Genomic DNA, 108,375 nt, shown 5'->3' with positions numbered 1-108,375 from the left:
TTGCGGTGCTGGCCCGCTTCCAAAGGGCCCTTCTTAAGGATTTGGAGCCGGTGCAGATTCTTCGCAACCTCCTCGAGGTGGCCACGGAGGAAGGGGTGGAGCGGGCGGCCCTTTTTCTCTACCACCCTTCCACCCGGGAACTGGTGGGCGAGGTGGCCTCGGGGCGGGGGCGGCACTACACGGTTTCCGCCATCGCCCTGCCCCTTTACCGCAAGGGGCCGGTGCAGGAAGCCTTTTTCGCCGAAGGACCGGTGAAGCGGGGCGAGGAGTGGCTTTTACCCGTGGTGGGGGAGGAGGCCCTCTTTTGCTGGAGCGATCCCGAGGCCCGTTGCCAAGAGCGCCCTCGGGCCACCCGGGAAACCCGGGCCATGGTCTGCCCCTCCTGTCCCCGCTTCGGCGCCAAGGGGGTGCTTAGCCTCGAGGGCGTCCCCCAGGCCCTAGAGCCCACCCTGCCCCTCCTCGCCCAACTCACCGCCTTGGCCCTGAAAAACGGAGAGCTCCTGGCGAGCCGAAACGCCGCCTTGGAGAAGCTTTCCCGGCACGTGGAGGCCCTCTCCCACGTGAGCGCCTTGGCCCGGGAGGTGGCCCGCTCGCTAGAGCCCAGCGCCGTGCTGGAAACCTTGGCCCGGGCGCTATCCGAGCGGTTTGGCTTTTTCCGGGTTACCGTGGCCTTGGCCAAGGAAGGCCGCTTGGAGGGGCACCTCACCGTCCGGGGTCGGGAAGTGTATTGGACGGAGGGCAGGAGCCGTATCCACCTCCTTCTAGAGGCCTCCCCTGACCCCTTGGCCCGGGCGGTTCGGGAGCGGAAGACCCTGGTTTTGGAGCGGGAGAAGCTTCCTCCAGGCGTGGGCCAGGACACGGGGCCCACGGTGGCCTACGTGCCTATCCTGGCCGAGGAGGAACCCTTAGGGGTGGTGGCGGTGGACCACGGCCCGGGTGGCCCCCCGGTGGGACAGGAGGAGGTGGGCTACGTGGAGCTTTTGGCCGGAGTGGCCGGGGTAGCCCTGAAGAACGCCAAGCTCTACCGGGAAAAGACCCAGCTTTCCCTGGCCCTGGCGGCGGAGCGAAAGCGGCTATCCCAGGTGCTGGAAGACCTTCCCGATGGGGTGGTGGTCCTTTTTGGGGATAGGGGTTTCGCCAACCCCCGGGCGCGGGAGGCCTTGGGCTTGGGACCCGAGGTGGCCCTGGAGGACCTCCCCGCCGCCTTAGGCCCAGCCCTGGAAGGGGGGAGGCTAGAGCTTGCCTTGGGGGGGCGGAGCTACAGCGTCCGGGGCCGGGTTGTGGGGGAGATGCGCATCCTGGTCCTCCACGACATCAGCGAGCGGGTGCGCATGGAAAGGGCCCTGAGGGAGCAGGTGGTCTTCACCCAGGCCCTGGTGGACCTGGCCCAGGCGGCGTTGCGGGAGAAGGGGATAAAGGCCTTGGGGGAGGCCATCGTGCGCCGCCTCTTGGTCCTTTTCGCCGCGGACGAGGGGGTGCTTCTGGCGGAAGGGGAAGGGGTGCTCTTCGCCACCTGCTCCTTGCCCGCTTCCCTGCCCCAACCCAACCTGCTGGATCGGGCCCTGGAGGAGGAAAGCCCTTTGGGGGTGGAAGAGCTTCATCCGAGGGACTGCGCCCTTGCCGCCTCCTTGGGCCTGCAAAGCGCCTTGGTGGTGCCCTTCCGTGCTGGGGCGTTCCGGGGGGGGCTCCTTTTGGGCTACCGCAAGGGGCGGCGCTTCGGCGAGCGCCTCTTGGCCCGGCTTGCCCAGGTGGGGACCCTTTTGGCCTTGGTCCTGGAGAAGGCCCGTTTTCTGGAGCTCTTGGAAGCGGAGGAGGAGCGGCTCAAGGCCCTTATGGAGCACTCCCAGGACGTGGTCTACGTCCTGGATGGGGAGGGGAATATCCGCTTTGTGAGCGCCAGCGTGCGGGGGGTCTTGGGGTACGACCCCGAGGGGTACAGGCGGGCGCCCGTGAACGGCCTGGACTTCGTCCACCCCGAGGACCGCTCCCTGGCCGAAGCCCTTTTCCGGGAGCTTCTCGCCCACCCCGGGGAGGTGCGCACGGGGGAGTTCCGCGTCCTCCACGCCGACGGCACCCCCATTCCCATGGAGGCCTGGGGCCGGAACCTCCTCCACGAGCCCCGGGTAGCGGGCGTGGTGGTGAACCTGCGGGACCTAAGGCCCCGCCTCGAGGCCGAGCGCCTCAAGGGCGAGTTCATCGCCGCCGTGTCCCACGAGCTCCGCACCCCCCTCGCCGTCATCATGGGCCTGGCGGAGCTTCTGCGGGAGGAGGGGCTTTCCCCGAGCGCCGAGGAGTCCGTGGAGCTCATCCTGGAAAGCGCCTTCCGCCTCAAGACCATGGTGGACAACCTCCTGGACACGAGCCGCCTCGAGGCGGGCCGCTTTGAGGTGAACCGGCGGCCCGTGAACCTGAGGCCCCACCTCCTGGAGCTGGCCAAGAGCTTCCAAGGGGTGGCGAGGCTTTCCGGGGTGGATTTCCGGGTGGAGGTGGAGGAGCTCCCCGTGGTGGAGGCGGACCCCGAGCGCCTGGTTCAGGTGGTGGGGAACCTCCTCTCCAACGCCTTCAAGTTCACCCCCCAGGGGGGGCGCATCCGGCTTGGGGCCCGGGGGGAGGGGGATACCCTCGTTTTGGAGGTGGAGGATACCGGGCCCGGCATCCCCAAGGAGGAGCTTCCCAAGCTCTTCCAGCGCTACGCCCGGGCCAAGAACGCTGGCGCCCGCGGGGTTTCGGGCACCGGGCTTGGCCTTTACATCTCCAAGGCCATCGTGGAAGCCCACGGGGGGCGGATAGAGGTGGAGACGGAGGAGGGCAAGGGGAGCCTTTTCCGGGTTATCCTACCCCTATATGGCCCGCATCCTGCTGGTGGAGGATGAGCCCCTGGTGGCCCACACGGTGCGCCGCATCCTGGAGAGGGCCGGGCACCAGGTGGAGTGGGCGGCCTCGGGCCAGGCGGCGCTGGCGCGCCTTAGCGCCATGGCCTACGACCTGGTGCTCTGCGATCTGGTGATGCCCGGGGTTTCGGGCCTCGAGGTCATCCAGGAGGTCAAGCGCCTTGGCGGCCCACCCGTCCTCGCCCTTTCCGCCAGCGTTTCCGCTAAAAGCCAAGAGGAGGCCCTGAAGGCCGGGGCCAGGGCCTTTTTGGGCAAGCCCTTTGACGCCCAGACGCTCCTTTCCTTGGTGGGGAAGCTGCTAGGTCAGGACGGGGCCTGATACACTAAAAAGCCAAAGGAGGAGAGGTATGCGGCGGCGGAGCTTTCTCAAAGGGTTGGGGGTAGGCCTAGCGGCAAGCCTCAGCTACAGAGCCCACGCCCAGGCCCAGCCCCAGGTGCGCTGGCGGCTCGTTTCCAGCTACCCCAAGAGCCTGGACACCCTCTACGGCGGGGCGGAGGACCTGGCCAAGCGGGTTTCCGACCTCACGGGGGGGCGTTTCCAGATCCGGGTCTACCAGGCGGGGGAGATCGTCCCTGGGGGGCAGGTGTTGGACGCCGTGCAGCAGGGCACGGTGGAGGCAGGGCACACTTATGGGCCCTTCTACGTGGGCAAGAACCCCGCCCTGGCCTTTGACGGGGGGGTGCCCTTCGGCATGACCTACCGCCAGCACAACGCCTGGATGCTCTTTGGCGGGGGGCTTGAGCTCTTGCGGGAGGTGTACGCCGACTTCGGCGTCCTCCAGTTCCCCGGGGGGAACACGGGGGCGCAGATGGGGGGGTGGTTCCGCAAGGAGATCCGCACCCTGGCGGACCTGAAGGGCCTCAGGATGCGCATCCCTGGCCTCGGCGGCCTGGTCATGGGCCGGCTTGGGGTGGTGCCCCAGACCCTGGCCGCCGGGGACATCTACCCCGCCCTGGAACGGGGTACCATTGACGCCACGGAGTTTTCCGGCCCCTACGACGACGAGAAGCTGGGCTTTTACAAGGTGGCCCGCTATTACTACTACCCCTCCTTTTGGGAACCCTCGGCGCAGCTTTCCTTCCTGGTTTCCCAAAGGGAATGGGCCCGCCTGCCCCGGGAGTTCCAGGAGGCCTTCCAGGTGGCGGCCCAGGAGGTCAACCTCACCATGATGGCCAAGTACGATGCGCAAAACCCCAAGGCCCTCCGCCGCCTCCTCGCTGCCGGGGTGCGCCTGAGGCGGTGGCCCACGGAGGTGATGCGGAAGGCCTTGGAGGAGGCGAGGGCGCTTTACGAGGAGCAGGCGGCCAAGGACGCCACCTACAAGAAGGTGTACACCGCCTACTGGGCTTTCCGGGAGGAGGAGTACCGCTGGTTCGCCGTGGCGGAGCTGGCCTACGAAACCTTCGCCTTCCCCACCCTCTAGTCCACCTTTTCTAGCCGCACGGCGCTCACCTTGTACTCGGGGATGCGGCTCACGGGGTCCAGGGCGTCCAGGGTGAGGCGGTTGGCGGGGACCTCGGCGAAGTGGAAGGGGGCGTAGACCACCCCTTCGGGGGTGCGCTCCGTCACCCAGGCCCGGGCGCGGATCCGGCCCCGGCGGCTCACCACGTAGATGGGCTCGCCATCTTGGAGCCCGAGCCTTTCGGCGTCCTTGGGGTTCACCTCCACCTTGAGCTCGGGGTACGCCTCCTTTAGGCGGCTATTGCGGCTAAGGGTCCCCCCGTGCCAGTGAAAGAGCACCCGGCCCGTGGAGAGGGTGAAGGGGTACTCCTCCGAGGGGGGTTCCGCCGGGGGGGTATAGGGGGCGGGGAAGAAGCGGGCCCGGCCCGAGGGGGTGTTGAAGCGCTCGCGGAAGAGCACCGCTTCCCCGGGGTGGTCCTCAAAAGGACAGGGCCAGCGCACCCCTTCCGCCTCCAGGCGGGCGTAGGAGATGCCCCCCATGAGCTCGGGGATGGCCTGGCGCACCTCCTCCCAGATGGCCTCCGGTCCCGGGTATTCCCGCCAGGGCCGGTCCAGGGCCCGGGCTAAGCGCTTGCCCAGTTCCTGGGTAATCCACCAGTCGGGCCGGGCCTCCCCGGGCGGGTCCAGGAGCTTCCGTACCCGCTGCACCCGGCGGTCGGTGTTGGTGAAGGTGCCCTCCTTCTCCAAAAAGCTGGCGGCGGGGAGGATTACGTGGGCGAAAGGGGTGGTTTCGTTTTCCAGGATGTCCTGGACGAGGAGGAAGGGGAGGGCGGAGAGCTTGGCCTTGAGGTGGTCCTGGTAGGGCTCGCTGGTCACCGGGTCCTCCCCGATGAGGTAGATGGCCTCCACCTCGGGGATGGCCGCAAAGACCTCGGTCATGCGCAGGCCGGGCTTGGGGTTAAGGGGCACGCCCCAAAGGGCCTCAAACCGTTTTCTGGCGGCTTCGTCCGCCACCTTCAGGTAGCCGGGGTAGACGTCGGGCAAGGCCCCCATGTCCCCGGCCCCCTGGACGTTGTTCTGGCCCCTTAGCGGGTTCAGGCCCGCCCCCTCCTTGCCCACCTTGCCCGTGAGAAGGGCCAGGTTCACCAGGGCCTGGGCCGTGGCCGTGCCCTTGGTGTGCTGGGTGACCCCCATGGCCCAGTAGGCCCCGGCCCGCTCCGTGGTGGCGTAAAGCCGGGCGGCCAGGGCGATCTTCTCCCGTTCCACCCCGGTGACGGCCTCCGCCCTTTCCAGGGTGTATTCCTCCAAGGAAGCCCGCCACTCGGCGAACCCTTCCGTGCGGGCCTCCACGTAGGCCCGGTCCCAAAGGCCCGCCTCGAGGACATACCGGGCCATGGCGTTCAGGAGGAAAAGGTCGGTGCCGGGGCGCACCCGAAGCCACAAGGTGGCCGCCTCGGCCATGCCCGTGTACCGGGGGTCCACCACGATCATCCTCGCCCCTTGGCGCACCCGCTTCTTGATCATGGCGGCGATCACCGGGTGGGTTTCCGTGGTGTTGGAGCCCACCACCAGGAAGAGGTCCGTTTTCCAGATGTCCTCTATGGGGTTCGTCATGCTGGCTCCGCCCAAGGAGCGGGAAAGGGCGGCGGTGGAGGAGGAATGGCAAAGCCGGGAGCAGTGGTCCACGTTGTGGGTGCCAAGAAGGGCCCGGGCGAGCTTCTGGGCCAGGTAGACCTCTTCGTTGGTGGTTTTGGCCGAGGGGAAGACGGCGATGGCCTCAGGGCCCTTTCGCCTTAGCACCTCCAGGAGCTTTTCCGCGGCGAAGTCCAATGCCTCTTCCCAAGTGGCCCTGCGGAAGGGCGCATCCCGGCTTTCCCGCACCATGGGGTAGAGGAGGCGCTTCCCGGAAAAGGGAAAGTCCAGGCCAAAGCGCCCCTTCACGCAAAGGGCCCCGTGGTTGGGGGGGATGTCCGGGGCCAGGACCCGGACCACCCGGCCCCCTTGGACCTCGGGCTCCACCTGGCAACCCACGCCGCAGTAGGGGCACGTGGTGCGCATCACGCCACCTCCAAGGTCAGGGGCCGTAGGGCCCCCGTGGGGCATACCTGCACGCAGTTGCCGCAGAAGACGCAAGGGGTTTCCGGCAGGGGGCGGCCCAGGGGGGTGGTGGGGTGGGCGAGGAGGCCCCGGTCCTCGAGGGTCAGGGCGTACACCCCCATAATCCCGTCCCCGCAGGCGTCCACGCAGCGGCGGCAGTTGACGCACTTGGCGTAGTCCCTTAGGAAGAAGGGGTTGTCCTTCAAGGCTTCCCGCTCCTTCCGCCCCGCCACCTCCGGCCAGCGGGCGGGCTCGGCCCCGTAGCGCTCCATGAGGGAAAGGAGCTCCGGCGCTTGGGAGAGGTCGGTGGTGAGGGCAAGCCACTCCAAAAGGGTCTTCCTTAGGCGCCGGAGGGCTTCGGTTTCCGTCTTCACCTCCATCCCCTCCTGGGCCAAGGTGGCGCAAGCGGGGTGCAGGCGCCCGTTTACCTCCACCAGGCAAAGCCGGCAAAGGCCCTTGGTTTCCGTGTGGGGATGGTGGCAGAGGGTGGGCACCGGGGCCACCTGGAGCAAGAGGGCCCCCTCCTGGACCTCCACTTCCTTCCCGTCTACCCTAAGCCGCACCTTCCACCTCCAAAAGGCTCTGGTAGGCCCAGTAAGCGGACTGGCCTAAGCCACAGAGGCTTCCTTTTAGGGTTTCCGCCAGGTCCTGCACCAGGGCCCGGTTCCGCTCGCGCCGCTTTACCATCTCCACCTGCACCGCCGTGCCCAGGGGGCAGGGGAAGCACTTGCCGCAGGACTCCTCCTTGAGGAAGTGGACGAGGCCGAGGAGGACTTCCCAAAGGTCCACGTCCCGCCCAAAGGCCACCAGGGCCCCCGCCCCCAGGGGAAGCCTTTCCTTGAAGCGCAAGGGGAAGGCGAGGTCCCGGGTGAAGACCCCCGCCGCCCCGCCCAGGAGCACCGCCTGGACTTCGCCAAGCTCCCCCCCGGCCCGGCGCAAGGCCTCCCCCAGGGGGGTGCCCAAGGGGAGCTCGTAAAGCCCCGGGTGGGCCACGTCGCCGCTTATGGAGAAGAGCTTGGGCTCGAGGGCCCGCCAGGCGTCAGGACCCTCCCGCAGGATGAGGGGGAGGTTGGCCAGGGTTTCCACGTTCTGCACCAGGGTGGGCCTCCCCCAAAGCCCCTTCTCCCCGGGGAAGGGCGGCTTGAGCCTTGGCTCGGCCCGCTTGCCCTCCATGGACTCCAGGAGGGCGGTTTCCTCGCCGCAGATGTAGAGCCCACCGCTTCGGAACACCTCCGTGGGCACGGGGAGGAGGCCGGCTTCTTCCAGTTCGCTTAGGGCCCTTTGCAGGCCTTCCTGGGCCGCTTCAAACTCTTCCCGCACGTAGAGGAAGACCTTATCCGCCCCCACGGCCAAGGCGGCGAGGAGGGCCCCTTCTAGCACCAAGAAGGGGTGGTGCTCCAGGAGGAAGCGGTCCTTGAAGTTGCCGGGCTCGGACTCGTCGGCGTTCACCACCAGGTACTTGGGGGAGGCCCCCTGGGCCACGGTCCGCATCTTCACGTGGGCGGGGAAGGCGGCCCCGCCCCGGCCCAAGAGCCCCGCCTCCTCCACGGCCCGCAAGACCCCTTCCGGGCTGGCCCTTCCCTGAAGGAGGGCCAAGAGGGCCTGAAGCCCTCCCAAGGCCCGGTACTGGGCCAGGGACAGGATGGGCTCCGGGGGGATGAGGCGCTTCCCGTGGCCTAGGGAGAAAGGAAGGCGGAAGTCCCTAAAAGGCACCAGGCTTCCCTGCCACTCCACGAAGCGGCCCTCGGGGTTGAAGCGCAGGTAGATGGGGGAGAGGGCCTCGAGGCCCAAGGGGGGGTAGCTTCCGTCCGCCGCTTCCCGTAGCCGGGCGAAGCCCCGGGCCCGGGCCACGGGGTCGTCCACCAGGAGGCGGCCTTGGGGTAGGCCGCGGTAGCGGGGGTAGTAGCGCACCACCCCCCAGGCCTGGGCCAGGGGTACCCTGGCAAGCCGCGCCGCCTCGGCCACCTTCTCCTCCGTGAGGGGTAGCCGGGCGTCCAGGAGGGGGAGGAGGCTTGGGTTTTCCATGGTTCAAGCTTACCCCTACAGGAGGCGAAGCCCGGGAAAGCGTTGGAGGAGGGCCTGGCGGAAGCTTTCCAGGCCCGTTTCGGGCACCAGGGCCACCACCGCCCCGCCAAAGCCTGCCCCCGTGAGCTTGGCCCCGTAGGCGCCCGCCTGTAGGGCCGCCTCCACCAGGGCGTCCAGCTCGGGAAGGCTCACCTCGTAGTCCCGGGAGAGGGAGCGGTGGCTTTGCGTCATGAGCTCGCCAAAGCCCCGGGCGTCCCCCCGCCTTAGGGCCTCTACCCCCCGAAGCACCCGCAGGTTCTCGCTCACGATGTGCCGGGCCCGCTTGTCCAAGGGGGCGGGGAGGCTTTCCACCAGGCAAAGGTCCTGCACCTGGCGCAAGGAGGGCACCCCAAGCCGCCTGGCCGCCTCCTCCGCCTCCAGGCGCCTCTCGTTGTACCCGGCCTCGGCCAGGCGCCGCTTGAGCCCCAGGTCCAGGACCACCACCCGGCTCCCTGGGGGCAGGGGCAGGTTCTCGTGGGCCAGGGTCTTGGTGTCCAGGAAAAGCGCCTTGCCCACCTCGCCCAGGCTCGCCGCCATCTGGTCCATGAGGCCGCACCGGACCCCCACGTATTCCACCTCCGCCTTTTGCGAAAGGAGGGCCACCTCCAGGTCGCTCAGGGGCAGGCGGTAAAGGGCCCTAAGGGCTTTTAGGGCCGCCACCTCGAGGGCCGCCGAACTGGAAAGCCCGGCCCCCATGGGCACCTGGCTTTTCACGTAGAACCGGGCCCCGGGCACGGGGTGCCCCGCCTCCCTCAGGGCCCAGACCACCCCCAAAAGGTAGTCCAGGAAGTCCCCCTGGGGGCCGCTTTGGAGGGGTCTGGCGCGGAGCTCCTTGAGGTTTTCGCTGTAGGCCTCCACCCTGCCCTCGGCCCGCCCCGCCTCCACCTGGGTGACGTAGGGGAGAGGCGTGGGCAGGACGTAGCCCTCCTGGTAGTCCGTGTGCTCGCCGAGAAGGTTCACCCGGCCCGGGGCCTTGGCGCTGGCCTCGGGCAGGACGCCGAAGACTTCTTGATAGCCCATGCCCCTATTATGGGCAAAGGGCCTTCAGGTTGTGGTCCAGGAGGGCCAGGTAGGTGGGTACCCTGGCGTCCAGGGTGTCCGTGTAGAGGAGGGCGATCCGGGCCCCTAGGGCCTCCGCCAGGGCTTTTAGGGCGGTGCCCCCGAACTGGGGCTCGGCGAGGAGGAGCTTTACCCCTTCCCGCTTGGCCTTCTCTAGGAGGGCGAGGAAGCGCCTGCTCCCCACCTCCTGGGTCCCGCTCCCGCTTAGGGTGCCCACCACGACGAGGCCGTAGCGGCGGGCGAAGTAGCGGAAGGCGTCGTGCTGGGCCACCACCTTGACCCCATTAAGGCCGCAGGCCCGAAAGGCCTGGTCCCGCCTTTCCACCTCCTTTTGGAAGCGGCGGAGGTTGGCCTCGTAGAGGGCCTTCCCTCCCGGGTCCAGGCGGATAAGCTCCTCTGCGATGCGCTCGGCGTAGCGCAGGGCGTAGGTGGGGTCTAGCCAGAGGTGCGGGTCGCAGGGGCCGTGGGCGTGTTCGTCGGCGTGGGGCGCTTCCTCGCAGATGAGCCCGGGCATCCCTTCCCCGAGGCGCACCACCCGCGCCCCCTTGGGGAGGAGGTTTTGGAGCTTGGGCAGGAAGGGCTCGAGGCCGAGGCCGTTGGCGAAAAGGATCCGGCTTCGGGATAGGGCTTTGGCCACCGCCGGGGTGGGCTCAAAGGTGTGGGGGTCGGCCCCGGGGGGCACCACCGCCACCACCTCCACCCGCTTGCTCCCCACCTGCCCCACCAGGTCCGCCAGGATGGGGGTGGTGGCCGCCACCCGCACCTGGGCCAGGGCGGGAGCCAGAAGGAAAAAGGCCCATAGGCGCCACATGCCAAGAATGATAACGCAATCTCACTAGAAGCGCAACGCCCCTGCCGTGGGCGCTAAGGTATAATCCGCACACATGGACCTTAAGGCCCTTCACAAACGGCATGTCCTCACCCCCTGGGTGGCCCAGGGTTCCCTGAACCCGCCCTTGGTGGTGCGGGGCGAGGGGGTCTGGCTTTGGGATGCGGAGGGCCACCGCTACCTGGACCTCTCCGCCGGGCTCGTGGCGGTGAACCTGGGGCACGGCCACCCCAAGGTGGTGAAGGCCATCGCCGAGCAGGCGGCCACCCTGGCCTACGCCGCTCCAAGCCTCTTCCACGACAAGCGGGCCCTTCTCGCCAAGGCGCTTTCCGACCTCGCCCCGTGGCCGGAAGGGGCCAGGGTCTTCTTCACCCCCTCGGGGGCGGAGGCCAACGAGGACGCCCTCAAGTTCGTCCGCCACCTCACGGGGCGGTTTAAGGTCCTCGCCGCCTACCGCTCCTTCCACGGGGCCACCCATGGGGCGGCGAGCCTCACGGGGGAGAACCGCCGCTTTCCCGCGGAACCGGGCATCCCGGGGGTGGTGCACTTCTTCGCCCCGTACCCCTACCGGAGCCCTTTTTACACGGATGACCCCAAGGAGGAGGTGCAAAGGGCCTTGGACCACCTGGAAAGGGTCCTCCTCCACGAGGACCCTTACCGGGTAGCCGCCCTCTTCCTGGAGCCCGTGGTGGGCTCCAACGGGGTCATCGTCTACCCCGAGGGGTACCTGGAGGGGGTGCGGGCCCTATGCGACCGCTACGGCATCCTCCTGGTCTTTGACGAGGTGATGACGGGCTTCGGCCGGGTGGGGGCGGCCTTCGCCGCGGAGCGCTTTGGGGTGGTCCCCGACCTCATCACCTTCGCCAAGGGGGTGACCTCCGCCTACGTGCCTTTAGGCGGCGTCCTGGTGCGGGAGCGCCTGGCGGAGCGCTTTGACGAAACCCCTCTCCCCACGGGGCACACCTACGCCGGCCACCCCCTGGCGGTGGCGGCGGGGCTTGCGGCGGTGGAGGCCTACCGGGAGGAGGGCCTCTTTGAGCGGGCCCTGGCCCTGGAGGGCTTTTTCCGGGAGGCCCTTTTGGCTCTAAAGGAAAGGCACCCCGTGGTGGGGGAGGTGCGGGGGCTTGGGGCCTTCTTCGGCCTGGAACTGGTGAGGGACCGGGAAACCAAGACGCCCCTTTCCCCCTGGCACGCCCCTTTTAGCCCGCCCATGCAACGGCTCCTCCAGGCCCTCTTCCAGGAGGGCGTCTACCTTCTTGCCAAGCACAACATCCTCCTCGTGGCCCCGCCCCTCACCATCCGGGAGGAGGAGTTCTTGGAAGGCGTAGAGCGGCTTTCCCGCGCCCTGAGGCGGGTGGAGGTGGAGGCCTTGGGGTAGGCTTTAGGGGTGCGGCGGCTTGCGGACCTCTATTCCCTTCTGGCCTCCCTGGAGGGTAAGCCCTACCCCTTTTACAAGGACCTGAAGGGCCTCTGGCAAGGGGAAGGCTTCGCCTTGCGCTTCGTGCACGTGCAAGGGGACCCCTTCGCAAGCCCCTCGGTCCTGGAGGTGCGCTACCCCAAAGAGGCCCTGGACCGCCTCCGGGTCTATGGCGTGGCGGCGGGGCGGGTGGCGGTGGAGGATTTTCTCCTGAGAAGCCTCAAGGAGCGGCTTCGGGCCCTTCCCCCTATTGGCGGCATGGGCCACTCGGGGGAGGTGCGGGTGGAGGTGGAAAGCCCCAAGGTCCTAAAGCGGGCCGGGGCCCATTTGGGGGAAGAGGGGCTTTTCCTCCGCTTCCGCTTAGGCCTTCCCGCCCAGGGGCGGCGCATCCTGGGCAAGGAGGCGGCGAGGCTTTTTAGGGCTCTTGCCGAGCACCTCCGGGGCTTTCTCCTGGAGTTGGACGAAAGGGGGCTTCTCCGCCACGTGCACCAGGCGGAGGACTTCGCCCATATCCAGGAGAGGCTTCCCGAGCGGGGCCTCGTGGCCTTCGTGGGGGAGGGGAGCGTGCTTCCCCGGGAAAGCGGGGTGAGCCAGAGGCCCCTCAAGGGGGCCATCCCCTTCCAAAGCCCGCCAAGCCTCAAGGTGGCCTTCCGGGTACCCCACGCTGGGGAGGTCTTGGGCATGGGGCTTCCCCGGGGCCTCACCCTCATCACCGGCGGGGGGTTTCACGGGAAGACCACCCTCCTCGAGGCCTTGGTCCACGGGGTCTACCCCCATGTGCCCGGGGACGGGCGGGAGTGGGTGGTGACGGAGGCTTCGGCCGCGCGGGTCCAGTCGGAGGACGGAAGGAGTGTGAGGGGCGTGGACCTAAGGCCCTTCGTCCACGACCTCCCCTTGGGCCAGGACACGGCCTTCTTCTCCACCGAGGACGCCTCGGGCTCCACGAGCCTGGCGGCGGCCATCCTCGAGGCCCTGGAGCTCGGCGCCCGCCTCCTCCTCTTAGACGAGGACACCTGCGCCACCAACCTCCTGGTGCGGGACGCCCGCATGCAGGCCTTGGTGCGGCGGGAAACCCTGACGCCCCTACTGGACCGGGTGGCGGACCTCAAGGCCCTCGGGGTGAGCCTGGTCCTGGTGGTGGGGGGCGTGGGGGACTATCTGGAGCTTGCGGACACCGTGATCCTCATGGAGGAGTACCGGGCGCGGGAGGCCACGGAGGAGGCCCGGGCCGTGGCGGAGGCCCACCCCACGGGCCGCACCTTCGGCGAGCCCCGCTACCCCTTGGCCGTGCGCCCCAGGATCCCCTTGCCCGAAAGCTTTGACCCGAGGCGGGGGCGGAAGGCCCGGGTGAAGGGGCGGGGCCTCCGGGAGCTGGTGTACGGGGAGGGGGTGGTGGACCTCTCCGCTTTGGACCTCTTTGAGAACGCCCAGGTGCGGGCCATCGGCGCCTTCTTCCAGCGCCTCATGCGCCTGGCGGACGGCAAGACCCCCCTGAAGGTCCTGGTGGAGCGGGCTTTGCAGGTGGAGGACCTCTTCTCCCTGGAGGAGGCCCCGGAGCTCGCCACGCTCCGCCCCCTGGAGCTCGGCGGGGCGGTGAACCGGCTCCGGGCCCTGGAGGTGCGCTAACCCTCCCAGGGGTGGTAGAGGGCGGGCCTTCTGGCGCCCGCCGGAATCCCTTCCCCTTCCAGGAAGGCTTGGGCGTAGAGCCGGGCGAGCTCGGGAAAGGGGGCCTTGGCCACCTGGGAGAGGGCGTGGACGGCCACGGCGTCCGCCAGGCGCCTGAGGGCCTCCTTGGCGTACCAGGGGCCCTCCTCGGCCAGGCGCTTTAGGGCCTTTTCCGCATGGGCCAGGGCCACAGGGGTTTCCTTTAGCGCCTCCAGGAGGGGCTCGTGGGCTTTCTTTTTGGCGATGGCCTCCGCCATGTCCAGGGCCTGGATGTTGGCGGGGCCTTCCCAGATGGGGGTGATGAGGGCCTCCCGGTGCCAACGGGCAAGCCCGTAGTCTTCCAGGAAGCCGATGCCGCCAAAAAGCTCCATGGCGAGGGCGGTGAGGGCGGTGCCGTGCTCCGCCGTGCGCCCCTTGGCCAGGTGGGAGAGGAGGCGGGCGTAGTGGTAGGAGGGCGAGTAGGGAGGGCGCTCCTCCCAGGCCCGGTCAAAGGCGGCCACGGCGAAGAAGGCCAGGGCCGTGCCCCCCACCTGCCTCAGGCGCATCTCCAGGAGGTCGCGTTGCACCAAGGCGTGCTCCACCAGCTTCCGGCCAAAGGCGCTTCGGCGCCCCACGCGGAAGAGGACCTCCAGGTGGGCCTTCTTGGCGATGCCCATGGCGGCCACGGCGTTGGCCAGGCGGCTCACCGTGAGGTTTTCCAGGGTGTAGTAGATGCCCTCCTCCAGCCTGCCGATGGGGTAGGCCAGGCTTCCCTCCAGCTCCACCTCCCCCGAGGGCACGGCCCGGGTGGCGAGCTTTTCCTTAAAGCGGCGCACGCGGAAGTTGAGCCTCCCTTCCACCTCCCGGGGCAGGAGGAAAAGGCCAAGCCCTTTGGGGCCCTCCGGGGCTCCCTCGGGCCTCGCCGTGACCAGGGCGTAGTCCGCCAGGCCCGCCCCGGAGGCGAAGTACTTGTCCCCCTGGTAGAGGCGGAAGGCGCCTCCTTCCCGCCGGGCCAGGGTGCGGTTCGCCCCCAGGTCGCTTCCTCCCTGGATCTCCGTCATCCAGGTGGCCCCGTAGGCCTGGCCATAGAGGAGTTCCCGCTTCACCCCCTCGTGCTCCGGGGCGTATTTATGGAGGGCGTAGGCCACCTGGTGGGTGATGGTGAGGATGCAGTAAAGCCCCCCGTCCGCCAGGAGGTAGCCATAGGCGTAGTGGAGGGGCCAGCCCTTGCCCTCGTAGGCGGGGCGGACCATGGGGCGGAGCTTTTCCAAAAGCGCCCTTTGCGCCGGGGAGAGGAGGGCCCGGTCCAGGCGGTTCCCGTCCAGGTCGTGCATGAGAAGGCGAGGGGAGGCGTCCTGGTCCACGTGGTGGGCCACCTCCAAAACCTCCTCCCCCACGAGCCGGCCGAAGGCGGAAAGCGCTTCCTGGGGCAGGCCCGGAGAGAAGGCGTCTAAAATCGCCTTTAGGTCCGGGTCCAAAGCGTAATGGTCCTCGCCCTGACTATAGAAGAGGCCTTTCATGGTTTCCTCCGTCACCAAGCTACCCTTGGCCTTCTTGGGGGTCAAGGTGGCCTGGTTCACATTCAAATAGTTTGTTATGAAATAATCTCATCCCATGGTCTTTGAGGTCCTGGGCCGAATCTGGCGGTTGCAGCGGGCCCTCCGCGAGGAGGCGGAACGGGGTCTTAAGGGGCTTGGGGGCCTCGAGGCCTGGCTCTTGCGCGTCCTCAAGCACCACCCCCACCCCACGGAGGCCGCCCGGCGCATGGGGCTACCCCTGCCCACGGTGAGCCACATGCTCCGCCGCTTGGAGGGCGCAGGCTTCGTGGCCCGGGCCCTGGACGAAAAGGACCTGCGCCGCTTCGCCTTCCGCCTAACCCCCAAGGGGGAAGAGGCCTTGGCCCAAGCGGAGGCCCTCATGGAAGAGGCCCTGCGGAAGCGCCTTTCCCGGCTTTCCCCAGAGGAAGTCCAGGAACTTTTGAGGCTCTTAGCGAAACTGGAGGAAGCATGAACCCCACGCCACAAGAAGTTCGGTACACCATGTTGGGCATCTTTCTTGGGATGTTCCTGGCCGCCTTGGACCAGACCATCGTTTCCACGGCCATGCCCCGCATCGTGGGCGAGCTAAAAGGGGCGGAGTACTACGCCTGGGTCACCACCAGCTACCTCCTCACCTCCACGGTCTCCGCCCCCATCTTTGGCCGCCTCACGGAGCTTTTCTCCCGCAAGGCCATCCTGCTTTGGGCGGTGGGGCTTTTCCTCCTGGGCTCGGCCCTTTCCGGCCTCTCCCAGAACATGGCCGAGCTCATCCTCTTCCGCGGCCTCCAGGGGGTGGGGGGTGGGGCGCTTTTCGCCCTGGCCCTCACCACCATCGCCGTCTTCTTCCCGCCTCGGGAGCGGGGAAGGCTTGCGGGGGCCTTTGGGGCCATCTTCGGCCTTTCCTCGGCGGTGGGGCCTTGGCTTGGCGGGTTTCTCACGGACCACCTTTCCTGGCGGTGGGTCTTCTACATCAACATGCCCGTGGGGGCGGTGGCCCTTTGGTTCATCCTCCGTTATATGCCCCGCCTGAGGCCCCTTCACCGGGAGCCCTTTGATCTCCTGGGGGCTTTCCTCCTCGCCCTCTGGACCGTGCCCCTCATGCTCGCCTTCTCCTGGGGCGGGAGCACGTACCCTTGGGCGAGCCCGGTGATCCTAGGGCTTTTGGCGGGCGCCCTTTTGGGCCTTTTCGCCTGGGTCTACGCCGAGCTTCGCGTGCCTTACCCCCTCTTTGACCTCTCCGTCTTCCGCATCCCCACCTTTTCCCTTTCCGCCCTGGCGGCCTTTTTCTACGGCCCCGCCTTCCTTGGGGCCGTGGCCTTCCTGCCCCTCTACCTGCAGGTGGTGAAGGGGGTTTCCGCCAGCCAAAGCGGGGTCACGGTCCTGCCCCTAACCCTTGGGGTCATGGTGGGGAGCATCGGCGGGGGGCAGCTCGTGGCCCGCCTGGGGCGGTACAAGGCCATCCTCTTGGGAAGCGCCCTCTTCCTTTTCGCCCTTTTCCTCACCCTCCACTTCGCCTTGGAGGTGGGCACGCCCCTCTACCTGGTGATCGCCCTCTTCTTCCTTCTGGGCCTGGGGTTGGGTCCGGCCCAGAGCGTCTTAAACATCGTGGCGCAAAGCGACCTACCCAGGGAGCGCCTGGGAAGCGGGACCAGCATGGTGCAGTTCACCCGGCAGATCGGGTCCACCATGGGCATCGCCCTTCTGGGCACCATCCTGGCGGGAAGCCTTTCGGACCACCTCAAGGCCGCCTTTCCCGGGGGGAGCACCCCCGCCATGGCCCGGGCGGGGGAGGGGATGGCCTTGGACCTGGACCGGGAGTTCGCCCGCCTAAAGGAACTCCTCCCCCGGGCCCTTGCCGGCGATGCCGCCGCCTACCAGGCCCTTTCCCAAGACCCCTTCCTCCCCGAGGCGTTCAAGAAGAACCTGGAGCCTGGGGGGCTTCCCGCCCGGTTTGCCCGGCTTAGGGCGGAGGTGGAAAGGGCGCTAGAGGGGGACGAGGCCGCTCGGGAAAGCCTCCTCCGCGACTCCAGGCTTCCCGCCGAGCTCAAGGGGCTTCTCCTCCCGGGGGGCCTCGTGAAGGGTACCCTGGACCTCCTGGCCCGGGCGTGGGAGGGGGATGAGGCGGCCCGAAAGGCTTTGGAGACGGGCTCCTTGGCCCCGGCCCTTAAGGGGCTTCTCGCCGCCCCGCCACCCCCCGCCCTGCGGCCCCAGGTCCTGGCCCAGGTGGAGGCCGGGCTTAGGGGCGAGGAGGCCCGCCTTAAGGCCCAGGTCTTGGAGGGGCTTAAGCGGGCGGAGGAGGAGGCCCTTAGGCAGGCCACCCAGAAGGTTTTGGCGGAACTCACCGCCGTGGAGGGCAAGGTGAAAGGAGCCCTTATGGAGGGCATCGTGGCGGCCCTAAAGCGCATCTTCCTCTTTGGCGCGGGCTTCGTGGCCTTGGCCTTCGTGGCGGTCCTCTTCCTGCCCAACCGGGAGCTTGCGGGCCGCATCCCCCAGGCCTCGCTAGAGTAGAGGGGTGGAGGGGCTTTACCTGGTTTTGGGCGAGGGGCTTTCCGAGGAGGCCAACCGCCTGGCCCAGGGCCTGGCCCGGGCCCTTCTGGAAAACGCCCCGCCCGGGCTTTTGGAGGCGGTCCCCGCCTACGCCACCCTCTACCTGGAGTACGACCCGAAGCGGCTTCTAGGGAGGGAGCTCCTCCGGCTTCTCAAGGCCTTGCCCCCGGTGGGGGAAGGGGAGGGGAGGGTGGTGGAGATCCCCGTGCGCTACGACGGGGAGGACCTCCTGGAGGTGGCAAGCCGCACGGGGCTTTCCCGGGAGGAGGTGAAAAGGCGCCACCAGGCCCCCCTCTACCGGGTTTACGCCCTGGGCTTTACCCCGGGCTTTCCCTTCCTGGCCCCGGTGGACGAGGCCCTGCGCCTTCCCCGCCGCCCGCACCCTAGACCCCGGGTGCCGGCCCACAGCGTGGCCATGGCCGGGGTCCAGACGGGCATCTACCCCTTGCCCTCCCCTGGGGGATGGCACCTCCTGGGCACCGCCCTGGTGGCGGTTTACGATCCCCAGCGGGAAACGCCCTTCCTCCTCCGCCCTGGCGACCGGGTGCGGTTCGTGGAAGGGGAGGGTACCCCTCCCCCGGAGCCCGCGCCCCTGGAGCTCCTGCCCGAGACGCCCCTCCTACCCGCCATCCGGGTGGAGGAGCCCGGCCTTTTGGACCTCTTGGTGGACCGGGGCCGGTTCCTTGCGGGGCACCTGGGCCTCGCCCGCTCGGGGCCTTTGGACCCCTATTCCGCCAGGCTTGCCAACCGGCTCGTGGGCAACGGGGAGGGGGCGCCCCTTTTGGAGTTCGCCTACAAGGGGCCGGTGCTCACCGCCCTACGGGACCTGGTGGCCGCCCTTGCCGGCTATGGCTTCGTTGGCCTCCTCGAGGGGGAGGAGATCCCGCCGGGGCAGAGCTTCCTGTGGCGGAAGGGCAAGGCGCTCCGTTTCGTGCCCAAGGGGAAAGGGGTGCGGGCCTATCTGGCGGTGGCGGGGGGCCTTCAGGCCCGCCCCTTCCTGGGCTCGGTTTCCCCGGACCTTAGGGGGCGGGTGGGCCGCCCCTTGCGGGCGGGGGACGTGCTCGGCCTAAAGGAGGTGCGGCCCGTTCGCCCGGGGCGCGCTTTCCCCCAGAGGCCCCTGCCGGAGCCCTTTCGCCTCCGCCTTAGGCCGGGCCCAGACGTGAGCGGGGAGGCCCTCCGGGCCTTCCTCTCTGGGCCTTTTCGCGTGGCCCGGGCGGACCGCATGGGGGTGGAGGTTTTGGGCCTCGAGGTCCCGGGCGGGGAGGGGCTTTCCAAGGCCACGCCCTTGGGCGGGGTCCAGGTGCCCCCTTCGGGGCGGCCCCTTATCCTTCTGGCGGACAAGGGGAGCTTAGGGGGCTACGCCATCCCCGTGCGGGTGGCGCCGGAGGACCTGTGGCTTTTGGGGCAGGTTTGGCCAGGAGCGGAGATTAGGTTCACGTACTGGCAAAATCGTGAAACTTATCGCATGAAGCTCCCCTGGCCTCCCTGAAGCGGGAAAGCCTACACCGCCTCCACCACCATGGCGATCCCCTGGCCCACCCCGATGCACATGGTGGCGAGGCCGAACTGGACCCTTCGCCTCCGCATCTCGTGGACCAGGGTGGTGAGGATGCGGGCCCCCGAGGCCCCCAAGGGGTGGCCCAGGGCGATGGCCCCCCCGTTGGGGTTGAGCCTGGGGTCCTCCATGTCCAGGCCCCATTCCCGCAGGACCGCCAGGCTCTGGGCGGCGAAGGCCTCGTTCAGCTCAATGAGGCCGATATCGGCAAGGGTAAGCCCCGCCCGCTCCAGGGCCTTCCGCGTGGCGGGCACGGGGCCGATGCCCATGATCCTGGGGGGCACCCCCGCCACGGCCACGCTCCGGATGCGGGCGAGGGGTTTAAGCCCATGGGCCTTGGCGTAGTCGTCGGAGACAAGGAGGACCGCCGCCGCCCCGTCATTGAGGGGGCTGCTGTTCCCCGCCGTCACCGTGCCTCCCTCGCGGAAGACCGGCTTGAGGCTTGCGAGCTTCTCCAAGGAGGTGTCCCGCCGGGGCCCCTCGTCCACCGCCACCACCCCTTCCTCCTTCCCCCGCCGCACGGGGATGGGGACCACCTCCTCTTGGAAGCGCCCCTCGTCCCAGGCCCTCACCGCCTTCTGGTGGGAGAGGAAGGCGAAGCGGTCCTGCTCCTCCCGGGGGATTTGGTACATCTCCGCCAGGTTCTCCGCCGTCTCCCCCATGCTCTCGGTGCCGTAGAGGGCCTGCATCCTGGGGTTGACGAGGCGCCAGCCCAGGGTGGTGTCGTACATCACCTGGTTGCCGGTGGGGAAGGGCCTATCGCTTTTGGGCACCACGAAGGGGGCGCGGGACATGGACTCCACCCCGCTTCCCACGTAGACCCGGCCCTCCCCGGCCCAGATGGCCCGGGCCGCCTGGGCCACGGCCTCCAGGCCGGAGCCGCAGAGGCGGTTCACCGTGCAGCCCGCCACCTCCACGGGGAAGCCGGCGAGAAGGAGGGCCATGCGGGCCACGTTGCGGTTGTCCTCCCCCGCTTGGTTGGCGCAGCCGGCGTAGACGTCCTCCACCGCCTCTTTGGGGACGCCGGAGCGCTCCATGAGGGCCGAGAGGACGTGGGCCAAAAGGTCGTCGGGGCGCACGGAGGCCAGGGCGCCTCCGTGCTTGCCGATGGGGCTTCGCACCGCTTCCACGATCCAGGCTTCGGGCATGTGGGCCTCCTTACCGAACGGTCGGTAGTAGCTTAGCGGATGGGGGCTTGTGGGTCAAGCGAGGGAGAGACTAACGGAACAAGCCGTGCTAATCGTGAAAAGTGTCACATATCGCCAAACCTCCGCTCTAGCTCCTCCCACGTCCCTGCCGGCCGCGCGCACACACCCCGCCGGCAAAGGTAAGCCTTTCCCGGTTCCCGCCCCTCCAGCGCCGGCAAGGCCCCGGCGGGCCCCAAGACCAACTGGGTTAGGGGCAGAAACGCCCCCTTCGCCATCTCGGCCATGGGGGAGGGTAGGGGTAGGGCAAGCTCCGAGCCCCGTTCCAAGAGGGCTTTTACCAAGAGCGCCCCGGGCAAGGCCTGGGGGTACCTGCGGAGCCAGTGGGCCTTCGCCGCTAGGAGGCTTTCCGCCCGCTCCCAGTAGTCGCCGTAAAAGATGGCCCCAAGCCGGAAGAAGGCCTCCGCCAGGGCGCTTTCCCCCGAGGGCAAGGTGGCCTCCTCTACCTCCTCCGCGGGGAGGGGCAGCTTGGAGGAAGCCTTGCCCTTCACAAAGGCCTCCCAAGCAGCCTCGGCCACCGCCTGCGCCTGGGCCAGGTAGGGCCACTCCCCCGTGGCGGTGTAGAGCTCCAGGAGGGCCAAGGCGGTAAAGCTTTGGTCCGTCAAGAAGGCTTCCTCCCCCAGCGCTCCAGCCCGCCAGGCGTGGTGGAGAAGCGGACCTTGGCGCATGGCGCCGAGGAGGAAATGGGCCCCTTTGCGGGCCGCTTCCAGGTAGCGGCGCTCCCCTAAGACCCTACCCCCTTCGGCCAAGGCCCGCACCGCCAGGGCCGACCAGTCGGCCAGGACCTTGTCGTCCAAAGCGGGGGGCAGGCGTTTTCTCCGCGCGCTGAGGAGCTTCTGGCGCACCCTCTCCCGCCAAGGCCCAAAGGCCTCGCCGAGCTCTTCCGCCACCTTTTCCTCCCCCCAGGCGGTGAGGACGGAGCGCCCTCCGAGGTCCTCTCCCAGGGCAAAGTAGCGCTGGGCCAAGGGAAAGTCCTCCCCCAGGGCCTCGGCGAGCTCGGCCTCCGTCCAAGTGTAGTACCGACCCTCTTCCCCTTCGCTTTCCGCGTCCAGGGCGGTGTAGAACCCCCCCTCTTTTCCCTGCATGGCGAGGAGCCAGTCCAGGGTTTCCCGGGCCACCCGCAGGAAAAGGGGGTCGCCGAACACCTTGTAGGCCCCCAGGTAGACCCGGGCCAGGAGGGCGTTATCGTAAAGCATCTTCTCAAAGTGGGGCACCCGCCAGAAGCGGTCCACGCTGTAGCGGTGGAACCCCCCGCCCACCTGGTCGTAAAGGCCCCCGAGGGCCATGGCCCGGAGGGTTTTGGGGAGGAGGGCCTTGGCCTCCTCCTCCCCCTCCCAGGCCCGGGCCAGGAGGTAGAGGAGGAGGGTGCCCTGGGGAAACTTGGGGGCGGGGAGGAAGCCGCCCCATTCCGGGTCAAAGGCCTGGGAGAGGGCCTCGAGGGCCTCCCGCTCCGCCCCTTCCGGCACGGGGCCCGGGGGTGGGGTGAGGCTTCGCCAAAGGGCCTGGGCCAGGCTTTCCGCTTCCCGCAAAAGGCCCTCCCGCTCCTCCCGCCAGGCCCTGGCCACGGCCGAAAGCACCCGCTTGAAGCCAGGAAGGCCCATCCGGTCCTCCTTGGGGTAGTAGGTCCCCCCGAAGAAGGGCTTCCCCTCGGGGGTGAGGAAGAGGCTCATGGGCCACCCTCCTTGCCCCGTGAGGCTCACCAGGGCCCGCATGTAGGCGGCGTCCACGTCGGGCCGCTCCTCCCGGTCCACCTTGACCGGAACGAAGTGGGCGTTGAGGAGGGCCGCCACCTCCTCGTCCTGGAAGGACTCCCGGTGCATCACGTGGCACCAGTGGCAGGCGGCATAGCCCACGGAGAGGAAGATGGGCTTGTCCTCGGCCTGGGCTTTCCGGAAGGCCTCCTCCCCGAAGGGGTACCAGTCCACGGGGTCCTGGGCGTGGGCGAGGAGGTAGGGGCTTCGGGCATCCTTGAGCCGGTTCGCCATCCCCCTAAGCCTAGCTCCCGGAAGGAGGCCGTCCCCGGCCTTTCTTACAATGGGGGCGTGTGGCTCTTGGGCCGGGATTTGGACGCGCGCCTTTCGGCATGGCTCGCCGAGGACCTAGGGCAGGGGGACCTCACGAGCGCCCTGGTGGTGGAGGAACGCCTTTGGGGGGAGGCGGTCATCGTGAGCAAGGCGGAAGGGGTCATCGCCGGCCTGCCCGTGGCGGGGCGGGTCTTCCACCTGGCAGACCCCGGGGTGCGCTTTACGGCTAAGGTGGCGGAGGGAAGCCCCGTGGTGCCTGGGGCAGAGGTGGCCCGCCTCGAGGGCCCCTTGCGGGGGATTTTGGCGGGGGAGCGCCTGGCCCTCAACCTCCTGCAGCGGCTTTCCGGGATCGCCACCCTCACCCGGGCCTACGTGGAGGCCCTGCGGGGCACCAAGGCCCAGGTCCTGGACACGCGCAAGACCACCCCGGGCCTCCGGGACCTGGAAAAGTACGCCGTGCGGGTGGGCGGGGGGCGGAACCACCGCTTTGGCCTATTTGACGGCATCCTCCTCAAGGAGAACCACATCCGGGCCGCAGGTGGCGTGCGGGAAGCGGTGCGGCGGGCCAAGGAGGGGGCGCCCCACTACCTCAAGGTGGAGGTGGAGGTGACAAGCCTGGAGGAACTGGAGGAGGCCTTGGCCGCAGGGGCCGACCTCATCCTCCTGGACAACTTTTCCCCGGAGGCGATCCGCGAGGCGGTGCGCCGGGTGGCGGGCCGGGTACCCCTGGAGGCGAGCGGCAACATGACCCTGGAGCGGGCCCGCATGGCGGCGGAGGCGGGGGTGGACTACGTGAGCGTGGGGGCCCTCACCCACTCGGCCAAGGCCTTGGACCTCTCCCTCCTCGTGGTGCGGCCGTAGATGGGCTACCATAGGGCCAAAGAAGGGGGCCACGCCCCCGCGCCCGAAGGACCATGGAAAAAGAAGTCCTCATCCAGGAGATCCAGAAGCTCAAAGCCGAGCGCGAGGCGGTGATCCTCGCCCACTCCTACCAACGCCCCGAGGTGCAGGAGGTGGCGGACTTTGTGGGGGACTCCTTGGGCCTGGCCCGGGAGGCCCAACGCACAAAGGCGAAGGTGATCGTCTTCTGCGGGGTCCACTTCATGGCGGAAACCGCCGCCATCCTGAACCCGGGGAAGACCGTGCTCCTGCCGGACCTCGAGGCCGGCTGCTCCCTGGCGGACAGCATCCGCCCGGAGGACGTCCTCGCCTGGAAGGCGAAGCACCCGGACGGCATCGTGGTGGCCTACGTGAACACCAAGGCCGAGGTGAAGGCCCTAGCCGACGTGTGCGTCACCAGCGCCAACGCCCTCGAGGTGGTCTCCCGCTTGCCCCAGGACCGGCCCATCTACTTCGTCCCGGACATGTTCCTAGGGGCCTACGTGGCCCGCATGACCGGGCGGAAGCTAGACCTCTTCCCCGGGGAGTGCCACGTGCACGCCGGCATCCGCGAGGAGCACCTGAAAGCCCTCTTGGAGGCCCATCCCGGGGCGGAGTTTCTGATCCACCCCGAGTGCGGGTGCGGCACGGGCTGCCTCTACCTCAAGCCCGACGCCAAGATGCTCTCCACGGAGGGCATGGTGCGCTACGCCAAGGCCTCCGAGGGCAGAACCTTCGTGGTGGCCACGGAGGTGGGCATCCTCCACCGCCTGGAGAAGGAGGCCCCGGGCAAGGCCTTCTTTCCGGTGAAGCCGGACGCCATCTGCGAGTACATGAAGCGGATTACCCTGGAAAAGGTCTACCTCTCCCTGAAGGAGATGCGCCACGTGGTGCGGGTGCCCGAGGAGGTGGCCAGGAAGGCCCGGCGGGCCCTGGAGGCCATGGTGGCCGTGGGGTGATGGAGCGCCTCTCGGCGGACCTCCTTGTTCTCGGGGCCGGGGTGGCGGGGGTGTACGCCGCCTTGGCCGCGGAGGCTCGGGGCGCCAAGGTCCTCCTCCTGAGCAAGGACCCCCTGCCCTCGGGCTCCACCCCTTGGGCCCAGGGAGGGATCGCCTTCCCCTTGGACGAGGAGGACCTGGAGGCCCACCTCCAGGACACCCTGCGGGCCGGGCGGGGCCTGGTGGAGGAACGGGTGGCCCGGAGCCTTCTGGAGGAAGCCCCCCGCCACCTGGCGCGGCTTCAGGCCCTGGGGCTTCCCTTCCACCCCCAGCCCACCCGGGAAGGGGGGCACTCCCGGCCCCGGGTGCGCCACCTGGGGGGGGACCAAAGCGGCCTCCTCCTCCTCCAGGGGCTCCTCGCCCGGCTTAAAAGCCCCGTCCTCCAGGGCTACATGGCGGCAAGCCTCCTCCTCGCCCAGGGCCGGGTGGCGGGCGTTTGGGCCCTTTCCCCGGAAGGCCCCCTGGAAATCCGGGCCGGGGCCGTCCTCCTCGCCACCGGGGGACTGGGGCGGCTTTTCCCCGTGACCACCAACCCGGAAGGGGCCACGGGGGACGGGATGGCCTTGGCCTTCTGGGCGGGGGCGGTCCTCAGGGACCTGGAGTTCGTCCAGTTCCACCCCACCGCCCTCCCCAACGGGGCCCTGGTTTCCGAGGCCTGCCGGGGGGAAGGGGCCCTCCTCCTGAACGCCTGCGGGGAGCGCTTCATGGAGCGGTACGACCCCCTCCGGGAGCTCGCGCCCCGGGACGTGGTGGCCCGGGCGGTCCACCGGGAACGGGAGGCCACGGGAGGGGTCTTCCTGGACCTCAGGCCCATCCCCCGCCTGGAAGCCCGCTTCCCCACGGTGGTGGCCCAGGCCCGCGCCCTGGGGTTTGACCCCCTGAGGGAGCCCCTCCCTGTGGCCCCGGCGGCCCACTACGCCATGGGCGGGGTGAAGACGGACCTCTTTGGCCACACCGGCATCCCCGGGCTTTACGCCGCCGGGGAGGTGGCCTCCACGGGGTTCCACGGGGCGAACCGCTTGGCCTCCAATAGCCTTCTGGAGGGCCTGGTCATGGGGGAGCGGGCAGCCCTTGCCGCCCTGGAGGACCTGGCCTTTCCGCACGGGGCCGAGGCCCTTCCCGCCTGGACCCTGGACCCCGCCTACCTCCCCGCCCTAAGGGCCCAGATGGGGAAGGCGGGGGTGGTGCGCTCCGGGGAGGGCCTGCGGGAGGCCCTGGCCTTTGCCGAGGCCTTACCCCTGCGGCAAGTACCCCCCAGGGAGGCCACCCGGCCTTCCCTGGAGGCGGGGAACCTCGCCCTACTTGGGAAATGCCTCCTCCGCATGGCCCTCCTCCGGGAGGAAAGCCGCGGGGCCCACTTCCGGGAGGACTTTCCCCAGGAGGCGGAAGCGCCTTACCACCTCGAGGCCCAAGGCGGGGCGGTACGCCGGGTGCCCGTGGGTTAGAATGGGGGCGGAGGTTCCTATGAAAGGCCACCCCGAGGTCATCCAAAGCCTGCAGGAAAGGCTTTCCGAGGAGCTCGCCGCCATCTTGCAGTACATGGTCCATGCGGAGATGGCGGAGAACTGGGGCTTCAAAGCCCTCGCCCGCCACCTCAAGGCCCACGCCATCACGGAGATGCGCCATGCGGAAAAGCACATTGAGCGCATCCTCTTCCTGGAAGGCTTCCCCGAGGTAAGCCGCATCGGGGAGATCCGCATCGGCAAGAACGTGGAGGAGATCCTCTTCCGGGATTACGAAGGGGAACTGATGGCGGTCAAGGGCTACAACGAAACCATGAACCTGGCCCAGTCCTTAGGGGACAACGGCACCCGGGACATGGTGGCGGAGATCCTCAAGGACGAGGAAGCCCACGTGGACTGGCTGGAGGCGCAGCGGGAGTTGAAGGAGCAGATGGGCCTCGCCAACTACCTGCAGTACCTGGCGGGGGAGGCGGACTAGGCCACGGGGGCCTTCAGGTTCTTGCGGGCCCAGCGGTCAATGGCGGCGATGACCGCCTCCAGCTCCCGGCCCGCCTCCGTGAGGCTGTACCGGGTCCTGGGGGGCATGTGGGACTCCACCCGTTTCTCCACGAGGCCTAGGCTCACCAGGTGCTCGAGGCGCTGGGAAAGGGTAGCGGGGTTCACGCCCCCGATGGCCCGGGAGAGCTCGTTGAAGCCCTTAGGGCCCTCCAGGAGAGCCCGGATGATGTGCAGGGTCCACTTCTCCTGGAGGAGGTTGAGGGCCGCGTAAACCGGGCAGTAGGCCGCCTCGTGCTCGGCCATGGGCCTATTGTACCACGGGGACCCTCTGGGGCATTTTCCGCGCTTCCACGCCCAAAGCGAAACCCGGGCCATCCACCCTTGCTTTTCCCGTTCTCTATGTGGAAATATGGAAGAGAAAGGAGGGAGGTATGGAGGTCACGCTTTCCGTGCTTAAAGCGGATATCGGCTCCGTGGGCGGGCATACCCTGCCGAGCCCAAGGGTCCTTTCCCGGGTGAAGGAAGTGGTGCAGGAGGCGGTGGGCCGGCTCCTTTTGGACGCCTACGTCTTCCACATTGGGGACGATATCGTCCTCCTCTTAAGCCACACCCACGGCCCCCGCCACCCCGAGGTGCACGGTCTGGCCTGGAAGGCTTTCCAGGAGGGAACCCAGGTGGCCAAGGAAGAGGGGCTTTATGGGGCGGGGCAGGACCTCCTGAAGGACGCCTTCACCGGCAACCTCCACGGCCTTGGCCCCCAGGTGGCGGAGATGCGGTTTAAGGAGCGCCCCTCCGAGCCTTTCGTGGTCCTGGCGGCGGACAAGACCGAGCCCGGGGCCTTCAACCTGCCCCTTTACCTGGCCTTCGCCGACCCCATGTACTCCTCGGGCCTCCTCTTGTCCCCGGAGTTGCGGCCGGGCTTCCGCTTCCGCATCATGGACCTGGCCCAGACGGAGCGGGACAGCTACATCACCCTGGACGCCCCCGAGCGCCTTTACGATATCGCCACCCTCCTGCGCGACTCCCACCGCTTCGCCATAGAGTCCATCTGGTCCCGGAGGTACGGGGAGGTCGCCGCCGTGGTGAGCACCACGCGGCTTAGGAACATCGCCGGCCGCTACGTGGGCAAGGACGACCCCGTGGCCCTCATCCGCACCCAGAAGATCTTCCCCGCCACGGAGGAGCTCGGCCCCCCCTTCGCCCTCGCCCCCTTCGTGGCCGGGGACACCCGGGGGAGCCACCACCTGCCCCTCATGCCCGTAAAGGCCAACACCCCGGCCTCCACCTTCTTCTGCGTGCCCATGGTCTGTGGCCTCGCCTTTTCCCTAAGGGAGGGGCGGCTTTCCGAGCCCGTGGACCTCTTCGCTGACCCCGTGTGGGATGCGGTGCGGGCCAGGGTGGTGGAGAAGGCCCAGGAGATGCGCCGCCAGGGCTTCTACGGCCCCGCCATGCTTCCCATGGAGGAATTGGAGTACACGGGGATCGCCGAAAGGCTCAAAGAGCTCGCCCGGGAGTTCACGTAGCATGAAGCCGTGGAGGTCCTAGAGGCTTTGGCTAATGCCCGCCTCCTACCCCTCCTCACCGTGCGGGGCGGGGAGGACCTTTGGGCCTTGGCCCAGGCGTTGCGGGAAGAAGGCGTTGGGGTTTTGGAGATCACCCTCCGGACCCCCCAAGGCTTGGAAGCCTTGGGGGCATTGAGGGGTAGCGGCCTCCTCCTGGGGGCAGGCACGGTGCGGGGCCTCGAGGAGGCGAAAGCTGCCTTGGCTGCGGGGGCTCGCTTTTTGGTTTCGCCGGGCCTAAGGGAAGGGGTGGCCCGCCTGGCGCAGGAGGAAGGGGTGCCCTACTTCCCCGGCGTCCTTACGCCCACGGAGGTGGAAAGGGCTTTGGAGCTTGGCCTTTCCGTTCTCAAGTTCTTTCCCGCAGAACCCTTCCAGGGGGCCCAGGTACTGAAGGCCTACGCCGAGGTTTTTCCCGAGGTGCGTTTTCTGCCCACGGGCGGCATCAAGGAGGAGCACCTGCCCCTCTATGCCCCTTTGCCCAACCTGTTAGCTGTGGGGGGAAGCTGGCTTCTAACAGGGGATCCCGCGCAGATTCGCGCGCGGGTTCGTACGGCCAGGGCCCTTCTTAGGCTCCAAGCTCGCGGCTGATGCGCCGAGCGGCTTCCCGTACCTTCTCGGCTACCTCGGGAATGCGGTCCTCGTCCAGGTAGATGGCAGCGGTGGACACGCTTACCGCCGCCACGGGCTCCCCTTGCCCGTTCAGGATCGGGGCAGCCACGCACCGCACCCCGGGTTCGTTCTCCTCCAGGTCTAGGGCATATCCCCGGATCCGAGTGGCGCGCAGCTCTTCCCGAAAAGCTTGATAGTCGCCAAGGGTTCTTGGGGTGCGCTTCAGGCCTGGAGTGAAGGCTTCCTGCCACCGCTCTTCGGGGAGGAAGGCCAGGATGGCCTTGCCTAAGGCAGTGGATTGAGCAGGGAAACGGCTTCCGATCTGGCTCGCCAGTACGAGTTCCCGCTTGCCGGGGACCTTGTCAATGTAGACCACCTCTTTTCCTTCCAGGACGGCCAAGTGCACGGTCTCCCTCGTGGCGTCCCGAAGGGCCTCGAGGTGGGAACGGGCGAGGGTGGGAAGGTGCAGCTGGCCGTAGGCCTTAAAGCCTAGGCGGATGAGCTTGGGTCCCAGGAAGTACCCCCTTCGCGGTTCGTGGCGTAGGTAGCCCGCCCGGGTCAGTGCGCTGAGGATTCGGTAGGCGGTGCTCCGGCTGAGCCCTAACGAATCGGCGAGGGCTTTGAGCTCATGCACCCCCTCGGCTACCTGCTCCAGGAGCCACAGGCCGCGAAGGAGGGTTTGGGCGCCTTCTGGGTCTTCTAACGTTAACCGACGCATGTTCCCATTATATGGGAACAAGTATCCTATTGACAATATGTGGGATTAGGTAGTATATAGTGAGACGAAAAGGAAAGGCGGTGAAGAGCAATGCGGCGTATTGCGGTTTTGGTTGTCGGTCTGGCGCTGGGGCTAGCCTGGGCACAGACGTATACCCTCCGCTTTAACCACGTGCTTGGGCCCAACCACCCCTACCACGCGGGCTTGCAGGCCTGGGCGGAACGCGTGGCGCAACGGACCAACGGGGACCTGCGCATCCTGGTCTTCCACAGCGCCCAGCTCGGGGTGGAAGAGGACATCATTGAGCAGCTGCGCCAAGGGGTGCCCGTGGGCCAGAACACCGACGGGGCACGCTTGGGCAACTACGTCAGGGAGCTCGGCGTTTTCAACGGCCCTTACTTTGTGGACGACTACGCCACGGTAGAGCGCCTAACCACCCTACCCGTGGTGCAGGGTTGGATTGAGCGCCTAGCCCAGCAGTACGGAATCCGCGTCCTCTGCTTTAACTGGGTTCAGGGTTACCGGCACTTCATGACCAACCGGCCCGTGCGCCGCCCCGAAGACCTGCGTGGCCTGCGCATACGCACGCCGCCAGCACCCGTCTGGCAAGAGTCCGTGCGGGCCTTGGGGGCTACGCCCGTGGCCCTACCCTTCGGGGAGATCTACTCTGCCCTGCAGCAACGGGCCATAGACGGGGCCGAGCTCGTTTACGCCAACATTCCCGACATGAGCTTGTGGGAAGTTCTGCGCTATGTGAACGAGACCAAGCACTTCCTCCTTATCAACTTTGAGGTGGTGGGGGAGGCTTGGTATCGGCGCCTACCTGCCAATTACCGGCAGATCCTCCGGGAAGAGTGCGTGCGGGCTGGCCGGGAAACCTCCCAACGCATCGCAGCGGAAGAGGAGCGCATCAAGGCCCTTATCCAGCAACGGGGCATGACCATCGTGAGCGACGTGGACCTCGCTGCTTTCCGGCGGGCAGCGGAAACGGCCTACGAGCGCTTGGGGCTTAAGAGCATCCGGGATGCCTTGTATCAGGCCCTAAGGCGGTAGGAGGCAAAGCAGCGCCAAGGGTGGCAAGGGAAGGGGGGTAAGGTTGCGGCACCGGATCTTGCGTCTAGAGCAAGCCCTAGCGCAAGCTTTCCTCGCTGCCTGCGCCCTTATCGTCTTTGCGGGGGGTGTGGGGCGCTTCCTGGGACATCCCTTGGACTGGTCCATGGACTTTGCTACCTTCTGTTTTGCTTGGGCGGTTTTCCTGGGGGCGGACCTGGCCTTAAGGGAGGACCGGCACGTGGCGGTGGATAACTTGGTGCGCCTCCTTCCCCCAAGGGTGCGCCGCTGGGTGCAGGCGGCGACTTGGGCCCTCGTGGCCGTGTTCCTGTTGGCCCTCTTTGTGTATGGCCTGGTGGCGGCTTACCAGGCCCGCTTTCGCAGCTTCCAGGGGATACCGGGTTTCAGCTACGGGTGGGTCATGCTAAGCGTGAGTTTGGGAAGCCTTCTCATGCTCACCACCGCTTTAGAGCGGTTCCGTCGGGTCCTCAAGGGATAAAAACATGCTCTTGAGCTTCCTCGTCTTCCTGAGCCTCGTTGTGCTAGGAATGCCCGTGGTTTTCGCCATTGGGATCGGGGGGTTGGTCTTTTTCCTCACCCATTCCGAGCTCCAGCTCGTCATGCCGGTCCAGCTGGCGCTGGCGGAGACCCAAAACTTTTCCCTCTTGGCCATCCCCACCTTCATCCTGGCCAGCAACCTGATGAACGAGCTGGGTGTGACCCGGAGGCTCCTCCTCTTCGCCCATACCCTCACGGGCTTCCTGCGGGGTGGCCTGGCCCAGGTGAGCGTGCTCTTGGGCTTTCTTATGGGAGGTGTCTCGGGATCAGCCATCGCGGACGCCACCATGCAGGCCAGGCTCCTAGGGCCCGAGATGGTGCGTCGGGGGTACTCCAGGGGTTTCATCGCGGCGCTCCAGGGGTTTTCCGGCCTTCTGGCCGTGGCGATCCCGCCGAGCATCGGCCTTATCCTTTACGGCAGCATCGGGCAGGTGTCCATTGGCCAGCTTTTCGCTGGAGGGATCGGGGTAGGGGTGCTCATGGCCCTGGCGTACATGCTCACCGTGGCCGTGCTTGCCCAAAGGAGAGGGTACCTTCCGGAAAGCCCTACCCCGCCTAGCGGTTCCGCGCTCCTTAAGGCACTCAGGGAAAGCTTTTTCGCCGTGCTCTTTCCCTTCCTTCTCCTCGCGGCGCTACGCTTCGGCGTGTTCGTCCCCTCCGAGGTGGGGGCGGCTGCGGTGGTCTATGCCCTTTTCGTGGGTTTCGTTTACCGGGAGCTTTCCTGGGAGCGCATAGGGCGGGCCTTGGAACACTCCGTGAGGGATGTGGGTATGGTGGCCCTCCTCATCAGCATGGCAGCGGTGTTGGGGTATGGGATGAAGTGGGAGATGTTTCCCCAAAAGGTCTCCGCCTTTCTCCTGGAAGCTATTCAGAACCCTCAGGTGGCCCTTCTCCTCATCCTGTTATGCTTGCTCCTCCTCGGCACCATCCTGGACTCCACGGTCATGATCATCCTGCTCACCCCTATCCTGGTGCCCGCTGCCAAGGCTATGGGGATAGACCTGGTCTATTTCGGAGTGCTCATGGTCCTCACCTGCGCCGTGGGGCTTTTGACCCCCCCGGTGGGGCTTTCCATGTACTCCGTCTGCTCGGTTATGGGTTGCGGCCTCGGGGAGTACGTGCGGGAAGGGTGGCCTTTCCTGGTGGCCACCCTCTTGGTCCTCCTCTTGGCCTACTTCTTCCCTGGCGTGGTCCTCTTCCTGCCCCGGCTCCTCTTTTAGAGGTGAGGTATGCGGCTTAGAGGCAAGAAGGCGCTGGTCATTGCGGCAGGGCAGGGCATTGGGCGGGCTATTGCCGAGGCCTTTCAGCGAGAGGGGGCCGAGGTCCTGGCGGCCACCCTCCACCCCGAGAAGCTTGCGGGGGTGCTCCCTGCCGTGGGATTAGATGCGCGGGACAAGCAAGCCCTCTTCTCCCTCATTCAGGGGCTAGACCGGTTGGACGTCCTCGTTAACGCCCAGGGCGTCGTACCCGTGGGAGGGATTTTGGAGGCCACGGATGAGGACTGGGACAACGCCTTCCTCCTCAACGCCAAGAGCATGTTTTGGTCCATGCAGGCTGCACTCCCCAAGATGGCCGCCCAGGGGGGAGGGAGCGTGATCAACATCGCCTCTGTGGCCGCTTTTAAGATGGTGCCCAAGCGCTTCGTGTATGCGGCCACCAAAGCGGCGGTGGTGGCCATGACCAAGGCGGCTGCCCTGGAGTTTGCCCCTTATGGGGTGCGCGTCAACGCCATCTGCCCGGGTACGGTGGATACGCCCTCCCTTCGGGAACGGGCAGGGGGAGAAGAAGGTCTTAGGGCCTTCGCCGAGCGGCAACTCTTAAAGCGCCTGGGCCGGCCCGAAGAGATCGCCGCCCTGGCCGTTTACTTGGCTTCTGACGAGGGGGCCTTCGCCACGGGGAGCGCCTTCGTGGTGGATGGGGGAATGAGCCTATGAGGTGGCAGGCGGATTTCCTCAGGGCTTGGACGGAAGCCGTCCTCCGCCAAGCGGGGGCGGATCTGCCCTCCGCCCAGGCGGTGGCCTGGGCCTTGGTGGAGGCTGACCTGAGGGGCGTGTCAAGCCACGGCCTCTTGCGCCTGCCCATTTACCTGCGCCGCCTCGAGGCGGGCCTGGTGAACCCAAGCCCCTGTCTTCCCGTGGAGCGCAAAGGCCCCGTGGCCCTCTTGGATGGAGAGCACGGCTTTGGCCCCCGGGTAGCCCTAAGGGCGGTGGAGCTCGCTGGCGAGCTTGCCCAGACCCACGGCCTTGGAGCCGTGGGGGTAAGGCGGAGCACCCACTTTGGCATGGCGGGGCTTTACGCGGAAAAGCTTGCCCAGCAGGGCTTGCTGGCCCTGGTCACCACCAACGCCGAGCCCGACGTGGTGCCCTTTGGGGGTAAGGAGAAGGCCCTGGGTACCAATCCCCTGGCCTTTGCTGCGCCCGCCCCCCAGGGGATCCTGGTGGTGGACCTTGCCACCTCGGAAAGCGCCATGGGGAAGGTCTTCCTGGCCCGGGAAAAGGGCGAGAGGATACCCCCGAGCTGGGGGGTGGACCGGGAGGGCCGGCCCACGGAGGACCCGGGGGAGGTATACGCCCTAAGGCCCCTCGGCGGCCCCAAGGGGTACGCCCTGGCCCTTTTGGTGGAGGTGCTCTCCGGCGTACTCACAGGGGCGGGTGTAGCCCATGGCATCGGCCGCATGTACGAGGAATGGGACCGCCCCCAGGACGTGGGCCACTTCGTCTTGGCCCTTGACCCCAAGGCCTTCGTGGGCCAGGAGGCGTTCTTGAGGCGGATGGGGGAGTTGTGGGCTGCCGTGAAGGCTACCCCTCCTGCTCCAGGCCACGAGGAGGTCTTCATGCCGGGAGAACGGGAAGCGAGGCGGCGGGCGGAGGCTTGGAAGGAAGGGGTAGAGCTTCCGGAAAAGCTTGTGGCCGAACTGCGGGCCCTAGGCCACCGCTACAACGTTCCCTGGAGGGACGATGCCTGAGGTGGTAACCGCGGGGGAACCTTTGGTGGCCCTGGTGCCCCAGGGCCTGGGGCGCCTTCGGAGCCAGCACCTGTTGGAGGCCTACGTGGGCGGTGCCGAGGTAAACGTGGCGGTAGCCCTGGCCCGCCTTGGGGTAAGGGTGGGGTTTGTAGGCCAGGTGGGGGAGGATGAGCTGGGCGCCATGGTCATGGAAAAGCTCAGGGCAGAAGGGGTGGACCTTACCCAGTTCCGGCGGGTGGCTGGCTTCACGGGTCTCTACTTGCGGGAATATTTGCCCTTGGGTAAGGGCCGGGCCTTTTACTACCGGAAGGGCTCAGCGGCAAGCAACCTGGCTCCAGGCGCCTTTGACCCGGACTACCTCCAAGGTAGCTCCTTCTTTCACCTGAGCGGCATCACGCCTGCCCTTAGCCCCTCCTGCCGGGCCTTTAGCCTGTGGGCCATGGCGGAAGCGAAGAGGAGGGGCGTGCGGGTGAGCCTAGATCTCAACTACCGCCAGGCCCTTTGGCCTCCCCAGGAGGCCCTGGCCTTCTTGGATGAGGCCCTTCCCTTGGCAGACCTGGTGTTTTTGAGCGAGGAAGAGGCCCGCCTGCTCTTCGGGGATGAAGAAGGGGCCTTGCGGCGCCTAAGGGCCCCGGAGGTGGTTCTCAAACGGGGGCCCAGGGGGGCCGTGGCCTTTGGGGAGGGCGGTAGGGTAGAGGAGGAGGCCTTCCCGGTGGCGGCGGTGGACCCCGTGGGGGCGGGGGATGCCTTTGCCGCAGGGTACCTGGCGGGGCACCTCTGGGGGCTTCCGGTGGAGGAACGCCTCAGGCTAGGCAACCTCCTCGGGGCCTGTGTGGCGGCAAGCCGGGGGGATCACGAGGGCACCCCCTACCGCGAGGACCTCGAGGTCCTTCGGCAGCAGGGAATGGGCATGGTGCGTTAGGGAGGACAACCATGAGAACGGCGCTGGTGACCGGAGGGAGCCGCGGCATTGGGCGGGCCATCGCCGAGGCCCTTTTGCGGAAGGGCTTTCGCGTGGCTATTGCCAGCCGGAATCCGGAGGAGGCGGTGGCCGCCTTACAGAAGGAGGGGTGGCCCGCTTTGGCCCTGAAAAGCGACCTGGAAACGGAGGATCCGGCAAGGCTTGTGGAGGACGCCCATCGGGCCCTAGGGGGGCTCCACGTGCTGGTGCACGCTGCGGCGGTGAACGTGCGGAAGCCGGCCCTGGAGCTTGCCTACGAGGAGTGGCGGCGCGTTCTTTACCTCCATCTGGATGTGGCCTTTCTCCTCGCCAAGGCGGCGGCGCCCCGCATGGCGGAGGCCGGCTGGGGCCGGATCCTCTTCCTCGGCTCCGTGACCACCTTCACGGGAGGCGGCCCGGTGCCCATTCCCGCCTACACCACGGCCAAGACGGCCCTCTTGGGCCTCACCCGCGCCCTGGCTAAGGAATGGGCCCCCTTGGGGATCCGGGTCAACCTCCTTTGCCCGGGGTACGTGGAGACGGAGTTCACCCTTCCCGTACGGCAAAACCCTGAGCTCTATGGCCCCATCACCGCCCGCATCCCCCTGGGCCGCTGGGCCAAGCCCGAGGAGATCGCCCAGGTGGCCGCGGTTCTCTGCGGGGAGGAGGCGGAGTACCTCACGGGCCAGGCGGTGGTGGTGGACGGGGGCTTCCTCGCTTATTGAGGCTTCCGCGCCACCAGGGTGAGGAGGGTGTAAGTGGCCACGGTCTTGCCCTCCTGGTTCACCACCTCTACCGCCCACTCCACCACCCCGGTCCTCTCGTCCCGGGGGCGCTTGGCCTTCACCGTGAGGCGGGCCTGGAGGGTGTCCCCGATCCCCACGGGCTCGGTGAAGCGGAGGCCTTCCAGGCCGTAGTTGGCGAGGACCGGCCCCGGGGCCGGGTCCACGAAAAGCCCGGCGGCGGCGGCCAGGACGAAGTACCCGTGGGCCACCCGTTTGCCGAAGAGGCTCTTTTGGGCCGCAAGCTCGTCCGTGTGGGCGTAGAAGTGGTCCCAGGAGAGGTGGGCGAAGAGGGCGATGTCCGCCTCGGTTACCGTGCGGCGGTGGGTGGTGAGGGTTTCCCCCACCACGAGCTCCTCGTAGGCCTTGCGGAAGGGGTGGACCTGGGCCTCGGTTTCCGCCCCCTTGGCGTACTCCGCGAGGAGGGCTTGGAGGCTTTGGGGGTCCCCTTGGAGGGCCAGGCGGGCCAGGTGCCGCTTCACGGAGAGGAGCCCCCCAAGCTCCTCCCCACCCCCCGCCCGGCCCGGACCGCCGTGGAGGAGGCGGGGGAGGGGGGAGCCGTGGCCCGTGGAGGCCTGGGCGTCCCGGCGGTTTAGGAGGTGGAGCCTGCCCACCTCTCCCGAAAGCCCCAGAAGGTAGAAGCGGGCCTCCTCGGGGTCGGGGGTGGCCAGGGTGGCCACGAGCATTCCGCCGCCCATGCGGGCGAGGCGCAGGGCCTCCTCCCGGGTGCGGTAGGGGAAGAAGGTGGCCACGGGGCCGAAGGGTTCTACCCGGTGGAGGGCCTCCCGCCAGGGGTCTTGGGCGAGGAGGAGGGTGGGGGGGAAGAAGGCTCCGTCCTTCCGGCCCTCGTGCTGCCAGTAGACCTGGGCGCCCGCTTCTAGGAGGGCCGCCACCGCCCCTTCCACCTCCTCCTTCTGGGCCAGGGAGGCGAGGGGGCCTAGGTCCACCCCTTCTTCCCGGGGGTCGCCCAGGCGCAAGGGAGCGAGGCGGGCCCGGGTGGCCTCGAGGAGGGCCGGAAGCCTTTCCTCCGGCACCAGGACCCGGCGGATGGCGGTGCACCGCTGCCCGCTTTTGATGGCGAGCTCCCGGGCGATCTCCTCGGCGAGGCGGAGAAGCTCCTCTTCCCCGGCCTCCTCCCCCAGGATGGCGGCGTTTAGGGAGTCCGTTTCGGCGTTGAAGTGGGCTCCCCGTTCCAGGAAGGCGGGGTGGCGCCTCAGGCGGTCCGCCGTGGCCTTGGAGCCCGTGAAGTAGAGGCTATCCCGGTAGTCCAAGGCGTCCAGGGCATCCCCAAGGCCCCCGGCCACGAACTGGAAGCTCCCCTCGGGGAGGAGGCCCGATTCCAGCATCATCCGGGCCAGGGCCTCGGCCACGTGGGCCGTGGGGGTGGCGGGCTTGGCCAGGGTGGGCACCCCGGCGAGGAAGGCGGGGGCGAACTTCTCCAAAAGGCCCCAGACGGGGAAGTTGAAGGCGTTCACCTGGAGGGTAATCCCTCCCTTGGGCCCGAGGACGTGCCGCCCCTGGAAGGAGAGGTCCTTGGAAAGGGGGAGGTAGTCCTCCTCCGGGAGGAGGTTCCCCTCGGGGAGAGTGCGGGCGAGGCTTGCGTAGGCGTAGAGGACCCCAATCCCCCCGTCCACGTCGTACCAGGCGTCCCGCCTTGTGCCCCCCGTGGTGGCGTAGAGGCGGTAAAGCGCCTCCTTCCGCTCCGAGAGGTACTGGGCGAGGGCCCTAAGCCGCCTTCCCCGCTCCTGGAAGCCCAAGGCGAGAAGGGCCTTCCCTCCCACCTCCCGCCCGTAGGCGATGGCCTCCTTGAGGGGAAGGCCCTCCGCCGTGGCCCGGGCGAGCTCCGCATGGGTGGTGGCGTCCCGGATGGGGACGCCTTCCCCCTCCCCTTCCCGCCATTGGCCTAGAAGGTAGCTTTTTAGCTTCATGCTTACACCGCCTTAAACGCCTCAAAGACCTCACCGCAGGAGGCGCACTGGTAGAGCATCTTGCAGAGGGTGGCCCCGAAGGCGTTTTTGAGGACCACCTCCCGGCCGCCGCACCGGGGGCAGGGGGGGTCCTGGTGGGCCAGGGGCAGGGGCAGGGGCGGGGCGATGCCGTAGGCGGAAAGCTTCCCCTTGGCCTCCTCGGTCATGGCCTCCGTGGACCAAGGGGTGCGGGCCTCCTCCACCTCCACCGCCTCCGCCCCCGCCGCCTTCAGGGCCTTTACGATCTCCTCGCGGATGAGCCTCAGGGCGGGGCAGCCCGAGAAGGTGGGGCGGAAGCGTACCTTGACCCGGCCCCCCTCCGCCTCAATCCCCAGGACCATCCCCATCTCCACAATGTTCAGGACAGGGATCTCCGGGTCCTTGACGCCCTTTAGGGCCTCCCAGTAGCGGTCTACCACGCCTTGGCCTCCGGATCCCAGCGGGCCACGGACTGCATCTCGGCGAGCAGGGACCATAGGTACTCCGTGTGCTCCTTGCGGCTTTTGGGGACGTAGCCCCCCTGGGGGGGCTTGAGTCCCGAGCGCTCCAGGTGCCGGGTCACCTCCTCCAGGTAGGGGGCCTCGAGGGCCTTCAGGTCCGGCACCACCCCCGCCTCCACCAGGGCCTCCTCCTCGGGGAGGGGGACGAAGAGCTGCTTGGCGTAGGGGAAGAGGAGCTCAAGGGCCTCCTGGGCGCGGCGGTGGCTTTCCTCGGTGCCCTGGCCTAGGCGCTCCACCCAGAGGGCGCTGTGCTTTAGGTGGAAGCGCTCCTCCTTCCGGATACGGCCCGCCACCTCCCTTAGGGGCTCGTAGGCGCTTTTCTCCGCCTCCTTGAGCCAAAGGTTCTCGTAGGCGTCAAAGAGGTACTGCCGCACCATGGTGAAGGCCCAGTCCCCCTTGGGGAGCTCCACCAGGATGGCGTTCTGGTACGCCAGGGGGTCGCGGAAGAAGACCAGGTGGTCGGGGTCGGAGCCGTCCAGCTCCTGGCGGAGTTCTAGGTACAGCTTGGCGTGGCCCAGCTCGTCCTGGGCCAGGTTGGCGATGGCGATGTCCTCCTCGAGGATGGGCGCATGGGCCACCCACTCGGAAAGGCGCTGGGCTAAGACCACCTCGTCGTCGGCCAAGGCGGTGAGCTTGGCCACGAGGGCTTCCTTGAGGTAGGGGTCAAGGGGCATCCTCCACCTCCCGAGCGGTGATGAGGCCGTAGTAGCTCTGCAGGCGGTAGGTCTTCTCCTTGGCGGGGGCGAACCAGCTCTCTATGACCTCCTCCTTGGGCTCCGTGCCCACCACCAGCCCCTCCGGCACCGCCCAGAAGGCCACCCCCTGGGCGTGGAGGAGGGCTTCCCTTATGGCGGAGGCGGGCCCCCGGGCGAGGAAGCGGCCCACCAGGTCCCCGTAGACCATGCTCCGGCGGTGGCTCCGCTTGGCGAAGACCCAGTAGGCCTCCTCCGGGCCCTCCTCCGTCCCTTCCGCCCAAGGCCCCTTTAGCCCTTCCTGGGTCACGTGGAAGAAGGCCTCCGCCGGGGCCACGAAGAGGGCGTAGGCGGAGGGGCGGCGCACGAAGACGTGCCGGGCGAGGAGCAGGGCGTGCTCGGGGTCCGTGGCGTGCACCGAGCCCACCATCTGGGGGGGGCTTTTGGGCGTGTCCTGCTTGATCACCTCGTACCGGGACCACTCCGTTCCCCACATGGCTTCCCCCTAGTCCGCCGCCTGGGCCAGCCGCCTTTTGGCGTGGGCCTCCATGGCCTCCCGCACCCAGCGCCCCTCCTCGTGGGCCCTTCGCCTCGCCAGGAGGCGGTGCCGGTTCATGGGGCCTTCCCCGTTGATGACCTTCCAGAACTCATCCCAGGGGATGGGCCCGTGGACCCAGTTCCCCGTCTTCTCGTCGTAGCGGAGGTCGGGGTCAGGGGGCACAAGCCCCGCCTCCAAAAGCTCGGGCACGTGCTCGTTCAGGAACTCCTGGCGGATCTGGTCGTTGGTCTTGGTCTTGATGCCCCAGCGGAGGAGGAGGGGGGTGTGGGGGGAGTCCGTGTCGTGGGGCCCCGCCATCATGAGGGTGGGCCACCACCAGCGGTTCAGGGCGTCCTGGACCATCTGCCGCTGCTTTCTAGACCCCTTGGCGTAGAGGAGGACCGCCTCCTTCCCCTGCTTGTGGTGGAAGGTTTCCTCGGCGCAGATGCGCACCATGGCCCGGGAGTAGGGCCCGTAGGAGCACTGGGCCAGCATGGTCTGGTTCTTGATGGCCATGCCGTCCACCAGCCAGCCGATGATGCCCACGTCCGCCCAGGTGAGGGTGGGGTAGTTGAAGATGTTGGAGTACTTGGCTCGGCCCGAGAGCAACGCCTCCACCATCTCCTCCCGCGTCACCCCCAGGGTTTCGGCGGCGTGGTAGAGGTACTGGCCGTGCCCCGCCTCGTCCTGCACCTTGGCCAGGAGGATGAGCTTGCGCCTTAGGGAGGGAGCCCGGGTAATCCAGGCCCCTTCGGGGAGCATGCCCACCCACTCGCTATGGGCGTGCTGGGAGATCATGCGGACGAGTTGACGGCGGTACTCCGCTGGCATCCAGTCTCCCGGTTCAATCTTCTCTCCCCGGGCGATCCTGGCCTCAAACTCCGCAAGCCTCTCCGGATAGTCCGGGTCTTCGGGGTAGCCGATCCTAAGCTTGACCATCCTCGCCTCCTTCCTCCACGCCTAGGGCCCGGAGCACGAGCCTGGCGTAGGCTTCCGAAAGCTCGTCTAGGGAAAGGGGGCCATTGGGCCGGTACCACTGGTAGGTCCAGTTGAGGGCGGAGAGGACGAAGAGGGTGGCGAGGCGGACATTTCCCACCCGGAAGACCCCCTTTTCCACCCCTTCCTGGACCACCCCCTGCACCCCCTCCTCGTAGCGGCGCCTCAGGGCCTTGGCCTCCTCGAGGAGGGGCGGGGAGAGGTGCTTCCACTCGTGGAAGAAGACCGTGGCCCGGGGAAGCTCCTCGGCGATGACCCTAAGGTGCCCCTTCACCAAGGCCCGCATCCGCTCCACGGGGTTGCCTTCCGGAAGGCTTTGCAAGACGGCAAGGAAGCGCTCCGCCGCCTGCCGCACCACCTCCAGGAGGATCTCTTCCTTGGACTGGATGTGGGCGTAGAGGCTTCCCCCCTGCAGGTTCAGGTGGCGGGCGAGCTCCCGCATGCTGGTGGCGTGGTAGCCCCTCTGGCTGAAGAGGGTGCCTGCCACGTGGAGGATCTCGTCCCGGCGCTCCATGGCTAACGGTCGTTTGTTAGTTTCGCATACCCGGGGCGAAGGGACAAGTGTCCTGGCTCACCTTTCTTCCTCCGCTTGACCGCTGGGGATAAGTGGGGTAGCATGGATTCCAACCGAATGGTCGGTAAGGAGGGCAGGATGGGGTGGAAAAAGGTCTGCGTATGGGTTTTCCTCTACTCGTCCCTGGTGGGCTTGGCCCAGGGAACCGCCTCCTGGCCGAGGCAGCTCCTCTTCGGCTCCACGGAGGTGGGCACGGCGGGCTATTCCCTGCTGGTGGCCTGGTCGGGGGAGTTTGCCAGTGCCACAGGGGTCCAGGTGCGGGTTGCCCCCGGCGCCACGCCCACCATAACGGGGTGGCTGTTGGAGCGCCGGGTGGACTTCATTTCCGCCCCACTGACGGTGTTGGTGGAGTCTTTAGACGGGGAGGCAGGCTACCGTCCCGGGCCCCTGCGGGTGGTCTATCCCGCCATCCTGACCCCCTGGGGCCTCATGACCCGCGGGGATACCCCTTACCGACGGGTGCAGGACATAGGACCCGGGGTGCGGGTGGCTTGGCCCCCCTTCTCTTACTTCCACCGCATTTTGGATGGGCTCTTCGCTTGCCGGGGGATTAGCCGGGAACAGGTGCGCTTGGTGCCGGTTGCCAACTACAGCGCCAACTCGCGGGTGATTGCCGAGGGGGGTGGGGCGGACATAGCCTTCACCTCGCCTGTTTCCGATGTCAACGTGGAGGTGGAGGGCAACCCCAGGGGGATACGCTGGCTTCCCGTGCCCACCGCGCAGGAAGACCGTACCTGCCTTCTCCGGTGGCAGTGGGCATACCCCCTTCTCAAACTCACCCGGCCTGCGGACATAGGGGTTACCTCGGCTCGAGGGGTGCGGATGTTCGTCATCCCAAGCGTCTACTACACCCGGGCCGATGTGGACGAAGCCTTGGCCTATCAGCTGGTGAAGTGGTGGGACGAGAACCACGCCCTTTATAAGGACAAGCACGCCATGGCCCGTTACCAAACCCTGGAAAGCCTGCGCTTCCTGGTGGAGAACCTGTCCGTGCCCCTCCATCCCGGAACCGTGCGGTACCTGAGGGAAAAGGGCCTGTGGAACCAGGAGTTGGAGGCAAGGCAGCAAGCCTCCGTCCGCCTAGCGGACCAGTACACCACCCTCTACGAAAGGGCCCTGGCCCTCGCCCGCTCCCGCCGGATCAGCACCGATCCCGCAAGCGAGGCCTGGCAGCGGTTCTGGCGGGAGTTCCTGACGCAAAACCGCGTGCCCCGCTTCTCCGAAGTGTGGAGGCCCTAAGATGGAGGGGCGCTGGGACAAGCTCCCCGCGTGGGTTCGGGTTTGGATACGGAGCACCTCCTTCTTGGGTGTAGCCTTAATCCTGTACTACCTCTTGGGTAGCCCCTTCGTTGGGTTCGCCATCTTGGACTTCAGCTATTACTGGTTGCTTTTGGCCCTCTACTTGCCTGTGGTCTTTCTCCTCTTTCCCGCCCGTCCCCAGGACGCCCGGCCCCGGTGGTACGATTATGCCCTCGCCTTGGGCGTTTCGGCCACGGGGCTTCTCCTCGCCTGGCATGGTCCCAGCATGGTCCTTCGGCCCTGGACCAACCCGGAAGCCCTTTGGCAGGTGGCCTTGGCCCTCTTCCTCTTGGGGGTGGTGCTGGAGGGGGCCAGGCGGGTAGGCGGGATGGGCTTCGCCTTGGTGACCCTGGTCCTGGCGGCCTACCCCTTGTTGGCCCCTTACTTGCCAGGCCTTCTCTGGGGGCCTTCCCTTCCGTGGCAGGAGGTCCTGGGCTACGCCGTTTACTCCACCCAGGGGCTTTTAGGCCTACCCATGCGCACTGTGGGCGAGCTCTTGGTGGGTTTCCTCCTCCTTGCCGCCTTTCTGGTGGCCCTGGGGGCCGGGCAGGTCTTTTTGGAGGTGGCTGCAGCCCTTTTCGGCTGGACCCGAGGAGGGGCCGCCAAGATGAGCGTGGTGGCGAGCGCCTTTTTCGGCAGCCTGAGCGGGAGCATCCTCTCCAACGTGGCCAGTACGGGAAGCCTCACCATTCCCGCCATGATCCGCTCTGGGTTTCCCCGGACCTACGCGGCGGCGGTGGAGGCGTGTGCCTCCACGGGGGGCGTGCTCATGCCCCCGGTGATGGGGGCCGTGGCGTTTGTCATGGCCAACCTCCTAGGTGTGCCGTACGGCCAGGTGGTGGCTGCAGCCCTCCTGCCCTCCCTGCTTTACTACCTGTCCCTCTTCGCCCACGTGGACCTCTACGCCGCCCACCACGGGTTTCGGGGCTTGCCCCGCGCCGAACTTCCTTCCTTGGGACCGAGCCTACGCCGGGGGCTTCCTTTCCTGCTAGCCTTAGGTTTTCTGGTCTTCGCCCTCCTGTACCTTCGCCTGGAGCGCCTCGCTCCCCTATATGCCCTGGGCTTTCTGCTCCTCGCCTCGGGAAGGGGATTGCGATGGGAAGCCTTGGACCGTGCCCTGGTGGGCGCCGCTTCCCTCATCGGCCAGACCCTGGCCCTCATCCTCCCTGTAGGGCTTATCCTTGCCGGGCTTGTGGGAACGGGGGTGGCCCCGGCCCTCACGGGGGCCTTGGTGCGGATGGGCGCGGAAAACCTCTACATAGTCCTCTTGGTAGGGGTGGCCATCGCCTTCGTTTTGGGGATGGCAGGGGTGATGGTGGCCGCCTATATCCTCCTCGCCGTAACCCTGGCACCCGCCCTTGTGGGCGTTGGGGAGTTTTCCCCCCTAGCGGTTCACCTCTTCATCGCCTACTGGTCCATGCTCTCCGCCATCACCCCCCCTGTGGCCGTGGCCGCCTTTTTGGCCGCCCGCATAGCGGGGGCCTCGCCCATGGGGGCGAGCTTTACCGCAGCCAAGCTGGGGCTTGCCATTTACTTTCTCCCCTTCTTCTTCCTCTTTGAGCCTGCTTTAATCCTCCAGGGAAGCCCTCTCTCCGTGGCCTACCATCTGGCCTTGGCCGCGCTAGGGCTTCTCTTTTTGGTGGGGGCTTTGGAAGGGTATTTCTGGGGCTTAGGCCCTCTTCCCCTTTGGGCGAGGGTCGTCTTCGGGGTTGGTGGCGTCCTTTGTGCCATCCCGGAAAGCCTAACCAGTTTCCTCGCCCTTCCGGGGCTTTTGCTCGTGGCCCTAGGCCTGCGCCGGCGGGTGGGGCGGAAAGGGAGCGTGGAAGGATGACCGCACGGGAAAGCGCCCACCGGTGGCTTCGGGAGCGGGGTATCTCCTGGGCCTTCGGCAATCCGGGTTCCACCGAGATCCCTTTCCTCCTGGGCCTAGAGGAGGTAGCCCGTTACGTCCTCGGCCTGCACGAGGGCGTGGCGGTGGCCATGGCCGATGGGTACGCCCAGGCCAGCGGTCGGGTGGCCTTGGTAAACCTCCACGCGGCGCCGGGCCTGGGGAACGCCATAGGGGCGCTCTACACCGCTCGGAAGAACCGCTCACCGCTCCTTGTCACCGTGGGCCAGCAAGATCGCCGGCACCTCTTTCGCGATCCCCTCCTTTCCGGACCCCTGGTGGAGATGGCGCGCCCCGTGACCAAGGCTGCCTTTTCCGTGGAGCGGGGAGCTGATCTTCCGGAGGCCCTGGAGCGGGCCTACCACCTGGCCATGACTCCTCCTCGAGGGCCCGTGGTGGTGGCCATCCCCATGGATCTCTGGGAGGAGGAGGCCCCACCCCCTAGGCTTAAGGTCCTCCTTGCCCCTGGCCCGGCCCAGGGCCTAGAGGCTTTGGCCGAGGCCCTGGCCCAGGCCACCCACCCTGCCCTGGTCCTGGGGGGTGGGACAGACACGCCTTTGGCTCGCCAGGCGGCCCTCCGCCTCGCCGAGGCCTTGGGCGCCCCTGTTTTCTCGGACCCCATAAGCCCGCGCCACCCCTTTCCCACGCAGCACCCCCTCTACCGTGGGGTGCTACCTCCTGTGGCCCAACGGATCCGGGAGGTCCTCGAGGCCTTTGATGCGGTCCTGGTAGCTGGCGCGCCCTGCTTCCTCCTTTACCCTTACTCCCCAGGCCCCGCGGTGCCCGCAGGCACCCAGCTTTTCCTCCTTACCGATGACCCCGAGGAGGCGGCCCGGGCGGAAGCCCAGGAGGTCTACTTGGGCGATGTGGCCTTGGGGTTAGAGCGCCTCTCCCGGCTGGTCCTGCCCCAGGCAAGGGCGGTACCCCAGGGTACCCCCACCCCTTTGCCCGCCCCCTATAGCCCTTCGGGCCGCCTGAACCCCCCTTACGCGGCGGCCCGCCTCGCCCAAGCCCTGTCCTTGCGGTTCGTCGTGGACGAGGCCATCTCCCTAAGCGGGGCTTTCCGGCGCCACCTGCGCCAGGAAGGGGGAGGCTACCTCCATGGGGCGAGCGGGGGATTGGGTTTTGCCGCGGCCGCCGCCGTAGGGGCCGCCTTGGCTGGACAAAGGGCCGCGGCGGTGGTGGGGGAGGGAAGCTTCCTCTTCACACCCCAGGTGCTTTACACAGCTAGGGAGTTTAAGGCGGACGTGCTATTTGTGGTCCTCAACAACGGGGGATACGGTATTCTCAAGGGCTTCGCCCAAAGCCTCTACTCCGGCCAGGCAGAGCGGGTCCCGGGCCTTGCCCTTTCGGGAGTGGATTTTTGCCAGCTGGCCCAAGCCTTCGGCGTTCCCGCAGCCAGGGTGGAGGACCCAGAAAGTCTAGAAGCGACCCTGGCGACGCTTCCCGCCGGGCCGTTCCTCCTGGAGGTGGTGGTGGACCCCACACCCCACCCCGCCTTCTAAAGGGTCAAAGACCCAGATACGCCCTCTGGAACGAAGGGTCTTCCAATAACGCCTTGGCCTCGCCCTGGCGGACCAAGCGGCCGTTGGAAAGCACGTAAGCCCGATCCGCTAAGGCGAGGGCTTGGGCCGCTTCCTGCTCCACCAGGAGCACCGTGACGCCCTCTTGGCGCACCCGGGCCACCTGCTCCAGGACCAGGGCCCGCACCTTGGGGGCAAGCCCGGTGGAAGGCTCGTCAATGGCCAGCAGTTTGGGCTTGCCCATGAGCGCCCGGCCCAGGGCGAGCATCTGCTGTTCCCCACCGGAAAGGTCGCCCGCCCGTTGCCGCCTCCGCTCCGCAAGCCTGGGGAAAAGGGTATACACGTATTCCAGGCGCGCCCTCACCTCCGCCTTGGGCAGGAGGAGCCCCCCCGCGAGGAGGTTCTCCTCCACGGATAATTCTCGGAAAGGCCGCCGCCGCTCAGGGCAGAGGACCAGGCCGAGCCGGGCAATCTCGTGGGGGAAAAGGCCGTCAATGCGCCGCCCCTGGAAGCGGACCTCGCCTTGGAGCTTGATCTCCCCGGCCCGGGTGCCCCGGTGGAGCCAGGCCTCGAGGCGCACAAGCCCGGAGATGGCCCGGAGCAGGCTGGTCTTTCCTGCGCCGTTGGGCCCCACCAGGCAGACCAGCTCCCCTTGCCGAACCTCCAGATCCACCCCGAAGAGGATCTGGGCCTTTCCGTAGAGCAAGGAAAGCCCCCGCACCTCAAGCATGGGGCACCTCCCCCAGGTAGGCCTCAATGACCCTGGGGTCCTGGACCACCTGGCTTGGGGTGCCCTCGGCCAGGACCTCGCCGAAGTTTAGGACCACCACTCGGTCCGCGATTTTGAAGAGCTCGGAGAGCTTGTGCTCAATGATGACCATGGCGCACCCCTCGCTATGGAGCCTGCCAAACCGCCCCCCCTTGCGCAGGCGGGCCAAGGACTTGGCCAAAAGCTCCGTTTCCACCGGGGTAAGGCCGGCAAAGGGCTCGTCCAGGATGAGGAGTTCGGGCTCCGTGGCTAAGGCCCGGGCGATTTCCAGGCGTTTGAGCTCCCCTTGGGAGAGGACGGAGGCGGGCTCCTTTGCCTTGTCAGCTATGCCCACAAACTCCAAGGCGTCCAGGGCGCGGGCCTCCGCCCGCTTCACCCAGTCCCCCTTGCGCCCCCCCCGGGGCCCGTAGGCCGCCACCAGCACGTTGGCCAAGACCGGTAGCCGCCGCAAAGGCCTGGGGTTCTGGAAGGTGGCGGCGAGCCCCAAGCGCACCCGCTCCCACGTGGGCAGGGAAGAGATATCCCTGCCTTTAAAGAAGACCCGCCCCCCGTCGGGCCGGTGGATGCCGAGGAGAACCCGGAGGAGGGTGGTCTTGCCGGCCCCGTTAGGGCCGATGAGCCCTACGATTTCCCGCTCGCCCACCCTGAGGTCCACGCCGTTCAGGGCCAGGAGCCCCCCGAACCGCTTGGTGATCCCCCTAGCCTCCAAGAGCTCCACCCTCCACCTCCTCCCTAAGTTCCCGGCGGGAAACCTTGCCCACGTCGGTCTTGGGAAGCTCTCCACGGAACTCTATCTCCCGGGGGAGCTTGTAGGGGGCTAGGCGGTCCCTCAGGAAGGCAAGGAGCTCTTCCTCCGTCACCTTGCCCCGGGCTTCGGGCTCCAGGACCACGTAGGCCTTGGGATAGGCCCCCACCTTGGGGTCCGGCACCCCGATCACCCCCGCCGCCTTCACCAGGGGGTGGGCCCGCAAAGCCTCCTCAATCTCCCGCGGGAAAACGGGCCGGCCCTTGTACTTGATCATGTCCTTGGCCCGGTCGTAGAAGTGGAAATACCCCTCCTCGTCCATGCGCACCAGGTCTCCCGTGCGGAAGAAACGAAGCCCCTGCTCCATGAAGAAGCTTTTGGCGTTCTCCTCTTCCCGTTGCCAGTAGCCCTGGGTGATGTTGGGCCCCGCAAGGGCGAGCTCCCCCACCTCCCCCACGGGCACGGGCTCCAGGGTCTCGGGGTCCACCACCAAGGCCTGGATGCTGGGCAAGGGGATGCCGAAAGACCCCCGCTTGACCCGCTCCCTGGGGTTGACGTGGCTTGCGGCGGAGGTTTCCGTCATCCCGTAGCCCTCGGCGATTTCCCGGCCAGTGCGCCGGAAAAAGGCATCCGCTGTGGCCTCGTGCAGCGTATCGGCCCCACTTAAGACCACCTCGAGGCGCCGCCAGTCCACCCAGTGGGTCCTGGGGTGGTCCCGGAGAAGCTCGTACAGGGAGGGGACGCCGAAGAAGTGGGTGGCTCGGTAGCGCACCATAGCCTCTAGGATCCAGTCGGGATCGGGCGTGGAGAAGACCAGAAGCCGCGCCCCAGCAAGGAGCCCCCCAAGTAGAAGGACCACCTGGCCGTAGATGTGGTAGAAGGGCAGGAAGGCCAAGAGGGTGTTGGCCGGCCCGAAGGGGTTGAAGCTCTGGATCATCCGGTGGGCGGCGAGGAGGTTTTGGTGGGTGATCCGCACCCCTTTGGGCAGGCCCGTGGTACCCCCGGTGTAGGGGAGGGCGGCGAGGTCCTCGCTCCCCCGGGGCTCCGGGGCGGGGAGGGGGTCTGCCCGGAGGAGGTCGGGGAAGGGGTAGACCCCAGGGCCCCGGGGTGCGGGAAGCCGGCGCACCAGGAGCCGCTGCCAAGAGGGCAAGGCTTCCCTAAGGGAGACCACCACCTTTGCCTCCAGCCCCACCCCTGCCCGCTCGGCGTTTTCCAGCAGAGCGTCTTGGACCACGAGGAAGCGGGCCCCCGAGTCCGAAAGCTGGTGCCGGAGCTCATGGGAGGTGTAAAGGGGGCTCACCGGCACCACCACGCCCCCTGCCCAAAGAATGCCCAGGTAGGCTATGGCGAACTGGGGGCTGTTGGCGAGGTATAGCCCTACCCTGTCTCCCGGCTTAAGGCCTAAACTCCTAAGCCCCCCGGCAAAGCGGCGTATGGCCTCGTGGAGATCGGCATAGCGGTAGGTGCGCCCGTAGTAGACCAAAGCGGTCTTCCTGCCGAAGCGTTGGAAGGCCTCCTCCACGTGTTGGCTGACACTCCCCATGGGGAGGGGAATTTCCTTGGGCGCTGTGGGGGGGTAGAAGCTTAGCCAAGGACGCTCCCAATAGGCCTGCGTCATGCCCGCACCTCCAAGCGCATTTCCACGCCGCAAACGCGGCACCGCCTCCGGGTGAAGGGGTTGCGGACCTTGCAGCGGGGGCACTCCTCCTCGAGGCGGTCCAGCACCCCCCGCACTACCCCTTGAGGCAGGAAGCGCATGACGAGGAGGATGAGGATGGCAAACCCCACCATGCGCCACTCCTCGGCCACCCGCAACAGCTCCAAAAGGGGCACGAGGAGGAAGGCGCCCGCCACGGGGCCATAGATGGTGGCGATGCCGCCAAAGACCGTCCAGATCACGGGCTGGATGGAGGTGAAAAGGGAGAGGCTGTCCGGGCCCGCCACCCGCAGGTAGTGGGCATAGAGCCCTCCCGCTAGCCCCGCAAAAAAGGCGCTTACGGCAAAAGCCAGGAGCTTGTAGGCCACGGTGTTCACACCCACCATGCGCACCGCAGCCTCGTCCTCCCTGAGGGCGTGGAAGATGAGGCCCAGTCTGGAGTTGGCAATCCTCCAGAGGATATAGACGGAAACGAGCATGGTGAGGGTGACCAGGTAGTATTCCTCCAGCCGGTTTTGGCCCAGGCGGGGAAGTCCCGAAAGCCCCAGCTCTCCCCCCGTGAAGTTGGGGAAGAGGAAGATAATTCCCAGGGCCAGGATGGGAAAGGCCAGGGTCACCAAGGAGAGGTAGGGGCCCTTCACCCGGAGGGAGGGCAGACCCACGAGGAGGCCCGCCAGGGTGGCCAAGGCCGCCCCCAGGGGAATGGTGGCCCAAGGGGCCAGGCCGAGCTCCCGGCCCAGCAGGGCGGAGGCATACCCCGAGATGCCGAAGAAGAAGGCGTGGCCGAGGCTCACCTGGCCGGTGTAGCCCGAGAGAAGGTCCCAGCTCGCCGCATAAAGGGCGAAGAGAGCGGAGAGGGTAAGGACCCGCAGGAGATAGGGGTCCTGCGAGAAGAGGGGAAAGAAGAGGAGGAAGAGGACGAAGAGCAGGGCGATAACCCGGCTGGGCAAGGCGAGGACCTCGTGCCTAAGGAAAAGCAGCAGCCACGGAATGGACCAGACGCGCAAGGGGCCGGTCATCGCTCCTCCGCGAAGGATGTGCCGAAGAGGCCCTCCGGCTTGAGCACCAGGACCAGGACCAGCACCGAAAGGGCCACGGCGGTGCGCAGGAAAGCGCCCCCGGGTACCAGGTTCACCACCACCACCTCGGCAAAGGCCAGGATCACAGCGCCTAGAAGGGCTCCCGGAAGGCTTCCCAACCCCCCCAGGACCACCGCCGCCAGGACCACCAGGAGGGGGGCCGTCCACATGTGGGGCTCTAGGGTGGCCATGGGAGCCACGGCGAGGCCTGCCAGGGCGGCCAAGAGGGCACCCAGGCCCACGGCCCAGTACCCGGCCCGAGAAAGGCTCACCCCCACCAGTTCCGCCGCCTCCATGTCCTGGGCGGCAGCCCGAATGGCAAGCCCGATGCGGCTTCCTTTAAGGAAGGCCCAGGCCAAGAGGAGGACCAGGGCGGCAAACGCCAGGGCGAGGAGGGCCTGTTGCGCCACCCGGACCCCCAGGAGCTCCACAAAGCCCGGAAGAAGGGCCGGCACCGAGCGGAAGTGCCCCCCGAAGAGGAGGAGGAGGACTTCTTGGAAGAGGAGGGCTATGGCGATGGTGACGATGAGGACTGTGGCCTCGTGCTCCCGCAGCGGTTCAAGGAGAAACCTGTAGGCGAGCAGGGCAAGGCCCAGGACCAAAAGGGCGGCGAGGAGGGCGGCGGGGAGGAAGCCTGTATAGCCTAGGAGGAAGAAGAGGAAGTAGGAGGCGGCCATGTAGAAGGCCGTATGGGCCAGGTTGAGGATGCGGGCCACCCCATAGGTGAGGGCGAACCCCAAGGCCAGCATGCCGTAGATTCCGCTTAGGACCAGGCCATTCACCAGGATGGCGGCGAGCATCTACCGCCTCCAGGCCTCCACCACCCAGGGGGGAAGTTGGTAGGGCCGCACGCCCGCATACCCCACCACCCGGTCCCCCACGCGCCAAGCCCGGGGCCAGAAGGCCTGCATCCGGCTGCCCACCCACTGGACTCCAAGGCCCGTGGTGTACCCAGGGCCCCACGTGACGTCGTGGACCTTGTCAAAGACGATCCTGCCCGAAGGACCCACGTAGTCCGTGGCCTCGAGGGCCTTCACCACCGCATCGGCCTCCAGGCTCCCTGCCCGGAGAATGGCCTCCTTCAAGATGTGGAGGGCCACGTAGGCCCCGCTAGCCGTGTAGATGGGGAAACGCTTGAATCGGCTCTGGAAATTGCTGATAAAGGGTAGGGTCTTGGGCGTGATGGCCACGCCCGGGGCCAAGGTGTTAAGGGTGGCCACATAGACCCCAAGCCCGTCCGTGGCCTGGAGCCAGGTTTCCTGCTGAGCCTCCACGTTGATCCCTACGGGCGCAGCGGGAATCTTGAGCCGGCCCCAGTCCCGGCCGAAGGGCACTCCTACGGGTCCGGAGAGGACGGTGTAGATCACCTGGGCCTGGGCCCGTTGGATCGCGGTGAGCTCAGGGGTCACGTCCGTGGCCGTGGCCGAGGGCCGCCAGACCCCCACCACCTCGGCCCCATACCCTTGGGGCGGCGGCGCGGCGATGAGGCGGCTTGCCGTTTCTACCAAGGGATCGGCCCATGCGGCCCGCTCGGCTAGGATGGCCACCTTGGGCCTGGACAGGTTGAGCTGCTGGCGCACCGCCTGCACCACCTCCCCCAGGAGGAGCAGGGAAGTGCGCGCCAGGTCGCTGGACTTGTTCGGGCTCACGCGGAAGAGGTACTTGAATCGTTCGTAGTTGCGGTCCACCCGGCCAGCAAGAATGCCGTCCAGGGCAGCACCCGTGATGATAAAGGGCTTCTTGTAATCTGCCGCCACCTCGCTCATGGCCAGGACGGCCTCGCTGCGGAAGCCCCCGATGAGGAAATCCACCCTTTGGGCCGTGATGGCCCGCTCCACAGCGGTGGCGGCGTCCGTCACGCTCGTGATCTCGTTGGTGTCCACGCGAACGAGCTCAATTCGGAACGGCCGGCCGCCCACCACCACTCCGCCCTCCCGGTTGATCTCCTCCGCCGCCAGGGTAGCTCCATACCACGTGTGCTCTCCCTGGACGAAGGCCATGGGTCCCACCACGCCCACGCGAATAACCTGAGCAAAGGCGGACCCTCCCAAGGCAAGAAGCGCCAGTAGGCTTGCTTTGGCCCAGGTACGCCGCATCAGCGTCCTCCCTCCTACCGGTGGAGCGCGCCCATACCCTAAAACCAAGACGCGCCCGTATTTACCGACCGGTTGGTTACCATGTTAATGGCTTAGCCTGGCCCTTGTCAAGGCCGGGGCTTGACAGGAGCGTGGGGAGGGGACTATCGTGGAACTTACCGACCGGTCGGTGAGCCATGGTGACCACCACGAAAGACCGCATCCTCCAGGAGGCCGCCAAGCTCTTCACGGAGAAGGGCTACGAGGCCACGAGCGTCCAGGACGTGGCCCAAGCCCTAGGGCTTTCCAAGGCGGCCCTCTACCACCACTTCCGGAGCAAGGAGGAGATCCTCTTGGCGATAAGCCTCCAGGCCCTCGAGGGCCTGGTGCGGGCGGGGGAGGAGGCCTCGGCCCACCCGGACCCGGAAGAGGCCCTCCTCCGCTTTATGGAGGCCCACGCCCGCTTCTTTGAGGAGAACTACCCCTTCTTCGTCACCATGCTCCAGGGCATAAAAAGCCTCTCCCCGGAAAACCGGGCCCTCACCAACCGGCTTAGGGACCGGCACGAGGCGAACCTCAGGGCCATCCTCCAGCGGGGGATAGCGGCGGGGGTCTTCCGGCCGGTGGACGTGGCCCTGGCGGGCCGGGCGGTGCTTTCCCTCCTCAACTGGATGATCCGCTGGTTCCGCCCTGGAGGGCCCATGCGGGCGGTGGAGGTGGCCCAGGCCTACCACGACCTGATCCTGAGGGGGTTGAAGGATGGAGATACCCGAGCACAAGGAGCTTAGGGCCTTGGCCCGCCGCTTCCTGGAGGAGGCGGCCCCGGCGTTGAAGGAGTACGAGGAGAAGGAGGCCTTCCCCTGGCCCCTGGTGCGGCGCATGGGGGAGCTGGGCTTCCTGGGGGTTTTCGTCCCCGAGGAGCTGGGCGGGGCAGGGCTGGACTTCTTCGCCTACCTCGCCCTTTTGGAGGAGATGGGAGGCTACGCCTCCTTGCGCTCCATCCTCTCCGTGCAGCAAAGCCTGGTCTTGACCCCGCTCCTTACCTACGGGACGAAGGACCAAAAGGAGCGGTACGTGCCCCTCCTCGCCCGGGGAGAGGTCCTCGGGGCCTTTGGCCTCACCGAGCCCGAGGCCGGCTCCGACGCCGCAAGCCTCCGCACCCGGGCCTACCGGGACGGCGACCACTACGTTTTGGAGGGCCAGAAGACCTTCATCTCCCACGGCAACGTGGCGGAGGTCTTCCTCATCTTCGCCAAGACGGACCCCGAGAGGGGGGCGAAGGGCATCACCTGCTTCCTGGTGGAGCGGCAGGACGGGGTGCGCACGAGCCCCCTTAAGGGAAAGCTCGGCCTTAGGGCGGCGGACACGGGGGTGGTCTTCCTGGACGGGGTCCGGGTGCCCAAGGAGCGGATCTTGGGCCAGGAAGGCGAGGGCTTTAAGATAGCCCTTTCCACCCTGGACACGGGCCGCATCTCCTTAGCGGCGGGGGCGGTGGGGCTCATGCGGCGGGCGCTGGAGCTTTCCCTGAGCTACGTGAAGGAGAGGCGGCAGTTCGGCCGGCCCATCGCCAGCTTCCAACTGGTCCAGGAGCACCTGGCGGAGATGAAGCTGGACCTGGAGGCCTCGAGGCTCCTCGCCTACCAGGCGGCCTGGAAAAAAGTCAAGGGGGAGCCCTACACCCTGGAGGCGAGCCTCGCCAAGCTCTACGCCTCTGAGGCCGCCAACCGGGTGGCCTACCGGGCCATCCAGGTGCACGGCGGCTACGGCTTCTTTGAGGAGTACGAGGTGGCGCGGCTCTACCGGGACGCCCGCATCCTGACCCTTTACGAGGGGACGAGCGAGGTGCAAAAGCTCATCATCGGGGCGCACCTCACGGGAATAAAGGCTTTTGATGTGCGGGGGTGAGCGGTATGCGGCTGTGGCGGTTGGTTTTCTTAAGCGTAGCCCTCCTGGGCCTCGCCTTGGCCCAGGTACGGGAAGGGGTGGACCTCGGGGTTCTCCAGGCCTTCAAGGCCCGCCTCGAGGCGGAGGTGGCCCAGGGTCGGCTTCCCGGCGCGGTGGTGCTGGTGGCGCGCCACGGCCAGGTGGTCTTCCACGAAGCGGTGGGTTACCTGGACCCCAAGGCCCGGACCCCCATGGCCAAGGAGGCCATCTTCCGCATCTACTCCATGACCAAGCCCCTGACCTCGGTCCTCGCCCTTCAGCTCGTGGAGGAGGGGCGCCTTTTCCTTACGGATCCCATCGCCCTTTACCTCCCCGAGTTCCGGGAGGTGCGGGTGGGGGTGGAGCGGGTGGGCCCGGATGGCAAGCCTGTCCTGGAGCTCGTGCCGGCCCAAAGGCCCATCACCCTGTACGATCTCCTGCGCCATACCTCGGGCATCACCTACGGCATCTTCTTTGACTCCTTGGTGAAGCAGGAGTACCGCAAGGTGAACGCGGATGCCCTAGACCAGACGCGGGAGGAGTTTCTGGCCAAGCTGTCCCGCCTCCCCCTCCAGGTCCAGCCCGGCACCCTTTGGGAGTACGGCAACTCCACGGACCTCCTTGGCCACCTCCTGGAGCGGGTCACGGGCCAAAGCCTCGGCGCGCTCATGGAGGAGCGCATCTTCCGGCCCTTGGGCATGGCGGATACCGGCTTCCAGGTGCCCCGGGAGAAGTGGGGCCGGATCGCCGAACCCTTTGGAGAGGATCCCTTCACGAGAACCCCCACCCCGCCTCCCCTCAACGTGCGGGACGCCCCCAGGCGTTACTCGGGAGGAGCAGGCGCGGTGGCCACCGCCCAGGACTACTACCGCTTCCTGCAGGCTCTCCTAAACGGTGGGGAGCTGGAAGGGCGCCGTATCCTCTCCCGCAAGGGGGTGGAGCTCCTCACCCAGGACCACCTGGGTCCCCTCTACCTCCGCTCCCTGGAGCGGGGGGCTCCTTACCTTCCGGGCTTCGGGTACGGCTTCGGCCTTGGGGTGGCGGTGCGCCTCGAGGACGGGGGAAGCCCCCTGCCCGGCTCCAAGGGGGACTACTTCTGGGCGGGGCTTTTCGGCACCTACTTCTTCGTGGACCCGAGGGAACGCCTCATCGGCGTTTTCATGATGCAAAACCCCGGAGGCCGCACCTACTACGCTGGGCTTTTCCGAAACGCCGTCTACGCCAGCCTGCGCTGATGGGAAGGCTTTCAGGAAAGACCATCCACGTGACCGGAGCTGCCCACGGCATCGGTCGAGCGGCCCTTGACCTATTTGCCCGGGAGGGAGCAAGGCTCCTGGCAGTGGACGTGGAGGAGGGAGCCCTGGCAGAGGCCGTGGCCCCCCTGGAAGCAGAGGCGGTGGCCGTGGTGGCGGACGTGAGTACCCCGGAAGGCGTGGAGGAGGCCTTCCGGGAGGCCTTGGAGGAATTTGGGGTGCTCCACGGGGTGGCGCACTTTGCGGGGATAGCCGATAGCGCCCTCTCCTGGAAGCTCCCCCTAGGGGAGTGGGAGCGGGTGCTCCGGGTGAACCTTACGGGGAGCTTCCTGGTAGCCCGGAAGGCAGGGGAGGTCATGGAAGGGGGAAGCCTTGTCCTCACAAGCTCCGTGGCCGCTTTGGGTGCCTTGGGCCTTGCCCACTACGCTGCCAGCAAGATGGCCGTGGTGGGCCTTGCCCGCACCTTGGCCTTGGAGCTTGCCCGGAAGGGGATCCGGGTGAACGTCCTGCTCCCCGGGCTCATCGCCACCCGGATGACCGCGGGGCTTCCCGAGTGGGCCTGGCGGAGGGAGGTGGAGGCCACTCCCCTTGGGCGGGCGGGCCATCCCGAGGAGGTGGCCCGCGCAGCCCTCTTTCTCCTCTCCGAGGAGGCGAGCTACCTTACCGGCCAGGCGATTTACGTGGACGGAGGCCGCTCCATCGTGGGCCCCGGGGCTTACGCCCCGTTGGCGCAAAGGAGGTGAGGAGGATGCCCATGTACTTTGAGGACTTTGAGGTCGGCCAAAGGTTTTCCACCCCAGCCCGCACGGTGACGGAGGCGGACGTGGTGAACTTTGCCGGGGTTTCCGGCGACTATAATCCCATCCACACCGACGCGGAGTTCGCCAAGGAAACCCCCTTTGGCCAGCGCATCGCCCACGGGCTTCTGGTGCTTTCCATGCTCACGGGGCTTCGCCAGCGGGCGGGCCACTTTGAGGGGACCATCATCGCCTGGCTGGAGATCCGGAACTACCGCTTCCTGAAGCCCGTCTTCATCGGGGACACGGTGCGGGGGGAAAGCGAAATCCTGGAGAAGCGGGAAACCTCCAAGCCCGACCGGGGCATCCTGGTGCAACGGGTGCGGGTCTACAACCAGCGGAACGAGGTGGTGCAGGAGGGCGAGTTCGTGACCATGGTGCGGCGGAGGCCCGCTTGAGCCCCTTTGCCCGCTTTTTCCAGGCGGAGGTCCTGCGGAAGGAAGCGGGCGAGGCGGAGCTTCGCCTACGGGTGCGGGAAGAGTTCTTGCAGGGCCAAGGCTTGGTTCACGGCGGCATCCTCGCCGCCCTTTTGGATAGCGCCCTAGGCCAGGCGGTGGAAAGCCTGGGGGTTAAGGTGGTCACGGCGGAGCTTTCCGTAAGCTACCTCCGCCCCGTGCGGGAAGGGGTGCTCGTCGCCCGGGGGTGGGTAATCCACCCCGGCCGGCACCTTCTCCACGCCGCCGGGGAGGTGCTTTTGGAGGGGAAGCGGGTGGCCTTCGCCAAGGGGGTCTTCTACCGGGTGGGCTAGGGTTATACTGGGTCTAAACGAAAGGGGGATAGCCATGTTCCCGAGCACCATGATGGACGAGGAGCTCAACCTTTGGGACTTCCTGGAAAGGGCGGCGGCGCTTTTTGGGAAAAAGGAGGTGGTTTCCCGCCTCCACACCGGGGAGGTCCACCGCACCACCTACGCCGAGGTCTACCGGCGGGCGAAGCGGCTCATGGGGGGGCTTAGGGCGCTTGGGGTAGGGGAGGGGGACCGGGTGGCCACCTTGGGCTTCAACCACTTCCGCCACCTCGAGGCCTACTTCGCCGTGCCCGGCATGGGGGCCGTGCTCCACACCGCCAACCCCCGCCTAAGCCCCAAGGAGATCGCCTACATCCTGAACCACGCCGAGGACAAGGTCCTCCTCTTTGACCCGAACCTCCTCCCCTTGGTGGAGGCCCTGCGCCCGGAGCTCAGGACCGTGGAGCACTTCGTGGTCATGGACGAGAAGGCCCCCGAGGGGTACCTGGCCTACGAGGCGGTCCTGGGCGAGGAGGCGGAGCCCCACCGGGTGCCCGAAAGGGCCGCCTGCGGCATGGCCTACACCACGGGGACCACGGGGTTGCCCAAGGGGGTGGTGTATAGCCACCGGGCCCTGGTCCTCCACTCCTTGGCGGCAAGCCTCTTTGACGGCACGGCCCTATCGGAAAAGGACGTGGTCCTCCCCGTGGTGCCCATGTTCCACGTGAACGCCTGGTGCCTCCCTTACGCCGCCACCCTGGTGGGGGCCAAGCAGGTCCTGCCCGGGCCCAGGCTAGACCCCGCCTCCCTGGTGGAGCTCTTTGACGGGGAAGGGGTCACCTTCACCGCCGGGGTGCCCACGGTCTGGCTCGCCCTGGCGGACCACCTGGAGACTACCGGCCACCGCCTGAAGACCCTAAGGCGCCTGGTGGTGGGGGGAAGCGCCGCCCCCAGGAGCCTCATCGCCCGCTTTGAGCGGATGGGGATAGAGGTGCGCCAGGGCTACGGCCTCACGGAAACCTCCCCGGTGGTGGTGCAGAACTTCATCAAGAGCCACCTGGAAGGCCTCCCCGAGGAGGAGAAGCTCACCCTCAAGGCCAAGACCGGCCTTCCCATCCCCCTGGTGCGCCTCCGGGTGGCGGACGAGGAGGGCCGCCCCGTGCCGCAGGACGGGAAGCACATGGGGGAGATCCAGCTCAAGGGCCCCTGGATCACCCGGGGCTACTACCAAAACGAGGAGGCGAGCCAGAGGGCCCTCACCCCGGACGGGTGGTTCCGCACGGGGGACATGGCCGTGTGGGACGAGGAGGGCTACGTGGAGATCAAGGACCGGCTCAAGGACCTCATCAAGTCGGGTGGGGAGTGGATCTCCAGCGTGGACCTGGAAAACGCCCTCATGGGCCACCCCAAGGTGAAGGAGGCGGCGGTGGTGGCCATTCCCCATCCCAAATGGCAGGAAAGGCCCCTGGCGGTGGTGGTGCCGCGGGGGGAGGCCCCAAGCCCGGAGGAGCTCAACGCCCACCTCCTCCAGGCGGGCTTTGCCAAGTGGCAACTCCCCGACGCCTACGTCTTCGTGGAGGAGATCCCGCGCACGAGCGCCGGGAAGTTCCTGAAGCGGGCGCTTAGGGAACGGTACAAGGGCTACTACGGGGGTGCCTGATGTTCCTGGAGAAGTTCCGACTGGATGGCAAGGCGGCTTTGGTCACGGGGGGTTCTAGGGGGCTTGGCCTCGAGGCGGCCCTGGCCCTTAAGGAAGCGGGGGCTAAGGTGGCGGTGATGGCCCGGCGGGCGAGCTTTTTTGAGGAGGCCCGCAAGCATCTCGGGGAGGACGCCCTCTACCTGGAGGGGGACGTGCGGGACGAGGCCCGCCTAGAGGCGATCTGCGACCAGGTGGAAGGGGAGCTTGGCCCCCTCACCATCCTGGTGAACGCCGCCGGTATCAGCTGGGGGGCGCCTTCCCTGGAGATGCCCGTGGAGAAGGTGCGGGAGGTCCTGGAGGTGAACCTGGTGGGGGCCTTTCTGGCGAGCCGGGCCGCCGCCAAGCGCATGAAGGAGAGGGGCTACGGCAAGATCGTCCACATCGCCTCCGTGGCCGGGCTTAAGGGGGAGTACCCCGAGGTCTTGGACGCCGTGGGCTACTCCGCCTCCAAGGGAGGGCTTGTGGCCCTCACCCGGGACCTGGCGGTGAAGTGGGGGCGGTGGGGCATCCGGGTGAACGCCCTGGCCCCCGGGTTTTTCCCCACGCGCATGACGGAAAAGGTCTTGCCCCGGGCCGAGCCCCTTCTCAAGGCCACCTTGCCCCTGGGCCGGGCGGGAAAGCCCGGGGAGCTTGGGGGGGCGGTGCTCTTCCTGGCCAGCCCAGCCTCGGACTACATCACGGGGGTGGTCCTGCCCGTGGACGGCGGGGCCACGGCCCTTTAGAGCTCGGGGAGCTTCTGGGCCGCCTCCTTGAGCCTCTCGCGGGAGGCGTGGAGGTAGATCTGGGTGGTGGCGATGGACTCGTGGCCCAGGAGGTCCTTCACGGCGTCCAGCTCCACCCCCACCTCCACCAGCAAGGTGGCGTAGGCGTGCCGGAGCTTGTGGGGGGTGAAGCGCCGGGGGTCCAGGCCCGCCCTAAGGGCGGCTTCCCGGAACTTGGCCTCCACCCAGCGGGCGGAAGGGGTGCGGCCCCGCCTGCGGCCTTGGGTGAACGTGAAAATAGGAACATTCCCTTGGGGAAGGCCCAGCTCCAGGAGGGCTTCCCGGGCCGTCTTGGAAAGGGGCACGAGCCTTTCCTTGTTGCCCTTGCCCACCACCCGCACCGCCGCGGGCAGGCCCTTTTCCAGGACGACGTTCCGCCCCTTAAGGGAAAGCGCCTCGGAGATGCGCAGGCCCGTGCCGTAGAGGAAGCGGACCAAAGCGGTGAGGAGCTTCGCTTCCTTTTCCTCGGAGAAGGCCTCGAGGAAGCGCTTGAGCTCCTCGGGGTTCGGGTGCAGGGGAAGCCTGCGGCCCGCTTTGGGCCGGCCGATGCCCTCCGTGGGGTCTTCCGCCGCCTCGCCCCGCACCTGGGCCAGGTACCGGTAGTAGCTCCTTAGGGCGGCGAGGAACCCCTGGACCCGCCTCGGGGACCAGCGCTCGGCGAGCAAAAGGGCCCGCACCGCCTCGGGGCCTGGGGGAAGGTCTTGGGCCTCGAGGAAGCGGAACCAGAAGGCGAGGTCCTGGAGGTACCGGCGGACCCCCCGGGGGGAGTAGCCCCTTTCCAGGAGGAGGTACTCCGCATAGGGGATGAGGGGGATAAGGGCATTATCGGGGCTTTTAATGCCGAGGGTTTTCCAAAGAACGTGGGCAGGCGCGCTGGGGTCCACGGGGGTATTATACATGCGCGAAATGTACCTTTCGCGAAATAGGGCATATCAGGCCCGAAGGCCCTAAATCCAGGAATAACAGGCCCCATTCCCCGCACGCCTGCCCACCCCCTCCCCACGCCGGCTACCCCAACTCCATCCACGCCCTGAGTTGCTCCGCAGTAGCCCGGGCTACCCGGGGTTTAACGCCCACCTCCTCTAGAAGCTCCGCCGCTGCCAGCATCTCCTCGTACCGCCTCCCGGCATGGCGCAGGCTCCCCTCCACCAAACGCTCCACCAAGGCTTCGTCCGCTTCCTTTAGGGTTTGGGCGATGTTGGCCTTGAGCTCCGCTTCCAGGCCCAGGCGCCTCGCCGCCTCCAGGGCCTCCATCACCGCCGCTGCCATCCCCTTGAAGAAGACGCTCCGCAGAAGCTTCCTTGTAGCCGCATCCCCCGGGGCCTCGCCCACCACCTCCACCACGGCCCCCAGGGGCGTCAGGCGCTCCCGGTAAGCCCTAGCCCCGGGCCCGGAGGCCAGGGAGGGCGTCCTCAGGCCTTTCCCCGGCACCGGGCTCATGAGGGCCACGTCGGCGAAAAGGGCGCCCGTCCCAGAAAGGGCCTCGGCGAGGGCACGCTTCAGTTTGGGGGATGCGGTGTTCAGGTCGGCGTAGACCACGCCTGGGCTAAGGGCCGGGGCCACTTTCTGGGCCACCTCCAGGGCTACCCGGGCCCAGTTCACGGAAAGGACCACCTGGGCCCCATAGGCCGCCTCCCTTTCGCTTTGGGCCCGGTGGATACCGGGCACGTTTTTCTCCGGGATGGGGTCGTAGCCCACCACCCGGGCCCCCGCTTGGACGAGGTCCTGGGCGATGGCCGAACCCGCTTCCCCAAGCCCCAATACCGCCACCTGAAGCCTAGCCACGGTTCCCCTCCCGGAGCCGCGCCGCTTCCTCCAGGTGCCTTGCCACCCGTTCCCTTAGGCCGTAGAGGTCCAAGGAGAGCTCTCCCCGGGCAAACCGCTCCCGCAAGCGCGCCTCCCGCTCCGCCCGTTCGCGGGCCTTTTGCAATACTTCTTGGGCCCGCTCCCGGCGCACCACCACCACCCCGTCCCCGTCCAGGACCAGGTAGTCCCCAAGCCGCACCTCCACGCCCCCCAGGAGGACAGGAACCCCGAGGCCCAAAAGGGCTTCCCGCTTCGCCCCCTTGGGGCTCACCCACCGGGCCCAAACCGGAAGGCCCAAGGCCGCAAGCTCATCGGCATCCCGCACCGCCCCGTCCACCAGGAGGGCCGCCGCCCCTTGGGCCTTGGCCTGGGTGGCCAGGAGCTCCCCCACCAGGGCCACGGGCTCGGCCTCCGCTTGGGCCAGGACCAGGACCTCCCCTGGCTTTAGGGCGGCCATGGCGGCATGAGCCCCCAGGTTGTCCCCCGGGGCGCAGAGCACGGGAAAGGCGGGGCCCGCCGCCTTGGCTCCCGGGGGAAGGCGCAGGAAGGTAAGAGGAACCAGCCCCTCCCGCCCTGAAGCCTCGTAGACCGTGGCGCTACCCAGCTCGGCAAGCTCCTTCACCTCTTCGGGCGCAAGCATGCTGCCCTCCTAAAGGCTTCGCACCACCTGCGGCAAAACCCGCTGGAAGGCTTCCGCCTTCTCTATATCCTTCAGGCCCGAGATGCGCCGGGCGTGGTTGGCCCGGTGCTCCGCCCGCTCGGCGTAGTAGCGCCGCAGGTAGGCCTGGGAGGCAAAGACCTCCATGGCCTTAAGCTTCTTCTCCCACACCGAGGTGATGTCCAGGAAGAGGTTGGGCACGAAGCCGCAGAGCTCGGGCTGGTGGGGCTCAAAAAGGAGGAACTCGGGAGGACGGATGGTCTTGAAGGCGCTCGCTACCCCCGCCCCCGAGGCCAATTGCCGCGCGAGTTCCGTGGCCTCGTAGGCCACCGGGTGGTCGGGGTTGAAGGGATCTTTGGGGGTGTGCGTCATGAGCACGTCCGGGGCGAAGTCCACCAGGATCCCCAAGAGGCGCTCCAGGGCCTTCTCGTCCACCCGTAAGGGGTAGTCCCCGAGGTCCAAGGGCAAAAACTCGGCCCCCAGAATGGCCGCCGCCCGGCTCGCCTCCTCCTGGCGGATGGCCTTCACCCGCTCCAGGGTCTGTCCCGGCTCCTTCCAAAGCTCCCCCGACTCCCCCCGCTCCCCGTAGCTCAGGGCCACCACCAGGGCCTTACCCCCTTGGGCCACGGTGAGGGCGATGGCCCCACCGGCCCGCCACACGAAGTCCGCCGCGTGGGCGCTCACCACCAGTAGGCGCTTCACCCCTTTCCTCCTTTCGCCAGTTCTGTGGGCACGGTCACCGCCATATGCCGCACTTCCTCCTCGCTAAACCCGGCCTGCAGGAGCCGGTCGGCAAAGAGGGCAAGCCCCTCCTCCACGGGAGGGTTGGCCGGTTGGCCGAGGTCCGTGGAGAGAAAGCTCCGTTCCACCCCTGCCTCCCGGATAGCGCGAAAGAGCTTTTCCCAAGGCACCTTGCCTGTATGGGAGGGCGTAAAGCACCGTTCCAAATACACCCCTTGGGAGGCCAGGTACCGCTGGTCGCTTAAGGGGAGGCCTTGGGTGGGGTAGTCGGGGTGGGTGACCACCACGTGGGATACCCCTTCCTCCAAAGCTGCTTCCACGACCTTCAAGATCTCATCCCGCGAGAGATGGCCCGTGGCCACCACCATCCGGTGGCGGGCGGCCACCTCGAGGACCGCTCGGGCCTCGGGCCTGAGCTTCCCGTTGGCGTCCAAGACCCCTATGGGCGCTGGCAGAAGCCCCGCCTCTCGGAAAGCTTCCTGAAGCCTCGCCCACTGGGGCTTCTTCTCCAGGGAAAGCCTTGCCACCTCGCGGGCCTCGTTGGCCGCGTCCACCGTGGGGAACCAGAGAAAGCGAGCACCGGCCCGGGCGGCGATCTCCGCCGCCAAAGGATTGAGCCCTCCCACCCCGTGGTTTAGGACGATGGCCCCCAGGACCTCCACCCCGGGCACCGCTCGCCCCACCACCTGGGCCCGCTCCGCCGTGGGGGCGTAGTGAGACTTGAGGACAAACCCCTTGAGGCCCACCTGGCGGAAGCGCTCGGCCAGGGCGAGGTCGTGGGTCTTTCTGGGGAGGATATCGGGCTCCACGTGCACGTGGAGGTCGTAAGCCCCCTGCACCACGGCCCACGCTCGCTCGCTGGGTTTCATAGCGGACCTCCTTTCGCCTGGCGCAAGGCCGCCAGAACACCTTCCAGGTGCTCCCGCATGGCCCTTTCGGCCCCCTCCTCGTCCCGGGCGGCCACTGCTTCCAAAATTCTGGCGTGCTCCTCTAGGGAGCGTTGGGAACGTCCGGGGACCAAAACGGTCCGGTACTGGTGGCGCACGCCCTGGGCCCGCAGGGCTTCTATGAGCCGCTTGGCCGTCTGGTGCCTCGAGGCCTCCACCAAGGTGCGGTGAAAGGCGGCGTTGAGCTCGGACATACCCAGGAGATCCCCTTGGGCAAAGCGCTTTCGCATCTCGGCGAGGATCTCCCGAAGCCGGGCCACCTCCTCCGGGGTGGCGCGGCGCGCGGCGTAGCGCACCGCCAAGCACTCCAAGGCCATGCGGGCCTCGAGGACCTCCACCGCCTCCTCCTCCGTAATGGCCCGCACCCAGGCCCCGCGGTACGGGGCGCTTTCCACCAGACCGTCTTGCTCCAGCTTGGCCAAGGCGGTGCGGATGGCCGCCCTTCCAAGGCCGAAGCGCTCGGTGAGGTCCTTCTCCACGAGGCGCTGGCCGGGAAGCAGCTCCCCCTTTAGGATGGCCTCCCGAAGGAGATGGTAGGCTTGGTACACCTCCGTGGTCTTGTCCGTGGCCGGCATCAGGCCTCCTCTACCGGGGGAACCCCGTAGGTGTGGAAGGTTTCCACCGTCTTCAAGCCCCAGGCCTGGCCCTTCTTTCGCTCCTCCTCGTTCCAGACAATGGGCTTCCAGTCAGGGGCAAGAAGGAGGCGCGCTCCCGGGCAGGCGATTTCAAACCGACACCCACCCGGCTCGTACACGTAGAGGAAGAAGGTCTGCTGGATAGCGTGCTTGTGGGGCCCCGTTTCAATGAAGACCCCGTGCTCCAGGCAAATGTCCGCCGCCCGCAGGACCTCCTCCCGGCTATCCACGGCGTAGGTGAAGTGGTGAAGCCTGCCTTTGGCCCCGAGGTGGTCCTTGGTCACGGCCACGTCGTAGGTCTTGTTGTTGCAGGTGAGCCAAGCCCCCTGTTCGGTCCCGTCGCTAAAGATGATTTGCTCGGTGACCCTCATCCCGAGGTAGCGCTCCATAAACGCCCGCACCGCCGCCACATCGGAGGCCAGGATATTGATGTGGTCTAGCCGCCTAAGGTTGGCGCCCTTTCCCGGGAAACGGGAGGCTTGGTTCTTCAGGGCAGGCCGGGTGGCCTCGGTGGGGGTGTACCAACGGGTTTCGTAGTAAAGCTCCATCAGGTGGCCATCCGGGGTGCGGAACCGGTAGGCGGGGCCGTGGCCCAGGTCCCCATCCGTCCATCCTTCCCCAAGCCCGGAGGCCTCAAGCGCCTCCACCCGCCGCAGGAGCGCTTCCGGGGTTTTTACGCGGAAGGCAAAGTGACCCAAAGCTGGCTTCGGGCCCGCTGTAAGCTTTAGCGTGTGGTACTCGTAGTCGTCCCAACCCCGGAGGTAGACGGAATCCCCCTCCTGGCCGCTCACCGCCATCCCCATCACCTCGGTGAAGAACCAAAGGCTCGCCTCCGGCTTGGGGGTGATGAGCTCCACGTGGGCCAGATGGGCTAGGTCGCCGTACGGCCAACGGGCGTATTCGCTTCCTTCCATAAGGGGTACCTCCTCAAAGGCTAGGCTACCCTAGCGTCAACTAAATTGTCAACAATTTGTTTGGGCGCCTGGGTTCGCCATACCAGAACATCCCTATAGACACCCCTCCCCTTCTTGCCCTACCCTGCCTCTTGGAGGCCAAAATATGGTCCAAACGGCGAAATCTGTGCGGCTATACATTGACGGCACTTGGCGGGAGGCGCGAAGCGGGAGGCGCTTTGCCCGTCAAAGCCCACTGGACCAGGAAGTGGCAAGCGAAGCGGAAGCCGCAGGCCTCGAGGACGCCCAAGAGGCGGTGGCAAGCGCCGAAAGGGCGTTTGCCTTCTGGTCAGAAACGCCTCCAAGCGAACGGCGTGAGCTCCTTTGGCGGGCTGCCCAGGCCCTGGAGGCCAGGAAAACCTTTTTCGTGGACACCATGATGGCGGAAACGGGAGCCACGCCGGGGTGGGCTGAGTTCAACGTACACCTGGCGGCAAGCATGCTCAAGGAAGCCGCTGCCCTTACCACGCAGATCACGGGGGAAGTTATCCCTTCGGACCGGCCCGGGACTTTGGCCTTCGCAATCCGCCAACCCGTGGGGGTGGTTCTCAGCCTCGCACCCTGGAACGCTCCGGTGATCCTAGGGGTGCGCGCCCTGGCCACGCCCCTCGCCTGCGGCAACACTGTGGTTTTCAAAGGCTCCGAGCTTTCCCCCAAAACTCACGCCCTAATCGTGGAAGCCTTGGAGGAAGCAGGGCTACCCCCAGGAGTGGTTAACTTCCTCACCACTTCCCCCGAGGATGCCCCGCGTGTGGTGGAAGCCCTCATTGCCCATCCTGCCGTACGGCGGGTCAACTTTACGGGGTCCACCCGCACCGGGAGGATCATCGCTGAGCTCTGCGGGCGGCACCTGAAGCCGGTCCTTTTAGAACTCGGGGGGAAGGCGCCGGTCATTGTGCTTAGGGATGCGAACCTCGAGGAAGCCGCCAACGCCATTGCGTTTGGCGCCTTCGCCAACCAAGGACAAATCTGCATGTCCACCGAGCGGGCCGTGGTGGAGGAGGCGGTGGCGGATGCCCTGGTGGAACGGCTGGCGCAGAAAGCGCAACGCCTCCCCGTGGGAGACCCCCGGCGTGAGCCGGTGGTGCTCAGTTGCCTGGTGGACCCCAAGGCCACAGACCGCGTGGTTGAACTCATAGAGGAGGCCCTTGCGCAAGGGGCGAGGCTAGTAGCCGGGGGGCGGAGGGAAGGTCCCTACCTCTGGCCTACAGTGGTGGATCACGTCACCCCCAGAATGCGGCTCTATCACGAGGAATCCTTTGGCCCGGTGGTAGCGGTGGTGCGGGTCAAGGATGAGGAGGAAGCCCTAAGGGTGGCCAACGACACCGAGTATGGCCTCTCCGCAGCCATCTTCACCCAGGACGTCGCCAAGGGCATCCGACTGGCCAGGCGGATTCAGTCCGGAATCTGCCATATCAACGGTCCCACGGTCCACGACGAACCCCAGATGCCCTTTGGGGGCGTGAAGGCTTCCGGATTTGGGCGGTTTGGCGGCCGGGCAGGTATCCATGAATTTACCGAACTTCGCTGGATCACCGTGCAAACGGAACCGTTGCACTACCCCTTCTAACGGAGGCGAACCATGAAGGAGACCCGCAGGTCGTTTCTCTGGAAGAGCCTAGCAGCCGGAGCAACCCTCCTGGTCCAGGCTAAGGCACAAGGCCGTACGGTGCGTATTGGCTACTCCATTTCAAAAACCGGTCCCTACGCTACCGGAGCAGGTATCACCACCTTGCCCAACTACCGCCTTTGGGTGGAAGAAGTCAATGCGGCTGGAGGGCTTAAACTGGCCACAGGCCCCGCAAGGGTTGCCGTGGTGGAGTACGATGACCGCTCCACTCCCGAAGAGGCTATCCGGAACATAGAGCGCCTTATCGTCCAGGACCGGGTGGACTTCGTCTTACCCCCCTGGGGTACCGCCATGAACCTCGCCGTGGCGCCCGTTTTTGCTCGCCACGGCTATCCCCAATTGGGGGTGACCAACCTGAGCGAAAAAACCCCTGAGCTGGTGCGGCGCTGGCCCAGCTACTTCTCCTTCTTAGGCCTGCCCTCCCAGTACGCAGAGGCTTTGGTGCTGTTGCTCCGCAACCTGGCCGCAGCGGGCAAAATCGGTCGGCGTGTGGCGGTGGTGCACACGGACGATGAGTTCGGCCTAGAGCTTTCCACGGCCTTCCGCCGGGCAGCGCAAAGGGAAGGCCTGGAGCTTGTTTACTTCCAAAGCTACCCGCAAGGCTTTAGCGACTTTGCCTCGCTCCTCAACGCGGTCAAAGGCCGCAACCCCGATGCCTTTGTTGCCTTTAGCTATCCAGCGGAAACCTTGGCCTTCCCAGAGGCTGCAGCGGTGGTGGGCTTTAATCCTGCGGTATTCTTCCTCGGGGTGGGAACAGCCTTCCCCGTCTTCCGCCAGCGGTACGGAGCCCGCGCCGAAGGCGTGATGGGGCTGGGTGGGGTGGTACCCAATCAAGCCTGGCGGAGCTATTTGGAACGGCACAAAGCTGTAACGGGCCAGGAGCCGGACCGCTGGGCTAGCCAGGTAACGTATGCCTCGCTCCAGGCGCTGCGAGGGGCTATAGAAAAGCTAGGTAAAATAGATCGTTTCCAAATCGTACGCCTTCTACGCCAGGAAACCTTTGACACCATCCTTGGGCCTCTCAAGCTGGAAGGCAACGTTTTCCGGGGCAATTGGCTCATCGGCCAGTGGCAGGACGGCGAGTTTGTGGCGGTGATGCCTGAGCGGCCCGGCGCTGCTTCCCCACGGGTTCCCAAACCCGCTTGGAACCGATAACGCATGGCCTTCCTGGAAGCCCTCATCACCGGAAGCATCGCAGGAGGGGTGTATGGGCTTCTCGCCCTAGGTTTATCCCTTCAATACGGGGTAGCTCGCATTCTCAACCTCGCCTATGGGGAAGCGGTTATCTTGGCGAGCATCGCCACCTTCTTTCTCTACCAAGGGTTTGGGCTTAGCCCCTTGGCTTCCCTCGCGGTTTTGCCCTTCCTCTTCTTCCTCCTCCACCTTCTCTTCCACCGCGCACTTCTTCTTCCGTTGGTAGGGCGAACCCTGGCTTTGAATGGGACAACGGAGGGACGGATCATTCTCCTGACCTTTGGGATTTCGTTTCTGGTTCAAGGGCTTCTGGCCGCCGAATGGGGGGGCAGGATTTTTAGCTATAGCTATTTAAGCCAAGGGGTATCCATGGGACCGAGTGCGGTGGCATTAAACCGCCTACTGGCTTGCGTCCTGGGGCTAACCCTCGTGGGCTTGACCCATCTCTTTCTCACCCGAACCCGTATAGGCATGGCCATACGGGCCCTGAGCCGAGAACCCGAGGAGGTTCTTCTAGTTGGGGTTCCCGCCGCACGTTTGGCAGGTTATCTGTTTGCCGTAGGCGGGGGAATAGCGGCTGCCGCGGGGGTGCTCTTCAGTATGTTTCAGGCCGTTACGCCTGCCATGGGTCCAGAACTGACCCTTAAAGCCCTTGTGGTGGTGGTCTTGGGCGGGCTCCACGGTGCCTTAGGAGCCTTGACCGGAGGCTTGGTGTTGGGTGTGGCTGAAGCGCTTGTGACCCGTTTTGTTAGCCCCGGCCTGAGTCTGGCGGCCGTTTACGGGCTTTTTGTCCTCGGGGTGCTCTATCTGCGAGGGCAAAGGGAGACTGCGCGGCAATGAAAGCGTACCTCGGCTTCTTCTTCCTGCTAGCCTTGGCTTTGCCCTTTTTCGGAAGCGAGTACCTGCTCTCTGCCGGGGTTTCGGTGATCCTCTACGCTGCCTTGGCCTCTACCTGGACCACGTTCACGGGTCCTGCAAAATACCTGAGCCTGGCTACCTCGGCATTTTTCGGCACAGGGGTGTACACGGTAGCCCTCCTTTACCCTTACCTCCCCTGGCTTGCGCTTGTGGTTTTGGCCTATCTGCTTAGTGCCCTTCTGGCCTTAGGGGTGGGTCTTGCTACTCTACGGCTCCAGGGAATTTACTTTACCGTCTTCACCTATGGCCTGGCGGAGCTGATCCGACAGGTTGTAACCTGGGTTCAACGCAACCTGGGGGGGTCTGTGGGTAGCTACATCTTTTTGGATTTGGACCCACTCACGCTTTACTATACCCTGGTAGGCCTTGCCTTCTTTACCTTAATCGCGGGGCTACGCTTTCAGGAAAGCCGATTAGGACTCGCTCTTACCGCCACGGGAGATGACGAACTGGCGGCCCGCCACGCTGGAGTGCCAATCTATGGGCTTCGGGTGGGGGTTTTTGCCCTTACCTCCGGGGTTATGGGTGCCTTGGGGGCTGTGGTAGCCCCACGCTGGGTCTACATAGACCCAAGCCTTGCGTTTAATCCCAATATCTCTTTCCTGACCGCTGTCACAGCGTTGCTCGGGGGGTTGGGAAGCCCTGCAGGGGCTTTTTTGGCAGCTCCTCCCTTGGTTCTTGTGTACGACCTTCTTAGTGGCCGCTTCCCCCATCACGCCACGGCCCTTATGGGGCTGGGTTTTGTCCTGCTGGTCTACTTCCTGCCTCGAGGCCTTCTGGGCCTCTTCCCCACCCCGAAAACCAAAACCCCGCGCTACACCCAGACAGCTAGGGCAATCCCGGAGCCTAAATCCATAAGAGGTCCTCTCCTGCAAGCCAAAAGCCTCACCAAATCCTTTGGCGGCTTGGTGGCGGTGGCCCAGGTGGATCTGGAAGTGCGGTCAGGGGAAGCGGTGGGCCTGATAGGCCCTAACGGTTCGGGGAAGACCACCCTTTTGGGCTTGCTCGCAGGCACCTTAAAACCTGAAGGGGGACAGGTGTGCTTCCTAGGGCAGGAGGTAACGGGCCGACCTCCAGAAGCCCTAGCCAGGCTTGGCCTAGCGCGAACCTTCCAACAGGTACGCTTGTTTCCCTCCCTCACCGTCTATGCCCACGTTTACCTTCCCTTATGTCTCAAAGATCCTCAGAAGGCAGGGGCACGGGCCTGGGAGGTGTTGGCCAGGGTGGGCCTGGCGGAGAAGGCCCACCTCTTTCCCGCCTCCCTTACCTATTTGGACGCAAAGCGGTTGGAGCTGGCCCGGGCTTTGGCTCTTAGCCCTCGGCTTCTGCTCTTAGATGAATGGCTCGCGGGGCTAAACCCGGCAGAGCTTCAGCAAGCGGTGGCCCTTCTCCAGGAGGTTAAACGCGAAGGGGTGTCCCTCCTCATCGTGGAGCACCTGATGTCCGCCATCCGGGCCCTATGTGACCGGGTCTACGTCCTCTCGTTTGGAGAACTCATCGCCCAAGGGCCCACCGAGGAGGTCTTGCGCCACCCTAAAGTGGTGGAGGTCTACCTGGGGGTGGAGCATGCTTGAGGCCCAAGAGCTTAGCGTTGCCTATGGACCCCACCGGGCGGTGGAGGGGGTGGGGGTCCGAGTGGCTCCCGGTGAGATTGTGGCGGTGCTGGGCGCCAATGGTGCGGGGAAAAGCTCCCTTTTGCGCGGGCTTGTAGGCTTGGCACCCGTCCAAGGCAGGATCGTTTTGAGTGGGGAAGACGTTAGTCTCCTGGCGCAAAGGGGGTTGACCGAAGCTTTGGTAGAGAGGGGGCTCGTGCTGGTGCCGGAGCGGGGCGGGGTGTTCCGTAGCCTATCCGTGGAGGAGAACCTGCGCTTAGGCGGTTACCGTGCGGGTGAACCCCCCTGGCGAGAGATCTTCTCCCTCTTCCCCGCCCTCGAGGCCCGCCTAAGACAACGGGTGGGCTCCATGAGCGGGGGTGAGCAACGCATGGTGGCCCTAGCCCGGGCCCTAGCGGCCAGGCCCAAGTACCTCCTACTGGACGAACCCACCCTAGGCCTCGCCCCCCTCTTGGCCAAGCGTCTTCTCGCCACGTTGAAGGCCTTTGCCGCCCAAGGCGTGGGGGTTCTCCTGGTGGAGCAAAACGCCGGACTAGCGCTTCAGGTAGCCCATCGGGCCTACCTTCTAAAAGAAGGACGCATCGTAAAAGAAGGTCCTGCAGAAACCTTGCTTCGCGACGCCGCCGTGCGCCAGGCCTACTTGGGGGGCTGATCCTTGCGCTCTTCCAGGATGAACACCCTAAGCCGCCCGGGGGGCGTACCCAAGACTTCCCGGAAGATCTCCTCTGCCTCTTGCTTGATGGCTTCCTTACGCTCTTCGTTCAAGGGTTCCTTTCTCGCCACCAAAACCTCCAATAGGGGCATGGTCCACCTCCGCTAGGCGAAACGCAAGGTAAGGGCCCTCCCCCCCGTTCCCACCAGGGTAAAGAGGTCCCCCGGGCGGGCCACCTGCACCGGGGCCCAGGCCCCGGACATGACGATCTCCCCCGGCTCCAGGGCCACCCCAAAGGCGGCCAGGGCGTTGGCGAGCCAGGCCACCGCCCTGGCCGGGTGCCCTAGGCAGGCTGCTCCCGCCCCCTGGGCCACCGCCTCCCCGTTCCGGTAGAGCACGAGGCCTAAGGTGGAAAGGTCCTCCTCCAGCAAAGCCCGCTCCCACGGCCCCACAAAGAAGGCCCCGAAGGAGGCGTTGTCGGCGATGGTGTCCTCTATGCGGATGCGCCAGTCCCGGATGCGGGAGTCCACGATCTCCAGGGCAAAGGCCACCGCCTCCGTGGCGGCGAGCACCTCCTGAGGGGTCACGTGGGGGCCCTCTAGGCGCTTTCCCAGGAGGAAGGCCAGCTCCCCTTCCACCCGGGGCTGGAGGAAAAGGGAGGCCGCCACCTCGGCCCGCTCCCCCATCCCCAGGAAGCGGCTTGCCCAGAGGTTGCCATAGTCCGGCTGGTCCACGCCCAGTTGCTCCTGTACTGCCTTGGAGGTCAGGCCGATCTTGCGGCCCACCACCTTGTCCCCCTTGGCTAGGCGCAGGCGGTTCCAGGCCTCCTGGACCCGGTAGGCGGCCTCAATCCCCTTAAGGCCCCGCTCGGAAAGGGGTTCTATGGGCCTCCTTTCCACCCAGGCCCCTTCTAACTCCTGTGCGAAGGTTTCGGGGTTCATGGCTCACCGGTTGGCGATGCAGACGTTTTTGGTTTCGTAGTAGAACTCGTAGCCGTAGTGGCCCCCCTCACGGCCGATGCCCGACTGCTTGGCCCCGCCGAAGGGCACCCGCAGGTCCCGCACGAACCAGTCGTTCACCCAGACCGTGCCCACCTCGAGGGCCTCGGAAACCCGCACCGCCTGGCCCACGTCCCGGGTCTGCACGATGGCGTTCAGGCCGTAAGGGGTGTTGTTGGCAAGCTCAATGGCCTCCTCCTCGGTATCAAAGGGCATCACCACCACCATGGGGCCGAAGATCTCCTCCTGGCAGACCTTGTCCGAGGGCTTCACGTCCACCACCACCGTGGGCTCCAGGAAGTAGCCCTTGTCAAAGGGGTGGGGAAGCTCAGGCTTCTTCCCGCCCGTGAGGATGGTGGCGGTTTCCCGGGCGATCTCCACGTAGGACATGACCTTCTTTAGATGCTCCTCGGCGATGAGGGCCCCCATGCGGGTTTCGGGATCCAGGGGGTCCCCCACCTTCAGGGCCTTGGCCGCCGCCACCAGCTTGTCCAAGAAGGCCTCGTAGATGGAGCGTTGCACCAGGAGGCGGGAGCCCGCCAGGCACACCTCTCCCTGGTTGAAGAAGCTCGCCCGCAGGGTCACCTCCACCGCCCGGTCCAGATCGGCGCTTTCAAAAATAAGGTTGGGCGCCTTTCCTCCGAGCTCCATGGAAAGGCGCTTGAGGGTGTCGGCGGCGTTTTTCATGATGATTTTGCCCGTGGTGGTCTCCCCCGTGAAGGAGATGAGGCGCACGAGGGGGTGTTTGGTGAGGAGCTCCCCAGCGGAGTTGGGCCCGAAACCGTGGACCACGTTGAAGACCCCCGGGGGAAGCCCCGCCTCGTGGGCGCAGCGGGCGAGGAGCCAGGCCCCCAAGGGGGTGAACTCCGCCGGCTTGAGCACGGCGGTGTTGCCGAAGGCCAGGGTGGGCCCGATCTTCCAGGTGGCGAGCATGCTGGGCATGTTCCAAGGGGTGATGAGGGCCGCCACCCCCACGGGGAAGCGCAGGACGTAGTTGATGTAGCCGTTTTCCATGGGATAGGCCTCGGAGCCGTGGGTAACGGCGAAGTCGGCGAAGAACTCAATGTTGTTGGCCATGCGCTCCACGTACCCGAGGCGGTTCTCGTGGATGGGCCGCCCCACGTCCAGGGTTTCCAGCACCTCAAAGACGGGCTTGTACTCCCGGATCTTCTCGGCGAAGCGGCGGAGATAGGGCCTCCTTTGGCTTGGCGGCATCTTGCCCCACTTCAAGAAGGCCTCCTGGGCCGCCCCTACCGCCATCTCCACCTCTTTCTCCCGCCCCTCGGGGGCGGTGCCGATCACCTCCCCCGTGGCCGGGTAAACCACGGGGAAGAAGTTCTCCCCCCGCACGAACTCCCCGCCAATGTAGTGGGTGACCTCGAGGGGAAGCTCAAAGGGAAAGCCCAGCGCCTTAAGCCGGTCCACCGTTTCCTTGTAGACTTTCGGTTCCACCATGGTCCGACCTCCTCACTCCACCCGGGCAAGGAGCACATCCCCCTCACCCCAAAGCTCCAACACGCCTTGCGCCAAGGGTACCGCCGGAGCCGGGGACCCCAGGAAGACCACCTGGCCCGCCCTAAGCCCCCCAACCCGCTCCGCCAGCCAGGAAAGCCGTGCCCCCGGGTCCCCTAAAGCCTCCACGGGTCCCTCGGCCACCTTCTCCCCGTTCAGGTAGAGGCGCAGAACCCCTTTGGGGAGCCGGCTGTACCGCCGGATGGAGAGAAGAAAACCGCCCCCTGAGGTGTTGTCCGCCACCACCTCTTGGGCGGTGAAGCGGTAGCCTTCCCACACGGAATCCAAAAGGTCCACCGCCAGGAAAAACCCCCCAATGGCGGCGTAGGCCCGGCTCACGGAAGCCCCAGGAGGCACGTCCTCCCTTAGCACCACCGCTACCTCAGGCTCCACCCGAGGCTGGATGAACCGGCTAAGCGCCGGCTTCTGCAAAAGCATCCCCGGGTGAACCCGGCCAAAGGTGGGCTCGGAAAGGCCCATCTGCCGCTGCTTGGCTTCGGAAACCAGCCCGAGCTTGTACCCCTTTAGGGGCCCGGGAAAAAGGGCCTCTTGGATGCGGTAGGCTTCCGAAAGGTCCACGCCCCAGTCCTTTCCCCCTGGGAGGGTCTTCCCTGCTTGGCGGGCCTGCCGCACCGCCTCCAAGAGCGTCATGCTCCCTCCTTGTCTGAAAAGAGCACGCCCCCTGCTGCCCACTGGTCGCGCCTCACCTCGTAGAGGATCACGCGGATTTCCTCTTGGGGTTCTTCTAAAAGGCGCGCCGCCATCTCCGTTAGCCGCCTCACCAGCTCCCGCTTTTTCTCCAGCGGGCGGCCCTCCAGCAGGGTCACCTTAAGGACCACCATCTTCGTTCCTCCGGAAAAGGTCCTCCGCTCCCCTGAAGCTAGGCCGGAACACCACTTCCCGCCCAAACCTCTCCTGTACCCACGAAACCAAGCCGCTCCATGGTCCATCCTAGTCCGCCAAGGCCCCGGCCTCCTTCTCCTTGAGCTCCAGGGCCACCCGCAGGATCCAGTCCTCCTGCCCCGCCACCGCCTGGCGGCGTCCCAGCTCCAAGAGGATGGCCATAGGGTCCACCCCAAACTCCTTTCCAATGCGTTTGGCGTGCAAGAGGAAGGTGGAGTAGACCCCAGCGTACCCGATGGCGATGGAGTCCCGGTCTGGGTAGGGCTGGAAGTGCAGGATGGGACCCATCACGTACTCCGCCGCATCCAAAAGCTTGAACACGTCCAGCCCCGGGTTGAGCCCCGCCTTGTCCAACACCGCCGCCAGGACTTCCGTGGCGGCGTTCCCCGCCCCCGCCCCGTACCCCCTCAAGGTGCCGTCCACCCAGTCCGCCCCCGCCGCCAAGGCCGCCAGGGTGTTCCCGATGGCCAAGCCCAGGTTGTTGTGGGCGTGGAAGCCCACCTGGGCCCTCTTCAGGGCCTCCTTCAAGGCCTTGACCCGGGCGTAGGCGTCCTGGGGCAGCATGGCCCCGGCGGAGTCCACGATGTACACCACGTCCGCCCCGTAGGACTCCATGAGGAGGGCCTGCTCCGCCAAGAACTCCGGCGGGCGCATGTGGCTCATCATGAGGAAGCCCACCGCCAGGAGGCCCATCTCCTTGGCCATCCCGAAGTGCTGCTCGGAGATGTCCGCCTCCGTGCACTGGGTGGCGATGCGCACCATCTCCACGCCCGCCTCCACCGCTTCCTTGAGCTCCTTCCGGGTGCCGATACCGGGAAGGAGGAGCGCCGCCACCTTGGCCCGCTTCACCTCTTCCCGTACCGCCCGGATGAGCTCCATCTCGTCCGTGCGGGAAAAGCCGTACTGGATAGAGCTCCCCCCAAGCCCGTCCCCGTGGGAGACCTCTATCCCAAACACCCCCGCCTCGTCCAAGGCCCGGGCGATGGCCCGGGCCTCTGCCACCGTGTACTGGTGCCGGTGGGCGTGGGAGCCGTCCCGAAGGGTGGTGTCCACCACCACGGGAGGCTTGGCCAAGGAAAGGTCCCAGCTCATGCCGTCACCTCCTCCACCGGCTTCCCCAAAAGGTGCTGGGCAAAGACCTCCCCCACCCGCCGGGCCGAGGCGGTCATGATGTCCAGGTTCCCCGCGTACTTGGGCAGGTAGTCCCCGGCGCCTTCCACCTCCAAGAGCATGGACACCACCGTCCGCTCCCCCCAAGGCGTGGGGAGCCTCTCAAACACCGGGTCCGCCTTCAGCCGGTACCCCGGCACGTAGGCCTGCACCTCCCGCTCCATGGCCCGGACACTTTCCACCACCGCCTCCCGCTCAAAGGCCTCCGTCTCCGGGATGACCCGCACCGTGTTCGTCATGATGATGGGCGGCTCCGCCGGGTTCAGGATGATGATGGCCTTCCCCCGCTTCGCTCCCCCGATGGCCTCCAAGCCCCGGGCCGTGGTGAAGGTGAACTCGTCAATGTTCTGCCGCGTACCCGGCCCCGCGGAGCGGGAAGCCACCGTGGACACCATCTCCGCATAAAGGACCGGCACCACCCGGTGCACCGCGTAGACCAAGGGGATGGTGGCCTGGCCCCCACAGGTGATGAGGTTCACGTTGTCCTCCTCCAGGTGCGCCTTCAGGTTCACCGGGGGGACCACGTAGGGGCCCCGGGCCGCCGGGGTCAGGTCAATGGCGATCCGCCCCGCCTCCCGGAGAAGCTTGGCGTGGCGCACGTGGGCCTTGGCGCTGGTGGCGTCAAAGACGATTTTGATCTCGGGCCGCTCCAGAATGTACTGGATTCCCTCGTGGCTCGCCTCCAACCCCAAGGCCCGGGCCCGGGCCAGGCCCTCCGAGTTCGGGTCAATCCCCACCAGGGCCACCAGCTCCATGTGCCCGGGGTTTTTCAAAAGCTTGTACATCAGGTCCGTGCCGATGTTGCCTGACCCCAGGATGGCTACCTTGACCTTGTCCATGCTGTTTCCCCCATGTACCCAAGCCGCTCGGAAACGGCCCGGGTGGCCTCGAGGATGGCCCTCCGGTACTCCTCCTTCATCTGCTGGAAACGGTAAAAGGGTACAGACAGGCTCATGGCGGCGATGACCTCCCCCGTGTGGTCCCGGATGGGCGCTGCCACACAACAAAGCTCCGGCACCACCTCTTCTATGTCGTAGGCGTAGCCCCGTTCCCGCACCGCCTGGAGCTCGGTCTTGAGCTCGTCCAAGGTGGTGATGGTGTTGGGGGTAAAGGCGGGCATGCCCCGTTGGGAGACGATCTTCTCCACCTCTTCCCATGGGCGGAAGGCAAGGAGCACTTTGCCCACGCCGCTACAGTGAGCGGGAAGCTCCACGCCCACCCCGGTGTTCACCACCCGCACCGCCCGGGTACCCTCCAGCTTCTCCACGTAGACCACCCGGCCGCACTCCAGGACCGCCAGATGGGTGGTTTCCCCGTAGCGGGCCACCAGCTCCTCCATGGCCCGCCTGGCCTCCTGTCGCCACGAGCTCGTGGAGAGAAGCACTTGGGAGAGGGCCAGAATGCGCCACCCTAGGCGGTACCGCCCTTCCCGGGTCCGCTTGAGTAGACCGATCTGGCTCATGGTGGCGAGGAGCGCGTGGGCGCTGGACTTGGGGATACCCAACGCTTTGGCCACCTCGCTTACCCCCCACTCCGAGCGGTCTTGGGAGAAGAGTTCCAGGACCTCGCCAACCTTCTGTACCGTTCCCAGCATGGGCCTCACCTCCGAGGGTAATCCCTCCTGCCTTGGGTGCCGATACCTTGTTTCAGAATATACGAACGTTCGGTTCGGCATAAATGAACGCCACCCTTGCGGTCCCGCGGCGCATGGGCCTAAGGTGAGGGCGAAACACCCGCAAGGGATTCACAAGGGAGGTAGAGCCTGTGCCCAAGCCGGAACTCCGCATGTCCACAGAAGAGTTAGAGCGCCTGCGCGACCGCTACCGGGAACTCATCGGTTTCGTCCCCCCGAGAATCCAGGCCCGGACTGACCTCCTGGCCCGGCTGGACCCCGAAACCTTGCGGATGCAAGAAGAACTCCGGGCCCGCCTCATGTACCCCCCCTGCTTTGACGTGAAGACGGCCCAGCTCATGCTCTTTGGCATGCTCCTTATGGACCTCTCCGATGCCGCCAAGCTCCACGCCATCGCTGCCCGGCGGGCCGGGGCCACCTACGAGGAGCTCAATGCGGTGGTGGGGCTTGCCTTCCTTTTCCGGGGGCTGCCCGCTGCCAACCGCGGGGCTGAGGTGATCCAGGAGATCCTCCGCATGGAGGAGGAAGGGAGGCTTTGATGGAAGGGTTTGATGTGGTGCAACTGGCCCATGCAGAGATCCTGACCCCTAACCCCGAAGGCACCTTGTGGTTTTTCACGGAACTTCTGGGCCTCGAGGTCACAGCCTGTGAAGGGAGCTCCGTCTACCTTCGGGCCTACGAGGACTGGTACCACCACACCCTTAAGATCACCGAGGCCAAGGAGGCGGGCCTAGGCCACATCGCCTGGCGGACCGCCTCCCCCGAGGCCTTAGAACGGCGGGTCAAGGCCCTCGAGGCCTCCGGCCTGGGCAAGGGGTGGATAGAAGGGGACTTGGGCCACGGTCCTGCCTACCAGTTCGTCACCCCTGACGGGCACCGGATGGAACTCCTCTTTGAGGTGGCGTACTACGAAGCGCCCCCTGAGAAGCGAAGCAAGCTCAAGAACCGCCCCTCCAAAAGGCCCCTCAGGGGCGTGCCGGTCCGGCGCCTGGACCACGTGAACTGCCTCTGCTCCGAGGTCACGCCCAACCGGCGCTTTTTTGAGGAGGTCCTGGGCTTCAAGCTCCGGGAGCAAAAGGTGCGCGGGGAAGGTGAAGAGCTTGGGGCTTGGCTCTCCGTGAGCCCCCTGGTCCACGAGATCGGCCTCATGCGCGACGCCACGGGTTCCAAGGGGCGCTTCCACCATATCGCCTTCTGGTACGGGTATCCCCAGCACCTGATGGATTTGGCGGATCTGTGCGTGGAGTACGATGTGCGGATTGAGGCGGGGCCGGGCAAGCACGGAACCACCCAGGCCTACTTCATGTACGTCTTTGAGCCGGGGGGAACCCGCGTGGAGCTTTTCGGCGACACCGGCTACCTCATCTTTGACCCTACTTGGAAGACGGTGGTCTGGGACGTGACCAACGTAAACGACCTGGAAAAGAGCACCATCTGGTTTGGGGGGCAGCTTCCGGAAACCTTCTACACCTACGGAACCCCCCCTGTCGCCCAGGGCGTGGCTCGGTGAGAACAAAATTGTTGACATTTTGGCCACCCATATGCTAGGCTAAACGCGAGATCCAAGGAGGGGTAGATGCGCAGGCTAAGCCGCAGACAGGTTATCAAGGCAGGACTCGGACTTTTGGGGGCCACTGCTTCCACGCGCTTTGTAAACGTTTACGCTCAACCCCGCACGTACACGTTGCGCTTTGCCAACTACTTTCCGGCGCCCGCAGCCCAGAGCAAGCTTATAGACCAGTTTGCCGCCGATGTCCAAAGGCTTACCGAGGGGCGCGTGCGCGTGGAAACCTACCATGGCGGGACCCTTTTGGGCCCCGCAGCCATCTACGACGGGGTAGTTCAAGGAGTGGCCCACCTGGGTATCACCAACCTGGCCTATAACTTTGGCCGTTTCGCCGAAACCGAGATCCTGGACCTGCCGCTTGGCTTCCCCAACGCTTGGGTAGCCACCCATGTGGCCCACGAGTTCTACGAGCGGTATCGTCCGAAGGAATGGGCCGACACCGTGGTAATCACCCTGCACGCCTCCCCAGTCATGGAAATCTTCAGCGCACAAAAGCCCGTGCGGCGCCTAGAGGATCTCAAGGGAATGACCCTCCGCGGCGTAGGTTACATTGGCCGGTTCGTAGAAGCCTTGGGTGCCACGGCCCGCCCCATCCCCATGCCGGAGGCCTACGACAACGTCTCCAAAAGGGTCATTGATGGGTTGATGATCCCTTACGAAACCCTCGTCACCTTCCGCCTTGGCGAGGTTATCCGCTACGTCACGGAAATCTGGCAGGTGGGCCAAGTGCACACCTTCTACATCGTGGCTAACCGGCAGGCGTGGAACGGTCTTCCCCAGGAGTTGCGGGACGTGATTAGCAATTACGTAAAGAACGAGTTCGTGGAAAAGCTTGCCGCCATGTGGAATCAAGTGGATATTGATGGCTACCGTTATGCCGTTAAGGACACGAAGGTAGATGTCATACAACTTCCCCAGGAGGAAAGCGCGCGGTTCGCCCAGGTGGCCGACCGCCTTATCCAGGACTACACCCGCAGCCTGGCGGCCAAAGGGGTAAGCGAAGGCGAGGTGCAGGCTCGCCTTCGCTTTATCCGCGAGCGCATTGCCTACTGGTTGCGTGAACAAGAGCGGCGGGGCATCAAGTCCTCCACCGGCCCCGCTTCCGTTCGGGTCCAACTCTAAGCCTTTTTGGGGAAAGCCCCGCAAGTCCCAAAGCGGGGCTTTCCCCTGCGAAAGGACGCTTTATGGGCTTGCGGCAACGCATCTATGCCTTGGGAAAACTCGGCGAGGCACTCGGAGTGCTTTGCCTTTGGGTCATGCTTGGCACCACGCTTTGGGACGTCATAGGGGCCAAGGTGTTCAAGTCCCCCTTGAGCGGGGCCACCGAACTGGTAAGCATTGCCCAGCTTTTGGCGGTAGGTGCCGGTATGGGCATGACCCTCCTCTTGGGCCGCCACATCCATGTAGAGTATGGGCTCCACCTCCTTCCCCGCCCGGTCCGGGGACTCCTTAGCGCCATGGGCTACCTTCTGGTTGCTATCTTCTTCGCCATCATCGCCCTCTACACCTGGCGCTTTGCCCAAGGGCTAGCCCAGTCCGGGGAAGTCCTACCGGGCCTTCGTACCCCCATGTATCCGTTCGCCTATGCCTTTTGGGGGCTACTGGTGTTGAGTACCCTCTATGGGCTCTATCTCTTCCTGGATCAACTCGTCAAGCTAAGGGAGCACCGATGAACCCAACAGAGCTTGGACTGCTAGGGATCCTTGTTCTCCTGGCCCTCTTCGCCTTGGGTGTGCCGGTAGCCTTCGCCATGGCGTTGGTGGGCCTTGGGGGCATGGCGGTGCTCATACCTCTGGATGCGGCCGCCAGCCTGGCCGCCCGCGATGTCTTTAACCAGTTTTCCAGTTATAGCCTTAGCGCCATCACCTTTTTTGTCCTAATGGGCTACTACGCCTCCATGGCGGGCATGGGCGAGGCGCTCTACCGGGCCTTTTATGCCCTGGTGGGGCCTGTGCGGGGAGGGCTAGGTGTGGCCACCATTTTGGCCTGTTCTGGGTTTGCCTCCGTTTCGGGTTCCAGCGCCGCCACCGCTGCTGCCATGGGGCGCATGGCCCTTCCCGAAATGCGGCGCTACGGCTACGATCCCGCCTTTTCCGGGGCCACCGTGGCCGCGGGAGGTGCCTTGGGCATTCTCATCCCCCCTAGCACTGTCTTTCTAGTCTATGCCTTCCTGACCACCCAACCCGTGGGACACCTTTTCTTGGCGGGCGTGCTTCCCGGCATTGTTCTCACCCTTCTTCTGGCAGCCACCGCCTACGGGGTGGCTCTTTGGCGGCCCAGCTCGGCCCCTCCCGCAGAACCCCTGTCCTGGGGGGAACGTTTCCGTGCCCTATTGGGTGCGTGGCAGGTTCCCCTTTTGTTCGTCCTGGTGGTGGGGGGCCTCTTTTGGGGGTGGTTCAGCCCCACCCAAGCAGGGGCGATTGGCGCAGCGGGCTCTTTGGCCTTCGCGGCCCTTAATCGCCGATTGACCTGGGCAGGGTTTGTAGCCGCCACGGCGGAAAGCCTGCGCACGTCCATTATGATTCTCACCCTCATCGCTGGGGCCACCTTGTTTGGCCGCTTTCTCGTCCTCACCCGTATACCCTTTCACCTTGCCGACTGGGTAGAAGGGCTTCCCTTGGCTCCAGAAACCATCCTGTTCGCCATTGTCCTCATCTTCTTCCTGGGAGGGTTTTTCATGGATTCCATGGCCTTGATTACCCTCCTGGTTCCCGTCTTCTTCCCCGTAGTGCAGAAATTGGGCTTTGATCCCATTTGGTTTGGGGTTCTGGTGGTGTTGACTGCGGAGATGGGGGTCATTACGCCCCCGGTGGGGGTGAACGTGTACGTGGTTAAGGCCATGCTGCCCGAGGTGCCCTTGGGAAGCATCTTCCGCTGGGTGATGCTTTTTCTCATCCCCCTTTTTGCTCTGGTTGGGCTTCTTTTCGTCTTTCCCCAATTGGCGCTTTGGCTACCCAACTGGGGAACCCTGGGGAGGTAAGCGTATGCCCGCCAAGACGGACGTGGCCATTGTGGGCGCAGGACCTGCCGGCCTTCTCCTCGCCCACCTCCTCTACCGGGAGGGGATTAGGGTGGTGGTCCTCGAGGCCAAGACCCGGGAGTACCTAGAAACCAGTCCCCACCGCATCCGCGCTGGGGTCATGGAATGGGGCACGAGGGAAATCTTGCTCCAGGCGGGTCTCGGGGAAGGACTCCTCCAAAGCGGCTACGAGCACCGAGGGATTTACCTCGCCCATGTGGGGGAGCTACACCGCATAGATTTTCCCAACCTAGCCGATGGGTGGCGCATCTGGGTCTACGGCCAGCAGTACCTCGTACGCGACATGATCGCCCGCTTTTTAGAAGAGGGCGGGGAGATTTTTTTTGAACACGAGGTGGTGGGCCTGGAAAACCTGACGAGCACGCCTAGGGTTCGCTACCGCACCCCTGAGGGGCAAGAGGCGGAGCTAGAAGCCACCTTCGTGGTGGGGGCCGATGGCTCCCATAGCCGCATGCGAGCGCTTATCCCTGGCCTCACCCTTAAAGAAATCGCCTATCCCTTTGCCTGGCTCGGCATCCTGGCGGAGGCCCCGCCGGCAGCGGAGGAACTGATCTACGCCAGCCACCCTCGAGGCTTTGCCCTTTTCTCCATGCGCTCCCCTACCCTGGCCCGGAACTACCTTCAGGTATCTCCCGGGGAAAACCTAGAGGACTGGCCAGACGAACGGATCTGGGAGGAGCTCAACCTGCGCCTGGAGGGGGCAGTTCCGGTAAAGCCGGGTCCGCTTTTGGAAAAGAGCCTCACCCCCCACCGGGCCTTCGTGGCCGAGCCCATGCAGCATGGACGGGTTTTCCTTGCGGGCGATGCCGCCCATGTGGTGCCCCCCACGGGCGCCAAGGGGATGAACCTAGCCGTATCCGATGCCGTGGCCCTGTTCCATGCCCTCTGGACGTTCTTCAAAAAGGGAGATGAGGCCAAACTAAGCCGCTACACGGAAACCTGCTTGGAACACGTGTGGCAGGGGGAGTACTTCTCCTACTGGATGACCCACCTCCTTCACACCCACCCTGACCCCTTCCTCGAGGGCCTCCGCCAAGCCGAACTCAAGCAGGTACTGGCCTCAGAGCCCCTCCAGCGCTTCCTGGCCACCAACTACACAGGGCAATACACCACGGGCCGATGGGTGGGAAGCCTGGTCTAGGGTTCGGATATTTAGACCTTTCTGTTCAGGCATACTGAACCCCCCCCTTGCTCCAGCGGCCAGAGCGGGTAAACTTTCGCTAAACCCTCACGGGAGGTGAATGTATGCTCCAGCGTAGGCGCGTTCTCAAGTGGCTTCTCGGCACCACCGGAGCCCTGGCCATGGGCAAGGTTTGGGCCCAACGCTATCCCTCGCGGCCCATCACCCTCATTGTTCCTTGGTCTCCCGGTGGAAGCACGGACCTCACCGCCCGGGCTTTGGCTCCCGTGTTGGAGCGAATCCTTAAGGTTCCGGTGCAGGTGGTGAACCGCACCGGGGGTGGTGGGGCGGTGGGCCACGGGGCCATCGCCCAGGCCCGGCCTGACGGCTACACCATCGGGATCATTACCCTGGAAGTGGTCTTACCCCCGTGGGTGGCCCAAACAAAAATCAGCGCGGACATGTTCTCTCCCATCTCCCTCCTGGTGCTAAACCCTGTGGCCGTGGTGGTACGCCAGGATGCGCCCTGGAAGACCATCCAGGAACTCATTCAGGATATCCGGCAAAACCCGGGAAAGTACAAGGCTTCGGGCACCGCCAAGTGGGGTTCCTACGATTTTGCCCGCCTAGGCTTCCTTTGGAAGCTCGGCCTCAAGGACGAAGCGCTCCCCTGGGTGCCGGCCCAAGGTGCGGCAGCGGCGCTCCAGGAACTCGTTGCCGGGGGCGTGAACGTGGCCTTCGTGGCCATTGGCGAGGCAGCCAACCTGGTGCGCTCCGGCCAAGCCCGCTACCTCGCCTTCATGACCGACAGCCGCTTCCCGGCCTTCCCGGACGTTCCTACGTTGAAAGAGGTGGGCGTGGACTGGACCTTTGCCTCCTTCCTCATGGCGGCGGCACCCAAGTTCACGCTACCCTCGGTCATTGACGTGCTAGACAAGGCCTTCGCCCAGGCGGTGCAGGATCCCGAGTTCGTAAAATTCATGCAGAACGCTAACCTGGTCATCCGCCACCTGGACCGCAAAGCCAGCCTGGCCTTCCTCCAGGAAAGAACCCGGGCTATGAACCAGATCGTACAGGAGCTAGGCCTGAAGTTCTGAGGAAGACATGGGGTGGGGAAACCTCGTCGGGGTTCTGGCCGCAGGCCTGGGGACGCTCGCCTGGGTGCTTAGCCTAGGGCTTCCCAAGGCGGAGGGGCCGGGCCCCGAACTCTTTCCCCGGGTCCTGGGCACCGCCTTGGTCCTTGGGGGGCTCTACCTGCTTTGGGAAAAGGCGGAAGGACTTCGCATCCGGTTAGAGGGAGCGTGGCTCCGCGTCCTCTTTCTGACCCTTCTTTTTCTCCTGGCTCCCGCCCTGGTGCCCCGTGCGGGCATCGCCCTGGCCACGGCCATCGCCGCCGGGGTAGGAACCCTTCTAGCGGGTGAAGGCTGGTACAGGGCTTTGTTGACCGCCCTGGGTTTGTGGCTCTTGGCCTACGGGGTTTTTGTCCGCTTGCTGGGGGTACCGGCATGAGCCTCTTTTCTCCCGAAGTCCTTCTCGCCATGTTCCTCGGGGGTCTCTATGGAGCGGTTTTCGGGACCCTCCCTGGGCTCACCGCCACCTTGGCCCTGAGCCTTTTCATCCCTTTCGCCCTTTTTCTCCCCCCCGAGGTAGGCCTCGCCGCCATCATCAGCCTGTGCGCCACGGCCATCTTTGCCGGGGACATCGGGGCGGTGATGGCCCGCATCCCAGGAACCCCAGCCTCCGCAGCCTACGCCGAAGAGATTCATGACCTGGGCAAGGAGCGGAGCCCTACCTTCGCCCTTGGGCTTTCCGCCCTGGCCTCCGCCTTGGGAAGCCTGGTGGGCACGGGACTCCTCGTGGTGGGGTCCTTGGGAATGGCGGCTATAGCCCGGCAGTTCTCTTCCTTTGAGTACTTTTGGCTCGTCCTCCTAGGGGTCACGAGCGGGGTCCTCGCCGCTCCCCACATCGCCAAGGGGCTGGTGGCCTTTGCCTTGGGGATGCTCCTGGCCACGGTGGGCTACGATCCGGCCCTGGGTAACCCCCGCTTCACCTTCGGCAACGTGAACCTTCTCGGAGGCATCAACTTCATCGTGGCGCTGATCGGCCTCTTCGGTTTAAGCGAGGTGTTGTACCAGCTCCTGAAGGGCCCCGGTTCTTCCAGCGTCCAGCCTGCCCCCCTCAGGGGGTCGGCGTCCCTCTTTTTCCTGGAGCCCCTTCGTCTTATCCTGCGCCAACGCGGTCTCTTTTTGCGCTCTTCCCTCCTAGGCACCTTTATCGGCTTCCTACCGGGGGCGGGCTCCGATTTCGCCGCCTGGATCGCCAGCAATTTCCAGCGCCTGGCCAAGGGAACTAAGGAAACCGTCGTGTTGGCGGGCGCATCCAGCAACAACGCCGCCGTGGCGGGCACCTGGATTCCCGCCCTTTCCTTAGGGCTTCCGGGCGACACCCTCACCGCCATCGTCCTTGGGCTTTTCCTCACCCTGGGCATCCGGCCAGGCCCGGAGCTCTTCGCCCGCCACCTGGATTTGGTGGTGGAGATCTACGGAGTCTTCCTCCTTGCCAGCGTCCTCATCATGCCCTTGGTGGGGTACCTGGGCTCCTTCCTGGTGGGCCTGGCCTCCCGCTTGCCCAGAGGGGTGTTGCTCGGCGGAATCGCCGGGCTCAGCCTCCTTGGAGCCTATGCCATCAACAACAACCCCTTTGACCTCTACGTGCTGGCCCTACTGGGGGTCTTGGGCCTTCTCCTTCGCCTCGGGGACTATCCCCTGGGCCAGGTAGTCTTGGGCATGGTTCTAGGGCCCCTTTTGGAGCAACACCTCATGGTAAGCATGATCAAGACCCACTGGAACGTCTGGAGCTTTTTTGAGCGCCCCGTGGCCATGCTCCTGGCCCTCGTAAACCTGCTCTTCTTGGTGGGCTTGGTCTGGTTGCGGTTGCGGCAGGCCCGACGGTTAAAGGCCTTTGAGGCCCTAGCCCAACGGGAGGAGGGATGAGGAGTTGGGTCCTGAAGGATTACCGCCAAATGGCCCTGGAGGAGCGCCCGGAACCCGCAGGAGAGGGCCTTCTCCTCAAGGTGGTGGCCGTGGGGATCTGCGGGAGCGACCTTAGCGTGTACAAGGGCACGCCCGCCATGCGGGCTCGGTGGCGTCCACCCCTGGTTCTAGGCCACGAGGTGGCGGGTTTGGTGGAGGAGGGGCCCAGTAACCTTGTGGGCCGCCCAGTGGCCCTCTACCCTGCCCTGGCCTGTGGGGATTGCGAGGCCTGCCAGGGGGGTAAACCCCATCTCTGTCCGAAGCGCCTGCACCTAGGCTTCCACCTGTCTGGAGGGCTAGCGGAGCGCATCCGGGTCCCCGAAGCCCTGGCCTACCCCTTGCCCGAAGGGCTACCTCTCTGGAAGGGGGCCGTGGCGGAGCCCTTGGCCGTGACCCTCCACGCCGTGAGGCTCGCCAAGCCCCAAAGCGGGGAAAGGGCGCTCGTGGTGGGAGGTGGGGCCATGGGGGCTTTGGCCGCCTGGCTCCTCAACGCCCTAGGGGTGAGGGTGCACCTCCTGGAACCCCAGGAACAGCGGGGACAGATTCTCCTTTCCCTAGGGCTTGTGGAGGTGTGGATGCAGGAAGCGGGCGACCTCTCTCCTGGCGTCTACCCCTTGGTCCTGGATACGGTGGGCCTCGAGGCCACCCTGGTGCAGGGCCTCCGGGCCCTGGCTCCTGGGGGAAGGGCCGTGGTGGTGGGGCTATCGGGGCTAGAAGCGCCCTTGGACCTTCAGGACCTGGTCCTCCGGGAAAAGGCCATCTTGGGAAGCTACCTCTTCACCCCGGGCGAGTTCAAGGAAGCCCTGTCCCTCCTGCCCCAGCTTCCCGAAAGCCTCGTTCGCCTTTGGCCCGCCGAACGGGCCGATGAAGCCTTTTCAGCCCTCCTGGAAGGCCGGGTTCCCGAACCCAAAGTGGTCCTGGTTTGGTGAAGTATGGAATGGGCCATTGCTACCTGTGCCCTAGGTGGCACCTTGGAGGAGAAGCTCCTCGCCATCGCCAAGGCGGGGTTCCGGGCCGTGGAGATCTTTGAGGAGGACCTAGCGGGGTTCCGGGGAACCCCCAGGGAGCTGCGGGCCCTGGCGGAGGATCTGGGCCTGCGCCTTGTGGCCCTCCAGCCCTTGCGGGACTATGAGGCCATGCCCGAGCCCTACCGGAGCCGCAACCTGGTCCGGGCAGAGCGCTGGTTTGACCTGATGGCCGAGCTCGGGGTAGAGCTCACCTATGTCTGCTCCAACACCTCTCCCCTGGCCCTGGACGACCTAGAACAAGCGGCGGCCGATCTCCACGCCCTAGCCGAGAAGGCCGCTAGCCGGGGTCTTAGGGTGGGATACGAGGCCCTGGCCTGGGGGCGACACATCCGGGACTGGCCCCAGGCCTTTGAGGTGGTGCGCCGGGCAGACCACCCCCACCTCGGCCTCGTTTTGGATAGCTTCCACTGCTTCGTGCGGCAGAACCCCCTGGAGTCCATCGCCCGCTTGCCCGGGGAAAAGATCTTCCTGGTGCAGCTTTCCGATGCTCCTAACCTCCTCATGGACCCCCTGGCCCTAAGCCGCCACCACCGGGCCATGCCGGGGCAAGGGGACTGGCCCGTGGAGGCCTTTTTGCAAAGCGTCCTGGCCACGGGGTATCGGGGCCCTATCTCCTTGGAAATCTTCAACGAGTGGTTCCGGGGCGCAAACCCGGAGCAGGTGGCCCAGGATGGACTCCGCGCCCTCAAATTCCTCTTTGACCGGCTGGGGCTCCTCCTTCCTCCCTTGCCTAAAGGAAGCCCGGTGCTGGGGGTGGAGTTCGTGGAGATCGCCGGCGAGGAGGAAGACCTCGAGGACCTCCAAAACCTCCTCCGGGCCTTGGGCTTCCGGCAGGAGGCCCGCCACCCGGCCCTGGAGCTCTGCCTTTACCGGGCGGGCCAGGCCCAGGTCCTCCTCCACCCCCCCGAGGAAGGGGATGGGGTGCGGGAGTTCCCGTCTGTGTACGGGGTAGGCCTCCGGGTGGGCAAAGCAGCCCCCGTGGCGGCCCGGGCCCGGGAGCTTGGGCTTTCCCTCCTACCCAGGCCCCAGGAGGGCTTAGGCTACGCCGCCATCCAGGGGGTGGGGCATACCCGGCTTTACTTGGTGGATGGCCCTCTACTAGAGGCCTATGGGCTTGTGGTTTTAGGAGAGCCCCAAGGGGATGCCCTCTTGGAGGTGGACCACTTCACCAACGTCGTTCCCCGGTGGGAGCTTTACAGCTGGCTTCTCATCTACAAGGCCCTCTTCGGCTTCCAGGTGGACCCGGTGGTGGAGGTCTTTGACCCCTACGGGATGTTCTACAGCCGCTCCGTGCGCAGCCCCGATGGCCGGGTGCGCATCCCGGTAAACACCTCCGAAGGCATGGGTACGGCGGCTTCCCGCTTCCTGCAAAGACTTGGCCATGCAGGCATCCAACACGTGGCCTTCCGCACCCCTGACCTCTTGGCCTTCGCCCGGCGAGCGGCCCAGGAAGGGTTCCGCCCCTTACGCATTCCCGCCTCCTACTACCGCGCCTTGGCCGCCCGCCACGGCCTTTCGCCGGAGGAGGTAGAGCGGCTTCAGGCCCACCAGCTCCTCTACGACCGCACCCTCGAGGGCGCCGAGTTCCTCCACCTCTACACCCCCACCTTCCGGGGGCGCTTCTTCTTTGAGGTGGTGGAGCGCCGGGGCGGCTACGAGGCCTACGGCGCCGCCAACACCGCGGTGCGCCTCCAGGCCCAGGCCTACGAGCTAGCCGGCTGAGCCTGGCGGGCCCTAAGCCCCGCCTGGGCGGCCGCAAGGCGGGCGGTGAGGATGCGGAAGGGGCTCGCCGAGGTGTAGTCCAGGAGGTCGGCCACGGCCTGGACGCTTCCCGCCTCGCCCCCGTGCTCCCCGCAGAGGCCGAGCTTCAGCCTGGGGTTGGCCCGCCGCCCCTCCTCCACCGCCATCCGGATGAGCCTTCCCACGCCCTTCTCGTCCAGGCGCTCCGTGGGGTCAAAGGGGAATAGCCCCTCCTCCACGTACCGGGGCAGGAACTTCCCGGCGTCGTCCCGGGAGAGGCCAAAGGCCATCTGGGTGAGGTCGTTGGTGCCGAAGCTGAAGAAGTCCACCAAGGGGGCGATTTCGCCGGCGAGGAGGGCGGCCCTTGGGGTTTCTATCATGGTGCCGAAGGGGATGGGGCCGTATTCCCGGAAGAGCTCCTCGGCCAAGGCGCGGGCCCGCTCCACCTCCTTGGGGTCCGCCACCAGGGGAACCATGACCTCGGGCCGGGGGTCAAAGCCCTCCTCCCTTAGCTCCCGGGCGGCCTCGAGGAGGGCCCTTAGCTGCATCCGGAAGATGGCGGGCCTAAGGAGAAGGAGCCTCACCCCCCTAAAGCCCAGCATGGGGTTCACCTCGTGAAGGGCCTTGGCCCGCTCCAGAAGGGCCAAGGCTTCCCCATCCCCCTCCTTGGCCCGCGCCTCCAGCTCGGCCATGGGCGGCAGGAACTCGTGCAGGGGCGGGTCCAAGAGGCGCACGGTCACGGGCAGGCCGTCCATGACCCGGAGGATGGCCTTGAAGTCCTCCTTCTGGAAGGCGAAAAGCCTCTCCAGGGCCTCTTCCTCCTCCTCCGGGGTCTGGGCGAGGATGAGGCGGCGCACCCAAGGGAGCCTCTCCTCCTGGAAGAACATGTGCTCCGTGCGGCACAGGCCGATCCCCTGGGCGCCGAAGGCCCGGGCCCTTTGGGCGTCCAGGGGGGTGTCGGCGTTGGCCCGCACCCCAAGGCGCCGATAGGGCTCGGCCCAGGCGAAGAGCTTCTCCAAAAGGGCCTCCTCCGCCGCCTCCACCAGGGGCACCGCCCCCAGGTAGACCTCCCCCGTGCCCCCGTCCAAGGTGAGGAGGTCCCCCTCCCGGACCTCCACCCCGTCCACCAGGGCACGCCCTTCCTCGGGGAAAACCCTCAGGGCCTCCGCCCCCACCACCGCCGGCACCCCGAGGCCCCGGGCCACCACCGCCGCATGGGAGGTGAGGCCGCCCCGGGCGGTGAGGATGCCCCTGGAGAGGTACATCCCCGTGATGTCCTCGGGGGTGGTTTCCGGGCGGACCAGGATCGTGGGCAGGCCCTGGGCGGCGAAGCGCTCCGCCCCTTCGTTGGAGAAGACGGCGTGGCCAAGGGCAGCGCCGGGGCTTGCGGGAAGCCCTCTAAGGAGGGGCTTGGGCGCCCGGTTGCGGTCCACCGCCGGCTTGAGGAGGCCGGGGAGGGCGTTGGCCTCCACCCTTAAGACCGCCTCTTCCTTGGTGATGAGCCCCTCCTCCGCCATCTCCACGGCAATGCGCACCGCCGCCTTGGCCGTGCGCTTCCCCGAGCGGGTCTGCAGGAGGAAAAGCCGCCCCCTTTCCACGGTGAACTCAAAGTCCTGCATGTCCCGGAAGTGGCGCTCCAGACGCTCCGCCACCTGCTCCAGCTCGGCGTGGAGCTCGGGGGCGTAGTCCTTGAGGCGCTCTAGGGGCTCGGGGGTGCGGATCCCCGCCACCACGTCCTCCCCTTGGGCGTTCCTGAGGTACTCCCCGTAGAGGCCCTTCTCCCCGGTGGCGGGGTTGCGGGTGAAGCCCACCCCGGTGCCCGAGTCCTCCCCCAGGTTGCCGTAGACCATGGCCTGGACCACCACCGCCGTGCCCAGGTCCTCGGGGATGCCGTAGATGCGCCGGTAGGTCTTGGCCCGGGGGTTGAGCCAACTGCGAAAGACCGCCTCAATGGCGGCGAAAAGCTGCGCCCAAGGGTCCATGGGGAAGGGGGTGCCCCTGGCCTCCAGGTGGCGGAGGTAGCGGAAGGCGAGCTCCTCCAGGTCCTCGGCGGAAAGGGCGGTGTCCGCCTCCACCCCCCGCTCCCGCTTGAGGGCGGAAAGCATGCCTTCAAAGACCTCCGCCCGCTCCCCCAGGACCACTTCCCCGTACATGGCGAGGAGGCGGCGGAAGGTATCCCAGGCAAAGCGGGGGTTTCCCGTGGCCCGGGCCAGGGCCTCCACCCCCTCGAGGGTGAGGCCCAGGTTCAGGATGGTGTCCATCATCCCCGGCATGGACACCGGGGCCCCGCTCCGCACGGAAACCAAAAGGGGAGGGGTCTTCCCCTCCCCCTGGCCGAAGCGCTTCCCCGTTAGGCCTTCCAGGGCCGCCATCTTGCGCCGCACCTCCTCCGCAAGGCCCGGCACCTGGCCGGCGCGGAGGTAGGCGCGGCAGGCCTCCGTGGTGATGACCATGGCCGGGGGCACGGGCAGGCCCGCCCCCGCCATGGCCGCAAGGCCGTACCCCTTACCCCCTAGGAGGTCCTTGGAAAGGCCTAGGGCCTCCGATAACAGGTATACCCGGTCTTCCACACCCAAAGTATCCGGGGGGTTGTGGAAACGTGGAAACGTGTACTCCCAAGAAGCCTACACCGTTCGTCCTTGGGGAACGAGGAGGGTGTGCCACTCCTGGAGCATGGCCTGGGCGAAGCGGGGAAAGGCCTCGTGGTAGCGGCGCAAGGCCTCGGCCCTTTCCCAGCCCGCCTCCTTGGCCGCCCGCAGGAAGGCCCGGGCCTCCTCGGGGGGGCCGTGCCATCGGGCGATCTCCTGGAAGGCCCCGTCCAAGAAGAGCACGGTGGGGACGATGCGTTTGCCCTCCTTGGCGTAGCGCTCGGCCAGATCCGGGTTCTCGTCCCGGAAGAGGAAGCGGGCCTCGAGGGGAAGCCTCGCCAGCACGGGAATGGCCTGGAGGCAGTCCGGGCACCAGGCCTCCACCAGGGCGAGGACCCGGGCCACCCCTGGCAGGGGGGGCAAGGGCTCCAGGGCCTGGTAAAAGGCCTCCACCCGCTTCCGCCTGGTGCCAAGCCGGGAAAGGAGCGCCCCATAGGTGAGCCCCTGGGCCCAACGCTCGGCCAGCATGGCCCCATGGTGCACCCAAGGCCACCTTTGGGACAAGGAAAGCCGCCACACCCCTTCCCCCCAAGGGAAGTAGGCTTACCCCATGGACCGGCGGCTATACGCCCTCCTTTCCGGCGTGCTCCTCGGGACGATAAGCGAAAGCAGCCTGGCCCCCGCGCTGCCCCTCCTACAAGAAGCCTTCGCCGTGGGGCCCGAGAGGGCGCAAGGGGTGGTGTCCATGGGGCTTCTGGGGGCGGCCCTGGCCTACCTGCCCATGGCGGGCCTGGCGGGGCGGGTAGGGGCGGGAAGGCTCTTTCGGCTCGGGCTCCTCCTCCACGCCCTCTTCGCCCTCCTCCTCGCCCTGGCCCCAGGGCTTTGGGCCCTTTACCTCCTCCGCTTCCTCCAGGGGGTGGCCACGGCCATGGTGGTGGGGCTCGTGCCGGGCCTGGCCGCCACCGCCTTTCCCCAGGCCCGGGGCTACGCCTTGGGTATGGTGGCGAGCACCGTGGCCACGGGCACCCTCCTGGGCCCCGCCCTGGGAGGGCTTGCCGCCGGGGTTAGCCTCCGCTGGGTCTTCCTCCTGCCCCTCCCCGCCGCCCTCCTCGCCCTCCTCCTTTCGGGAAACCTCCCGGACCTTCCCAAACAGGAAGGCTCTTTGGGGAGGCTCCTTTTCGCCCCCGGGTTCCTCCGGGCCCTCCTGGCCACGGGCCTTTACTTCCTCCACACCCTAGGGACCACGGTGGCCCTGGCCTTCCACCTGGGAGCCGAGGGGCTATCCCCTAGGGCCATCGGGGGGCTTCTCCTCCTGGGGCCCTTGCAACTTCTCCTCCTGGGGGCGTGGGCGGGCAAGGTGGCGGACCGGCTCGGCTACCGCCGGGTGGCCCTCCTTGGGGCCTACCTCCTGGTGGGGGCGGGGGTGGCCTTCGCCTTCTTGCCCCTCCTCCATCCCCTTTGGGGGGCGGCCCTGGGCCTTGCCCTCTTGGGGGTAGGGCGCGCCCTTTTCCAGGCGGCCAACAACGCCTTGGTCCTCTCCCTGGCGCCCCCGGGGACGGAGGGGCTCGCCTCGGGGGCCCTCTCCGTGGCCCGCTCCTTGGGGCAGGCTGTGGGAAGCGCCCTGGCCGGGGGGAGCCTGGGGCTTTTTTACCGGCTTTTCCCCCACCACGGCTTGGCCTTCGCCGCCACCGCCCTCCTCCTCACCGGGCTCATGGGGCTTGCCGCCCTCGGGGTGCGAGGAGGGGGCCTAGCCCAGGAGATGGGCCATGCGCCGTTGGATGAGCCGGGTGGCCCAAAGGGGGCTTAGGCGGTAGAGGAGGTCCATGGTGCGGGCGTCCTGGCCCAAAAGGACCCGGAAGGCATCCCGCTCCACGGCGTCCAGGAGGATGCGGGCGGCCGCCTGGGGTTCCAGAACGGGAACATTTGCCCCTTCTGCTCTTGGGGCCTCCACCCCCGAGTGCTGGGCGATCCCCGTGCGCATGGCCCCGGGCAACACCAGGGTGACCCGCACCGGGGTGCCCTGGAGCTCCGCCCAAAGGGCCTCCGTGAGGAGCTTCACCGCCGCCTTGGAAGCCCCGTAGACCGCCTGCCCCGGCACCGGCACGAAGGCCCCCATGCTGGACACGTTCACCAGGTGGGCCTCAGGGCGCTTAAGAAGCCTCGGCAGGAAGGCACGGGTCATGTACAGGGTCCCGTAGAAGTTCACCCGCATCACCCGCTCTATGGCCGCCTCGTCCAGGTCCAGGAGGCGCTTGAAGGGCTGGATGATGCCGGCGTTGTTGATGAGGCCGTCCACCTGCCCGTGCGCCCTTTCCACCTCCTCGGGCAAGGCCGCCACCCTCGCCTTGTCCGTAATGTCCAGGGGGTGGAGGCTAAGCCCAGGGGCCAGGCTCCCCGCCTGGGCCTCGGTTTCCCTTAGGCCCTCCTCCCTAAGGTCCACCGCCGCCACCCTGGCCCCCCGTCTCAGGAGCTCTAGGGCCAGGGCCTGGCCCAGGCCGCTTCCTGCGCCCGTGACCACCACCACTTTGCCGCTGAGCTTCATACGGCCTCCCCCTCGAGGATACCCCCAAAGGGAAGCCTACCCCGCCTTCGCCCAGCGCTCCCTGAGCTTTTGGAAGAGGGCCTCCACCTTGGCCTTGGGCAGGATCACCTGCTCCGTGCGCCCCACGCCGATCAGGTCCCCCAGCTCGTTGTAGGCCTCCATGGTGGCGTGGACCCGGTTCCCCTCCGTGCGCTCGTGCCGGGCCACGATCCGGATCCGCATCCCCGGGAGGGCCGAGGCCAGGTGCCGCACCTCCACGTAGCTCCCAATCCCCTCCTCCCCCTCTTCCAAAAAGGGAAGGATGATCTTCCGCCCGGCGAGCTCCATGTGCTTGGCCATCCAGTAGGTGGCGTAGACGGGGTGCACGGGCCCGAGCTCCTCAAAGTTCACGGTCATCTCCTCCGTGACCACCGTCTCAAAGGTGGCCTCGTAGCCTTCGGGTATGGGGCGCATGGCTACTTGCGCAGGTCCAAAACCCGCCTTAGCTTCCCCCCTTCGCTCCGCGGGGCCTCCCCGGGGGCGAGGAGGGTCACCTTCATGGTGACGCCGATGGTGTCCTTGATCTTGTGGGCCACCTTCTCCCTGAGGGCGTGGAGGCGGTGGTCCGCCTCAACGACCTCGTCGGAAAGGGCCTTTTTGCCGATCTCCTGGAAGAAGGCCTCGGAAACCTCCACCTTGAGCTCCGCCTCGTCCAGGGTGCCCTCCCGCCGCACCACGATCTGGTAGTAGGGCTCCACCTCGGGAATGCCCAGGAGCACCGCCTCCACCTGCGTGGGGTAGACGTTCACCCCGCGGATGATGAGCATGTCGTCGGTGCGCCCCAGGATGGGCCCCATGCGCACGTGGGTGCGGCCGCAGGAACAGGCCTCGTAGGTGAGGAAGGTCAGGTCCCCCGTCCAGTAGCGGAGGAGGGGCATGGCCTCCTTGGTGAGGGTGGTAAATACCAGAACCCCCACCTTCCCCTCGGGCAAGGGCTCCCCGGTGTCTGGGTCCACCACCTCGGGCAGGAAGTGGTCCTCCCAGATGTGGCTACCCTGGCGCTCCTCCACGCACTCGTTGGCCACCCCGGGGCCGATGATCTCCGATAGGCCGTAGATGTTGGTGCTCCTAACCCCAAGCCCCTCGTCCACCTGCTTGCGGATGGCCTCGGTCCAGGGCTCGGCCCCCAGGACGGCGTACTCCAGGGACAGGGCCTCAGGGGAAACCCCCCGCTTGCGGAACTCCTCCGCCAAGGTCTGGGCGTAGGAGGGGGTGCAGGAGATCACCTCGGGCCGGAAGTCCTGGATGAGCATGACCTGGCGCTCCGTCATCCCCCCGGAAACGGGCACCACGGTCATCCCCAAGGCCTCCGCCCCCCCGTGGAGGCCAAGCCCCCCCGTGAAGAGGCCGTAGCCGTAGGCGTTGTGGAGCATCATCCCGGGCCTCGCCCCCGCTGCGGCCAGGGAGCGGGCCACCACCTCGGCGAAGATGCCGAGGTCCTTCTTGGTGTAGCCCACCACCGTGGGCTTGCCGGTGGTGCCGCTAGAGGCGTGGATGCGGGCCACCTCCTCCCGGGGCACGGCGAAGAGGCCGAAGGGGTAGTTTTCCCTAAGGTGGTCCTTCTTGGTGAAGGGAAGCTTGGGGAGGTCCATCAGGCCCCGGATATCCCCGGGCCTCACCCCCGCCTCGTCCAGAAGCCTCCGGTAAAAGGGCACCCTCTCGTAAACGTAGGCCACCACCTGGCGTAGCCTTTCCTCCTGCAAGGCCCTAAGCTTCTCCCTGGGAAGGGTTTCCAACTCCGGTTGGTACATCCTCACCTCCTAAGCGAAACACCGTGCCCGTGAAGAGGGCCACCAGCCTGCCCTGCGAAACCACCTCCACCCGGTAGGTGGCGGTGCGCCGGGAGAGGTTCACCTCCACCGCCTCCGCCTCCACCCAGGCCCCGGCCTGGAGGGGCCGGAAGTAGTCCATGCGGCAGGAGAGGGCCACGGCGGGCCCCCGGGAGTTGGAGGCGAGGGCGAAGGCGCTGTCGGCCAGGGCGTAGAGGAAACCCCCGTGGGCCGTGCCGTGGAGGTTGAGGTGGGCCCTCTCCACCCGGCCCCCCACCCTGGCCTCCCCGGGGGCCAGGTGGAGCACCGTTAGGCCCAAGGCCTCCATGAAGGGGTCCCTCATCCCTCCTCCACCTCCCGTCTAAGGCCCAGGTAGGCCTCCACCACCTTGGGGTTTTGCCGTAGCTCCTGGGCGGTTCCCTCCAGGGCCATCTCCCCCGCCTCCAATACCAGGCCCCGGTCGGCGAGCTCCAGGGCCACCTTGGCGTTCTGCTCCACCAGGAGGAGCGTGACCCCTTCCCCCTTTAGGCCGGCCAGGATGCGGTAGATCTCCCGCACCATCAAGGGGGCAAGCCCCAAGGAGGGCTCGTCCAATAGGAGCAGGCGGGGCCGCGCCATGAGGGCGCGGCCGATGGCCAGCATCTGCTGCTCCCCCCCAGAGAGCGTCCCCGCAAGCTGCCCCCGCCTTTCCCTCAGCCTAGGGAAGAGGCCATAGACCCGCTCCAGATCGGGCCTCAGGTCCTCCCCCCTCCGGAACCGGTGGAACCCCCCGAGGCGGAGGTTGTCCTCCACGGAAAGCCCGGGGAAGAGGGCGCGCCCCTCCGGCACCAGGACGAGGCCCCGCTTGAGGAGGCCCTCCGGGCTCCGCGCCGCCAGGACCTCCCCGTCCAGGAGGACGCGGCCCTCCGCCTTGGCCAAGCCCAAGAGCCCGCGGAGGACGCTCGTCTTCCCCGCCCCGTTGGGGCCGATCACCGCCAGGGCCTCCCCCTCCTCCAGGGCGAAGGACACCCCCCGCACCGCCTCCAGGGGCCCGTAGCGCACGGTGAGGCCTTCCACCCGGAGCATCAGGCCACCTCCTCCCCCAGGTAGGCGGCCCGCACCAGGGGGTTCCTCTGCACCTCCGCCGGGCTTCCCTCGGCGATCTTCTCCCCGTAGTTCATCACCACCACCCGGTCCGCCAGGCCCATGACCAGGTCCATGTCGTGGTCCACGAGGAGGAGGGTGTACCCCTCCCGGGCGAGGGCCCGGAGGAGGTGGGCGAGCTCCCGCTTCTCCCCCGCCCGAAGCCCCGCCCCCGGCTCGTCCAAAAGGAGGACCTCCGCCCCCGAGGCGAGGAGGCGGGCGATCTCCAAAAGCCTTTGCTGCCCCACGCTAAGCCGCTCCGCCCGCTCCCAGGCCAAGGACTCGAGGCCCACCCGCTTGAGGGCCCGGTAGGCGGTGGCGAGGGCCCTGGCCTCCTCCTTCCGGTGGAGGCCCAGGAGGACGCTAAGGAAGTCCGCGCGGGTGCGGGCGTAGGTGCCCAAGGCGGCGTTCTCCAAGACGGAAAGCTCGGGGAAGAGGTGGGGGTGTTGGAAGGTGCGCCCAAGGCCCAGGCGGTGGATGCGGAAAGGGGCCAGGCCCGTCACCTCCCGGCCGAAGAGGAAGACCCTGCCCCCATCCGGGGCCAGGGCCCCGGTGATGAGGTTGAACACCGTGGTCTTCCCCGCCCCGTTGGGGCCGATGAGGGCCAGGATCTCCCCCCGCCTCAGGGCGAAGGAAACCCCGTTCACGGCGAGGAGGCCGCCGAAAGCCTTCTTGAGGTTCTCCACCCGGAGCACCTCCTCCCCCTGGGCCCCTTGGGGCGGGGCGAGGGGGAGGGGCTCGGCCTCGGGGAGGCGCCCTTCCTTCCGGGGAAGCCGCGCGGCAAGGAGGGGCCAAAGCCCCTTGGGGGCCAAGAGGAGGATGAGGGCCAGGACGAGGCCGTAGCCGATGACCTCGTAGTTTCCCTGCCGGCCCAGGAGGAGGGGGAGGAGGTCCTTGAGCCAGTCCTCCAGCCCCGTGAAGAAGGCCGCCCCCAGCACCACCCCTGGGATGGTCCCCACCCCGCCCGCCACCGCCATGACCAGGTACTTGATGGAGGCCTCCAGGGAGAAGGGCGTGGGGTTCACGAAGCGCAGGAAGTGGGCGTAGAGGAAGCCCGCAAGCCCCGCCATGCCCCCCGCCAGGAGGAAGGCCTGGAGGCGGAGCCGGGCCGGGTCCACCCCGAAGCTCGCCGCCGCCAGGGCGTCCCCCCGCAGGGCGAGCAGCGCCCGGCCCAGGCGGCTAGCCCGCAGGTTGTCCAGGGCGAGGAGGAAAAGGACCAGGAGGAAAAGGCTAAAGAGGGCGTAGCGGAAGCCCGTGTCTAAGGGAAGGCCGAAGAGGGTCAAGGGGGGGAGGTCGGTGATCCCCGTGTGCCCCCCGGTGAGGCCCACCAGGTTCCCCGCCAGGATGTACAGGGCCACCTGCCAGGCGATGGTGGAGAGGGGCAGGAAGTGCCCTTTTAGCCGCACCGTGAGCCCCCCCAGGACCAAGGCCAGGAGGAGGGAGAGGAGGAGGCCGAGAAGGAGGCCAAGCCAGGGCGATAGCCCCGCCTTCACCGTGACGAGGGCGGTGGCGTAGGCCCCCATCCCCATGAAGGCCGCCTGGGCGAAGCTGGTCATCCCCGCCAGGCCCGTGAGCACGTAGAGGGAAAGGGCCACCAGGGCCGAGAGGGCGAAGAAGTTGAGGAGGGTGAGGTAGAAGGGAAAGGGCAGGAAGGCAAAGGGCAAAAGGACCAGGAGAAACCAAAGGTGGCGCATCACTCCTCCACCGCCCGCGCCTTGAGGCTTTGGTAAAAGAGGGCGGGCACCAAAAGGAGAAAGACCAGGGCCTCCTTGTAGGCGCTGGCGAAGAAACTGGTGAAGCTCTCAAAAAACCCCACCAAAAGCGCCCCCAAGAAGGCCACCGGGTAGCTGGCAAGCCCCCCCAGGATGGCGGCCACGAAGCCCTTGAGCCCCAGCATGAAGCCCATGAAGTAGGCGGCGTTGATGAGGGGGGCGAGGAGGAGGCCGGAGAGGCCCGCCATCAGGCTTGCGATGCCAAAGGCCACCATCCCCGCCTCCTCCGGGGAGATGCCCGTAAGCCTGGCCCCAAGCCGGCTCTCCGCTGCCGCCAGAAGGGCCTTCCCGTAAAGGGAAAAGCGGAAGAAGGCGTAGAGGCCAAGGACGCTCAAGAGGGCGAAGAGGAGGACCAAGACCCCCTGCCAGGAAAGGCCCACCACCACCTCTCCCCTAAGGAGGGGCTCGGGGCGGAACTGCTCCGGGCCGAAGAAGACGAGGCCCAAGCCCTGGTAGGCCACGTGTAGGCCCACTGCCATGATGAGGAGGGAAAGCACCGTGGCCTCCCGCATGGGCTGGAAGAAGACCCGGTACGTGGCCACCCCCAGGTAGACCACCAGGAGGACCGCCGCCGGGTAAGCCAGGGGCTTCAGGAAGAGGGCGAGGAAAAAGAGGGCGGAAAGCCCCAAAGCCCCCAGGATGGGCCCCAAAGCCCCCCGCCCCCGCGCAACCCCCGCCCAGACGAGCCCCAAGACCAAGGCCAGCCAGAGCGTCCCCGGGATCTTCCCCTCCAGGAGCCAGACCAGGGAAAGGGGGGCGAACATGAGGAGCTCCCCGATGGGCACCAGGATCACCCGGGTCACGGCGAAGACCAACACCATGGCGATGGCCAAGAGCCCGTAGATGACCCCGTTCTGGAGCCCATCTAGGAGGAGGAAGCCCAGGATGCTAGCGTCCATGGCTTAGCGGAAGGTGCGCTCCAGCTTCCAGCGCCCTTTCTCCACCCGGACCATGACGGCGGCGTCCTCAAAGCGCAGGCCCAGGTGGTCCTCCTTGGTGAAGGTGAAAACCCCGTGGGTGGCCACCAGGTTCTTGGTGGCCTCAATCTCGTCCCTCAGGGCGGCGCGGAAGGCGGAAAGGTCCTTGTCGGGGTCTACCTTCTTCAAGGCCCTCTCCAGGGCCGGGCGCAGGATGAGCCAGGCGTCCCAGGCGTGGGCCCCGAAGGTGGAGTAGCTTCCGATGCCGTACTTGGCCTCGTAGCGCTGGATGTAGTCCAGGGCCACCCGCTTGGAGGGGAAGGTGCCGGGAAGCTGCTCCGCCACCAGGATGGGCCCGGCGGGAAGGAGGGTCCCCTCCACGTCCTGGCCGCCCACCCGCAGGAAATCGGGGTTCGCCACCCCGTGGGTCTGGTAGATGAGGCCCGGGTAGCCCCGCTCCTTCAGGGTGCGCTGGGGAAGGACCGCCGGGGTACCGCTCGCCCCGATGAGGATGGCGTCGGGCCGGCGGGCGATGAGGCGCAGGGCCTGGCCAGTGACGCTGGTGTCCGTGCGGTTGTAGCGCTCGCTGGCCACCACCTGGAGGCCTTTGGCCTTGGCCTCCGCCTCAAAGAAGCGGGCCCAGCCTTCCCCGTAGGCGTCGTTAAAGCCGATGTAGCCCACCGTTTTCACCCCCCGGGCCACCATGTCCGCCACGATGGCCCGGGCCATGAGCTCCTCCGTCTGCGGGGTCTTGAAGACCCAGAAGCGCTGGGCGTCCACCGGGTAGATGATGTCCTTGCTGGCCGCCAGGGAGATCATGGGCACCTTGGCCTCCGCCACCACGGGGATCATGCCCAAGGAGGCGGGGGTGGTGGTGGTGCCCACGATGGCCACGACGCCTTCCTCCACCAAGCGCCTCGTGTTCCGCACCGCCTGGGTGGTGTCCGAGGCGTCGTCCAGGATGACGAACTGCACCTTCCTCCCCGCCACCCCTCCCTGGCGGTCCAGGAGCTCTTGCAACATGAGGAAGGTGTTGCGCTCAGGGATGCCCAAGGAGGCGGCGGGCCCCGTGGCCGAGACCACCACCCCCACCTTCAAGGTGCCCTGCGCCCAAGCGGAAAGGGCCAGGGCCAACGCTACCGCCAACCAACGCTTCATCTCCTACCTCCTTTTTCCCACCGGGGTGCCCCGGATAGGGTCTAACTAACGGTCGTTTGGCTTCCAGTCTACTTAGGGACAAGTGTCCCGTCAAGCTAGATCACGTGTTCGGGGATGCCCGCTAGCCTCGAGGCCCGCCTGGGCACGGGGTTCCCCGAAGGGTCTAGAAGCAGGCTCCCCTCCAGGAACCAGCTCTTGGGCGTGCGGTGGCCCCAAAGGGTCTGGCGCCTGGGGTCGTTGAGGCTCCAGCGCACCGGGGGCAGGTCGGGGTCCACGGTGAGGTAGTCCGAGGTGTAAAGCTCCATCCGGTGCCCGTCCGGGTCCCGCAGGTAGAGGAACATGGCGTTGGAGATGCCGTGGCGCCCGGGGCCCCGCTCAATGGCGTCCGTGCGCCTCGCCCCCGCCAGGATGTCCGCCGCCCGGATCACCGCCATGGGGTCGGGAAGCCAGTAGGCGAAGTGGTGGAGCCTGGGGCCCTCCCCGTTGGTGAAGGCCACGTCGTGCACGTTCCCCTTGCGGTGGAGCCAGCTCGCCCAAAGCCTCCCCTCCTCGTCCTCCGTGTACTCCGTGAGGCGGAACCCCAAGGCCTCCTGGTAGTAGCGGGTGGCCCGGTCCACCTCCGGGGAGAAGAGGTTGACGTGGTCTATGCGGAGGACCCCGGGCCCCCGGTAGAGGTGGTACTCCTGGAGCATCCGGGGAAGCTTTTCCGCCTGGAAGTAGAAGGCCAAGGGGTAGCCGAAGGGGTCCTGCACCCGGAGGACCCTGGGACGGCCCCAGTCCGCCTCCTCCCGGTGGAAAAGCCCTTCCCTCTCCGCCCAGGCCTTAAGGGCGGAAAGGCCCTCCTCCGAGTTCACCTTGAAGCCTAGGGCGGCCACCGCCGCAAAAGGGGCCTCCGTAAGCTTCAGGCTCCACTCCCGCTCCTCGTAGCCCCTGAGGTAGGCCGCCTTGCCCTCCCGCCTTTCCAGGAGCATTCCCAAAAGCCCCTGGTAAAACTCCAGGCTCCTCTCCAGGTCCTGAACCCAAAGTTCCAGGAAACCTACCCTTACGATGGCCATACAAGCCTCCTGTAGCCGCGGGCGAAGTAGACGAGGGGCGGGCCCATTGCCCCAAGCTCCACCGCCTCCACCCGCCCCACCACGATCCGGTGGTCCCCGCCCGGGTAGAGGGCCTCGAGGCGGCACCTAAGGACCGCCAAGGCCCCCTCCACCCGGCCCTCCACCAGGCTCACCCCCTCCTTCGGCCTCCCGGCGAAGTGCTCGGAAACCCCTTCCTGCCCCTCCCGCAGAAAGCTCACCGTGAAGGCCCCCGCCCGCTCCAAAAGGGGCAAAAGCTTCGCCCCCTCGCTCACCGCCAAGGCCACCAAGGGGGGCCTGAGGCTTAGGGACATGAAGGCGGTGGCGGTCATGCCCCGCTCCTCCCCCGCCCGGGCCGCCACCACGGTGACGCCGCTGGCGAAGCGGCTTAGGGCCTCCTTGAAGGCCTCCTCCAGGGAGGTCACGCCTCCACCTCCTCCTGGGCGAAGACGCCGAGGGAGGCCCTGAGGTACGCCCGGATCCGCTCCTTGTAGGGCTCCTTATCGTACACCTGGTAGAGGGTCTGGTACATGCGCACGGGGTCGCCGAAGAAGAAGCGCTCGTAAAGCTCCTGCCGGGCCCCAAAGCCGGAAAGGGTCATGTCCCAGGCCAGGCGGAAGAGGGCCACCCGCTCCCGGGCGTCCAGGGTGGCCCCTTGGAGGTACTTGTCCAGAAGGGGCGCCAAGGGGCCCTTGAAGTCCTTTTCCGAGGGCAGGGTGATGAGGCCCGAGGCCCCGATCTGCTCCAGGATTTCCCTTAGCCTCGGGTAAAGCCTCGGGTAGAGGTTCCGGGCCCCGTCCAAGGCCTTGCGGTCCGGCACCAGGAGGCCATAGGCGTTTTCCTTGGCCTCCTCCTCCGCCCGGGTCCAGAAGGCCTTCATGGCCTCGAGGTAGACGATGATCTCGGCGATCTTCTCCTGCACGTGGCCGTAGGCGTCGGCCCCGATGCCCTCGGCCATGAGGGCCGCTACCCCCAAGAAGGCCTCCGTCTTGGCCGTCTTCAGGGCCACCACCTGGTGGGCCATGTGGTTCAGGGCGCCCGTCTGGGCGTAGGCGTTGTTGCAAAGCTCCACGTTCCCCAGGATGAAGACCCGCTCCCAGGGCACCAGGACGTCGTCAAAGATGACGAGGCAGTCCATCTCCTCGAGGCGGCTAGAGAGGGGGTAGTCAAAGGGGCTATCCCCCCCCACCAGGGCCTCCCGGCAGACGAAGTGGAGCCCAGGGGTGGAGGTGGGAAGGGCGAAGGCGATGGCGTACTTCTCGCTCCCTGGCCCCTCCTTGAGGAGGGTGGAGGGGAAGATTAAGACCTCGTCCGCCAAGGGGAAGGTGGCGGTCATCCGGGCCCCCCGCACCACGATGCCCTTCTCCGTCTGCCGCACCACTCCCACGGGGATGTAGGGGTCGGGCTGGGCGGAAGGGGGCTTGGCCCGGTTCACCTGGGGGTTGGTGAGGGCGTGGGTGGTGGCCAGGTCGTGGTCCCGCAGGTAGCGGTAGTAGTTCCGGACGTTTTCGGCGAACTCCCCGAAGTACGCGGCGCTCGCCGCATAGGCCATGACCACGGCGTTCAGGTAGTCGGGGCTTCGGCCCATCATGCCCAGGTTCTGGTCCGCCCAGAGCTTGTAGGCCTGGCCCCGCCGCTTCAGGTCCTCCTTGGTCTTGGGGATGAGGAAGCTCATGCCGTGGCGCTTCCCCTCCGCCTCGTAGGTGAGGGCTTCCTGGAACCGGGGGTCGTGCTGCAGGTCGTAAAGGGCCGCCATGGTGCGCACGATCCCCCGGAAGACCGGGTGGGTGGTGGGGTCCTCCACCTTCTCCCCCTTGTACCAGAGGTTTGGGGGCCTCTCCCGCAGGGCCTCTATGTACTCCGCTCCCGTCCTCGCCATCCTTCACCTCCTCACTTGCCGAACCTCGGAATGTGGGGGGGCCGCAAGGGGAGGGCCACGCTCTTCAGGTCGGTGTAGAACTCCAGGGCGTAGAACCCTCCCTCCCGCCGGTCCCCGCTCGCCTTCACCCCGCCGAAGGGGGTGGGCAGGTGGCGCACGTTGTGGCTATTGAGGTAGACCATGCCCGCCTCCAACTCCAAGGCCAGGCGGTGGGCCCGCTCCAGGTCCTTGGTAAAGACGTAGGCGGCGAGGCCGTACTTGGTATCGTTGGCCTTCCTGAGGGCGTCCTCCTTGTCCTTGAAGGGGATGGCCAAGAGCACCGGCCCGAAGATCTCCTCCTGGGCGATCCTCATGTGGTTCTCCCCCACGAAGAGGGTGGGCTCCAGGTAGTTGCCCTGGGAGAGGTCCTCCCCCCGGAAGGAGCGGGTGGCCCGCCTGCCCCCCACGAGGAGCCTTGCCCCTTCCTCGAGGCCCACCCGGACGTACCCCAGGACGCGCTCCAGGTGTTCGGGGTGGATCAGGGGCCCCACCTCCGTCTCGGGGTCCAAGGGGTGGCCCACGCGGATGGCCCTGGCCCTTTCCGCCACCTTGGCCACGAACTCCTCAAAGATGCCCTCCTCCACCAGGAGGCGGGAGCTCGCCGTGCACCTTTCCCCGTTGAAGGAGTAGATCTGGAAGACCACGGCGTCCAGGGCCCTTTCCAGGTCGGCGTCGGCGAAGACCAAGGCGGGGCTTTTCCCCCCGAGCTCCAAGGAAAGCCGCTTGAGGTGACGGGCGGCGTTCTGCATCACCACCTTCCCCGTCTCCGTCTCCCCGGTGAGGGTGATGAGGGGCACCAGGGGGTGGGCCACCAGGGCCGCCCCCGCCTCCTCCCCGAAGCCCTGGACCAGGTTGAAGACCCCAGGGGGCAGGTCCGCCTCCTGGAAGATCTCCGCCAGTTTGCTGGCGGTGAAGGGGCTCCACTCCGCCGGCTTCAGGACCACGGTATCCCCGAAGGCCAGGGCGGGGGCGATGCGCCAGGTGGAGAGCATCAGGGGGGCGTTCCAGGGGGTGATGATGCCCACGGGGCCCACGGGGACCCTAAGGGCGTAGTAGAGCCAGTCCCGGTCCACGGGGTAGGTGCGGTCCTCCATGGCGTGCTCGGCGTACTCGGCGTAGAAGGCGAAGTTCTCGGCGGCGCGGGCCACCTGGGCCCGCACGATGCGCAGGACCTGCCCGGCGTCCAGGCACTCCATCACGGCGAGCTCGTCGGCGTGCTTCTCTATGAGCTCCGCCACCTTGAGGAGGTAGCGCTTCCTCTCCTTGGCCTTGGTGCGGCTCCACGTGGCGAAGGCCTCGTGGGCCGCCCGGGCGGCGCGGTCCACCTCCCGCTCCCCGCCCCTCGCCGCATGGCCCAGGACCTCGTTGCTGGCGGGGTCCAGGGAGGGGAAGGTTTCCCCGCTTTCCGAGGGGAGGAACTCCCCCTTGATGAAGTGGAGGGCGGGCTTCTCCTGGAGGCGCCGCCGCACCGCCTCAATGGTTTCCCAAGGGATTCCCGCCACGGCGTCGGCGTACCTCATGCTTCCTCCTCTATGGGGTTTTCCAGGGCCCCCAGGCCCTCAATCTCCAGGCGCATCACGTCCCCCGGGTGGACCTGGCTGATCCCCTTGGGGGTGCCGGTGAGGAGGACATCGTAGGGCTCCAGGGTCATGAACTCGGAGATGAACGCCAAAAGCTCCGCCACGGAGTAGAGCATCCTCGAGGTGTGCCCCTCCTGCCGGAGCTCCCCGTTCACGTAGGCCCTTAGCCAGAGGTTCTGGGGGTCCTCCACCTCCCCCACCGCCAGGAAGGGCCCAAGGGGCAAGAAGGTGTCCCGCCCCTTGGCCCGGATGGGGGGGCGGAAGGTGTTCGTCACGTAGTCCCGGGCCACCAGGTCGTTGGCGATGGTGTAGCCGAGGACGTAGTCCAGGGCGTCCTTGGCCTTCACCCGCTTCATGGGCCTCCCCACCACCACGGCGAGCTCCACCTCGTAGTGGACGAACCGCGCCCCCTTGGGGTAAAGCACCACCCCCTTGTGGGGGAGGAGGCTCGTGTTGGGCTTCCAGAAGAGGGCGGGCTCCTCGGGGCGGGCGAGGCCCAGTTCCTCGGCGTGGTCGGCGTAGTTCAGGGCCACCCCCAGGATCTTCCCCGGGGTGAAGGGGAGGAGCCAGGTCACCCCCTCGGGGTCGTGGGCCTCCCCCGCCTCGTCCAGGAGGAGGCCGTCCCTATAGACCCCCTGGTGCACCCTTCCCTTGGCGAGAAAGCGGGCGAGCTTCATGCCGCCTCCACGGGGACGAGGCCGTAGCGCTCCGCCATCCGCCGAAGCCGCATCTCCACCTCGGGGGTGGTGGGGCCCAAGGGGGGCCGCCACTCCTTCTCCAAAAGCCCCATCCAGGCGAGCACGGTCTTGAGGGGGATGGGGTTCGTGTCCCAGAAGATGGCCTCGTTGGCCTCGAGGAGGTAGTAGTGCATCTCCCTGGCCCCCTCGTAGTCCCCCGCCAGGGCCCTCTCGCAGAGGAGGGCCACCTCCTTGGGGAGCCAGTTGGCAGTGGCGGCGATGGTGCCCACCGCCCCCAGGCTCATCATGGGCAGGGTGAGGCTCTCCAGGCCGCAGAAGACGAGGAAGTCCCGCCCCGCCTCGGCGAAGAGGTGGGAGAGGTACTCCAGGTCCTTGGAGGAGTGCTTGAGGCCCACGATGTTGGGGAAGTCCCGCCGGAGGCGGGCCACGGTCTTAGGGGCGATCTCCACCCCCGCCCGCCCGGGGATGTTGTAGATGAGGAGGGGGAAGTCGGGCACCGCCTTGGCCACCTCGGCGAAGTAGCGGTAAAGGCCCTCCTGGTTGGGCTTCACGTAGTAGGGGACGATGACCATGGCCCCTTGCGCCCCCGCCTCCCGGGCGAAGCGGGTGAGCTCCAGGGTTTCCTCCAGGCGCAAGGCCCCCGTTCCCGGGATGACGGGCACCCTCCCCGCCACCTGGTCCAGGACCACCTCTAGGGCCCGTTTTCGCTCCTCCAGGGTCTGGGTGCCGGGCTCCCCCGTGGTTCCCCCCACGCTCACCCCGTGGGACCCCCCCTGCACCACCCGCTCCACCAGGCGGCGCAAGGCCTCCTCGTCTAGCTTGCCCTTGCGAAAGGGTGTGGGTAAGGGCGGTATGGAACCCTGGAACATGCGCTTCTCCTTTCGTTTCCCAGGATGCCTAGGGGGCGGGCTTCGGGCAATCGTACGGACAAACAAAGTTTCGGCGTCATTTGTTTAGATACACACTCTTCTCCGCCTTGCCCCGGACAAAGGCAGGTGGTATTGGTGAAATACACAATGCCCGAGGCAGAGTTTGGTCAAGACCCCATCTCCTTCACCGCCCTGGCGGAGGCCCTGGGCCTAACCCTCCGGGTCCCCACCTCCCGCCCCGCCCTCTTCGTCCTCCCCGAGCCCCGCCCGCTCCTCCCCCTGGAGGGGGCCCTCCTCCTCTTCCGCCCCGAGGGGAGCCTCTTCCGTTACCGGGCGGCCACGGGCTTCCTCCTCCCCGGGCCCGACCCCGAGGTGGAGGCCTTCGCCCAAAGCGAGGGCCTGGGCCTGGCCCTTTACCCCCCTTGGCTCGGCCGGGAGGAGGTGGAGAAGGCCCTCGCCCTCCGCCTCTTCGCCCTGGCGCCGGGCCTAGCCTTGGCAAGCCTCGTGGACCTCCTCCTGAAGCTTCCGGACCGCCCCTTCCTGGAGGTCCTGCACCAGGCCACGGGCCTGCCCCTGGCCCGGGTGGCCCCCTGGGGGGAGGTCCTGGGCTTCGCCGGCCCCGTGCCCCCCAGGCACCCCGAGGCTCCGGGGGAGGGCCGGGGGTGGCTTGCCCTCGAGGCCGGGGAAGGGGTGCTGGTGGCCTACGGGGAGGAGGGGGCGCTCAAGCGGGCGAGGGGGCTTCTGGAGGTGGCGGCCCGGCTCCTCAAGGTGCGCTCCTTGGAGAAAAGCCTGGAAAGGATGCGGGAGGAGTCCTTGGGGGCGGCGCTTCTGGAGGGCCTCATCCTGGGGGAGGCGGAGGCGGAAAGGCTTTTCGCCTTCGGCTTCGCCGAGGGGGTGGAGTGGGTCCTGGCCTTGGCCGAGCCCCCCGAGGTCCCGGGCCGCCACCGCCTGGCGGAGGAAAGGCGCAGGGAGGCCACCCTGGAACTGAGGCGCCAGGCGGGGGCCTACCTGGACCGGCTCGGCGTCCCCTACCTCCTCGCCACCCGGGGGAACCGGGTGGCAGCCATGTGGCAGGTGCATAGCCCCAAAAAGGAGGCGGAAGGGCTTCTCAAAGCCCTCATCCCGGGAAGCCGCCTGGGCTACTCCGCCGTCCACGCCGACCGGGCGGTGCAGGAGGCCTACCGCGAGGCCCTCATCGCCCTCAAGGCGGCGCGGGCGGGGGAGGCCCTCTCCTTCACAGGCCTGGACCCCGTGGCCTTCGTCCTCCTGCAACAGTCCCCGGAGGACCTCAGGGCCCTGGTGGAGCGTTACCTCCCCCTTCCCCCCAAGCTCCTTCGGACCCTCGAGGCCTACATGGCCTCGGGGAGCGTGGAGGAAGCGGCGAGCAGGCTCCACGTCCACCCCAACACCCTGCGCTACCGCCTGAAGCGCATTGAGGCCGTGGTGGGCCCCTTGGGCCAGCCGGAAACCCTGGCCCGGGTGCACCTCGCCCTCCGGGCCCGCGACCTCCTTTTGGGCTAAGATGCCCTTATGGGAAAGCTCAAGGTCTTGCTCGCCTTCTTGGCGCTAGGGGTAGGTTTGGCCCAAACCCTGGTGGAGGTGACGGCGGTGGCCGCCCTGAGCTCAAGCCTGGACCCGGCCGTGCGGCTTCCCGCAGGCTCCTACAAGGCCCGCAGCCCCGAACCCCTTCTCGCCCGCTTTCCCGAGGCCAAGGGGTACGCCCTCGAGGCCTTCGCCGCCAAGGGCCTAGCCGCCAGGCTCCACGCCACCTTCGTCCAGCAGGTGCTCACCGCCTTCGCCGCCGCTGGGTACTTCGTGGAAAGCCAGGAGGAGCGGGTGGTGGACGGGGAGGTGCGGACCAAGTACGTGCTCAAGGACAGCCTAGGACGGCCGGCCCTCCTCCTGGTGGTGCGGAAGGGGGATGAGTTGGTGTACGGGTTTGGCAAGCGTAAGTGAGACTTTTCACGATGTAACTTGCTTGTGCTAAAACTCTCCTCTAAACCCCATGCCCCACGTCCACACCCCAGACCCCCAGCCCACCCTTACCCAAAACTCCTCCCCCTCCAACGCAAGCGAACCCCACCACC

104 protein-coding genes (1 of these 104 only partly in view) are annotated in these 108,375 nt (G+C 66.9%); 51 read left to right on the top strand and 53 right to left on the bottom strand.

The genetic code is table 11. The features are described from left to right. The 3 genes in view from L0C60_RS04660 to L0C60_RS04650 are tightly spaced (at most 28 nt apart) and all read left to right on the top strand, a layout consistent with a single transcriptional unit that may run on beyond the window. Window positions 1-2,873, top strand: the 3' portion of a protein-coding gene (locus tag L0C60_RS04660) for an ATP-binding protein (RefSeq protein ID WP_243092547.1). 19 nt of this gene lie to the left of the window's left edge; only the last 2,873 of its 2,892 coding nucleotides appear in the window; the start codon falls outside the window, past its left edge; it ends in the stop codon at window positions 2,871-2,873. Then, complete coding sequence (locus L0C60_RS04655; protein WP_243092546.1) at window positions 2,845-3,210, top strand: response regulator; 366 nt, start codon at window positions 2,845-2,847, stop codon at window positions 3,208-3,210. The genes L0C60_RS04660 and L0C60_RS04655 overlap by 29 nt, the downstream gene beginning before the upstream one ends. A gap of 28 nt (window positions 3,211-3,238) precedes the next feature. Beyond that, on the top strand, window positions 3,239-4,315 hold the full coding sequence (locus L0C60_RS04650) for a TRAP transporter substrate-binding protein (RefSeq protein ID WP_243092545.1): 1,077 nt from the start codon (window positions 3,239-3,241) through the stop codon (window positions 4,313-4,315). Here the strand turns inward: L0C60_RS04650 and fdhF are convergent. Genes fdhF through L0C60_RS04625 form a run of 5 tightly spaced genes read right to left on the bottom strand, consistent with a single transcriptional unit; the run spans window position 4,312 to window position 10,324 of the window. Next, on the bottom strand, window positions 4,312-6,351 hold the full coding sequence (gene fdhF / locus L0C60_RS04645; protein WP_243092544.1) for a formate dehydrogenase subunit alpha: 2,040 nt from the start codon (window positions 6,349-6,351) through the stop codon (window positions 4,312-4,314). The genes L0C60_RS04650 and fdhF overlap by 4 nt on opposite strands. Continuing rightward, a complete protein-coding gene (locus L0C60_RS12900; protein WP_243092543.1) occupies window positions 6,351-6,953 on the bottom strand; it encodes a 2Fe-2S iron-sulfur cluster-binding protein in 603 nt (200 codons plus the stop codon). Before L0C60_RS12900 ends, fdhF begins: the two co-directional genes overlap by 1 nt. Further along, window positions 6,943-8,415, bottom strand: a complete 1,473-nt coding sequence (locus L0C60_RS04635) for an NADH-ubiquinone oxidoreductase-F iron-sulfur binding region domain-containing protein (RefSeq protein WP_243092542.1) — start codon at window positions 8,413-8,415, stop codon at window positions 6,943-6,945. Before L0C60_RS04635 ends, L0C60_RS12900 begins: the two co-directional genes overlap by 11 nt. Window positions 8,416-8,430: 15 nt before the next feature. Then, window positions 8,431-9,474 carry a galactokinase gene (gene galK / locus L0C60_RS04630; RefSeq protein ID WP_243092541.1) on the bottom strand — a complete coding sequence of 348 codons (1,044 nt, stop codon included), beginning with the start codon at window positions 9,472-9,474 and terminating at the stop codon, window positions 8,431-8,433. A gap of 7 nt (window positions 9,475-9,481) precedes the next feature. Continuing rightward, on the bottom strand, window positions 9,482-10,324 hold the full coding sequence (locus L0C60_RS04625; RefSeq protein WP_234503963.1) for a metal ABC transporter substrate-binding protein: 843 nt from the start codon (window positions 10,322-10,324) through the stop codon (window positions 9,482-9,484). 73 nt (window positions 10,325-10,397) lie between these two features. Between L0C60_RS04625 and L0C60_RS04620 the strand changes: the two genes are divergently transcribed. Then, entirely contained in the window at window positions 10,398-11,720 is a 1,323-nt protein-coding gene (locus L0C60_RS04620) for an aminotransferase class III-fold pyridoxal phosphate-dependent enzyme (RefSeq protein ID WP_234503966.1), read from the top strand. Between the two features lie 9 nt (window positions 11,721-11,729). Then, on the top strand, window positions 11,730-13,385 hold the full coding sequence (locus L0C60_RS04615) for an ABC-ATPase domain-containing protein (protein WP_234503968.1): 1,656 nt from the start codon (window positions 11,730-11,732) through the stop codon (window positions 13,383-13,385). On the opposite strand, the gene L0C60_RS04610 is transcribed toward L0C60_RS04615, so the two are convergent. Next, window positions 13,382-14,923 carry an acyl-CoA dehydrogenase family protein gene (locus tag L0C60_RS04610; RefSeq protein ID WP_234504140.1) on the bottom strand — a complete coding sequence of 514 codons (1,542 nt, stop codon included), beginning with the start codon at window positions 14,921-14,923 and terminating at the stop codon, window positions 13,382-13,384. The genes L0C60_RS04615 and L0C60_RS04610 overlap by 4 nt on opposite strands. A 94-nt stretch (window positions 14,924-15,017) precedes the next feature. Here L0C60_RS04610 and L0C60_RS04605 point away from each other — a divergent pair, with 94 nt between their 5' ends. Genes L0C60_RS04605 through pxpB form a run of 3 tightly spaced genes read left to right on the top strand, consistent with a single transcriptional unit; the run spans window position 15,018 to window position 18,977 of the window. Continuing rightward, a complete protein-coding gene (locus L0C60_RS04605) occupies window positions 15,018-15,413 on the top strand; it encodes a MarR family winged helix-turn-helix transcriptional regulator (protein ID WP_234503971.1) in 396 nt (131 codons plus the stop codon). Then, a complete protein-coding gene (locus L0C60_RS04600) occupies window positions 15,410-17,449 on the top strand; it encodes an MDR family MFS transporter (protein ID WP_234503974.1) in 2,040 nt (679 codons plus the stop codon). Before L0C60_RS04605 ends, L0C60_RS04600 begins: the two co-directional genes overlap by 4 nt. Before the next feature lie 4 nt (window positions 17,450-17,453). Then, the gene (pxpB, locus tag L0C60_RS04595) at window positions 17,454-18,977 is read left to right on the top strand and encodes a 5-oxoprolinase subunit PxpB (protein WP_234503976.1); all 1,524 of its coding nucleotides are present in this window, start codon (window positions 17,454-17,456) and stop codon (window positions 18,975-18,977) included. 11 nt (window positions 18,978-18,988) lie between these two features. Here pxpB and L0C60_RS04590 read toward each other — a convergent pair whose 3' ends face one another. Both L0C60_RS04590 and L0C60_RS04585 read right to left on the bottom strand, forming a co-directional pair. Then, entirely contained in the window at window positions 18,989-20,191 is a 1,203-nt protein-coding gene (locus tag L0C60_RS04590) for a thiolase family protein (RefSeq protein WP_234503978.1), read from the bottom strand. Between the two features lie 104 nt (window positions 20,192-20,295). Further along, window positions 20,296-22,233 carry a thioredoxin domain-containing protein gene (locus L0C60_RS04585; protein ID WP_234503979.1) on the bottom strand — a complete coding sequence of 646 codons (1,938 nt, stop codon included), beginning with the start codon at window positions 22,231-22,233 and terminating at the stop codon, window positions 20,296-20,298. A gap of 57 nt (window positions 22,234-22,290) precedes the next feature. On the opposite strand from L0C60_RS04585, the gene nadC reads away from it, so the two are divergent. Genes nadC through bfr form a run of 4 tightly spaced genes read left to right on the top strand, consistent with a single transcriptional unit; the run spans window position 22,291 to window position 26,090 of the window. Beyond that, a complete protein-coding gene (nadC, locus tag L0C60_RS04580; protein ID WP_234503981.1) occupies window positions 22,291-23,133 on the top strand; it encodes a carboxylating nicotinate-nucleotide diphosphorylase in 843 nt (280 codons plus the stop codon). Window positions 23,134-23,186: 53 nt separating this feature from the next. Continuing rightward, window positions 23,187-24,110 carry a quinolinate synthase NadA gene (gene nadA / locus L0C60_RS04575; RefSeq protein ID WP_234503983.1) on the top strand — a complete coding sequence of 308 codons (924 nt, stop codon included), beginning with the start codon at window positions 23,187-23,189 and terminating at the stop codon, window positions 24,108-24,110. Then, window positions 24,110-25,594, top strand: a complete 1,485-nt coding sequence (locus tag L0C60_RS04570; RefSeq protein WP_234503986.1) for an L-aspartate oxidase — start codon at window positions 24,110-24,112, stop codon at window positions 25,592-25,594. Before nadA ends, L0C60_RS04570 begins: the two co-directional genes overlap by 1 nt. Window positions 25,595-25,613: 19 nt before the next feature. After that, complete coding sequence (bfr, locus tag L0C60_RS04565; RefSeq protein WP_234503988.1) at window positions 25,614-26,090, top strand: bacterioferritin; 477 nt, start codon at window positions 25,614-25,616, stop codon at window positions 26,088-26,090. On the opposite strand, the gene L0C60_RS04560 is transcribed toward bfr, so the two are convergent. Then, window positions 26,087-26,413 carry a winged helix-turn-helix transcriptional regulator gene (locus tag L0C60_RS04560; RefSeq protein WP_071676174.1) on the bottom strand — a complete coding sequence of 109 codons (327 nt, stop codon included), beginning with the start codon at window positions 26,411-26,413 and terminating at the stop codon, window positions 26,087-26,089. The two genes, bfr and L0C60_RS04560, sit on opposite strands and share 4 nt — an antisense overlap. A 128-nt stretch (window positions 26,414-26,541) precedes the next feature. On the opposite strand from L0C60_RS04560, the gene fbp reads away from it, so the two are divergent. After that, window positions 26,542-27,633 (top strand): fructose-1,6-bisphosphate aldolase/phosphatase, encoded by a 1,092-nt coding sequence (gene fbp, locus L0C60_RS04555; protein WP_234503991.1) that lies wholly within the window; start codon window positions 26,542-26,544, stop codon window positions 27,631-27,633. Between the two features lie 9 nt (window positions 27,634-27,642). Continuing rightward, window positions 27,643-28,257, top strand: a complete 615-nt coding sequence (locus tag L0C60_RS04550) for a bifunctional 4-hydroxy-2-oxoglutarate aldolase/2-dehydro-3-deoxy-phosphogluconate aldolase (RefSeq protein WP_234504011.1) — start codon at window positions 27,643-27,645, stop codon at window positions 28,255-28,257. Here the strand turns inward: L0C60_RS04550 and L0C60_RS04545 are convergent. After that, window positions 28,235-28,996, bottom strand: coding sequence for an IclR family transcriptional regulator (locus tag L0C60_RS04545; protein WP_234504014.1), 762 nt, complete (start codon window positions 28,994-28,996; stop codon window positions 28,235-28,237). The two genes, L0C60_RS04550 and L0C60_RS04545, sit on opposite strands and share 23 nt — an antisense overlap. A gap of 171 nt (window positions 28,997-29,167) precedes the next feature. Between L0C60_RS04545 and L0C60_RS04540 the strand changes: the two genes are divergently transcribed. Genes L0C60_RS04540 through L0C60_RS04510 form a run of 7 tightly spaced genes read left to right on the top strand, consistent with a single transcriptional unit; the run spans window position 29,168 to window position 35,234 of the window. After that, complete coding sequence (locus L0C60_RS04540; protein ID WP_243092540.1) at window positions 29,168-30,049, top strand: C4-dicarboxylate TRAP transporter substrate-binding protein; 882 nt, start codon at window positions 29,168-29,170, stop codon at window positions 30,047-30,049. 43 nt (window positions 30,050-30,092) lie between these two features. Beyond that, on the top strand, window positions 30,093-30,545 hold the full coding sequence (locus L0C60_RS04535) for a TRAP transporter small permease (protein WP_234504018.1): 453 nt from the start codon (window positions 30,093-30,095) through the stop codon (window positions 30,543-30,545). Window positions 30,546-30,549: 4 nt separating this feature from the next. Further along, on the top strand, window positions 30,550-31,824 hold the full coding sequence (locus tag L0C60_RS04530; RefSeq protein ID WP_234504021.1) for a TRAP transporter large permease: 1,275 nt from the start codon (window positions 30,550-30,552) through the stop codon (window positions 31,822-31,824). Window positions 31,825-31,833: 9 nt separating this feature from the next. Continuing rightward, window positions 31,834-32,538, top strand: coding sequence for an SDR family oxidoreductase (locus tag L0C60_RS04525; protein ID WP_234504024.1), 705 nt, complete (start codon window positions 31,834-31,836; stop codon window positions 32,536-32,538). Next, window positions 32,535-33,569: an Ldh family oxidoreductase gene (locus L0C60_RS04520; protein WP_234504025.1), complete on the top strand. Its 1,035-nt coding sequence runs from the start codon at window positions 32,535-32,537 to the stop codon at window positions 33,567-33,569. The genes L0C60_RS04525 and L0C60_RS04520 overlap by 4 nt, the downstream gene beginning before the upstream one ends. Then, a complete protein-coding gene (locus L0C60_RS04515; protein ID WP_234504028.1) occupies window positions 33,562-34,491 on the top strand; it encodes a sugar kinase in 930 nt (309 codons plus the stop codon). Before L0C60_RS04520 ends, L0C60_RS04515 begins: the two co-directional genes overlap by 8 nt. 11 nt (window positions 34,492-34,502) lie before the next feature. Continuing rightward, entirely contained in the window at window positions 34,503-35,234 is a 732-nt protein-coding gene (locus tag L0C60_RS04510) for an SDR family NAD(P)-dependent oxidoreductase (protein ID WP_234504030.1), read from the top strand. Here the strand turns inward: L0C60_RS04510 and paaZ are convergent. From paaZ to L0C60_RS04480, 6 genes are read right to left on the bottom strand one after another with little or no spacing between them, the layout of a single operon-like run. Then, window positions 35,228-37,219 (bottom strand): phenylacetic acid degradation bifunctional protein PaaZ, encoded by a 1,992-nt coding sequence (gene paaZ / locus L0C60_RS04505; RefSeq protein WP_234504033.1) that lies wholly within the window; start codon window positions 37,217-37,219, stop codon window positions 35,228-35,230. The genes L0C60_RS04510 and paaZ overlap by 7 nt on opposite strands. A 2-nt stretch (window positions 37,220-37,221) precedes the next feature. Continuing rightward, window positions 37,222-37,677 (bottom strand): 1,2-phenylacetyl-CoA epoxidase subunit PaaD, encoded by a 456-nt coding sequence (paaD, locus tag L0C60_RS04500; RefSeq protein WP_234504037.1) that lies wholly within the window; start codon window positions 37,675-37,677, stop codon window positions 37,222-37,224. Next, a complete protein-coding gene (gene paaC / locus L0C60_RS04495) occupies window positions 37,671-38,432 on the bottom strand; it encodes a 1,2-phenylacetyl-CoA epoxidase subunit PaaC (protein WP_234504039.1) in 762 nt (253 codons plus the stop codon). The genes paaD and paaC overlap by 7 nt, the downstream gene beginning before the upstream one ends. Further along, window positions 38,422-38,946 carry a phenylacetic acid degradation protein gene (locus L0C60_RS04490; protein WP_234504041.1) on the bottom strand — a complete coding sequence of 175 codons (525 nt, stop codon included), beginning with the start codon at window positions 38,944-38,946 and terminating at the stop codon, window positions 38,422-38,424. Before L0C60_RS04490 ends, paaC begins: the two co-directional genes overlap by 11 nt. Window positions 38,947-38,955: 9 nt before the next feature. Continuing rightward, complete coding sequence (paaA, locus tag L0C60_RS04485; RefSeq protein WP_234504043.1) at window positions 38,956-39,927, bottom strand: 1,2-phenylacetyl-CoA epoxidase subunit PaaA; 972 nt, start codon at window positions 39,925-39,927, stop codon at window positions 38,956-38,958. Continuing rightward, complete coding sequence (locus tag L0C60_RS04480) at window positions 39,914-40,498, bottom strand: TetR/AcrR family transcriptional regulator (protein WP_234504045.1); 585 nt, start codon at window positions 40,496-40,498, stop codon at window positions 39,914-39,916. The genes paaA and L0C60_RS04480 overlap by 14 nt, the downstream gene beginning before the upstream one ends. Window positions 40,499-40,636: 138 nt before the next feature. On the opposite strand from L0C60_RS04480, the gene L0C60_RS04475 reads away from it, so the two are divergent. From L0C60_RS04475 to L0C60_RS04465, 3 genes are read left to right on the top strand one after another with little or no spacing between them, the layout of a single operon-like run. Further along, complete coding sequence (locus L0C60_RS04475; RefSeq protein ID WP_234504047.1) at window positions 40,637-41,797, top strand: TAXI family TRAP transporter solute-binding subunit; 1,161 nt, start codon at window positions 40,637-40,639, stop codon at window positions 41,795-41,797. Between the two features lies 1 nt (window position 41,798). Then, window positions 41,799-43,688 (top strand): TRAP transporter permease, encoded by a 1,890-nt coding sequence (locus tag L0C60_RS04470; RefSeq protein ID WP_234504049.1) that lies wholly within the window; start codon window positions 41,799-41,801, stop codon window positions 43,686-43,688. Next, the gene (locus tag L0C60_RS04465) at window positions 43,685-45,250 is read left to right on the top strand and encodes a thiamine pyrophosphate-binding protein (protein ID WP_234504052.1); all 1,566 of its coding nucleotides are present in this window, start codon (window positions 43,685-43,687) and stop codon (window positions 45,248-45,250) included. The genes L0C60_RS04470 and L0C60_RS04465 overlap by 4 nt, the downstream gene beginning before the upstream one ends. Window positions 45,251-45,254: 4 nt before the next feature. Here the strand turns inward: L0C60_RS04465 and L0C60_RS04460 are convergent, their stop codons facing one another. The 6 genes from L0C60_RS04460 to L0C60_RS04435 are packed head-to-tail and all read right to left on the bottom strand — an operon-like array spanning window position 45,255 to window position 51,614. Continuing rightward, window positions 45,255-45,998, bottom strand: a complete 744-nt coding sequence (locus L0C60_RS04460) for an ABC transporter ATP-binding protein (RefSeq protein WP_234504054.1) — start codon at window positions 45,996-45,998, stop codon at window positions 45,255-45,257. Further along, the gene (locus tag L0C60_RS04455; protein WP_234504056.1) at window positions 45,991-46,755 is read right to left on the bottom strand and encodes an ABC transporter ATP-binding protein; all 765 of its coding nucleotides are present in this window, start codon (window positions 46,753-46,755) and stop codon (window positions 45,991-45,993) included. The genes L0C60_RS04460 and L0C60_RS04455 overlap by 8 nt, the downstream gene beginning before the upstream one ends. Then, window positions 46,736-48,400: an AMP-binding protein gene (locus L0C60_RS04450; RefSeq protein ID WP_234504058.1), complete on the bottom strand. Its 1,665-nt coding sequence runs from the start codon at window positions 48,398-48,400 to the stop codon at window positions 46,736-46,738. The genes L0C60_RS04455 and L0C60_RS04450 overlap by 20 nt, the downstream gene beginning before the upstream one ends. Beyond that, a complete protein-coding gene (locus L0C60_RS04445; RefSeq protein ID WP_234504063.1) occupies window positions 48,397-49,458 on the bottom strand; it encodes a branched-chain amino acid ABC transporter permease in 1,062 nt (353 codons plus the stop codon). Before L0C60_RS04445 ends, L0C60_RS04450 begins: the two co-directional genes overlap by 4 nt. After that, entirely contained in the window at window positions 49,455-50,318 is an 864-nt protein-coding gene (locus tag L0C60_RS04440; RefSeq protein ID WP_234504066.1) for a branched-chain amino acid ABC transporter permease, read from the bottom strand. The genes L0C60_RS04445 and L0C60_RS04440 overlap by 4 nt, the downstream gene beginning before the upstream one ends. Beyond that, a complete protein-coding gene (locus L0C60_RS04435) occupies window positions 50,319-51,614 on the bottom strand; it encodes an ABC transporter substrate-binding protein (protein WP_234504076.1) in 1,296 nt (431 codons plus the stop codon). A 176-nt stretch (window positions 51,615-51,790) separates the two neighbouring features. On the opposite strand from L0C60_RS04435, the gene L0C60_RS04430 reads away from it, so the two are divergent. The 8 genes from L0C60_RS04430 to L0C60_RS04395 are packed head-to-tail and all read left to right on the top strand — an operon-like array spanning window position 51,791 to window position 58,714. Continuing rightward, on the top strand, window positions 51,791-52,381 hold the full coding sequence (locus L0C60_RS04430; protein WP_234504078.1) for a TetR/AcrR family transcriptional regulator: 591 nt from the start codon (window positions 51,791-51,793) through the stop codon (window positions 52,379-52,381). Beyond that, entirely contained in the window at window positions 52,353-53,498 is a 1,146-nt protein-coding gene (locus L0C60_RS04425; protein ID WP_234504081.1) for an acyl-CoA dehydrogenase family protein, read from the top strand. The genes L0C60_RS04430 and L0C60_RS04425 overlap by 29 nt, the downstream gene beginning before the upstream one ends. 5 nt (window positions 53,499-53,503) lie before the next feature. Further along, on the top strand, window positions 53,504-54,751 hold the full coding sequence (locus L0C60_RS04420; protein WP_234504084.1) for a serine hydrolase domain-containing protein: 1,248 nt from the start codon (window positions 53,504-53,506) through the stop codon (window positions 54,749-54,751). Next, entirely contained in the window at window positions 54,751-55,512 is a 762-nt protein-coding gene (locus L0C60_RS04415; RefSeq protein ID WP_234504095.1) for an SDR family NAD(P)-dependent oxidoreductase, read from the top strand. Before L0C60_RS04420 ends, L0C60_RS04415 begins: the two co-directional genes overlap by 1 nt. Window positions 55,513-55,517: 5 nt before the next feature. Next, the gene (locus tag L0C60_RS04410; protein WP_234504097.1) at window positions 55,518-55,964 is read left to right on the top strand and encodes a MaoC family dehydratase; all 447 of its coding nucleotides are present in this window, start codon (window positions 55,518-55,520) and stop codon (window positions 55,962-55,964) included. Further along, complete coding sequence (locus L0C60_RS04405; protein WP_234504100.1) at window positions 55,961-56,314, top strand: PaaI family thioesterase; 354 nt, start codon at window positions 55,961-55,963, stop codon at window positions 56,312-56,314. The genes L0C60_RS04410 and L0C60_RS04405 overlap by 4 nt, the downstream gene beginning before the upstream one ends. A gap of 34 nt (window positions 56,315-56,348) precedes the next feature. Beyond that, complete coding sequence (locus tag L0C60_RS04400) at window positions 56,349-57,953, top strand: long-chain fatty acid--CoA ligase (RefSeq protein ID WP_234507792.1); 1,605 nt, start codon at window positions 56,349-56,351, stop codon at window positions 57,951-57,953. Then, window positions 57,953-58,714 (top strand): SDR family oxidoreductase, encoded by a 762-nt coding sequence (locus tag L0C60_RS04395; RefSeq protein WP_234507790.1) that lies wholly within the window; start codon window positions 57,953-57,955, stop codon window positions 58,712-58,714. Before L0C60_RS04400 ends, L0C60_RS04395 begins: the two co-directional genes overlap by 1 nt. Here the strand turns inward: L0C60_RS04395 and L0C60_RS04390 are convergent. The 7 genes from L0C60_RS04390 to L0C60_RS04360 all read right to left on the bottom strand — a co-directional run bounded on the left by L0C60_RS04390 (window position 58,711) and on the right by L0C60_RS04360 (window position 64,454). Then, the gene (locus L0C60_RS04390; protein ID WP_243092539.1) at window positions 58,711-59,652 is read right to left on the bottom strand and encodes a tyrosine-type recombinase/integrase; all 942 of its coding nucleotides are present in this window, start codon (window positions 59,650-59,652) and stop codon (window positions 58,711-58,713) included. The genes L0C60_RS04395 and L0C60_RS04390 overlap by 4 nt on opposite strands. 109 nt (window positions 59,653-59,761) lie before the next feature. Then, window positions 59,762-60,538, bottom strand: coding sequence for an NAD(P)-dependent oxidoreductase (locus tag L0C60_RS04385; RefSeq protein ID WP_234507786.1), 777 nt, complete (start codon window positions 60,536-60,538; stop codon window positions 59,762-59,764). Further along, window positions 60,531-61,199, bottom strand: a complete 669-nt coding sequence (locus L0C60_RS04380; protein ID WP_234507785.1) for a 4-carboxy-4-hydroxy-2-oxoadipate aldolase/oxaloacetate decarboxylase — start codon at window positions 61,197-61,199, stop codon at window positions 60,531-60,533. The genes L0C60_RS04385 and L0C60_RS04380 overlap by 8 nt, the downstream gene beginning before the upstream one ends. A 9-nt stretch (window positions 61,200-61,208) precedes the next feature. Beyond that, window positions 61,209-61,919 carry a PIG-L deacetylase family protein gene (locus tag L0C60_RS04375; protein WP_243092538.1) on the bottom strand — a complete coding sequence of 237 codons (711 nt, stop codon included), beginning with the start codon at window positions 61,917-61,919 and terminating at the stop codon, window positions 61,209-61,211. Next, window positions 61,916-62,827: a DUF6282 family protein gene (locus L0C60_RS04370; RefSeq protein ID WP_243092537.1), complete on the bottom strand. Its 912-nt coding sequence runs from the start codon at window positions 62,825-62,827 to the stop codon at window positions 61,916-61,918. Before L0C60_RS04370 ends, L0C60_RS04375 begins: the two co-directional genes overlap by 4 nt. Beyond that, on the bottom strand, window positions 62,824-63,480 hold the full coding sequence (locus tag L0C60_RS04365; protein ID WP_234507779.1) for a GntR family transcriptional regulator: 657 nt from the start codon (window positions 63,478-63,480) through the stop codon (window positions 62,824-62,826). The genes L0C60_RS04370 and L0C60_RS04365 overlap by 4 nt, the downstream gene beginning before the upstream one ends. Continuing rightward, window positions 63,480-64,454 (bottom strand): catechol 2,3-dioxygenase, encoded by a 975-nt coding sequence (locus tag L0C60_RS04360; RefSeq protein WP_234507777.1) that lies wholly within the window; start codon window positions 64,452-64,454, stop codon window positions 63,480-63,482. The genes L0C60_RS04365 and L0C60_RS04360 overlap by 1 nt, the downstream gene beginning before the upstream one ends. 145 nt (window positions 64,455-64,599) lie before the next feature. Here L0C60_RS04360 and L0C60_RS04355 point away from each other — a divergent pair, with 145 nt between their 5' ends. From L0C60_RS04355 to L0C60_RS04335, 5 genes are read left to right on the top strand one after another with little or no spacing between them, the layout of a single operon-like run. Beyond that, entirely contained in the window at window positions 64,600-66,063 is a 1,464-nt protein-coding gene (locus L0C60_RS04355) for an aldehyde dehydrogenase (protein WP_234507775.1), read from the top strand. Between the two features lie 12 nt (window positions 66,064-66,075). After that, window positions 66,076-67,278, top strand: coding sequence for an amino acid ABC transporter substrate-binding protein (locus tag L0C60_RS04350; RefSeq protein ID WP_234507773.1), 1,203 nt, complete (start codon window positions 66,076-66,078; stop codon window positions 67,276-67,278). A 3-nt stretch (window positions 67,279-67,281) separates the two neighbouring features. Then, window positions 67,282-68,157, top strand: a complete 876-nt coding sequence (locus tag L0C60_RS04345) for a branched-chain amino acid ABC transporter permease (protein ID WP_234507771.1) — start codon at window positions 67,282-67,284, stop codon at window positions 68,155-68,157. Beyond that, window positions 68,154-69,809 (top strand): branched-chain amino acid ABC transporter ATP-binding protein/permease, encoded by a 1,656-nt coding sequence (locus tag L0C60_RS04340; protein ID WP_234507769.1) that lies wholly within the window; start codon window positions 68,154-68,156, stop codon window positions 69,807-69,809. The genes L0C60_RS04345 and L0C60_RS04340 overlap by 4 nt, the downstream gene beginning before the upstream one ends. Continuing rightward, on the top strand, window positions 69,802-70,500 hold the full coding sequence (locus L0C60_RS04335; protein WP_243092536.1) for an ABC transporter ATP-binding protein: 699 nt from the start codon (window positions 69,802-69,804) through the stop codon (window positions 70,498-70,500). Before L0C60_RS04340 ends, L0C60_RS04335 begins: the two co-directional genes overlap by 8 nt. On the opposite strand, the gene L0C60_RS04330 is transcribed toward L0C60_RS04335, so the two are convergent. From L0C60_RS04330 to L0C60_RS04295, 8 genes are all read right to left on the bottom strand, one after another. After that, a complete protein-coding gene (locus L0C60_RS04330) occupies window positions 70,485-70,652 on the bottom strand; it encodes a hypothetical protein (protein ID WP_234507765.1) in 168 nt (55 codons plus the stop codon). The two genes, L0C60_RS04335 and L0C60_RS04330, sit on opposite strands and share 16 nt — an antisense overlap. A gap of 12 nt (window positions 70,653-70,664) precedes the next feature. Beyond that, window positions 70,665-71,441, bottom strand: a complete 777-nt coding sequence (locus tag L0C60_RS04325) for a 2-keto-4-pentenoate hydratase (RefSeq protein WP_234507763.1) — start codon at window positions 71,439-71,441, stop codon at window positions 70,665-70,667. A 3-nt stretch (window positions 71,442-71,444) separates the two neighbouring features. Continuing rightward, complete coding sequence (locus L0C60_RS04320; protein WP_234507761.1) at window positions 71,445-72,953, bottom strand: aldehyde dehydrogenase; 1,509 nt, start codon at window positions 72,951-72,953, stop codon at window positions 71,445-71,447. Between the two features lie 12 nt (window positions 72,954-72,965). Beyond that, window positions 72,966-73,661, bottom strand: a complete 696-nt coding sequence (locus L0C60_RS04315; RefSeq protein ID WP_234507759.1) for a 2-keto-4-pentenoate hydratase — start codon at window positions 73,659-73,661, stop codon at window positions 72,966-72,968. After that, the gene (locus L0C60_RS04310; protein WP_234507756.1) at window positions 73,658-73,852 is read right to left on the bottom strand and encodes a tautomerase family protein; all 195 of its coding nucleotides are present in this window, start codon (window positions 73,850-73,852) and stop codon (window positions 73,658-73,660) included. The genes L0C60_RS04315 and L0C60_RS04310 overlap by 4 nt, the downstream gene beginning before the upstream one ends. A gap of 109 nt (window positions 73,853-73,961) precedes the next feature. Further along, window positions 73,962-75,005 (bottom strand): 4-hydroxy-2-oxovalerate aldolase, encoded by a 1,044-nt coding sequence (dmpG, locus tag L0C60_RS04305; protein WP_234507754.1) that lies wholly within the window; start codon window positions 75,003-75,005, stop codon window positions 73,962-73,964. Continuing rightward, window positions 75,002-75,922 (bottom strand): acetaldehyde dehydrogenase (acetylating), encoded by a 921-nt coding sequence (locus L0C60_RS04300; protein WP_234507753.1) that lies wholly within the window; start codon window positions 75,920-75,922, stop codon window positions 75,002-75,004. The genes dmpG and L0C60_RS04300 overlap by 4 nt, the downstream gene beginning before the upstream one ends. After that, complete coding sequence (locus L0C60_RS04295) at window positions 75,904-76,677, bottom strand: IclR family transcriptional regulator (protein ID WP_234507751.1); 774 nt, start codon at window positions 76,675-76,677, stop codon at window positions 75,904-75,906. Before L0C60_RS04295 ends, L0C60_RS04300 begins: the two co-directional genes overlap by 19 nt. A gap of 191 nt (window positions 76,678-76,868) precedes the next feature. Here L0C60_RS04295 and L0C60_RS04290 point away from each other — a divergent pair, with 191 nt between their 5' ends. From L0C60_RS04290 to L0C60_RS04240, 11 genes are all read left to right on the top strand, one after another. Further along, window positions 76,869-77,255, top strand: a complete 387-nt coding sequence (locus L0C60_RS04290; RefSeq protein ID WP_267962786.1) for a carboxymuconolactone decarboxylase family protein — start codon at window positions 76,869-76,871, stop codon at window positions 77,253-77,255. Continuing rightward, on the top strand, window positions 77,255-78,226 hold the full coding sequence (locus L0C60_RS04285; RefSeq protein WP_234507747.1) for a catechol 2,3-dioxygenase: 972 nt from the start codon (window positions 77,255-77,257) through the stop codon (window positions 78,224-78,226). Before L0C60_RS04290 ends, L0C60_RS04285 begins: the two co-directional genes overlap by 1 nt. Before the next feature lie 66 nt (window positions 78,227-78,292). Beyond that, window positions 78,293-79,405 carry a TRAP transporter substrate-binding protein gene (locus L0C60_RS04280; protein ID WP_234507745.1) on the top strand — a complete coding sequence of 371 codons (1,113 nt, stop codon included), beginning with the start codon at window positions 78,293-78,295 and terminating at the stop codon, window positions 79,403-79,405. A gap of 134 nt (window positions 79,406-79,539) precedes the next feature. Further along, window positions 79,540-79,956, top strand: coding sequence for a TRAP transporter small permease (locus L0C60_RS04275; RefSeq protein ID WP_234507743.1), 417 nt, complete (start codon window positions 79,540-79,542; stop codon window positions 79,954-79,956). Further along, complete coding sequence (locus tag L0C60_RS04270) at window positions 79,953-81,263, top strand: TRAP transporter large permease (protein ID WP_234507742.1); 1,311 nt, start codon at window positions 79,953-79,955, stop codon at window positions 81,261-81,263. Before L0C60_RS04275 ends, L0C60_RS04270 begins: the two co-directional genes overlap by 4 nt. A 4-nt stretch (window positions 81,264-81,267) precedes the next feature. After that, window positions 81,268-82,464: a 4-hydroxybenzoate 3-monooxygenase gene (locus tag L0C60_RS04265; protein ID WP_234507739.1), complete on the top strand. Its 1,197-nt coding sequence runs from the start codon at window positions 81,268-81,270 to the stop codon at window positions 82,462-82,464. A 104-nt stretch (window positions 82,465-82,568) separates the two neighbouring features. Beyond that, window positions 82,569-83,540 (top strand): tripartite tricarboxylate transporter substrate binding protein, encoded by a 972-nt coding sequence (locus tag L0C60_RS04260; protein WP_234507737.1) that lies wholly within the window; start codon window positions 82,569-82,571, stop codon window positions 83,538-83,540. Between the two features lie 7 nt (window positions 83,541-83,547). Further along, the gene (locus L0C60_RS04255) at window positions 83,548-83,952 is read left to right on the top strand and encodes a tripartite tricarboxylate transporter TctB family protein (protein WP_234507735.1); all 405 of its coding nucleotides are present in this window, start codon (window positions 83,548-83,550) and stop codon (window positions 83,950-83,952) included. Continuing rightward, complete coding sequence (locus L0C60_RS04250; protein ID WP_234507733.1) at window positions 83,949-85,436, top strand: tripartite tricarboxylate transporter permease; 1,488 nt, start codon at window positions 83,949-83,951, stop codon at window positions 85,434-85,436. The genes L0C60_RS04255 and L0C60_RS04250 overlap by 4 nt, the downstream gene beginning before the upstream one ends. After that, complete coding sequence (locus tag L0C60_RS04245) at window positions 85,433-86,404, top strand: zinc-dependent alcohol dehydrogenase (RefSeq protein WP_243092535.1); 972 nt, start codon at window positions 85,433-85,435, stop codon at window positions 86,402-86,404. Before L0C60_RS04250 ends, L0C60_RS04245 begins: the two co-directional genes overlap by 4 nt. Before the next feature lie 3 nt (window positions 86,405-86,407). After that, window positions 86,408-88,225 (top strand): bifunctional sugar phosphate isomerase/epimerase/4-hydroxyphenylpyruvate dioxygenase family protein, encoded by a 1,818-nt coding sequence (locus L0C60_RS04240; RefSeq protein ID WP_243092534.1) that lies wholly within the window; start codon window positions 86,408-86,410, stop codon window positions 88,223-88,225. On the opposite strand, the gene ppdK is transcribed toward L0C60_RS04240, so the two are convergent. Together ppdK and L0C60_RS04230 are read right to left on the bottom strand one after the other, a co-directional pair. After that, a complete protein-coding gene (ppdK, locus tag L0C60_RS04235; protein WP_234507727.1) occupies window positions 88,207-90,813 on the bottom strand; it encodes a pyruvate, phosphate dikinase in 2,607 nt (868 codons plus the stop codon). The genes L0C60_RS04240 and ppdK overlap by 19 nt on opposite strands. Before the next feature lie 54 nt (window positions 90,814-90,867). Continuing rightward, window positions 90,868-91,359 (bottom strand): thioredoxin family protein, encoded by a 492-nt coding sequence (locus L0C60_RS04230; RefSeq protein ID WP_234507724.1) that lies wholly within the window; start codon window positions 91,357-91,359, stop codon window positions 90,868-90,870. 82 nt (window positions 91,360-91,441) lie between these two features. Here L0C60_RS04230 and L0C60_RS04225 point away from each other — a divergent pair, with 82 nt between their 5' ends. Next, the gene (locus L0C60_RS04225; protein ID WP_234507722.1) at window positions 91,442-92,638 is read left to right on the top strand and encodes an MFS transporter; all 1,197 of its coding nucleotides are present in this window, start codon (window positions 91,442-91,444) and stop codon (window positions 92,636-92,638) included. Here L0C60_RS04225 and L0C60_RS04220 read toward each other — a convergent pair. From L0C60_RS04220 to hpaI, 14 genes are all read right to left on the bottom strand, one after another. Beyond that, window positions 92,579-93,373 (bottom strand): SDR family NAD(P)-dependent oxidoreductase, encoded by a 795-nt coding sequence (locus L0C60_RS04220; protein WP_234507720.1) that lies wholly within the window; start codon window positions 93,371-93,373, stop codon window positions 92,579-92,581. The two genes, L0C60_RS04225 and L0C60_RS04220, sit on opposite strands and share 60 nt — an antisense overlap. A 36-nt stretch (window positions 93,374-93,409) precedes the next feature. After that, window positions 93,410-93,826 (bottom strand): thioesterase family protein, encoded by a 417-nt coding sequence (locus tag L0C60_RS04215; RefSeq protein ID WP_234507718.1) that lies wholly within the window; start codon window positions 93,824-93,826, stop codon window positions 93,410-93,412. A 2-nt stretch (window positions 93,827-93,828) separates the two neighbouring features. Next, a complete protein-coding gene (locus tag L0C60_RS04210; RefSeq protein WP_234507715.1) occupies window positions 93,829-95,163 on the bottom strand; it encodes a phenylacetate--CoA ligase family protein in 1,335 nt (444 codons plus the stop codon). Next, entirely contained in the window at window positions 95,120-95,524 is a 405-nt protein-coding gene (paaI, locus tag L0C60_RS04205) for a hydroxyphenylacetyl-CoA thioesterase PaaI (protein ID WP_234507713.1), read from the bottom strand. Before paaI ends, L0C60_RS04210 begins: the two co-directional genes overlap by 44 nt. After that, a complete protein-coding gene (locus L0C60_RS04200) occupies window positions 95,521-96,246 on the bottom strand; it encodes an ABC transporter ATP-binding protein (RefSeq protein ID WP_234507711.1) in 726 nt (241 codons plus the stop codon). Before L0C60_RS04200 ends, paaI begins: the two co-directional genes overlap by 4 nt. After that, on the bottom strand, window positions 96,246-97,997 hold the full coding sequence (locus L0C60_RS04195; protein ID WP_234507709.1) for a branched-chain amino acid ABC transporter ATP-binding protein/permease: 1,752 nt from the start codon (window positions 97,995-97,997) through the stop codon (window positions 96,246-96,248). The genes L0C60_RS04200 and L0C60_RS04195 overlap by 1 nt, the downstream gene beginning before the upstream one ends. Continuing rightward, window positions 97,997-98,974, bottom strand: a complete 978-nt coding sequence (locus L0C60_RS04190; RefSeq protein WP_234507707.1) for a branched-chain amino acid ABC transporter permease — start codon at window positions 98,972-98,974, stop codon at window positions 97,997-97,999. Before L0C60_RS04190 ends, L0C60_RS04195 begins: the two co-directional genes overlap by 1 nt. 3 nt (window positions 98,975-98,977) lie before the next feature. Next, a complete protein-coding gene (locus tag L0C60_RS04185; RefSeq protein WP_234507705.1) occupies window positions 98,978-100,150 on the bottom strand; it encodes an ABC transporter substrate-binding protein in 1,173 nt (390 codons plus the stop codon). Between the two features lie 95 nt (window positions 100,151-100,245). Next, on the bottom strand, window positions 100,246-101,205 hold the full coding sequence (hpaD, locus tag L0C60_RS04180) for a 3,4-dihydroxyphenylacetate 2,3-dioxygenase (RefSeq protein ID WP_243092533.1): 960 nt from the start codon (window positions 101,203-101,205) through the stop codon (window positions 100,246-100,248). Next, window positions 101,193-101,639, bottom strand: a complete 447-nt coding sequence (gene hpaC / locus L0C60_RS04175; protein WP_234507798.1) for a 4-hydroxyphenylacetate 3-monooxygenase reductase subunit — start codon at window positions 101,637-101,639, stop codon at window positions 101,193-101,195. The genes hpaD and hpaC overlap by 13 nt, the downstream gene beginning before the upstream one ends. A gap of 5 nt (window positions 101,640-101,644) precedes the next feature. Beyond that, complete coding sequence (gene hpaB / locus L0C60_RS04170; protein WP_234507701.1) at window positions 101,645-103,102, bottom strand: 4-hydroxyphenylacetate 3-monooxygenase, oxygenase component; 1,458 nt, start codon at window positions 103,100-103,102, stop codon at window positions 101,645-101,647. An 11-nt stretch (window positions 103,103-103,113) separates the two neighbouring features. After that, window positions 103,114-104,661: a 5-carboxymethyl-2-hydroxymuconate semialdehyde dehydrogenase gene (gene hpaE, locus L0C60_RS04165; RefSeq protein ID WP_243092532.1), complete on the bottom strand. Its 1,548-nt coding sequence runs from the start codon at window positions 104,659-104,661 to the stop codon at window positions 103,114-103,116. After that, window positions 104,658-105,398 (bottom strand): fumarylacetoacetate hydrolase family protein, encoded by a 741-nt coding sequence (locus L0C60_RS04160; protein ID WP_234507697.1) that lies wholly within the window; start codon window positions 105,396-105,398, stop codon window positions 104,658-104,660. Before L0C60_RS04160 ends, hpaE begins: the two co-directional genes overlap by 4 nt. Then, a complete protein-coding gene (hpaI, locus tag L0C60_RS04155) occupies window positions 105,395-106,288 on the bottom strand; it encodes a 2,4-dihydroxyhept-2-ene-1,7-dioic acid aldolase (RefSeq protein ID WP_234507695.1) in 894 nt (297 codons plus the stop codon). Before hpaI ends, L0C60_RS04160 begins: the two co-directional genes overlap by 4 nt. Window positions 106,289-106,435: 147 nt before the next feature. Here hpaI and L0C60_RS04150 point away from each other — a divergent pair, with 147 nt between their 5' ends. Beyond that, on the top strand, window positions 106,436-107,809 hold the full coding sequence (locus L0C60_RS04150) for a PucR family transcriptional regulator (RefSeq protein WP_234507797.1): 1,374 nt from the start codon (window positions 106,436-106,438) through the stop codon (window positions 107,807-107,809). Window positions 107,810-107,818: 9 nt separating this feature from the next. Continuing rightward, on the top strand, window positions 107,819-108,244 hold the full coding sequence (locus L0C60_RS04145) for a hypothetical protein (RefSeq protein WP_234507694.1): 426 nt from the start codon (window positions 107,819-107,821) through the stop codon (window positions 108,242-108,244). Window positions 108,245-108,375: the final 131 nt, after the last annotated feature.

Origin of the sequence: Thermus hydrothermalis, assembly GCF_022760925.1 — a bacterium.
Taxonomy (GTDB): Bacteria; Deinococcota; Deinococci; order Deinococcales; family Thermaceae; genus Thermus; species Thermus hydrothermalis.
Note: the sequence above shows the minus strand (reverse complement) of the source record. Positions and strands in the feature narration are given on the sequence as shown.

Excerpts from the sequence above, each read along its gene's own strand:
- hpaE (WP_243092532.1), bottom strand. The coding sequence starts at position 104,661 with ATGAGGTACGCCGACGCCGTGGCGGGAATCCCTTGGGAAACCATTGAG.
- L0C60_RS04250 (WP_234507733.1), top strand. The coding sequence starts at position 83,949 with ATGAGCCTCTTTTCTCCCGAAGTCCTTCTCGCCATGTTCCTCGGGGGT.
- L0C60_RS04350 (WP_234507773.1), top strand. The coding sequence starts at position 66,076 with ATGAAGGAGACCCGCAGGTCGTTTCTCTGGAAGAGCCTAGCAGCCGGA.
- L0C60_RS04145 (WP_234507694.1), top strand. The coding sequence starts at position 107,819 with ATGGGAAAGCTCAAGGTCTTGCTCGCCTTCTTGGCGCTAGGGGTAGGT.
- L0C60_RS04490 (WP_234504041.1), bottom strand. The coding sequence starts at position 38,946 with ATGTGGGGAACGGAGTGGTCCCGGTACGAGGTGATCAAGCAGGACACG.
- dmpG (WP_234507754.1), bottom strand. The coding sequence starts at position 75,005 with ATGAGCTGGGACCTTTCCTTGGCCAAGCCTCCCGTGGTGGTGGACACC.
- L0C60_RS04545 (WP_234504014.1), bottom strand. The coding sequence starts at position 28,996 with ATGCGTCGGTTAACGTTAGAAGACCCAGAAGGCGCCCAAACCCTCCTT.
- L0C60_RS04480 (WP_234504045.1), bottom strand. The coding sequence starts at position 40,498 with ATGGAGCGCCGGGACGAGATCCTCCACGTGGCAGGCACCCTCTTCAGC.
- L0C60_RS04345 (WP_234507771.1), top strand. The coding sequence starts at position 67,282 with ATGGCCTTCCTGGAAGCCCTCATCACCGGAAGCATCGCAGGAGGGGTG.
- bfr (WP_234503988.1), top strand. The coding sequence starts at position 25,614 with ATGAAAGGCCACCCCGAGGTCATCCAAAGCCTGCAGGAAAGGCTTTCC.
- L0C60_RS04590 (WP_234503978.1), bottom strand. The coding sequence starts at position 20,191 with ATGCCCGAAGCCTGGATCGTGGAAGCGGTGCGAAGCCCCATCGGCAAG.
- hpaI (WP_234507695.1), bottom strand. The coding sequence starts at position 106,288 with ATGTTCCAGGGTTCCATACCGCCCTTACCCACACCCTTTCGCAAGGGC.
- L0C60_RS04335 (WP_243092536.1), top strand. The coding sequence starts at position 69,802 with ATGCTTGAGGCCCAAGAGCTTAGCGTTGCCTATGGACCCCACCGGGCG.
- L0C60_RS04230 (WP_234507724.1), bottom strand. The coding sequence starts at position 91,359 with ATGCTGGCCGAGCGTTGGGCCCAGGGGCTCACCTATGGGGCGCTCCTT.
- L0C60_RS04420 (WP_234504084.1), top strand. The coding sequence starts at position 53,504 with ATGCGGCTGTGGCGGTTGGTTTTCTTAAGCGTAGCCCTCCTGGGCCTC.
- paaZ (WP_234504033.1), bottom strand. The coding sequence starts at position 37,219 with ATGAAGCTAAAAAGCTACCTTCTAGGCCAATGGCGGGAAGGGGAGGGG.
- L0C60_RS04215 (WP_234507718.1), bottom strand. The coding sequence starts at position 93,826 with ATGCGCCCCATACCCGAAGGCTACGAGGCCACCTTTGAGACGGTGGTC.
- L0C60_RS04195 (WP_234507709.1), bottom strand. The coding sequence starts at position 97,997 with ATGCGCCACCTTTGGTTTCTCCTGGTCCTTTTGCCCTTTGCCTTCCTG.
- L0C60_RS04410 (WP_234504097.1), top strand. The coding sequence starts at position 55,518 with ATGCCCATGTACTTTGAGGACTTTGAGGTCGGCCAAAGGTTTTCCACC.
- L0C60_RS04510 (WP_234504030.1), top strand. The coding sequence starts at position 34,503 with ATGAGAACGGCGCTGGTGACCGGAGGGAGCCGCGGCATTGGGCGGGCC.
- L0C60_RS04285 (WP_234507747.1), top strand. The coding sequence starts at position 77,255 with ATGGAAGGGTTTGATGTGGTGCAACTGGCCCATGCAGAGATCCTGACC.
- L0C60_RS04625 (WP_234503963.1), bottom strand. The coding sequence starts at position 10,324 with ATGTGGCGCCTATGGGCCTTTTTCCTTCTGGCTCCCGCCCTGGCCCAG.
- paaC (WP_234504039.1), bottom strand. The coding sequence starts at position 38,432 with ATGCCCCTTGACCCCTACCTCAAGGAAGCCCTCGTGGCCAAGCTCACC.
- L0C60_RS04435 (WP_234504076.1), bottom strand. The coding sequence starts at position 51,614 with ATGCGGCGTACCTGGGCCAAAGCAAGCCTACTGGCGCTTCTTGCCTTG.
- L0C60_RS04260 (WP_234507737.1), top strand. The coding sequence starts at position 82,569 with ATGCTCCAGCGTAGGCGCGTTCTCAAGTGGCTTCTCGGCACCACCGGA.
- L0C60_RS04185 (WP_234507705.1), bottom strand. The coding sequence starts at position 100,150 with ATGAAGCGTTGGTTGGCGGTAGCGTTGGCCCTGGCCCTTTCCGCTTGG.
- nadA (WP_234503983.1), top strand. The coding sequence starts at position 23,187 with ATGGAAAAAGAAGTCCTCATCCAGGAGATCCAGAAGCTCAAAGCCGAG.
- L0C60_RS04390 (WP_243092539.1), bottom strand. The coding sequence starts at position 59,652 with ATGTATAATACCCCCGTGGACCCCAGCGCGCCTGCCCACGTTCTTTGG.
- L0C60_RS04365 (WP_234507779.1), bottom strand. The coding sequence starts at position 63,480 with ATGCCGGCCACGGACAAGACCACGGAGGTGTACCAAGCCTACCATCTC.
- L0C60_RS04525 (WP_234504024.1), top strand. The coding sequence starts at position 31,834 with ATGCGGCTTAGAGGCAAGAAGGCGCTGGTCATTGCGGCAGGGCAGGGC.
- L0C60_RS04255 (WP_234507735.1), top strand. The coding sequence starts at position 83,548 with ATGGGGTGGGGAAACCTCGTCGGGGTTCTGGCCGCAGGCCTGGGGACG.
- L0C60_RS04270 (WP_234507742.1), top strand. The coding sequence starts at position 79,953 with ATGAACCCAACAGAGCTTGGACTGCTAGGGATCCTTGTTCTCCTGGCC.
- L0C60_RS04340 (WP_234507769.1), top strand. The coding sequence starts at position 68,154 with ATGAAAGCGTACCTCGGCTTCTTCTTCCTGCTAGCCTTGGCTTTGCCC.
- L0C60_RS04315 (WP_234507759.1), bottom strand. The coding sequence starts at position 73,661 with ATGACGCTCTTGGAGGCGGTGCGGCAGGCCCGCCAAGCAGGGAAGACC.
- hpaD (WP_243092533.1), bottom strand. The coding sequence starts at position 101,205 with ATGGCCATCGTAAGGGTAGGTTTCCTGGAACTTTGGGTTCAGGACCTG.
- L0C60_RS04445 (WP_234504063.1), bottom strand. The coding sequence starts at position 49,458 with ATGACCGGCCCCTTGCGCGTCTGGTCCATTCCGTGGCTGCTGCTTTTC.
- L0C60_RS04430 (WP_234504078.1), top strand. The coding sequence starts at position 51,791 with ATGGTGACCACCACGAAAGACCGCATCCTCCAGGAGGCCGCCAAGCTC.
- L0C60_RS04330 (WP_234507765.1), bottom strand. The coding sequence starts at position 70,652 with ATGCCCCTATTGGAGGTTTTGGTGGCGAGAAAGGAACCCTTGAACGAA.
- galK (WP_243092541.1), bottom strand. The coding sequence starts at position 9,474 with ATGGGCTATCAAGAAGTCTTCGGCGTCCTGCCCGAGGCCAGCGCCAAG.
- L0C60_RS04620 (WP_234503966.1), top strand. The coding sequence starts at position 10,398 with ATGGACCTTAAGGCCCTTCACAAACGGCATGTCCTCACCCCCTGGGTG.
- L0C60_RS04400 (WP_234507792.1), top strand. The coding sequence starts at position 56,349 with ATGTTCCCGAGCACCATGATGGACGAGGAGCTCAACCTTTGGGACTTC.
- L0C60_RS04325 (WP_234507763.1), bottom strand. The coding sequence starts at position 71,441 with ATGAACCCCGAAACCTTCGCACAGGAGTTAGAAGGGGCCTGGGTGGAA.
- L0C60_RS04530 (WP_234504021.1), top strand. The coding sequence starts at position 30,550 with ATGCTCTTGAGCTTCCTCGTCTTCCTGAGCCTCGTTGTGCTAGGAATG.
- L0C60_RS04650 (WP_243092545.1), top strand. The coding sequence starts at position 3,239 with ATGCGGCGGCGGAGCTTTCTCAAAGGGTTGGGGGTAGGCCTAGCGGCA.
- L0C60_RS04190 (WP_234507707.1), bottom strand. The coding sequence starts at position 98,974 with ATGGACGCTAGCATCCTGGGCTTCCTCCTCCTAGATGGGCTCCAGAAC.
- paaI (WP_234507713.1), bottom strand. The coding sequence starts at position 95,524 with ATGAGGGACCCCTTCATGGAGGCCTTGGGCCTAACGGTGCTCCACCTG.
- L0C60_RS04200 (WP_234507711.1), bottom strand. The coding sequence starts at position 96,246 with ATGCTCCGGGTGGAAGGCCTCACCGTGCGCTACGGGCCCCTGGAGGCG.
- L0C60_RS04210 (WP_234507715.1), bottom strand. The coding sequence starts at position 95,163 with ATGTACCAACCGGAGTTGGAAACCCTTCCCAGGGAGAAGCTTAGGGCC.
- L0C60_RS04605 (WP_234503971.1), top strand. The coding sequence starts at position 15,018 with ATGGTCTTTGAGGTCCTGGGCCGAATCTGGCGGTTGCAGCGGGCCCTC.
- L0C60_RS04295 (WP_234507751.1), bottom strand. The coding sequence starts at position 76,677 with ATGCTGGGAACGGTACAGAAGGTTGGCGAGGTCCTGGAACTCTTCTCC.
- L0C60_RS04370 (WP_243092537.1), bottom strand. The coding sequence starts at position 62,827 with ATGAAACCCAGCGAGCGAGCGTGGGCCGTGGTGCAGGGGGCTTACGAC.
- L0C60_RS04160 (WP_234507697.1), bottom strand. The coding sequence starts at position 105,398 with ATGAAGCTCGCCCGCTTTCTCGCCAAGGGAAGGGTGCACCAGGGGGTC.
- L0C60_RS04585 (WP_234503979.1), bottom strand. The coding sequence starts at position 22,233 with ATGGCGAACCGGCTCAAGGATGCCCGAAGCCCCTACCTCCTCGCCCAC.
- L0C60_RS04220 (WP_234507720.1), bottom strand. The coding sequence starts at position 93,373 with ATGAAGCTCAGCGGCAAAGTGGTGGTGGTCACGGGCGCAGGAAGCGGC.
- L0C60_RS04570 (WP_234503986.1), top strand. The coding sequence starts at position 24,110 with ATGGAGCGCCTCTCGGCGGACCTCCTTGTTCTCGGGGCCGGGGTGGCG.
- L0C60_RS04600 (WP_234503974.1), top strand. The coding sequence starts at position 15,410 with ATGAACCCCACGCCACAAGAAGTTCGGTACACCATGTTGGGCATCTTT.
- L0C60_RS04310 (WP_234507756.1), bottom strand. The coding sequence starts at position 73,852 with ATGGTGGTCCTTAAGGTGACCCTGCTGGAGGGCCGCCCGCTGGAGAAA.
- hpaB (WP_234507701.1), bottom strand. The coding sequence starts at position 103,102 with ATGGCGAGGACGGGAGCGGAGTACATAGAGGCCCTGCGGGAGAGGCCC.
- L0C60_RS04475 (WP_234504047.1), top strand. The coding sequence starts at position 40,637 with ATGGGGTGGAAAAAGGTCTGCGTATGGGTTTTCCTCTACTCGTCCCTG.
- L0C60_RS04440 (WP_234504066.1), bottom strand. The coding sequence starts at position 50,318 with ATGCTCGCCGCCATCCTGGTGAATGGCCTGGTCCTAAGCGGAATCTAC.
- L0C60_RS04465 (WP_234504052.1), top strand. The coding sequence starts at position 43,685 with ATGACCGCACGGGAAAGCGCCCACCGGTGGCTTCGGGAGCGGGGTATC.
- L0C60_RS04320 (WP_234507761.1), bottom strand. The coding sequence starts at position 72,953 with ATGGTGGAACCGAAAGTCTACAAGGAAACGGTGGACCGGCTTAAGGCG.
- L0C60_RS04275 (WP_234507743.1), top strand. The coding sequence starts at position 79,540 with ATGCTTGGCACCACGCTTTGGGACGTCATAGGGGCCAAGGTGTTCAAG.
- L0C60_RS04240 (WP_243092534.1), top strand. The coding sequence starts at position 86,408 with ATGGAATGGGCCATTGCTACCTGTGCCCTAGGTGGCACCTTGGAGGAG.
- L0C60_RS04380 (WP_234507785.1), bottom strand. The coding sequence starts at position 61,199 with ATGCTTGCGCCCGAAGAGGTGAAGGAGCTTGCCGAGCTGGGTAGCGCC.
- L0C60_RS04560 (WP_071676174.1), bottom strand. The coding sequence starts at position 26,413 with ATGGCCGAGCACGAGGCGGCCTACTGCCCGGTTTACGCGGCCCTCAAC.
- fdhF (WP_243092544.1), bottom strand. The coding sequence starts at position 6,351 with ATGCGCACCACGTGCCCCTACTGCGGCGTGGGTTGCCAGGTGGAGCCC.
- L0C60_RS04460 (WP_234504054.1), bottom strand. The coding sequence starts at position 45,998 with ATGCTTGAGGTGCGGGGGCTTTCCTTGCTCTACGGAAAGGCCCAGATC.
- L0C60_RS04395 (WP_234507790.1), top strand. The coding sequence starts at position 57,953 with ATGTTCCTGGAGAAGTTCCGACTGGATGGCAAGGCGGCTTTGGTCACG.
- L0C60_RS04290 (WP_267962786.1), top strand. The coding sequence starts at position 76,869 with ATGTCCACAGAAGAGTTAGAGCGCCTGCGCGACCGCTACCGGGAACTC.
- L0C60_RS04225 (WP_234507722.1), top strand. The coding sequence starts at position 91,442 with ATGGACCGGCGGCTATACGCCCTCCTTTCCGGCGTGCTCCTCGGGACG.
- L0C60_RS04265 (WP_234507739.1), top strand. The coding sequence starts at position 81,268 with ATGCCCGCCAAGACGGACGTGGCCATTGTGGGCGCAGGACCTGCCGGC.
- L0C60_RS04515 (WP_234504028.1), top strand. The coding sequence starts at position 33,562 with ATGCCTGAGGTGGTAACCGCGGGGGAACCTTTGGTGGCCCTGGTGCCC.
- L0C60_RS04355 (WP_234507775.1), top strand. The coding sequence starts at position 64,600 with ATGGTCCAAACGGCGAAATCTGTGCGGCTATACATTGACGGCACTTGG.
- L0C60_RS04425 (WP_234504081.1), top strand. The coding sequence starts at position 52,353 with ATGGAGATACCCGAGCACAAGGAGCTTAGGGCCTTGGCCCGCCGCTTC.
- paaA (WP_234504043.1), bottom strand. The coding sequence starts at position 39,927 with ATGGTCAAGCTTAGGATCGGCTACCCCGAAGACCCGGACTATCCGGAG.
- L0C60_RS04280 (WP_234507745.1), top strand. The coding sequence starts at position 78,293 with ATGCGCAGGCTAAGCCGCAGACAGGTTATCAAGGCAGGACTCGGACTT.
- L0C60_RS04610 (WP_234504140.1), bottom strand. The coding sequence starts at position 14,923 with ATGAAAGGCCTCTTCTATAGTCAGGGCGAGGACCATTACGCTTTGGAC.
- L0C60_RS04245 (WP_243092535.1), top strand. The coding sequence starts at position 85,433 with ATGAGGAGTTGGGTCCTGAAGGATTACCGCCAAATGGCCCTGGAGGAG.
- L0C60_RS04635 (WP_243092542.1), bottom strand. The coding sequence starts at position 8,415 with ATGGAAAACCCAAGCCTCCTCCCCCTCCTGGACGCCCGGCTACCCCTC.
- L0C60_RS04655 (WP_243092546.1), top strand. The coding sequence starts at position 2,845 with ATGGCCCGCATCCTGCTGGTGGAGGATGAGCCCCTGGTGGCCCACACG.
- L0C60_RS04360 (WP_234507777.1), bottom strand. The coding sequence starts at position 64,454 with ATGGAAGGAAGCGAATACGCCCGTTGGCCGTACGGCGACCTAGCCCAT.
- L0C60_RS04415 (WP_234504095.1), top strand. The coding sequence starts at position 54,751 with ATGGGAAGGCTTTCAGGAAAGACCATCCACGTGACCGGAGCTGCCCAC.
- L0C60_RS04470 (WP_234504049.1), top strand. The coding sequence starts at position 41,799 with ATGGAGGGGCGCTGGGACAAGCTCCCCGCGTGGGTTCGGGTTTGGATA.
- L0C60_RS04150 (WP_234507797.1), top strand. The coding sequence starts at position 106,436 with ATGCCCGAGGCAGAGTTTGGTCAAGACCCCATCTCCTTCACCGCCCTG.
- L0C60_RS04520 (WP_234504025.1), top strand. The coding sequence starts at position 32,535 with ATGAGGTGGCAGGCGGATTTCCTCAGGGCTTGGACGGAAGCCGTCCTC.
- L0C60_RS04450 (WP_234504058.1), bottom strand. The coding sequence starts at position 48,400 with ATGACGCAGGCCTATTGGGAGCGTCCTTGGCTAAGCTTCTACCCCCCC.
- L0C60_RS04300 (WP_234507753.1), bottom strand. The coding sequence starts at position 75,922 with ATGGACAAGGTCAAGGTAGCCATCCTGGGGTCAGGCAACATCGGCACG.
- fbp (WP_234503991.1), top strand. The coding sequence starts at position 26,542 with ATGGAGGTCACGCTTTCCGTGCTTAAAGCGGATATCGGCTCCGTGGGC.